At 70.4% G+C, this 115,343-nt stretch carries 82 protein-coding genes, 2 tRNA genes and 6 pseudogenes (2 of these 90 running past the window's edge); 58 read left to right on the top strand and 32 right to left on the bottom strand.

Features of this window, described 5'->3' with window-relative positions; genetic code table 11:
- A protein-coding gene (locus ACFVKT_RS11770) for a cryptochrome/photolyase family protein (RefSeq protein WP_385730226.1) crosses the window boundary here: on the top strand, nt 1–1,253 show its 3' portion. The gene continues 115 nt to the left of window position 1, outside the view; only the last 1,253 of its 1,368 coding nucleotides appear in the window; its start codon lies beyond the left edge, outside the window; its stop codon occupies nt 1,251–1,253.
- A 100-nt stretch (nt 1,254–1,353) separates the two neighbouring features.
- Here the strand turns inward: ACFVKT_RS11770 and ACFVKT_RS11765 are convergent, their stop codons facing one another.
- Entirely contained in the window at nt 1,354–2,898 is a 1,545-nt protein-coding gene (locus tag ACFVKT_RS11765; RefSeq protein WP_385730224.1) for a fused MFS/spermidine synthase, read from the bottom strand.
- 53 nt (nt 2,899–2,951) lie between these two features.
- Nucleotides 2,952–4,127, bottom strand: a complete 1,176-nt coding sequence (locus tag ACFVKT_RS11760) for a CPBP family intramembrane glutamic endopeptidase (protein ID WP_385730222.1) — start codon at nt 4,125–4,127, stop codon at nt 2,952–2,954.
- 137 nt (nt 4,128–4,264) lie between these two features.
- Here ACFVKT_RS11760 and ACFVKT_RS11755 point away from each other — a divergent pair, with 137 nt between their 5' ends.
- Together ACFVKT_RS11755 and ACFVKT_RS11750 are read left to right on the top strand one after the other, a co-directional pair.
- Complete coding sequence (locus tag ACFVKT_RS11755; RefSeq protein ID WP_385730220.1) at nt 4,265–6,631, top strand: histidine kinase; 2,367 nt, start codon at nt 4,265–4,267, stop codon at nt 6,629–6,631.
- Nucleotides 6,631–7,281 (top strand): response regulator, encoded by a 651-nt coding sequence (locus ACFVKT_RS11750; RefSeq protein ID WP_385730218.1) that lies wholly within the window; start codon nt 6,631–6,633, stop codon nt 7,279–7,281. Before ACFVKT_RS11755 ends, ACFVKT_RS11750 begins: the two co-directional genes overlap by 1 nt.
- Before the next feature lie 231 nt (nt 7,282–7,512).
- Here the strand turns inward: ACFVKT_RS11750 and ACFVKT_RS11745 are convergent, their stop codons facing one another.
- The gene (locus ACFVKT_RS11745; protein WP_385730216.1) at nt 7,513–10,746 is read right to left on the bottom strand and encodes a BTAD domain-containing putative transcriptional regulator; all 3,234 of its coding nucleotides are present in this window, start codon (nt 10,744–10,746) and stop codon (nt 7,513–7,515) included.
- A gap of 177 nt (nt 10,747–10,923) precedes the next feature.
- Here ACFVKT_RS11745 and ACFVKT_RS11740 point away from each other — a divergent pair, with 177 nt between their 5' ends.
- Both ACFVKT_RS11740 and ACFVKT_RS11735 read left to right on the top strand, forming a co-directional pair.
- Complete coding sequence (locus tag ACFVKT_RS11740; protein ID WP_385730214.1) at nt 10,924–11,346, top strand: hypothetical protein; 423 nt, start codon at nt 10,924–10,926, stop codon at nt 11,344–11,346.
- Nucleotides 11,347–11,723: 377 nt separating this feature from the next.
- Nucleotides 11,724–14,237, top strand: a complete 2,514-nt coding sequence (locus tag ACFVKT_RS11735; protein ID WP_385730212.1) for a hypothetical protein — start codon at nt 11,724–11,726, stop codon at nt 14,235–14,237.
- A gap of 365 nt (nt 14,238–14,602) precedes the next feature.
- Here the strand turns inward: ACFVKT_RS11735 and ACFVKT_RS11730 are convergent, their stop codons facing one another.
- From ACFVKT_RS11730 to ACFVKT_RS11720, 3 genes are all read right to left on the bottom strand, one after another.
- Entirely contained in the window at nt 14,603–16,768 is a 2,166-nt protein-coding gene (locus ACFVKT_RS11730) for a serine/threonine-protein kinase (protein ID WP_385730210.1), read from the bottom strand.
- 271 nt (nt 16,769–17,039) lie between these two features.
- A tRNA-OTHER gene (locus tag ACFVKT_RS11725) sits at nt 17,040–17,152 on the bottom strand.
- A 134-nt stretch (nt 17,153–17,286) separates the two neighbouring features.
- The gene (locus ACFVKT_RS11720) at nt 17,287–17,934 is read right to left on the bottom strand and encodes an Lrp/AsnC family transcriptional regulator (protein WP_385730208.1); all 648 of its coding nucleotides are present in this window, start codon (nt 17,932–17,934) and stop codon (nt 17,287–17,289) included.
- 161 nt (nt 17,935–18,095) lie between these two features.
- Here ACFVKT_RS11720 and ACFVKT_RS11715 point away from each other — a divergent pair, with 161 nt between their 5' ends.
- The 9 genes from ACFVKT_RS11715 (at nt 18,096) to ACFVKT_RS11675 (ending at nt 26,400) form a co-directional block, all read left to right on the top strand.
- Nucleotides 18,096–19,682: an ABC transporter substrate-binding protein gene (locus ACFVKT_RS11715; protein ID WP_385730206.1), complete on the top strand. Its 1,587-nt coding sequence runs from the start codon at nt 18,096–18,098 to the stop codon at nt 19,680–19,682.
- Nucleotides 19,657–20,748: an ABC transporter permease gene (locus ACFVKT_RS11710; protein ID WP_385730204.1), complete on the top strand. Its 1,092-nt coding sequence runs from the start codon at nt 19,657–19,659 to the stop codon at nt 20,746–20,748. The genes ACFVKT_RS11715 and ACFVKT_RS11710 overlap by 26 nt, the downstream gene beginning before the upstream one ends.
- Before the next feature lie 44 nt (nt 20,749–20,792).
- Nucleotides 20,793–21,659: an ABC transporter permease gene (locus ACFVKT_RS11705; protein WP_385730201.1), complete on the top strand. Its 867-nt coding sequence runs from the start codon at nt 20,793–20,795 to the stop codon at nt 21,657–21,659.
- Nucleotides 21,656–22,450, top strand: a complete 795-nt coding sequence (locus tag ACFVKT_RS11700; protein ID WP_385730199.1) for an ABC transporter ATP-binding protein — start codon at nt 21,656–21,658, stop codon at nt 22,448–22,450. Before ACFVKT_RS11705 ends, ACFVKT_RS11700 begins: the two co-directional genes overlap by 4 nt.
- On the top strand, nt 22,447–23,382 hold the full coding sequence (locus ACFVKT_RS11695) for an ABC transporter ATP-binding protein (RefSeq protein WP_385730196.1): 936 nt from the start codon (nt 22,447–22,449) through the stop codon (nt 23,380–23,382). The genes ACFVKT_RS11700 and ACFVKT_RS11695 overlap by 4 nt, the downstream gene beginning before the upstream one ends.
- Before the next feature lie 326 nt (nt 23,383–23,708).
- Complete coding sequence (locus ACFVKT_RS11690; protein ID WP_385730194.1) at nt 23,709–24,857, top strand: M24 family metallopeptidase; 1,149 nt, start codon at nt 23,709–23,711, stop codon at nt 24,855–24,857.
- 174 nt (nt 24,858–25,031) lie between these two features.
- Nucleotides 25,032–25,532, top strand: coding sequence for a DUF4440 domain-containing protein (locus ACFVKT_RS11685; protein WP_385730192.1), 501 nt, complete (start codon nt 25,032–25,034; stop codon nt 25,530–25,532).
- Nucleotides 25,533–25,771: 239 nt separating this feature from the next.
- Nucleotides 25,772–25,993: a type II toxin-antitoxin system VapB family antitoxin gene (locus ACFVKT_RS11680; RefSeq protein WP_270082585.1), complete on the top strand. Its 222-nt coding sequence runs from the start codon at nt 25,772–25,774 to the stop codon at nt 25,991–25,993.
- Nucleotides 25,990–26,400 carry a PIN domain-containing protein gene (locus tag ACFVKT_RS11675; protein WP_385730189.1) on the top strand — a complete coding sequence of 137 codons (411 nt, stop codon included), beginning with the start codon at nt 25,990–25,992 and terminating at the stop codon, nt 26,398–26,400. Before ACFVKT_RS11680 ends, ACFVKT_RS11675 begins: the two co-directional genes overlap by 4 nt.
- A gap of 42 nt (nt 26,401–26,442) precedes the next feature.
- Here ACFVKT_RS11675 and ACFVKT_RS11670 read toward each other — a convergent pair whose 3' ends face one another.
- Nucleotides 26,443–27,108, bottom strand: a complete 666-nt coding sequence (locus tag ACFVKT_RS11670) for a hypothetical protein (protein WP_385730187.1) — start codon at nt 27,106–27,108, stop codon at nt 26,443–26,445.
- A 292-nt stretch (nt 27,109–27,400) separates the two neighbouring features.
- Nucleotides 27,401–27,474: transfer RNA gene (locus ACFVKT_RS11665), tRNA-Gly, on the bottom strand.
- Nucleotides 27,475–27,990: 516 nt separating this feature from the next.
- Between ACFVKT_RS11665 and dcd the strand changes: the two genes are divergently transcribed.
- The 4 genes from dcd (at nt 27,991) to ACFVKT_RS11645 (ending at nt 30,624) form a co-directional block, all read left to right on the top strand.
- On the top strand, nt 27,991–28,566 hold the full coding sequence (gene dcd, locus ACFVKT_RS11660; RefSeq protein WP_385730185.1) for a dCTP deaminase: 576 nt from the start codon (nt 27,991–27,993) through the stop codon (nt 28,564–28,566).
- Entirely contained in the window at nt 28,563–29,078 is a 516-nt protein-coding gene (locus ACFVKT_RS11655) for a phosphoribosyltransferase (RefSeq protein WP_385730183.1), read from the top strand. Before dcd ends, ACFVKT_RS11655 begins: the two co-directional genes overlap by 4 nt.
- 1 nt (nt 29,079) lies before the next feature.
- Nucleotides 29,080–29,238 carry a hypothetical protein gene (locus ACFVKT_RS11650; protein WP_385730181.1) on the top strand — a complete coding sequence of 53 codons (159 nt, stop codon included), beginning with the start codon at nt 29,080–29,082 and terminating at the stop codon, nt 29,236–29,238.
- 243 nt (nt 29,239–29,481) lie between these two features.
- Entirely contained in the window at nt 29,482–30,624 is a 1,143-nt protein-coding gene (locus tag ACFVKT_RS11645; protein ID WP_385731048.1) for an IS30 family transposase, read from the top strand.
- A gap of 90 nt (nt 30,625–30,714) precedes the next feature.
- Here the strand turns inward: ACFVKT_RS11645 and ACFVKT_RS11640 are convergent, their stop codons facing one another.
- The 3 genes from ACFVKT_RS11640 to ACFVKT_RS11630 all read right to left on the bottom strand — a co-directional run bounded on the left by ACFVKT_RS11640 (nt 30,715) and on the right by ACFVKT_RS11630 (nt 33,993).
- The gene (locus ACFVKT_RS11640; protein WP_385730179.1) at nt 30,715–31,722 is read right to left on the bottom strand and encodes a Yip1 family protein; all 1,008 of its coding nucleotides are present in this window, start codon (nt 31,720–31,722) and stop codon (nt 30,715–30,717) included.
- A gap of 71 nt (nt 31,723–31,793) precedes the next feature.
- Nucleotides 31,794–33,125, bottom strand: a complete 1,332-nt coding sequence (locus ACFVKT_RS11635; RefSeq protein ID WP_385730177.1) for an FG-GAP repeat domain-containing protein — start codon at nt 33,123–33,125, stop codon at nt 31,794–31,796.
- A 142-nt stretch (nt 33,126–33,267) separates the two neighbouring features.
- On the bottom strand, nt 33,268–33,993 hold the full coding sequence (locus ACFVKT_RS11630; protein ID WP_385730175.1) for an SDR family NAD(P)-dependent oxidoreductase: 726 nt from the start codon (nt 33,991–33,993) through the stop codon (nt 33,268–33,270).
- A gap of 101 nt (nt 33,994–34,094) precedes the next feature.
- On the opposite strand from ACFVKT_RS11630, the gene ACFVKT_RS11625 reads away from it, so the two are divergent.
- Nucleotides 34,095–34,928, top strand: coding sequence for a helix-turn-helix transcriptional regulator (locus tag ACFVKT_RS11625; RefSeq protein ID WP_385730173.1), 834 nt, complete (start codon nt 34,095–34,097; stop codon nt 34,926–34,928).
- A gap of 74 nt (nt 34,929–35,002) precedes the next feature.
- Here ACFVKT_RS11625 and ACFVKT_RS11620 read toward each other — a convergent pair whose 3' ends face one another.
- Nucleotides 35,003–37,294 (bottom strand): (Fe-S)-binding protein, encoded by a 2,292-nt coding sequence (locus ACFVKT_RS11620; protein ID WP_385730172.1) that lies wholly within the window; start codon nt 37,292–37,294, stop codon nt 35,003–35,005.
- A 290-nt stretch (nt 37,295–37,584) separates the two neighbouring features.
- Between ACFVKT_RS11620 and ACFVKT_RS11615 the strand changes: the two genes are divergently transcribed.
- The 5 genes from ACFVKT_RS11615 to ACFVKT_RS11595 all read left to right on the top strand — a co-directional run bounded on the left by ACFVKT_RS11615 (nt 37,585) and on the right by ACFVKT_RS11595 (nt 42,967).
- Nucleotides 37,585–38,670 (top strand): undecaprenyl/decaprenyl-phosphate alpha-N-acetylglucosaminyl 1-phosphate transferase, encoded by a 1,086-nt coding sequence (locus ACFVKT_RS11615; RefSeq protein ID WP_385730170.1) that lies wholly within the window; start codon nt 37,585–37,587, stop codon nt 38,668–38,670.
- 106 nt (nt 38,671–38,776) lie between these two features.
- Nucleotides 38,777–40,624 carry a molecular chaperone DnaK gene (dnaK, locus tag ACFVKT_RS11610; RefSeq protein ID WP_385730168.1) on the top strand — a complete coding sequence of 616 codons (1,848 nt, stop codon included), beginning with the start codon at nt 38,777–38,779 and terminating at the stop codon, nt 40,622–40,624.
- Entirely contained in the window at nt 40,621–41,289 is a 669-nt protein-coding gene (gene grpE / locus ACFVKT_RS11605) for a nucleotide exchange factor GrpE (protein ID WP_385730166.1), read from the top strand. The genes dnaK and grpE overlap by 4 nt, the downstream gene beginning before the upstream one ends.
- A 33-nt stretch (nt 41,290–41,322) precedes the next feature.
- Nucleotides 41,323–42,507 (top strand): molecular chaperone DnaJ, encoded by a 1,185-nt coding sequence (gene dnaJ, locus ACFVKT_RS11600; RefSeq protein WP_385730164.1) that lies wholly within the window; start codon nt 41,323–41,325, stop codon nt 42,505–42,507.
- 7 nt (nt 42,508–42,514) lie between these two features.
- The gene (locus tag ACFVKT_RS11595; protein WP_385730162.1) at nt 42,515–42,967 is read left to right on the top strand and encodes a heat shock protein transcriptional repressor HspR; all 453 of its coding nucleotides are present in this window, start codon (nt 42,515–42,517) and stop codon (nt 42,965–42,967) included.
- A 62-nt stretch (nt 42,968–43,029) separates the two neighbouring features.
- Here ACFVKT_RS11595 and ACFVKT_RS11590 read toward each other — a convergent pair whose 3' ends face one another.
- Together ACFVKT_RS11590 and ACFVKT_RS11585 are read right to left on the bottom strand one after the other, a co-directional pair.
- Nucleotides 43,030–45,003, bottom strand: a complete 1,974-nt coding sequence (locus ACFVKT_RS11590; RefSeq protein WP_385730160.1) for a PA14 domain-containing protein — start codon at nt 45,001–45,003, stop codon at nt 43,030–43,032.
- A 1-nt stretch (nt 45,004) separates the two neighbouring features.
- On the bottom strand, nt 45,005–47,053 hold the full coding sequence (locus tag ACFVKT_RS11585) for a PA14 domain-containing protein (RefSeq protein ID WP_385730158.1): 2,049 nt from the start codon (nt 47,051–47,053) through the stop codon (nt 45,005–45,007).
- A 509-nt stretch (nt 47,054–47,562) separates the two neighbouring features.
- Between ACFVKT_RS11585 and ACFVKT_RS11580 the strand changes: the two genes are divergently transcribed.
- Nucleotides 47,563–48,633: a sugar ABC transporter substrate-binding protein gene (locus ACFVKT_RS11580; RefSeq protein ID WP_385731046.1), complete on the top strand. Its 1,071-nt coding sequence runs from the start codon at nt 47,563–47,565 to the stop codon at nt 48,631–48,633.
- On the opposite strand, the gene ACFVKT_RS11575 is transcribed toward ACFVKT_RS11580, so the two are convergent.
- Nucleotides 48,626–48,823 carry a DUF397 domain-containing protein gene (locus tag ACFVKT_RS11575; protein ID WP_385730155.1) on the bottom strand — a complete coding sequence of 66 codons (198 nt, stop codon included), beginning with the start codon at nt 48,821–48,823 and terminating at the stop codon, nt 48,626–48,628. The two genes, ACFVKT_RS11580 and ACFVKT_RS11575, sit on opposite strands and share 8 nt — an antisense overlap.
- Before the next feature lie 12 nt (nt 48,824–48,835).
- Nucleotides 48,836–49,717: a helix-turn-helix domain-containing protein gene (locus ACFVKT_RS11570; protein ID WP_385730153.1), complete on the bottom strand. Its 882-nt coding sequence runs from the start codon at nt 49,715–49,717 to the stop codon at nt 48,836–48,838.
- 270 nt (nt 49,718–49,987) lie between these two features.
- Here ACFVKT_RS11570 and ACFVKT_RS11565 point away from each other — a divergent pair, with 270 nt between their 5' ends.
- The 4 genes and pseudogenes from ACFVKT_RS11565 (at nt 49,988) to ACFVKT_RS11550 (ending at nt 52,463) form a co-directional block, all read left to right on the top strand.
- Nucleotides 49,988–50,464 carry an ATP-binding protein gene (locus ACFVKT_RS11565; RefSeq protein WP_385730151.1) on the top strand — a complete coding sequence of 159 codons (477 nt, stop codon included), beginning with the start codon at nt 49,988–49,990 and terminating at the stop codon, nt 50,462–50,464.
- A 76-nt stretch (nt 50,465–50,540) separates the two neighbouring features.
- Nucleotides 50,541–51,866, top strand: coding sequence for an ATP/GTP-binding protein (locus ACFVKT_RS11560; protein WP_385730149.1), 1,326 nt, complete (start codon nt 50,541–50,543; stop codon nt 51,864–51,866).
- Nucleotides 51,844–52,104 (top strand): annotated as a pseudogene (locus ACFVKT_RS11555) (RloB domain-containing protein); the annotation flags it as partial. The gene ACFVKT_RS11560 and the pseudogene ACFVKT_RS11555, both read left to right, overlap by 23 nt.
- An 11-nt stretch (nt 52,105–52,115) precedes the next feature.
- Nucleotides 52,116–52,463, top strand: a complete 348-nt coding sequence (locus ACFVKT_RS11550) for an RloB family protein (protein ID WP_385730147.1) — start codon at nt 52,116–52,118, stop codon at nt 52,461–52,463.
- Between the two features lie 172 nt (nt 52,464–52,635).
- Here the strand turns inward: ACFVKT_RS11550 and ACFVKT_RS11545 are convergent, their stop codons facing one another.
- The 3 genes from ACFVKT_RS11545 to ACFVKT_RS11535 are packed head-to-tail and all read right to left on the bottom strand — an operon-like array spanning nt 52,636 to nt 56,016.
- A complete protein-coding gene (locus ACFVKT_RS11545; protein ID WP_385730145.1) occupies nt 52,636–53,499 on the bottom strand; it encodes a transglutaminase N-terminal domain-containing protein in 864 nt (287 codons plus the stop codon).
- Between the two features lie 2 nt (nt 53,500–53,501).
- Complete coding sequence (locus ACFVKT_RS11540) at nt 53,502–54,434, bottom strand: alpha-E domain-containing protein (RefSeq protein ID WP_385730143.1); 933 nt, start codon at nt 54,432–54,434, stop codon at nt 53,502–53,504.
- Between the two features lie 37 nt (nt 54,435–54,471).
- Nucleotides 54,472–56,016, bottom strand: a complete 1,545-nt coding sequence (locus ACFVKT_RS11535) for a circularly permuted type 2 ATP-grasp protein (RefSeq protein WP_385730141.1) — start codon at nt 56,014–56,016, stop codon at nt 54,472–54,474.
- A gap of 498 nt (nt 56,017–56,514) precedes the next feature.
- On the opposite strand from ACFVKT_RS11535, the gene ACFVKT_RS11530 reads away from it, so the two are divergent.
- Nucleotides 56,515–57,546: a LuxR C-terminal-related transcriptional regulator gene (locus ACFVKT_RS11530; protein WP_385730139.1), complete on the top strand. Its 1,032-nt coding sequence runs from the start codon at nt 56,515–56,517 to the stop codon at nt 57,544–57,546.
- On the opposite strand, the gene ACFVKT_RS11525 is transcribed toward ACFVKT_RS11530, so the two are convergent.
- Genes ACFVKT_RS11525 through ACFVKT_RS11515 form a run of 3 tightly spaced genes read right to left on the bottom strand, consistent with a single transcriptional unit; the run spans nt 57,512 to nt 60,509 of the window.
- Nucleotides 57,512–58,513 (bottom strand): LuxR C-terminal-related transcriptional regulator, encoded by a 1,002-nt coding sequence (locus tag ACFVKT_RS11525; RefSeq protein ID WP_385730137.1) that lies wholly within the window; start codon nt 58,511–58,513, stop codon nt 57,512–57,514. The genes ACFVKT_RS11530 and ACFVKT_RS11525 overlap by 35 nt on opposite strands.
- A complete protein-coding gene (locus tag ACFVKT_RS11520; protein WP_385730135.1) occupies nt 58,510–59,496 on the bottom strand; it encodes a LuxR C-terminal-related transcriptional regulator in 987 nt (328 codons plus the stop codon). Before ACFVKT_RS11520 ends, ACFVKT_RS11525 begins: the two co-directional genes overlap by 4 nt.
- 23 nt (nt 59,497–59,519) lie before the next feature.
- Nucleotides 59,520–60,509 carry a helix-turn-helix transcriptional regulator gene (locus tag ACFVKT_RS11515; RefSeq protein ID WP_385730133.1) on the bottom strand — a complete coding sequence of 330 codons (990 nt, stop codon included), beginning with the start codon at nt 60,507–60,509 and terminating at the stop codon, nt 59,520–59,522.
- A 341-nt stretch (nt 60,510–60,850) separates the two neighbouring features.
- Between ACFVKT_RS11515 and ACFVKT_RS11510 the strand changes: the two genes are divergently transcribed.
- Nucleotides 60,851–61,189: a hypothetical protein gene (locus ACFVKT_RS11510; protein ID WP_385730131.1), complete on the top strand. Its 339-nt coding sequence runs from the start codon at nt 60,851–60,853 to the stop codon at nt 61,187–61,189.
- Nucleotides 61,190–61,322: 133 nt separating this feature from the next.
- Here the strand turns inward: ACFVKT_RS11510 and ACFVKT_RS11505 are convergent, their stop codons facing one another.
- On the bottom strand, nt 61,323–61,739 hold the full coding sequence (locus ACFVKT_RS11505) for a pyridoxamine 5'-phosphate oxidase family protein (protein WP_385730129.1): 417 nt from the start codon (nt 61,737–61,739) through the stop codon (nt 61,323–61,325).
- A gap of 211 nt (nt 61,740–61,950) precedes the next feature.
- Between ACFVKT_RS11505 and clpB the strand changes: the two genes are divergently transcribed.
- Nucleotides 61,951–64,557, top strand: coding sequence for an ATP-dependent chaperone ClpB (gene clpB / locus ACFVKT_RS11500; protein WP_385730127.1), 2,607 nt, complete (start codon nt 61,951–61,953; stop codon nt 64,555–64,557).
- Between the two features lie 60 nt (nt 64,558–64,617).
- On the opposite strand, the gene ACFVKT_RS11495 is transcribed toward clpB, so the two are convergent.
- Entirely contained in the window at nt 64,618–65,667 is a 1,050-nt protein-coding gene (locus ACFVKT_RS11495; RefSeq protein WP_385730124.1) for a LuxR C-terminal-related transcriptional regulator, read from the bottom strand.
- Between the two features lie 397 nt (nt 65,668–66,064).
- On the opposite strand from ACFVKT_RS11495, the gene ACFVKT_RS11490 reads away from it, so the two are divergent.
- The 11 genes from ACFVKT_RS11490 to ACFVKT_RS11440 all read left to right on the top strand — a co-directional run bounded on the left by ACFVKT_RS11490 (nt 66,065) and on the right by ACFVKT_RS11440 (nt 87,871).
- Nucleotides 66,065–66,313, top strand: a complete 249-nt coding sequence (locus tag ACFVKT_RS11490; protein ID WP_385730122.1) for an acyl carrier protein — start codon at nt 66,065–66,067, stop codon at nt 66,311–66,313.
- Nucleotides 66,310–69,975, top strand: a complete 3,666-nt coding sequence (locus tag ACFVKT_RS11485; protein ID WP_385730119.1) for an AMP-binding protein — start codon at nt 66,310–66,312, stop codon at nt 69,973–69,975. The genes ACFVKT_RS11490 and ACFVKT_RS11485 overlap by 4 nt, the downstream gene beginning before the upstream one ends.
- Complete coding sequence (locus tag ACFVKT_RS11480; RefSeq protein ID WP_385730117.1) at nt 69,972–76,811, top strand: amino acid adenylation domain-containing protein; 6,840 nt, start codon at nt 69,972–69,974, stop codon at nt 76,809–76,811. The genes ACFVKT_RS11485 and ACFVKT_RS11480 overlap by 4 nt, the downstream gene beginning before the upstream one ends.
- Nucleotides 76,812–76,927: 116 nt before the next feature.
- A complete protein-coding gene (locus tag ACFVKT_RS11475) occupies nt 76,928–80,872 on the top strand; it encodes an amino acid adenylation domain-containing protein (protein WP_385730115.1) in 3,945 nt (1,314 codons plus the stop codon).
- Between the two features lie 35 nt (nt 80,873–80,907).
- The gene (locus ACFVKT_RS11470; RefSeq protein WP_385730113.1) at nt 80,908–82,224 is read left to right on the top strand and encodes an MFS transporter; all 1,317 of its coding nucleotides are present in this window, start codon (nt 80,908–80,910) and stop codon (nt 82,222–82,224) included.
- Between the two features lie 6 nt (nt 82,225–82,230).
- On the top strand, nt 82,231–82,431 hold the full coding sequence (locus ACFVKT_RS11465) for an MbtH family protein (protein WP_385730111.1): 201 nt from the start codon (nt 82,231–82,233) through the stop codon (nt 82,429–82,431).
- Nucleotides 82,432–82,465: 34 nt separating this feature from the next.
- On the top strand, nt 82,466–83,548 hold the full coding sequence (locus tag ACFVKT_RS11460; protein WP_385730109.1) for a MupA/Atu3671 family FMN-dependent luciferase-like monooxygenase: 1,083 nt from the start codon (nt 82,466–82,468) through the stop codon (nt 83,546–83,548).
- Nucleotides 83,545–84,081 carry a flavin reductase family protein gene (locus tag ACFVKT_RS11455; protein WP_385730107.1) on the top strand — a complete coding sequence of 179 codons (537 nt, stop codon included), beginning with the start codon at nt 83,545–83,547 and terminating at the stop codon, nt 84,079–84,081. Before ACFVKT_RS11460 ends, ACFVKT_RS11455 begins: the two co-directional genes overlap by 4 nt.
- Nucleotides 84,078–85,691 carry an ABC transporter substrate-binding protein gene (locus tag ACFVKT_RS11450; RefSeq protein ID WP_385730105.1) on the top strand — a complete coding sequence of 538 codons (1,614 nt, stop codon included), beginning with the start codon at nt 84,078–84,080 and terminating at the stop codon, nt 85,689–85,691. Before ACFVKT_RS11455 ends, ACFVKT_RS11450 begins: the two co-directional genes overlap by 4 nt.
- A complete protein-coding gene (locus tag ACFVKT_RS11445) occupies nt 85,684–87,234 on the top strand; it encodes an AMP-binding protein (RefSeq protein ID WP_385730103.1) in 1,551 nt (516 codons plus the stop codon). Before ACFVKT_RS11450 ends, ACFVKT_RS11445 begins: the two co-directional genes overlap by 8 nt.
- 103 nt (nt 87,235–87,337) lie before the next feature.
- Nucleotides 87,338–87,871 carry a YbjN domain-containing protein gene (locus tag ACFVKT_RS11440; RefSeq protein ID WP_385730101.1) on the top strand — a complete coding sequence of 178 codons (534 nt, stop codon included), beginning with the start codon at nt 87,338–87,340 and terminating at the stop codon, nt 87,869–87,871.
- A 360-nt stretch (nt 87,872–88,231) separates the two neighbouring features.
- Here the strand turns inward: ACFVKT_RS11440 and ACFVKT_RS11435 are convergent, their stop codons facing one another.
- Nucleotides 88,232–89,422: a pyridoxal phosphate-dependent aminotransferase gene (locus ACFVKT_RS11435; protein ID WP_385730099.1), complete on the bottom strand. Its 1,191-nt coding sequence runs from the start codon at nt 89,420–89,422 to the stop codon at nt 88,232–88,234.
- Between the two features lie 128 nt (nt 89,423–89,550).
- On the opposite strand from ACFVKT_RS11435, the gene ACFVKT_RS11430 reads away from it, so the two are divergent.
- The 8 genes from ACFVKT_RS11430 (at nt 89,551) to ACFVKT_RS11395 (ending at nt 98,104) form a co-directional block, all read left to right on the top strand.
- Entirely contained in the window at nt 89,551–89,850 is a 300-nt protein-coding gene (locus tag ACFVKT_RS11430; RefSeq protein ID WP_385730097.1) for a hypothetical protein, read from the top strand.
- A gap of 406 nt (nt 89,851–90,256) precedes the next feature.
- Entirely contained in the window at nt 90,257–90,775 is a 519-nt protein-coding gene (locus tag ACFVKT_RS11425) for a DUF2617 family protein (protein WP_385730095.1), read from the top strand.
- 185 nt (nt 90,776–90,960) lie between these two features.
- Entirely contained in the window at nt 90,961–92,682 is a 1,722-nt protein-coding gene (locus ACFVKT_RS11420) for a polyamine aminopropyltransferase (RefSeq protein ID WP_385730092.1), read from the top strand.
- Between the two features lie 88 nt (nt 92,683–92,770).
- A complete protein-coding gene (locus ACFVKT_RS11415) occupies nt 92,771–93,682 on the top strand; it encodes an SRPBCC family protein (protein ID WP_385730090.1) in 912 nt (303 codons plus the stop codon).
- Between the two features lie 239 nt (nt 93,683–93,921).
- Nucleotides 93,922–94,710, top strand: a complete 789-nt coding sequence (locus ACFVKT_RS11410; RefSeq protein ID WP_385730088.1) for an aldose 1-epimerase — start codon at nt 93,922–93,924, stop codon at nt 94,708–94,710.
- 10 nt (nt 94,711–94,720) lie between these two features.
- A complete protein-coding gene (gene pyrE, locus ACFVKT_RS11405; protein WP_384381428.1) occupies nt 94,721–95,269 on the top strand; it encodes an orotate phosphoribosyltransferase in 549 nt (182 codons plus the stop codon).
- A 214-nt stretch (nt 95,270–95,483) separates the two neighbouring features.
- Nucleotides 95,484–96,506 (top strand): class II fructose-bisphosphate aldolase, encoded by a 1,023-nt coding sequence (gene fbaA / locus ACFVKT_RS11400; protein ID WP_385730086.1) that lies wholly within the window; start codon nt 95,484–95,486, stop codon nt 96,504–96,506.
- 74 nt (nt 96,507–96,580) lie between these two features.
- Nucleotides 96,581–98,104, top strand: coding sequence for an MFS transporter (locus ACFVKT_RS11395; protein WP_385730084.1), 1,524 nt, complete (start codon nt 96,581–96,583; stop codon nt 98,102–98,104).
- A gap of 193 nt (nt 98,105–98,297) precedes the next feature.
- Here ACFVKT_RS11395 and ACFVKT_RS11390 read toward each other — a convergent pair whose 3' ends face one another.
- Nucleotides 98,298–98,717, bottom strand: a complete 420-nt coding sequence (locus ACFVKT_RS11390) for a DUF3151 domain-containing protein (RefSeq protein ID WP_385730082.1) — start codon at nt 98,715–98,717, stop codon at nt 98,298–98,300.
- A 122-nt stretch (nt 98,718–98,839) separates the two neighbouring features.
- On the opposite strand from ACFVKT_RS11390, the gene ACFVKT_RS11385 reads away from it, so the two are divergent.
- The 4 genes and pseudogenes from ACFVKT_RS11385 (at nt 98,840) to ACFVKT_RS11370 (ending at nt 108,138) form a co-directional block, all read left to right on the top strand.
- Nucleotides 98,840–100,288, top strand: a complete 1,449-nt coding sequence (locus tag ACFVKT_RS11385; RefSeq protein ID WP_385730079.1) for a recombinase family protein — start codon at nt 98,840–98,842, stop codon at nt 100,286–100,288.
- A 246-nt stretch (nt 100,289–100,534) separates the two neighbouring features.
- Nucleotides 100,535–100,723 (top strand): annotated as a pseudogene (locus tag ACFVKT_RS11380) (DUF2637 domain-containing protein); the annotation flags it as partial.
- A 753-nt stretch (nt 100,724–101,476) separates the two neighbouring features.
- Entirely contained in the window at nt 101,477–107,800 is a 6,324-nt protein-coding gene (locus ACFVKT_RS11375) for a DNRLRE domain-containing protein (protein WP_385730077.1), read from the top strand.
- 20 nt (nt 107,801–107,820) lie between these two features.
- Nucleotides 107,821–108,138 (top strand): hypothetical protein, encoded by a 318-nt coding sequence (locus ACFVKT_RS11370; RefSeq protein WP_385730075.1) that lies wholly within the window; start codon nt 107,821–107,823, stop codon nt 108,136–108,138.
- Here ACFVKT_RS11370 and ACFVKT_RS11365 read toward each other — a convergent pair.
- The 3 genes and pseudogenes from ACFVKT_RS11365 to ACFVKT_RS11355 form a co-directional block, all read right to left on the bottom strand.
- Nucleotides 108,135–108,734: pseudogene (locus ACFVKT_RS11365) on the bottom strand (HAD domain-containing protein). The gene ACFVKT_RS11370 and the pseudogene ACFVKT_RS11365 sit on opposite strands and share 4 nt — an antisense overlap.
- A gap of 30 nt (nt 108,735–108,764) precedes the next feature.
- Nucleotides 108,765–109,316, bottom strand: coding sequence for a class I SAM-dependent methyltransferase (locus ACFVKT_RS11360; RefSeq protein WP_385730073.1), 552 nt, complete (start codon nt 109,314–109,316; stop codon nt 108,765–108,767).
- Nucleotides 109,265–109,867: pseudogene (locus ACFVKT_RS11355) on the bottom strand (aminoglycoside phosphotransferase family protein); the annotation flags it as partial. The pseudogene ACFVKT_RS11355 and the gene ACFVKT_RS11360, both read right to left, overlap by 52 nt.
- Here ACFVKT_RS11355 and ACFVKT_RS11350 point away from each other — a divergent pair.
- From ACFVKT_RS11350 to kynU, 3 genes and pseudogenes are all read left to right on the top strand, one after another.
- Nucleotides 109,867–110,007: pseudogene (locus ACFVKT_RS11350) on the top strand (DUF3151 family protein); the annotation flags it as partial. The pseudogenes ACFVKT_RS11355 and ACFVKT_RS11350 sit on opposite strands and share 1 nt — an antisense overlap.
- A gap of 393 nt (nt 110,008–110,400) precedes the next feature.
- A pseudogene (locus tag ACFVKT_RS11345) lies at nt 110,401–111,222 on the top strand (tryptophan 2,3-dioxygenase family protein); the annotation flags it as partial.
- 13 nt (nt 111,223–111,235) lie between these two features.
- Nucleotides 111,236–112,459, top strand: coding sequence for a kynureninase (kynU, locus tag ACFVKT_RS11340; protein WP_385731044.1), 1,224 nt, complete (start codon nt 111,236–111,238; stop codon nt 112,457–112,459).
- 29 nt (nt 112,460–112,488) lie between these two features.
- Here the strand turns inward: kynU and ACFVKT_RS11335 are convergent, their stop codons facing one another.
- From ACFVKT_RS11335 to ACFVKT_RS11325, 3 genes are all read right to left on the bottom strand, one after another.
- A complete protein-coding gene (locus ACFVKT_RS11335) occupies nt 112,489–112,842 on the bottom strand; it encodes a hypothetical protein (RefSeq protein WP_385730071.1) in 354 nt (117 codons plus the stop codon).
- Between the two features lie 28 nt (nt 112,843–112,870).
- A complete protein-coding gene (locus tag ACFVKT_RS11330) occupies nt 112,871–114,844 on the bottom strand; it encodes an FHA domain-containing protein (protein ID WP_385730069.1) in 1,974 nt (657 codons plus the stop codon).
- A gap of 295 nt (nt 114,845–115,139) precedes the next feature.
- Nucleotides 115,140–115,343 carry the 3' portion of a TetR/AcrR family transcriptional regulator gene (locus tag ACFVKT_RS11325; protein ID WP_385730067.1) on the bottom strand. Its footprint extends 444 nt past the window's final position, so 204 of the gene's 648 nt are visible here — the last part of the coding sequence; the start codon falls outside the window, past its right edge — the gene reads right to left on this strand; it ends in the stop codon at nt 115,140–115,142.

Here is a 115,343-nt window from a genome sequence, read left to right as displayed (position 1 = left end):
GCATCCGCCGCGCCGGCTTCGCCGTACCCAACCGTGCGGCCTTCCTCGCCGACAGCCTGGCCGACCTCGACGCGGCCCTGCGGGCTCGGGGCGGCCGACTGGTGGTGCGCGCCGGCGACGTGGTCGAGGAGACCTGCCGGGTGGCGGCGGAGACGGGGGCCGCGACGGTGCACATCGCGGCCGGGGTGAGCCGCTACGCGGCACGGCGCGAGGACCGGCTGCGCGCGGAACTGACCGGTGACCGACGCGAACTACGCGTGCACGACGCCTCGTTGACGGTCGTGCCGCCCGGTGCGCTGACGCCCGCGGGCAAGGACCACTTCGCGGTCTTCACCCCCTACTTCCGCCGCTGGGATAGCTTCGCCGTGCGCGGCGTCCTGCCGGCACCGGACGCCGTACGGGTACCGGACGTACGCTCGGCCGGCCTCCCGCGCACGGAGTCCCTCACGTCGGACTCCACGTCGCCCGGCCTGCCCCTCGGCGGTGAATCCGAGGCCCGCCGCAGGCTGCGGTCATGGCTCTCCGGCCCGCTGTCCGCGTACGACGACCGGCACGACGTCCTGGCCGCCGACGCGACGTCCCGGCTCTCCCCGTACGTGCACTTCGGCTGCCTCTCCCCCGGCGAACTGCTGCACCGCGCCCGCGCACAGGACAACCCCGGGGCGGATGCCTTCGTCCGTCAACTCGCCTGGCGGGACTTCCACCACCAGGTCCTGGCGGCCCGCCCCGACGCGGCCGGCCACGACTACCGCCCCCGGCACGACCGTTGGCGCCGCGCCACGAAGGAGACCGAAGCCTGGAAGGACGGCCGCACGGGCTACCCCGTCGTCGACGCGGCCATGCGGCAACTCCGCCACGAGGGCTGGATGCCGGGCCGGGCCCGCCTGCTCGCGGCAAGCTTTCTCGCCAAGACCCTGTACGTGGACTGGCGGGTGGGAGCCCGCCACTTCCTGGACCTCCTGGTCGACGGCGACATCGCGAACAACCAGCTCAACTGGCAGTGGGCCGCCGGGACCGGCACGGACACCCGCCCGAACCGGCTCCTCAACCCCCTCGTCCAGGCACGCCGGTTCGACCCCCACGGGGAGTACGTACGCCGCTGGCTCCCGGAGCTCCGGCACCTCGACGCCACGACGGTCCACCGTCTCCCCCACCTCGACGAGGCCGCCCGTGCGGGCCTGGACTACCCCGCCCCGATCGTGGATCTCGCGGCGGCCGCCGCCCGGTTCGGGGAGCGCCGAAAGGCCGGCTGAGGACGCACGCGGGTCAGGTGGGTCGGCAGGACCTGGAGGTGTGTCCCGTCACCGGCTGCTCAGGGCCTCGGTGTTCGCCGCGGCCCGGACGCGTTTCCCGTCACCGGCCGCTCTGTGGGCTGGAGGGCTGGAGGAGCTGGTCGACGGGCGCGTAGTCGTCGGTGAGCAGCTGGGCATCGCCGATCCAGGAGGTGAGGTCGTCGCCGGTGGCGACCTTCCAGCCGGTTCGCCGGGCGTTCAGCGCTTCCTGGGCCGCGAGCAGGTCCACCGGCCGGTCGGAGGCGAGCACCACGAGATTGCCGCCATCGGCGGTGGCTGTCGGGTCGAGGCCGATATCGGTGGGTTCGCCGACGAGGGCCACATGCGCGAAGGTCTCGCTGAGGGTGGCCACTTCGGCACGCGCGAAGGCCATGGCACCGTGATCGATGAGGTTGGCGACGTACAGGCCGCTCTCGTCGAGCACCCGCCGTACGTCCGTCATCGCTTCCACCGTGGTGAGGTGCCACGGCACGCTGACACCCCCGAAGGCGTCGCCGACGACGAGGTCACGACTGCCGGCGTCCAGCCGCCGCAGGCCGAGCCTGCCGTCCTCGGCGCGTACGTCGATGCCGGCGACCGCTCCCAGACCGAGTTGCTCGCGGTTGATGCGCACGACCCCGCTGTCGATCTCGGACACCAGGCTGCGCGTCCCGGGCCGCGTGGCGGCGAGGTATCGGGGAAAGGTGAGCCCGCCGCCGCCCAGGTGGTGGGCGGTGAGCGGCTCACCTTCGGGAAACGCGGCATCGACCACCGACGCGATGGCGCGCACGTATGCGAACTCCAGGAAGGCCGGGTCGTCGAGGTCGACGTAGGAGTGCCGCAGGCCGTCGAGGACGAGTGTGCGGCCGCTGCTGCGGGCGGGGTCCGCGACGACCCGTGCGCAGTGGTACTTGGTCTCCGTGTCGCAGCCGCCGGGCGCGACCGTGGTGGCGAGGCCGCCGGCCACGACCACGAGTGTCAGGGCGGGGGTGCCGCTCCACCCGCGCGTTCGCCACTCGACCAGCGCCGAGCCGGCCACCAGCAGTGTTCCGAGGCCGATCAGGATGCCGCTGACCGGCAGCCGCGAGATGAGGACGAAGCCGGTGAGGACGGTGCCGACGATGGCCCCGAGGGTGCCGACGCCGGACAGCCGGCCGACCACCGTTCCGGTCTCGGCGAGGCTGGTGAGCCGCAGCTTGGTCACGACCGGCGTCACCGCGGAGAGCAGTGCGCCCGGGACGAGGATGGTGAGCGCCGCGATCAGCAAGAGCAGCGCCGGCGCCCACTCCGCACTGGTGCGCAGCACGGCAGGAGTGAGCGCCACGACCGCCCCGGACACCCCGAGCGAGGGGCCCAGGAGCCGGCGCGGATCGACCTGGTCGGCGATGACCCCGCCCAGCCAGGAGCCGAGCGCGATCGCGGTGAGAGCGATCCCGATCACCATGGTGCTGGTCTCGAGGGTGAGGCCCAAGTAGGGAGCCAGCAGCCGCAAAGCGACGATCTCCACCACCAGAACCGCGGCCGACGACCCGAACACGAGCGCACCGGCGGCACGGGGCCCCAGGCCGCGGCCACGCGGCACGCTCTCGGCGACGGGCAAGGACGACGATCCGGTCACGCGCGACATCCTCGCACGCGCCCCATGGACCGAACAGCACGCCAAAGTCCGCGTTCTTCCGGCTACTTGGTGCGGTGATCGGGTTGGTTGGTGCGGTGATCGGGACGGTTCACCGGGTTGCGGTTGCCGGTCCTGGGCAGATCCGGCACGTCCGTGCGTTCGGCGCCCGGGACCGGGACGGACGGGACCGGGACGGACGGGGCCGGGACTGGGGCCGGGACGCACGGCACAGGCACGTAAGCGGCGGGAACCTGGGGATACGCGGTGGGGAAGGGCAGCGGCCACGGCGGCGGGACCGGTGCCGGCGCGGGGACGGCTCGGGTCGGTGTGCGGCGGCGCGCCAGCCAAAGGACGGCCGCCGCGTACAGGGCGATGCCCGCCAGGTCGACGGCCACGAGCTGCCAGGGAGCGTCCGCGGCGGTGTCGTCGGTCTTGAGGCCGTCGACGAGGGCGGCCGAGACGCCGAAGGCCAGGAGGTTGTTCACGGCGTGCAGTCCGATGGCCGCCTCCAGACCGCCGGTGCGTACGGTGAGCCAGCCCGCGACCAGCGCGAACACAGCCAGGTCGGCGAAGCCCCACGGGGTGCCCCAGCCGTGGGCGGCGGCGAACAGGAGGGCCTGGGGCACGAGCGCCCACCAGGGCGAGCGCAGGAAGCCGCCGACCGCCTGGGTGAGCCAGCCGCGGAAGACGTACTCCTCGGCGGCCGACTGCAGCGGTACCAGGACGATCAGCATGGCGAGGGCAGGGCCGAAGACCTCCCAGCCCGCCCAGTGCGCCGGCGGGGCGTCGTCCGTCGGCAGCAGGAGCAGGACGCCGGTGGTCACGGAGAGGACCGGGAGGGTCGCGAGTACGCACAGCCCCAGCCAGCGCCACCGCAGTCGGCCCGTCACGGACGAGACCGTGCCCGCCGGACGGCGGCCGATCCAGCGCACCGCGAGCAGGACGACGGGCAGGGCGGAGGCGATCGTCAGCAGATCAAGGGCGGTGCCCGTGACGGGGCCGAACTCGACGGTACCGTCGGGGGCTTCGGGGTAGCCCCAGGCCGCCCCCAGGGCGGAGCCGATGCCGTAGAGCAGTCCGCCCACGAGCATGCACGCCACGGCGACGAACCCGGTGCCCAGCACGGGCCGCCACCATCGATGGCGTGCCGAGACGCGGGCCATGCGGTGGTAGGGGAGCACCTCGGGGAACACTTCGGGCAGGAGCGCGGGCGCCGGGGCGGCGAGTGGATTCGTCATGGTGACAAGCCTCGCCGCGGGCCGGTGTCCCCACATCGGCCGCGGGCAGGAACGGCGTCTCTGTCGGAGGGTGGAGAGCGACCTCGTACCTGCGGCCGGTGTCGCGGCGTAGCACCCCGCCCTACGCTCGTGCGGAAATGGAGACGATACGCAACTGGCTGCTCCCCGCCCTGCTCGCGGCCGGACAGATCGCCTTGCTGTGGCCAGGAGCCGGAGCGGAGGTGCCAGGGGCGGCCGCAGTTGTCGCCGTGCTGGGCGCGGTGGTCGTGGAGACGGCCGCGCTGGGCCGCCGGCGGCAGGCGCCGGTCGGGGCCCTGGCCTGGTCCCTCGGCACTCTCCTGCTGGGCCAAGTCGCGTGGCCGGACGGCTACTTCGGAGGAGGCGCGCTGGTCGCGCTGTATTCGGTCGCGGTCCGCTGCCCGGTGCCCGTGACCGTACGCGCGGTCGCCGCGGCCGTGGGTGTCGAGTGGCTCCTGTCGATCGTCCAAGTCGGGGTCCGGCCCGCGCTCGCCTCGGAGTGGGCGCTCGGCGCACTCCTGTACGTCGTCTGCGCGGGGCTCGGCGAGGCCCGACGGCAGTGGCTCAAGGGGCGGTTGCTCGCGACCCGTCGGCTGGCCGGCGCGGAGGAGACCCGGCGGCGGGCGGGCGACACCGAAAGGCGGCGGCTGGCCCGCGAACTGCACGACGTGAGCGCCCATCACCTGACGTCCGTCGTCATCACGGCCGACGCCGCGCGAAGACTCGGCGGCAGCAGGCCCGAGTTGACGGCCGAGGCGCTGTCGTTCGCCGAGCGCACCGGCACCGAGACCCTGACGGCACTGCAACGGCTCGTCGGTCTGCTGCGCGATGTCGAGCGGCCGGATCCACGTCCGATGACCGCGCGTATCGAGGAACTCATCGCCGGATTCGGCCGGTTGGGGCGTCGTATCGATGCCGTGCTCCCCGCCGACCTGGCCGGTCCGGCGGCCGAGGCGGTCCACGGGATCGTCCGCGAGGCCCTGACGAACGCCCTGCGGCACGCCCCTGGCTCCGCCGCGCACGTCAGTGTCGTACGCGGGGAGGGCGTCCTGGAACTGAGCGTCGACAACGCTCCTCCGCGTGGCGCGGCGCCGGACGGCGTAGGCGGCGTCGACGGCCTGGGGTCCGGACGCGGCGTCCCGGGGATGAAGGAGCGGGCCGCGGCCGTGGGCGGGGAACTGACCGCCGGCCCCGCACCCGATGGTGGCTGGCGGGTCCGGGCCATGCTGCCCGACGTCACGGGGCCGTGGGGTCCGCCCGAGGGCGCGGGGCGGCGCGACGTGCTGTGGGAGCAGCGGCTGGCCGACCCCGCGCTGGTGCTCACGGCGACGCTCTCTCCCCTGGTGTTGGCCCTGGTCACCGCGGAGGAGTGGAGCGGCGCGAGTCTGCGCGCCGCGGTTCCCGGCCTGCTCGTCGTCGCCGTGCTGCTGGCCGCTCACGCGGTGCCGCTGCTGTGGCGGCGGCGCGCTCCGTGGCCGGCGCTCCTCGGTGTGCTGGCCACGTCGTGGTTGTGGCCGGCGGCGGTCGCCGGGGCCGGCCTGCCGTCACGGGTGTCCGAGTTCTTCGCCGAAGGAGCGCTCGCGGAGCTGCTGGCGGTGTACGCGGTGGCGGTCTACGGCCGGGGAGCCGCCCGCACCTGGCCCGCGTGGTGCGCGGCAGCCGTCTCGCTCTCCGGGACCCTTGTCGCTACGGCGGTCGCGGACGGCGAGTTGTCGGGCGAGGACGCGACGTGGCCCACCGCCGTGGTGATGTTCGTGCTGTTGGCCGTGGTGCTCGCTGCCGTGTTCGCCGGCCTGTGGGGTGCCGGGCTCGCCGTGCGGCGCCGGCGGCTGCGGATCCTGGCCTGGGACGACTTCGCGCTGGCCGGCGTGCTGTGGCACGCGGAACGGGCCGCGGACGCCGAACGGCACCGGCTGGCGGCGCAGTTGCGCGACGCCGTCCTGCACCCCACGGCGGCACTGGTCGAGCAGGCCCGGCAGGGGCGGCTGGAGGAGGTGGCCGCCGGTGCGCGGTCGGCACTCGCCACCATGCGTGAACTCCTGCACAGTCTGGGCGAGTCGGAGGAGGATCCCGGGCCGGGGCTCGCTCCGGCGCCCACCCTCGCGGACCTCGACACGCTGTGCCGGACCGTACGCGCGGCCGGGCGGGACGTGACCCTGCGGGGCCTGCCGGAGGCCGCGCGGGACCTGCCGTCCTCCGTGGCCCTGTCGGCGTACCGGATCGTCGAGGCGGCGCTCGGCGCGGGCGACCAGGGCCCGGCACGGGTCACGCTGCGCCGACGGCGGGACACTCTGCGCGTCACGGTGACGGGCGTACCGCTGGCCGCGACCGGTCCGGTGGCCGAACGCCTGAAGGTGCAGGTGGGGGCCAGGATGACAGGGATCGGCCGTATCACCCTCGAACAGACAGGTACCGTACGGGCGTTGCTGTCGACCCGGCCGAGTCCGGTACCCGTCCAGGAGGTGTCCCCGTCGCCATACGCGTGATGGTCGTCGACGACCAGGCGGTGGTCCGCGCCGGATTCGCCGCCATCGTGGACGCCGAACCCGATCTGACGGTGGTCGCCGAGGCGGGTGACGGGGCGTCGGCTGTGTCGCTCGCCGCCACCGAGTCGCCCGACCTCGTCCTGATGGACATCCGCATGCCCGGCATGGACGGTCTCACCGCGACCCGTCTCATCACCGCGCGGGAGCGCCGGCCGCGCGTCCTCGTCCTGACCACCTTCGACCTCGACGCCTACGTGTACGAGGCCCTGTGCGCCGGAGCCTCAGGGTTCCTGCTCAAGGACGCCCTGCCCGAGGATCTGCTGTCCGCGATCCGCGTGGTCGCCGCCGGAGAGGGCATCCTGGCCCCGACCGTGACCCGCCGGCTCATCGACACCTTCGCGCGGGGCGCCCCGCAGCCGCCGTCCGTGACGGGCGAGCTGTCCTCCCTCACACCACGCGAGAGCGAGGTCCTGCTGCACATCGCGTCGGGCCTGACGAACGCCGAGATCGGGTCCGCGCTCGGAGTGACCACGGGCACGGTGAAGACCCATGTGAACGCCCTGCTGTCCAAGCTGGGCCTACGAGACCGGGTGCAGGCCACGATCCTGGCCTACGAGAGCGGGATGGTCAGGCCGCGCGGAACGGCCTGACCAGGGGATCCACAGCGGGCCACGTCTCGACTGAGGGCCTGGGTGGCACGCGGCCCGACTGGGCCACAAACGAACCTCAGGCAACTGACCTGGCGTTTCATGATGGAGCGGGTGACAGGAATCGAACTCGCACTCTCAGCTTGTTCTTTGTCCTCTGGTGCTTCTGAAGTGAGGCGGGCGGGGTGGAAGGCATGACAGACAGTTCCGACCCTGTTCCAGTGCCGGGAGACGTCACCGGTCGAGATCCCTGTATTCCGTCTCGGGTACACCGATGTCGGAGAAGACCGCCCGGGCCTGTCGCCGCATCATTTCGGCGGCGGCGCCATCGGTCTTCCGGTGGGCGCGGGCGAGTGCCATGAGGGTGCGCGCCTCGCCGAGCCGGTGGCCGGTCTCACGGTGTAGGGCGAGGGCCTCCTGGCCGAGCTCGACGGCTGGGCCGTGTGCTTCTTCGGCCTCCGCCGTCTCGCACAGGGCTGTCAGGGCCTGGCCCTCCACCACGCGGAACGAGTGGGCGCGGGCCAGGGCCAGCGCCTGTTCGGCGTGGGCGCGCGCCTCGTCGTGTCGGCCCGTTTCCTTGTAGGTGAGGGAGAGGCACAGGAGGCTGTCCGCCTCGGCCCGCTTGTATCGCGCCTCGCGGGCCAGGGCGAGAGCCTGCTCGCCCGACTGAAGAGCCCGGTCCGGCTGTACCAGTCGTCGGCGCGCGGCGGCGACCGTGTTGAGGATGCTGGACTGAACCCAGTGTCGTTTCGTGTCCTCGACCAGGGCGAAGGCTCGCTCGGCCTTCTCCAGCCCTTCGGTGTGGCGGCCGAGTTCGACGTTGATCTTCGCGATGGCGCCGAGCATCATCGCGCGGCCGTCGCGGTAACCGGCCCGCTTGTCGGAAGCCACCTCCGGGCCGAGGCGGTCGAGTCCGTCGGTGAGACGGCCGAGTTCCCAGTACACCCCGCCCAGGATATGCAGGGCCGAGCTGGCGTCCCACGAGCTGACCTCCGCCTCGAGGCCGACGGCACGTTCGAGGTGGTCGGCGGCTTCGTGCAGCCGGCCCAGATCCCGGCAGACCATACCGAGGCCGACCATCCCGAATCCTTCGAAGTAGCGATTTCCGCTCTCACGGAAAATGCGCAGGCCGGTGGTGAAGTCGTCGTGCGCACTGTGGAGGCGCGCCATGCTCCAACGCGCGAAGCCTCTGTGGCCGAGACCCGACGCTTCGCCCGTCGCCCAACCGAGCTCCCGGCTGATGTCCAGTGCGCATGTGGAGTGTTCCATCGCCTGTCGGACATGCCCCCGGTCCCACCGTGCCGCTGCAAGGCTGGAGTGCATCGCTACCTGGCCGAACAGGTCACCCTCGGTCTCGGCCGCGTCCAGTGCCGTCTGCGCGGTGGTCTGCCAGGTCTTCCGTGGCAGATGGATCCAGAAGTCGCTGAACAGTGCGGAGGTCAGGTGCCAGGCGACGGGGCGGGGTCCGTGGTGGGCGGCATGGTTGATGACGGCGAGCAGATTCGCCCGTTCCGCATCCAGCCATGGTCCGGGCGCGGTGGCCGACGGCATGCCCGGGTGTTTGCCGGGACGGAGGCTGCTCGGCAGCTCGGGAAAGAGTCCGGTCCCCGCGGCGGTCCGGGTGGCGTTCAGGTACCAGATCACGACCCGTTCGAGGGCGGCTTCACGTTCCGGCGCCGCGTCCTCCACGAGCGCACGCTCCTGTGCGTACTCGCGGAGGAGATCGTGGAACCGGTAACGCCCCACCGTCGCGGGTTCGATCAGGTGGGCCGAGGCCAGCGAACCGATCAGCCGCCGGGCCTGCGGCAGTGGCGCATCCAGGAGGGCCGAAGCGGCCTCTGTGGGGAACTCCGCTCCCGGGAACAGTCCGAGCAGGCGGAACAGCCGGCGTGCGCCGGGTGCCAGGACCCGGTACGACACCGAAAAGGCCGTACGCAAAGGAGAGTTGGCGTCACCGTCCGGCTCCAGTGCCTCCAGCTTGTTGCCCTCGGTCATCTCGGCGACGAGGTCGGCCGTCCGCAGGGCCGGGTCGCCCGCGAGTCTGGCGGCGGCCACGCGCAGGGCCAGGGGGAGTCTGCCGCAGAGCCGGATCAGTTCGCCGACCGCATGTTTGTCGTCGTCGACCCGGTCCGTGCCGAGGGTCCGGCTCAGCAGTGCGCGGGCCTCGTCCGGCTGGAGGAGATCCAGGGGCAGAGCGTGGGCGCCGTCGTGAGCGACGAGGTCGCCGAGCCGGTTGCGGCTGGTGACGAGGACGCAGCAGGTCGGACCGGACGGCAGCAGCGGACGTACCTGCTCGGCCGAGGCCGCGTTGTCCAGGAGGACGAGCATGCGCCGGCCGGCCAGCAGAGTCCGGAACACTCGGCCCTGGGCCTCGTGGTGCGGGGGAATCTCCGACGCCGCGAGCCCCAGGCTGCGCAGCAGCAGTTCAAGAGCCTCGCCGGGTTCGAGGGGCTGCCGGTCGTGGTCGAAGCCGTGCAGGTTGACGTAGAGCTGGCCGTCCGGGAAGCGGTCGCGGACCTGGTGTGCCCAGTGCACGGCCAGCGCGGTCTTGCCGATGCCGGCGGCGCCGCCGATGGCGGAGATGACCACGGTGTTCGCCGTCCCTTGGGCCGGCGCGGGCACAAGCAGCGAGTGGAGCCGGTCGAGTTCACCGGTGCGGCCGGCGAAACCCCGGGTGTCGTGCGGGAGTTCGGCGGGCACAGCGCTTTCACGCGGTGTGGAGAGCGGCGACGGGGGCGGACGCAGGAGGAAGACGTCGTCCTGCCGCAGTACCGCTTCGTGCACCCGGCGCAGTTCCTCACCGGGATCGGTTCCGAGCTCGTCACGAAGCCGTTCGCGCAGGCCCTCGTAGGTCGTGAGCGCTTCCGCCTGACGTCCGCTGCCGTACAGGGCCCGCATGCGCAAGGCCGTCAGCGACTCGTCGTAGTGGTCAGCCGCCACAGACGCCGACAGCCCGGCGCTCAGGTCGTCGAGGGCATCTCCGAACCGGCCCAGCAGGACCAGGCACTTGAGCCGCTCCAGCCGGAACGTCCGTCGGCGTTCCCCCAGCCGCTGCCGCTCCTCCTGCGCGAAGGGTCCCGGTAACCCCGTCAGGGGCTCGCCCCGGAACAGCCCGATGACTGTCGCGAGTTGGTCCGCAGCGGCGGCCAGGTCGCCCGACGCGACGGTGTGCAGCGCCTCTGCTCCCCGTTCATCCAGATCCGCCGTATCGAGGCTGACCTTCTGGACGACGAAGCGGTACCAGCCCTTGCCGCTGCGAATCACCGACTCCGCGGGCGGGGTGCCTTCCGGATCGAGCACCCTGCGCAGCGAGTTGATGTGAGTGGGCAGCACCTTGTGGCCGCCTGCGGGAGGCTCCTCGCCCCACACCGCGTCGAGCAGCCGCTCATGACTCACCACGGCCCCTTGGCGCAGCAGCAGAGCAGCCAGCACGGCCTGCCGCTTGACCGGCCCCACCTTCAGCGGCATCCCGCCCCGACACGCCCGTAACGGTCCGAGTACTTCGAACCGCAGCAGCTGAGGAGATCCGTCGTCCACCCCGAAGCCTCCGCTTCCTACGCCATCGGAATTTCATCAGAATTGCAGCACCCCCGGCCACATTGACGGACACGACATCGCACAACCCGCACAACCGAAGGGGGACCCGTGACCGAAGTGGATTTGGTGGCCACCGCGTTGGCCATGGGAGCGGCGGCCGGACTCACCGACACCCCACGAGGAGTCGTCCACGACCTCCACGCCGAGCTGAGGGAGGCGATCCGCCGACGGTTGTCCGGTGGTGGCGGCGACGGCGTGCGGGGTGCGTATGGCGTACGGGTCCTGTACGCATACGAGACCGACCCCGATGTGTGGCGGACGCGGCTGCTCCAGATCCTGGCCTCCGGGCTGGAGATGGATGAGGAGATCCTCGGGGCGGCCCGCGCAGTGCTCCGCGCGGAAAGGAGGAAAGGGCACATCGCCGCGGTCGTCGGTTATGACGGAGTGGGCGACCTTTCCGGCCATGCTGTTGGGCGCGGATGTCGCCATGGCGTTCTCACCACTGGCGGAAGCACGAAGGGACCACCGTGAGCCGGGGCGGAAGGCCGGCAGGCACACATACGACCTGACACCAGCGCACTCGCCCGACTGCACCACTTCCGACCGAAAGTGCTGCGGCGGAAGGCCGCGCCCTTCTCGCCGCCGAGGACGAGTCCGCCGGCTCCCTTGCCCGCACCGGGAGTCGCAGCCGCGGTCGGGTCCCGCGCCGCCCGTACGTGAGAAGGCGCCCTCGTCGGCCGCCGCCCGGAGGCGGGTGAGTCACTGCCGACCCTTAGAGTGAACTGATCGCCGCCTGTGGCGGATGTGCCGGGGGCGGTTCTCAGGGGAAACAGCCAGGGGGGCCATTGATGTCCGTTTTTCGTTTGGGGTGGGTTCGAAGACGTGCCGCGGCGGGACTGTGCGGAGCAGTGTCGACTGCCTCGCTGCTGCTCGCGCCCGTGCCCGCGGCGGCGGCGTCGGACAGCAGTCCGGCGACGGTAGGGACGGTGTCGTCGACGGACGACGCGGCACCGCGCACCGGGCGGAGCGTCGAGCTGGGAGACGACGGGCGCGTCGAGCTCGTCGACGGGCGTGACATCCGGGTGACAGCGGATCCGGAAGGCGCCGCTCCCGCACCGCGCTACTCCGTCGCCTCGGTGGACGGCACGGTGTCCGTGCGGCCGACAGGGAAGTCAGCGGCCGACGGCACGACCGCGAGACTTCCGCTGACCACGCGAACCGGAGGAGCGCAGAGCGCTCCCACGACGACGTATGCCGCCGCGGCGACCTATTCGGTCAAGCTGAGCATCACGAACGCCGACGTCCGGTCCAAGCTGTTCTACGTCTGGGACCGCAAGACCTGGACGTCGTACGCCGTCAACAGCGACACCGCCGGCGCCTCGTCGACCGTGAAACTGCCGCCGGGTGACTACTTCTCGGTCGCGCTGCACAGCGACTGGCTGGAGCCGAGCTACCTGCTCACCCGCACCTTCTCGGTCGCTTCGGCTGCCAAGACGGTCACCTTCGACCAGCGCGCGGCCAAGGAGACCGCGATCCGCACCGACGACACCACCGCCACCCGGGACGCGGCCGCCGTGTGGATCAGCGTCCCGGGCGGCGACCTGGCCGGCTTCGCCGGATCGGGGGCCGACAAGGTGTACGTCACCCCGTTCTCGGTGAGCGGCGTCTCGTTGCGCCTGCACGAAGTGCTCGGCAAGAAGGGCGCATCGGCGAGTGTGCCGAGCCCCTACCGCTACGACCTCACCCACAGCTTCACCACGACCGTGCCCTCCTCGCCCATCGCGACGGTCCGCGCCTCGAACCTGGGGAAGACCGTCACGAAGGTGGGCGCCCCGGGCACCCGGACGACGGCCTTCCTGCAGAGCGTCCCGTCCTTCGGCGAGTGGACGGGCGTCTACATCGGCGGCGCGGTGCCCGTCGCCGGCTCGGTCACCGAGTACGCCACCCCGGGCGTCACCTACAGCCGACTGCTGTCCTACGGCACCGGCGAGCTGAGCCTGAACCTCCCGGACCGCACGTCGGCCACCGGGACCAACGCGGGCGAGACCCTGGGGGCGGCCCCGCTTCAGCCACTCCGCCGGGAGTGGGGCGGTTCGCAGCGGAACTTCGGGAAGATCTGGCTGTACGAGCCGAACGCCTTCGGTGATCCGGCCGGCCACACGGGAACCGACGGGCGCGCGACGTACTCGTACAAGCTCACCTCCTCCGACGGCGTCACCTACGCCCAGGCCGACGGCCTCAACGCATACGACACGCTGAACTCGTCCAGCCTGCCGTCGCTGCAGCAGACGTACATCCTCGACCAGAGCGTCCACCGCCGTGTCCCGTACTCGAGGCTGTCCACGGACGTACACAACGAGTGGACCTTCCGCTCGTCTTATGCCGAGGGCGGGGAACTCGCGCTGATCGACACCCGGTTGAGCGTTCCGGGCCTCGATGGATACGGCCGCGCGGCCGCCGGTCCGGTCCAGGTCCAGATGAGCGCGACCACCCGCGGTACGGACTCGGCCCAGGCCAACACCAGGATCACCGGGCTCGCCTACTCCACGGACGACGACGCCACCTGGAGGGACCTGGCAGTCGCATCGGACGGCTCGGCGACGCTCGACGTTCCCGCCACCGCCTCCTTCGTCTCGCTGCGCGTCACCGCCGCCGACGATCAGGGCGGCAGCCTCCGCCGCACCATCGCGCGGGCGTTCGCGGGCCCGGCGACGCAGGGCGACGAGACGGTCGGGGCGACCCGTATCTCGAACGCCGTGGTCAACGGGGGCAAGCGGGTTGAGCTCACCGACGAGCCGCTGCAGGAATTCAAGGCGAAGTTCACCGCCACCGACCCGTCCGGGATCGCGGGCGGAGACATGTACCTCTACAAGGGTTCGTACGACGCCCCCGACGCCGTTCTCTACGGCACCGGGCCGGCGGGCTGCACCAAGGTCAGCGCGACCACCTCCACTTGCGAGGCGCAGTTCGCCTACATCCAGCCGCGCTGGGCGCTCGGGCGCAACTCCCTCGCCGGCACCTGGAAGTTGGCCGCTTGGGCCGAGTCCGCGGACGGCACGGGTCATGTCGACCTGCACGCCGCCAAGCCGGTGCCCGTCGTGCGTGATGCGACCTTGACGGCCAACGCGGCTCCCGAGCCGGTGGCCAAGGGCAAGACCCTCACCATCACCGGCAAGTTGTCCCGCGCGGACTGGGAGACGCTCGGTGGCTACCACGGCTATGCCGGCCAGAAGGTGAACCTGCAGTTCCGGAAGAAGGGGACGTCCACCTACAAGACGGTGAAGACGGTCACCACCAGCAGCTCCGGAAGCCTGAAGACCACGGTCAAGGCATCGGCGGACGGCTACTGGCGGTACACCTTCGCCGGTTCGTCCACCACCGCACCTGTCACCAGCTCGGGCGACTACGTCGACGTCCGCTGACCTGGTCGGGTCCCGGCGCTACGGGCCGGGACCCGACGACAGCCCTCACCCAGGTGCGTGACGCCCACCGCCCCCTATGGGCACGTTGTGGGCATGGCTTGGAAGGCGACGAGTGGAGCGCGTAGCCGCGGGGGTTGTGCGCCTGGCTCGAATGTCCCCTCCGGGGGAACCGTTGCGGCGCACGGACCTGGGCTCAGGATCACTTGCCTGAGCACCCTTCGGGCGCGGTCACCCGGACGCGCGCCTGCCCCGGCACAGGCACCTCGGCCGTCGAGCCCACCACCAACCGCCGGCCGCAGCTCCGGGTTCAGCCGTGACCCACCGGTCGGTGCTCCGCCGCAATCGGCCAATCGCCTGCTAGCCGGTCAGGTGGGCCCGTCCGGACTCAGGGAGAAGGCCGTGTCGCCGGCCATCGCCACGATCGCGTCCTTGACGAGCAGCACGCGCGGCGGGGTGTTCTGCGCCTTGTCCCCGGGGTCGTCCAGTGCGGAGGTGCGCCAGACCTCCGCTCCGGTGCGGCTGTCCAGTGCGAGCAGGCGGCCGAAGCGGTTGGAGAAATAGACCCGCTTGTACGTTCCTGACACCGCGGGCGCGGACAGACTCTCCATGTCCGTCGCCTTCTGCCAGAGTTGCTTGCCGCTGTCCGCCGACACCGCGGTGACCGACCCGTTGGACCGGACGAAGTAGACGACGCCGTCCACCAGGGTGGCCGCGCCGGTCAGCGGACGGGCCAGCGGTATTCGTCTGACCTGCCCGGTTTCCGGGACCACTCGCAGCAGCGCGTTGTACGGCCGCTCGTATCCGGCCTCGTACACGTCCTTCGCGGTCTGGGGGGCGAGGAACACGGGTTGCCCGCCGACGGCGCCGAGTGCTTCCGCCTTCTGGGGCAGTACGGCGGTTTCGGTCAGGCTGTCGGCTTCGGGCTTCATCAGCTCGACCGGGGCCTGGCCGGCCTCGGTGCCGGCTGAGCACAGGGCATAAGGGACGCCTCCCAGCGCCGACGGAGTGCAGTACTCGTCCAGCGAGGGCGCCCGCCACAGTTCCTGCCCGGACGGCCCGTAGGCGACGAACGACGAGTGGTCGGGGGAAAGGGTCAGCAGTCCGCCGTCGTAAAGGACCGGGCCCTCGGACTTGCTGATGTCGCGTTGCCACTCCCGGTGCCCGGTACCGGCGTCGAGGGCCACCACGCGCCTGGTCGAATCGTCCGGATCCTCGTACACGTAGACCAGCCCGTCGCGGACGCCGATCGGTTCCGTCCCCTGAGGGCGGGTACCGCTCCGCCACACCGTGCGGCCGGAGGCCGGGTCGATCCTGGCGACCGTGACGCCCGTACCGCCACAGAACAGGGCGTCTCCCTCCGCCACGCACCCGGGGGTCTGGTAGTCGAGAGGGATACCCGTCACGTCGTACCGCAAGGCCGTGCGCCACGGCTGCCAGCCGTTGGGCAGCGACGCGGCACGGGCCGAGGTCGTGGAGGTGGCGGTGGTGGTGTCAGTGGCGTCGGAGGCGGTGGTCGTGTCCCGGCCAGACAGGAAGACGCCCGCCCCGACACTCAGCCCCGTGACGGCCAGCGCCGTGCCGAGGCCGGCGAGCACCATCCGGGCCCGGCGTCCCTTGCCGGTGCCGGTCGCGACGCTCGCAAAGGTGGTGGCCGCACCCTGAGGAGTGGGGCGGGGCCGGGGCTTCGCGGACTCCCTGGCCTTCCGGGGCCCGGGGGAGTCGGAATCCGGCAGCTCCTGGAGCATGCGATGCAGATCCGCCAGTTCCGGCCGTGCGGCCGGGTCCTTGTCGAGGCAGCGCTCCACAATGCGCAGCAGCGCTTTGGGTACGCCGTCGAGGTCCGGGGCCTCGTACATGACCTGATAGCCGGTCAGGTACGGGCTGTCGCCGTCGAACGGTCCTGTGCCGACGGCCGCGAACACCAGCAGTGACCCCAGCGAGAACACGTCCGAGGCCGGGGTGACGTCCCGGGGAGAGGAGAGCTGTTCCGGCGACATGAAGGGCGGAGTGCCGATCAACCGCCCGGTCACGGTGAGTCTCTGGTTGTCGGCAGCGCGCGATATGCCGAAGTCGATGACGCGCGGCCCGTCCTCGGTCATCAGGACGTTGGCCGGTTTGAGGTCCCGGTGCACCAGGCCTGCCCGGTGGATGTCACGCAGTGCCTCGGTGAGCCCCAGCCCCAGCGCGCGCAGGTCCCGTGGGCTCAGCGGGCCGTCCTTCTTCACGACTTCGGCAAGATTGAGCCCCGGCACGTAGAGCGTGGCCATCCACGGGCGGTCGGCGTCAGGGTCGGCGTCCACGACAGGCGCGGTGAAGGCGCCGCTCACTCGGCGCGCTGCCACGATCTCCTGCCGGAAGCGCGCTCGGAACTCCTCCTCCTGGGCGTACCGCCCGTGGACGAGCTTGACCGCAACCTGCCGTCCCGAGGCGGAGACTCCCAGATAGACGACTCCCATGCCGCCCTCCCCGAGCCGATCGAGAAGGGTGTACCCACCTATGGACTCCGGGTCCCCGGTGCTCAGGGGCGTCATCGCCGATCATCCTTCCCAGCGCCTGGTAGGGGCTCCACTTGCCGCCGCTCAGAGGATAGTTGTGCCGGGGATGCCCGGACGGCCCGGGCGGAGAATGAGGCGGGCCAGGTGCGGTGACGCTTGTGTGCGTGACTGTCCGGTGGCTCACCATCGGGTACCGGGCAGGGCCAAGGCGTGGACCTCGGGGAACACCTCGCCTCCGGTGACGCGGGCGCCGCCCATCGGCCCGGACAACAAAGGACCCCCGGGTCGATGACCTGGGGGTTTCACATGGAGCGGGTGACGAGAATCGAACTCGTCGTGGGCACGATGCCGTGAAATGCGGGAGTGCCGATGTGAAGTCACAGATCAGCGCCGTGCTGTGAGGTGAGCGGCTGCACCCGCAACTGGGGGCACCCGCGGTAAACCGACAGGTTGGTGCCCGTGCACGGCGGCCGGTGACCTGGGTTCGGCTCACTCCGGTGGCCGGCCCGGGGCGTCATCGCGAGTGCACACACGGATGGTGACCGCGTTCGCTGTCAGTCCTCCGGCTCGGACGTGCGTTGGAGGTCGGCCCGTCCCTCGGCGGCCCGGATGAAGCGCGTCATGCCGAACTGGCTCGTTCCGGGGGCGTCCCGGAGGGCGCCGGCCGTGGACTCGGTGGAGCGGGGTGCGGAGGGCAGGACGTAGGGGCGGCGGAGCACCTCGTCGAGGATGATCACGGTCTCGGTGGCGCGGACCGCGGGAATGGTGGACAGCCGGTCGGTGACCAGGCGGTGGACGGCGGAGACGTCGGCCACCCGGATCTGGATCATGGCGTCGTGCTGGCCGGTGGTGACGGCGCAGTACTCCACCTCCGGCATCTGGGCGAGAGCGGTGCGGAACTGCTTCCACAGCTCCTGGCGGACCGTGACGAAGATCAGGGCGCAGATCTCAAGACCGACCCGGCCGTGGTCGACGCGGGCGCTGAAGCCGTTGATCACGCCGTCGGCGCGGAGGGCTTCGAGGCGGGTGTAGGCGTTCGCGCGGGAGACACCGACGCGATCCGCGAGGGCCGCGACGGAGATGCGGCCCTGTGAGCGGAGGACGTCAAGGATCTTGAAATGCACCGAATCCAGGGCAAGACCGATGCCGATCCGTCCAGAGCGGCGTTCACCCGGGGTCTCCGGGGTCGACAGATCTTCCATGCTCGCGCCTCTCCGTTGCATTTCGTCTCGCGCTGGTCCCATCGGCCGAGAGTCCTGGTTAGTTTCAGCCAACCCTAACGGCGAATCGTCCAGGTCCCCTCCCGGCGGCCGTCCGTACCCGCCCGGCCTTCTTCCGCTCCGCCCTGCCCACGGAGGCACGCATGCCCAGATTCACTGCCGGGTCGTACCCGGCGGCACTCTCTCTCGTCGCCGTCGCGGCGCTCGCCCTGAGCGCCTGCTCCGGCGGTACGAGCACCTCCGGCTCCGCGGGTGGCAAGACCCTGGTCGTCGACACCTCGTTCAACCTGAAGACCGCCGACCCGGGCCGCGAGTTCGAGCCGACCGGGCAGATCGTGGACAAGGCGCTCTACGAGACGCTGCTGACCTTCAAAGGCGGTGACGTCACCAAGCCGGTGCCGGGTCTCGCGTCCTCGTACGAGCAGTCCAAGGACGGCAGGACGCTCACCCTGCACCTGCGTACGGGCGCGAAGTTCGCGGACGGCAGCGTGGTCACCGCCGACGACGTGGTGTTCTCGCTGAAGCGGGTGATCGCGCTCAAGGGCAACCCGTCGTTCCTGCTCGACGGTGTCACGGTCACCAAGACGGACGCCTCCACCGTCACCCTGGTGTCCAAGAAGGCGAACCCGGCGCTGCCCTTCATCCTCCCCAACCCCGCGCTCGGCATCCTCAGCGCGAAGACGGTCCAGGCCCACGGCGGCTCGGCGACCTCGGCGGACGGCGCGGAGAAGTACCTCAACACCACGTCGGCCGGCTCGGGCCCGTACACGCTCACCTCGTTCAACACCAACACCCAGGTCGTCCTGACGAAGAACCCCAAGTACACCGGCTCCGACAAGCCCACGTACGACAAGATCGTCCTCCGCAACGTCCAGGCGCCCACCCAGAAGCTGAACGTGCAGCGCGGCGACAGCCAGATCGCCCTCGACCTCACCTCCGACCAGGTCAGCGGGCTCAGTGGCGGGCTCAAGGTGGACAGCGGCGCGTCCTCGGACGTGATCTTCCTGCTGCTCAACCAGAACACCAAGGTCAGCAGTACGACGGCCAACGCCGACTTCGCGGAGGCGGTGCGCAAGGGCATCGACTACAAAAGCCTTCTGTCGCTCGCCGGTACCGGCTCCGTCCAGCCCGCCGGGATCATCCCGTCGACCTTCCTCGGCGCGCTGCCCGCCTCGGGGGCCGCCGGCCGCGACCTGGCCGGAGCGAAGGCGGCCCTGAAGGCGAGCGGGATCAGCAAGCCGTCCGTGACGCTCGGCTACGCCAGCGACCTGACCGTCGACGGACTGTCCCTCCAGACCCTCGCCGAACGAGTCCAGGCACAGCTGAAGGAGGTCGGCATCACCGTCACGCTCGCCCCCGCGCCGACCACCACGGAACTGGACAACTACCGTAACGGCAAAGAGCAGTTGGGCCTCTGGTACTGGGGCCCGGACTACCCGGACCCCAGCGACTACCTGGCCTTCCTGCCCGGCAACCTGGTCGGCCTGCGGGCGGGCTGGACGGCCGGCGCCGACCCCTCCCTCACCGCGCTCGGCGACAAGGCGGCCACCACGATCGGCGACGACGCCCGCAAGACGCTGTACCAGCAGATCCAGACCCAGCTGAACGCCGACGGCCCCTTCATCCCGCTGATGCAGCCGAGCCGGAACACCGTCTCCGCCGCGTCCGTCACCGGCGTCGCCTACAACCCCGTATGGACGATCGATGTCGCGGCGCTGGGCGCCAAATAAGGGTACGGGGGGCGGCCGTTTTGCCACCTCCCGCCCCCTCGCCCGCCACCCCCTTGCCCGGTTCCTGCTCCGCCGCACCGCCACCGCCGTCCTGCTCGCCCTCGGCGTGACCCTGGTGACGTTCGTCCTCACCAACCTGGTCCCGGGCGATCCGGCGGCGGCCAACCTGGGCCAGCGCGCGATCGGCGATCCGGCGATCGTCGCCCAGTGGCGGCACCAGAACGGCCTCGACAAGCCACTGCCCGTCCAGTACGTCACCTACCTCGGCAATCTCCTCCAGGGCGACCTCGGCGAGTCCCAGCAGAGCCATCAGGCGGTCCTCACCGACCTGTCCACGGCCGTCCCCGCCACCCTGGAACTCGCCGGGGCCGCGATCGTGGTCTCGCTGGTCGTGGGCGTGGCGTTCGGTGTCATCGCGGCGCTGCGCCGGGACCGCTTCACCGACCAACTCCTGCGTGTGGTCAGCCTGTTGGGAGTTTCGGTGCCGACCTTCTGGCTGGCACTGCTCGCTTTCTACCTCTTCTTCTACCGACTCGGCTGGGCGCCCGGCAGCGGTCGCCTCGACCCCGGCATGACCGCCCCACCGCACGTCACGGGCCTTTACACGGTCGACGCCGTACTCGCCGGCCAGTGGCCGGTGTTCTGGAGCGCGGTGGGCCATCTCGCGCTGCCCGCACTGGTGCTGACCGCGTACACCGTCGGCCTGCTCACCCGCTTCACCCGCTCCGCCGTCCTGGAGGTGCTGAACCAGGACTACGTCAGGGCGGCCCGCGCCAAAGGCCTGCCCGGCCGCACGGTCCTCTTCCAGTACGTGCTCCGCGCGGCCCTCGTACCCGTCATCACGGTCGCCGGACTGGCCTTCGGGGCGCTGCTTTCGGGCACCGTCCTGGTGGAGTCGATCTTCGCCTGGCCAGGCCTGGGCGCGTACGCCTACCGCAGCGCGACCACCCTCGACCTGCCCGCCGTGATGGGCGTCGGACTCGTCGTCGGCATCGTGTACCTGACCGTCAACCTCGCCGTGGACGTGCTGTACGGCGTGATCGACCCGAGGGTGAGGGTGCAGTGAAACGCAGTCCTGAGAGTGCGGTGAAACTCAGTCCCGAGGGTGCGGTGAAACGCAGTCTGCTAAGACGGCTGCCGCTCGCCTGGCGCCGCCCGCTGGCCGTCACCGGCGGCGTGGTCGCGGTGTTCTGGCTGGTGATCGTGGTCGCCGCCCCGCTGCTCGCCCCGCACGATCCCCTCGCGCAGGACCTGCCCAGGCTGGCCGCTCCCGGCCCCGGGCACTGGTTCGGCACGGACGAGCTGGGCCGGGACGTGCTGAGCCGCGTGCTGTACGGCGCCAGGGTCTCCATCCCGCTCGCCCTGCTCCTTGTGACCATGTCGCTGCTGGTCGGCGGAGTACTCGGGGCTTGCGCCGGGTTCTTCGGGCGGTGGGTGGACGAGACCGTGATGCGGATCGCGGACCTGGTGTTCGCCTTCCCCACCGTCATCCTGGCGATGGTGGTCGCCGCTGCGCTCGGCGCCAGCCTGCAGAACGCGGTGCTGGCCGTCCTGGTCGTGTCCTGGCCGTCGTACGCCCGGGTCACCCGGGGTCTGGTCATGGGGATGCGGAACCGCGAATTCGTGCTCAGCGGACGGCTGTTGGGCTCCTCCGCGTGGCGGTCCATGCGCGTGGACATCCTGCCCAACGTCCTCGGACCGCTGCTGGTCCTTGCCACCCTCGACATCGGCACCGCGACGCTGCTGCTGTCCGGGCTGTCCTTCCTCGGTCTCGGCGCCAAACCGCCGACCGCCGAGTGGGGCGCGATGGTGGCGGACGGCACCCAGCAGTTCGACAAGTGGTGGATCGGGGTCTTCCCGGGCCTGGCCATCCTCACCGTCGTCCTCGCCTTCAACTTCCTCGGCGACACACTCCGGGACGCCCTCGATCCCGGCACCGCCCGCACGATCGGCGCGGAGAAGGAGCGTGTGGCATGACTCCAGTGAGTGCCGGCAACGTGCTGGAGATCAGCGGCCTCACCCTCGATCTGGGCGGCCGTCGCATCCTCGGCGGCGTCGACCTCGCCCTCCAGCCCGGCCGTATCCATGGGCTCGCCGGGGAGAGCGGATCGGGCAAGACCATGACCGGTCTCGCGACCCTCGGCCTGCTGCCGCCCGGCGCCCGTACCGGCGGGCGGATCGAGTTCGAGGGCACCGACCTGCTGACCCTGCCTCCCAAGCGGATCGGGGCGTTGCGCGGCCGGGTGATGAGCATGGTGTTCCAGGACCCGTCCACCAGCCTGCACCCCATGCTCAGCATCGGACACCAGCTCACCGACCACCTGCGCCACCACCTCAAGCTGGACCGCAAGGCCGCGAAGGAGAAGGCCGCCGAGCTGCTCGCGCAGGTCCGTATCCCCAACCCCCGCGAGGCGCTGGGGCGTTACCCGCACCAGTTCTCCGGCGGGATGCGCCAGCGCATCGCGATCGCCATCGCGCTGGCCTGCGAACCGAAGGTACTGATCGCCGACGAGCCGACCACCGCCCTCGACGTGACCGTGCAGGCCGGTGTGCTGCGGCTGCTGCGCGGCCTCTGCGACGACCTGGGCCTCGCCGTCCTGCTTGTCACCCACGACCTGGGCGTGATGTCCGCGATCGCCGACGAGGTGAGCGTGATGCACCACGGCCTCGTCGTCGAGACCGGCCCGCGCGGCCGGGTGCTCACCGAGCCACAGCACGAGTACACCCGTACGCTCCTGGACGCGCTCCCCGGAAGGAGCACCGTATGACCCCCCTCCTCTCGGTCGACGACCTCGTCGTTCAGTACCACCGGCCGGGCGGGCCGCCCACCCGCGCCGTCGCCGGGGTCAGCCTCCAGGTGCGGGCCGGTGAAGTCGTCGGGCTGGTCGGCGAGTCGGGCTGCGGCAAGTCCACCCTGGCCCGCGCGGTCTGCGGCCTCACCGCACCGGCGGAAGGCCGGATCACCTACGACGGCACACGGGTGCGCCCGCTGCGGGTGCGCCGCCGCGACCCGGCCCTCACCGGCGTCCAGATGGTCTTCCAGGATCCGTACGGCTCCCTCAACCCGCGCCGCCGGGTAGGCGCGCAGATCACGGACGGCATCCGTGCCGCGGCGGGACGTGGTGAGGCACCCTCGGACGCCACCCCGGAGGATCTGCTGATCCGGGTCGGGCTGCCGGCGAGCGCCGCACAGGGCTACCCGCAGGAGTTCTCCGGTGGTCAGCGGCAGCGCATCGCCATCGCCCGTGCGCTCGCCGCCCGCCCCCGGCTGCTCGTCGGAGACGAACCGATCTCCGCCCTCGACGCCTCCGCCCAGCTCCAAGTGGCCACGCTGATGCGGTCGTTGGCGGTCGAGTCGGGCGCCGGGCTGCTGTTCATCAGCCACGATCTGTCCGTCGTACGGCTGATCGCCGACCGGATCGCCGTGATGTACCTCGGGCGGATCGTGGAGACCGGCCCCACCGCCGAGGTCTGGGCCGACCCACGGCACCCCTACACCCGGGCGCTGCTGGCCGCCGTACCGAAGCCGGACGGGGCGGGAGTGCTGCCCGCCGAACTCCCCGGCGACGTACCCGACCCCGCCGATCCGCCGAGCGGCTGCCGCTTCCACCCCCGCTGCCCACGGGTCTTCGACGGCTGCGACCGCGAGGAACCGCAGCTGAGCGCCGGGGGCGTCGCGTGCCGTTTGTACGCGGCCTGACCTGGGCCGGACGGTCCGCCCCGGAGCGGGGTACCGGACCCGCGCGCCCTCCCGGCGGCGGCCGTGGGGCCCGCCGGGTGCGCGCGGTCCAGTGACCCACCCGGGGCCGCGCGCCCCACCCCGTTCCTCATGACCCGAATCGATCCGCCCCGGTCCCGCTCCACCCCAATACACCTCCGCACAACGCGACCTCCCGACGACGGCCCCACCGGGACGCGGCCACCGGCCCCCAACCCACCGACGGCGTTCCCAGCGGCCCCGCGTCAGCGGCACCCCGCCGGCGACCCTTCCGCCCGCACGACACTTCACGACTTCACGGAGCCCCGATGCCCGACGACGGCCACCCCTGCCACCCGGCCGACCCGCCCGCGCCCCTGTACCCGGCCGGCCGCCTTCGCACCGCCGGACAGGCCGCGGCCCGAGCCGGTCTGGACGCCCTGCTGATCTCGCCCGGCGCGGACCTGCGCTACCTGACCGGCTACGACGCCCTGCCGCTGGAGCGGCTCACCTGCCTGGTCCTGCCGGCCGACGGCGACCCCTTCCTCCTCGTACCGGCCCTGGAGGAACCCGCCGCCCAGGCGTCCCCGGCCGGTGACCTGGGCATCGAGATCACCGCCTGGAGTGAGACCGAGGACCCCTACGCCCTCGTGGCGGCCCGGCTGCCCGCCCGGACGGCCCGCCTCGGCGTCGACAACCGCATGTGGGCGGAGAAGACCATCGCCTTCCGCACCGCCCTGCCGGGCGCCCGCCAGGAACTGGCCGGAGACGTGCTGAACGAGTTGCGGATGCGCAAGACCCCGCAGGAGGTGGCCGCCCTGCGCCGGGCCGGCGCGGCCATCGACCGGGTGCACGCCCGCATGGGCGAGTGGCTGCGGGCCGGACGTACCGAACGCGAGGTCGGACGGGACATCGCGGACGCGATCACCGCGGAGGGGCACGCCCGCGTCGACTTCGTCATCGTCGGCTCCGGCCCGCACAGCGCCAGCCCGCACCACGAACTGTCCGACCGCACGATCCGGCCCGGCGATCCCGTGGTGGTCGACATCGGCGGTACGACCCAGGAGGGCTACTGCTCCGACTCCACCCGCGTGTACGCGGTGGGCGAGCCACCCGCCGACTTCCGCCGGCTCCACGACGTGCTGCTGCGCGCCCAACGCGCCCAGACCGACGCCGTACGGCCGGGCATCACCGCCGGACAACTCGACGCCGTCGGCCGGGACATCATCAGCGACGCCGGATACGGGCCCTGCTTCATCCACCGCACCGGACACGGCATCGGCCTGGAGAGCCACGAGGAGCCCTACATCGTGACCGGCAATCCGCTCCCGCTGACACCGGGCATGGCCTTCTCCGTCGAACCCGGCATCTATCTGCCCGGCCGGTACGGGGCGCGGATCGAGGACATCGTGATCTGCACGGAGGAGGGCGGGGAGCGCCTCAACCGCATCCCCCGGGATCTGGTCGTACTCCCCTGACCCGGACCCGTGAACAAGAAGACGAGCGGACCGGGGACAGGACCCGGCGACGCCCCACATTCCCCGGTTGACGCTGAGTACCGAGGCGGAGAACACCGTCGGCACGACGGTGGCCAGGGCCGCGGGCCGCCACATCGCCGACGAACCGCCACTCACCCACTCAAGGATCGAGCCATGCCCACTTCACCGTCCCGTTCCGCCCGTCCCGCCGCCGGCGACGGCGCCCGCCCGGGTGGCGCACCCGCCGACCTGGCCGAGGTGTGGGCGGTGATCACGGGCATGTACGCGGGCTACACCGCGGGCGACCGCGAGCACATCGACTCATTCCTCGACCCCGAGGCCACCATCTGGGACTCGGCGACCCCCGAACTCCTCTGCGGCAGAACCGAGTTGAACCAGATCCGGGACAACCGCCCCACGGCCGACGGCGGCCCCGCCGAGACCGGCCTCACGGCATACGGCCAGATCGTCGACGTCTTCGGAGACCTGGCCGTGGCCCGCTACTGGCTACGAGTCGACTTCCGCACGGCCCCGCCGGACCTGGCCCGCAACACCGCGGTCCTGCGCCGCGCCCACCCCGACGGCCACTGGCTCGTCGTACACCTGCACGAGGACGTCCAGAGTGCTCCGGAGCAGGGGAGAAACTCCGGCAACACAACAGCCCCAGGCCACTGACCTGGGGTTCCCGTTGTCGACCGTGGTTGTCCGTTCTTACGGGCACGCTGTGGGCACGGGCGCTACCAGCAGCCGGGTGCGCGCGACGCTTACGCCGATCGGATCGGATCGACTCTCGCGCCGATCTGGAGTGTTCCGTCGCGTCTGCACATGCCGGGACCGGCACTCAGGCGTGGACCCGCGTATGTTGGTGAAGTATTCTTCTATGTACATCACCAACATTGCGCAGGAGGTGCCCCATGTCTGTGACCCAGATCGACATCGATGACGATGCCTTGGAGCGCGCCATGGCTCTGTCCAAGGTCAGGACCAAGAAGGAGGCGGTCAATCTCGCTCTGCACTTCTACGCCGAGCAGCAGGAGCGTGCGGCGCGCATCAGCCGTCACTTCGAGCGTGCGCGTGAGTGGGGTGCCGTCGAGGACGCCGAGCGCCTGCATCGGGCGGAGAAGCGCAGCCGGTGATCTACTTGCTTGACACGTCCGGCCTTGTCCGGCTGCTCCGCGATCCGAAACTGCAATCGGCCTGGTACGACGCGATCGATGCCGGCGCCATCGCATCCTGCTACATGCAACGCGCCGAGTTTCTCCACAGCGCCCGGAACGGACGCGAGTACGACGAGATCACGGAGATGTTCACCGATCTCTATCTCGACGCGGCGGTGCCGAAGAACGCAGGGCGCTGGATCAGTGCGGTGCAACACCGTATGGCCCAGGCCGGGGAGCATCGCAGTGCCTCGGCGGTGGACCTCGTCATCGCCGCTACCGCGGCCCACCACGGCCTGGCTGTCCTCCACGACGATGCCGACTACCGCGCTATTGCCCGGCACGCATCCGACCTGACCGAGCACAACGTCCACGACATCGTCTGAGGCCTTTTCAGCGCCTGACAGGTTGTGGAGTTGTCCTCACCGTCAGGCGAAGGTGGCGATCAAAGCGAGAGCGGAACTCACCAGGGCTACGAGTCCGGGGACGCCGTCGCATTTGGTCAGGATCTGTTCCAGAGTGGTCCTCGCCACGGTGCGGCCGTCGGTGTCGTCGAGACGTTGCTGGGCGGTGAGATCGAGAAGGACGAAAGCGGCCCATAAGCCAACGACCATCACGAATGGGGCCAACTCTGCGGCTGTGGTGCGCAGACGCGCGAGTCCGGCCAGTACGGCGAGGGTCATGACGGCCCGGCGAAGGTACAGCAAATCCTCGGCGGCGGCGCAGCGCTCGATGACCGGGGTGAGTTGCAAACCGAAGGCGGGTACAGGGCGGCCGACGGCGACGCGGTTGCGTACCCAGCGAACATAACCGTGCCCGATGATTACTTTCGGCTGTGATTTCTCGGGCACCTCGCCTGCGTCGGCATCCTTCTGTGCTCTCTGCTTCTTGTCCAGCCGCTTCTGCACGAACTCGGGCGTCAGCTTCTTCTGGAGCTTGGCCCGCCCTCTCTTCTGCCATGTGCGGAACTCCGCTGTGGAGTCAGGTCGCAAGTAGGTCGCCGCACTTAACAGCCGCGTCGTCTCCGTCTGCTCCAGCCCCTGGCTGTGCGTGCCGCCCGGGAAACCCAGTGGTACGGAAGGCGCGTTGAACAACGAGCTGTCGATGGTCGCGGGTCCGCGTCCTTGCCGAGCTCTCTGCCCAATCCCATGGCTCGCTCACGCCCCGTCCGCGCCCCGGCGTGCCCCCTTGGCTGCCGACGGTCCATGCTGCCGTGTGTCCTGGACTCTGGCTATACCACCAACCGCGACAACACAGGCAGGCCAAGGAGCGCGAGTGGCGTCCAGATCGCGCCGCTCTGCGGTGGGGGGGGCAACGGGGTGTCGAGGGCTTCGGCGGCTTCGTGCCAACAAACAAACCCCAGGTCATTGACCTGGGGTTTCAGGATGGAGCGGGTGACGAGAATCGAACTCGCACTCTCAGCTTGGGAAGCTGATGTTCTACCACTAAACTACACCCGCGTAAGACGCCGGTTTGGCCGGTGTCGAATGCCCGCTCACTCTACCTCATGCCTGGCCCCCGGCGCTGAAGCCGTGGGGCCAGGGTGCGTTCCGGGGGAGGGGATGCGGCTGCGGGGGGCCGGAGTTGGGGCGTACGGTGGGGGCGCGGAAGAGGGTCTGTGTGCGACCGGAGTGCCGCCTGGAGGGTCATCCATTACGTCCCGTAATGTGGGCTTTCGTCGTCAGTCAGACGCGGCTCTGGGGAAGGGACTCTGAGGACTTGATGGAGCGCACCGTCGTCCGTTGTGCCGAGGGGCACGTGTTCAGCACCGCTTCGTTCCCGATGCAGCAGGCCGAGCGGCTCGGTCCTGGTCGGCTCATCCGGTGTCCGCGGTGTGCGCGGCTCCGGAACGTCGTACCGGTCACGCTCGAGAAGCGATAGAGGGCGGGGTAGGGAGCGGTAGGGAAACTGCAGGCCCTGTGTGAGGTGCGGGGGACTGTGCGCAATTGCAGACAGTCCCCGCGTATCCTCGGGGCGTGCTTCTCTCAGACAAGGACATCCGGGCCGAGATCGATTCCGGACGGGTGCGGATCGATCCGTACGACGAATCCATGGTGCAGCCGTCGAGCGTCGACGTGCGGCTCGACCGCTACTTCCGGGTGTTCGAGAATCACCGCTATCCACACATTGATCCGTCCGTCGAACAGGCGGATCTGACGCGGCTCGTCGAGCCCGAGGGCGACGAGCCGTTCATCCTCCACCCCGGGGAGTTCGTCCTCGCCAGTACGTACGAGGTCATCTCGCTCCCCGACGACCTCGCTTCGCGGCTCGAGGGCAAGAGCTCGCTCGGGCGGCTCGGGCTCGTCACCCACTCCACCGCGGGGTTCATCGACCCCGGGTTCTCCGGGCACGTCACCCTCGAACTGTCGAACCTGGCGACCCTCCCCATCAAGCTCTGGCCCGGTATGAAGATCGGCCAGCTGTGCATGTTCCAGCTCAGCTCGGCGGCCGAGTTCCCCTACGGCAGTGACCGGTACGGGTCGCGCTACCAGGGACAGCGTGGACCGACCGCGTCCCGGTCCTTCCTCAACTTCCATCGGACCCAGGTGTGAGCGACGCAGACGTGCGGGAGAACCTGACCTACGAGGCGTTCGGCACCGCCGTGCGCGAGATCGCGCAGACAATCGCCGACGACGGGTACGAGCCCGACGTCATCTTGTCGATCGCGCGCGGCGGAGTGTTCGTCGCGGGCGGCCTGGCATACGCGCTGGACTGCAAGAACATCCATCTTGTCAACGTCGAGTTCTACGAGGGTGTCGGCAAGACGCTGGACATGCCGGTCATGCTGCCGCCAGTGCCCAATGCGGTCGACTTCAGATCGAAGAAGATCCTCGTCGCCGACGATGTCGCCGACACCGGGAAGACCCTCAAACTCGTGCATGACTTCGCGCTGGCGCATGCTGCGGAGGTCCGCTCGGCTGTGATCTACGAGAAGCCGCAGTCTCTGGTGAAGTGTGAGTACGTGTGGAAGACGACTGATCGCTGGATCAATTTCCCGTGGAGCGTGTTGCCCGTAGTACGTAAGTCCGGCGAGCCGATCACTCCGTCCAAGGAAGCGCTCTGACGTGGGCTTAGAGCAGGGTCCGGAGGGAGTGCGCTCGACCGAGGAGGCTTGGTCCAAGCTGGCCACGGCGAACAGCCTGATCACTTTCATCGTCTGTGCCGCACTCGCCGCGTGGGTGATCTTCATTCTCGTCGGGTTGTTCGTGTTCGCAGGTGACTGACCGCCTGGAGTGTCGAACCGCCCGTGGTGAAGAGGGCCGGGCAGGTTCTTGACGCCTGACCTACCTGTATGACGCCTGACCTCGCCTGTCACATGGAGAAGGCCCCCGGTGGCGCACCTTCCGTTCTAGTGGTCGTCGCAACACCCCAGTTCAGGGGATGCGATGGACTTCAAGGTTCGGGAGATCCGGACGGCTCAGGGTCCGACGAAGCTGCTGCGTGAACGGGAGACATACTTCCAGCTCATGCAGCAGGGCTTCAGCAACAACCAGGCTTGCCGGATCGTCGGCATCAACGACAAGACCGGCCGGCGCTGGCGGAACGGCCGCAATGCCGACCGCAAGCAGAAGGCGGTATCCCCGGTTCGGCCGGTGGTGCCGCCTTCTGGTCCGTCGCGATACCTGCGCGAGGACGAGCGGATCTACATCGCCGACCGCCTGCGGGAGAAGGCAGCAGTCCGGCAGATCGCCGCTGAACTGGACCGCAGCCCGTCCACGGTCAGCCGGGAGATCCGCCGCAACCGCACCGTCGGAACCCGCGGACTGTGGCACTACCGCCCCCATGCTGCCCAGGCCCGCGCGGACGCCCGCCGGCTCCGCCCCAAAGCCGGGAAGATCAAGCAGAACCCCGAACTGTGCGCCTTCATCCAGGACCACCTGGACCTACGGTGGAGCCCTGAGCAGATCTGCCAGGCCCTGCGCACCCAGTTTCCCGACCGGCCGGAGATGCACGTGGTCCACGAGACCGTCTACCAGGCCCTCTATGTCCAGGGCCGGGGGGAACTACGCCGCGACCTCGCAAGAGCGCTGCGCACCGGCCGCGTCCGGCGCAAGCCCCGCCGCCAGGCCCAGCAGCGCCAGCCCCGTTTCCGCGACCCGATGGTGATGATCAGCGAGCGCCCCGCCGAGGTGGAGGACCGAGCGATACCCGGCCACTGGGAAGGCGACCTGATCATCGGAAAGGACGGTGCCTCCGCGATAGGCACCCTCGTCGAGCGCGCCACCCGCTACGTGATGCTCCTGCACCTGCCCAGCGGCCGGGGCACCGAACTGGTCCGCGACGCCCTGGTGGAGACCGTCCAAGGTCTCCCGGCCCATCTGAAGCGGTCCCTGACCTGGGACCAGGGCAGCGAGATAGGACGCCACCGCGAGTTCACCGTCGCCACCGACATCCCGGTCTACTTCTGCGACCCCGCCAGCCCCTGGCAGCGCGGCTCGAACGAGAACACCAATGGCCTGCTGCGGCAGTACTTCCCGAAGAGCACCGACCTGTCCGTCCACACCCGCGAGGACCTGGACGCCGTCGCCGCCGAACTCAACGGCCGCCCACGCAAAACGCTCGGCTGGGAAACCCCAGCCGAGCGCCTGCATAAACTGCTCGCGGCCTGATCAACACGACCACGTGTTGCAACGACCCCTAGAAACTGCCCACTGCGCTTTCCAGGGGCCTTCTCGTACGTACGTGACGTACCGGATGTACTAGAACGTACCCAGCTTGATGATCGACAGGATGGCGATCAGTTGGATGGCTGAGGCGGCGAGGGCCTTGGGCCAGGGGAGGTCGTGGGACTTGCTGACCATGAGGGTCAGGAGGGCGCCCGCGGCGACCCAGGTCGCCCAGCCGAGGAGCTGGACGAAGGAGGCGTCGCCGCCGAAGAACATGGCGACGACCAGGCGCGGGGCGTCCGTGAGGGACATGATCAGCATGGAGAGGCCGACCGTGGGCTGCCAGGCGCCGTCGCCGCCGAGCTGGCGGGCCAGGGTGTGGGTGACCACGCCGAGGACGAAGGTGCTGAGCACGATCGCGACGGCCGTCGTCAGGACGATCGGGATCGCGTTCGACAGGGTGGCGTTTATCGCGTCCTCGCGGGCTCCGTCGAAGCCGAAGACGGCGAGCAGGCCGTAGAGGAAGGTCACGATGAGGGCCGGAGCCCACATCGTGTAGTCGCGCATCTGGAGGAAGGTCTGGTTGGGGCGGGCGAAGATGCCCTTCAGCAGGTCCTTCCAGTGCAGGCGCGGGCCCACCGGCGGCGCCGGAGCCTGGCCGGCGCGGTAGGTGTCGCCCTGGACGTACGGGTCCTCGCCGACCGAGAAGGCCTGGGTGTGACCGGGCTGGTTCGCCGCGTACGGGTCCGGGCCCTGCTGCGGGTGCCCGTCACCGAAGTACTCCGGCTCGCCGTAACCCATGCCGCCACCGCCGTTGGCCTGGGGCCAGCCGCCCTGCTGTCCGCCGTACGGCTGCTGCCCGCCGCCGTACTGCTGCGGCGGCGCGGGTGGGTAGCCGTACGACGGCCCGCCTCCCTGGGGAGGCTGCGGGGCCTGCTGCCCGTACGACGGTTGCTGCTGTTGCGGTCGCCCTTGCGGGGCGCGGTTGTCCCGGCCGCGTCCGATCCTGAATCCAGCCACGTTATCGAACGTACCTGGTCCCGGAGAGTGATGTGCCGGGCCCGGCCTTCCCGGCCCGGCTTTGCGGCTGAGCTGTGACATCCCGTAGGGGGATTCCCTGGCGCCCCCTACGGGATGTCAGATACGCCGCCATTGCCCTCGGAGCGGGAAGGTCAGGGCTTGTTCATTTCCAGGAACTCCGACGTGGAGAAGGTGACCGTCGGCTTCTTCGCCACCAGGCCCTCCTTCTCCCCCGGGTAAAGCGCGACCGTGTCCTTGGTCTCTCCGGGGTACGTCCGTACCACCAGGTCCGCCCGCCCGTCCCCGGTGAAGTCGGCGACGGTGAGGACGCGGGTGGTGCCCTGGGCGGGCGGCTGGACGGTCACCATGCCCGCCGTGGACGGTCCGGTCGTACGGCCTCGGATCAGCCGTAGTTCCGAGCCGCTGGAGACGAGCTCGCTCAGGCCGTCCCCGTCGAAGTCGCCGGAGTCGAGTACCGAGCCCGCGGTGCCGATGCTGGACCGGGCGGTGCCGGGCAGGTCGTAGCGCAGCGAGGTGCCGCCCATCGCGCCGACCGCCGCGTCCAGGGCCTTGCCCCTGCCGAAGCTGCCGAGGGCGACGTCGATGCCGGTGGGCAGGGTGGCGCCGGTGCGCGTGGGGCCCTCCGGGCCGCCGAGGACGATCGCGGATGAGGCCGCGCCTTCCGCCGTACGGACGAGAAGGTCGTCGTAGCCGTCGTCGTTCACATCGGCCGCGGGCCCCGTGGGCACGTTGCCCGGGGAGGCGAGGGGAGCGCCCGCCGCGCGGGGGGCGCCCTTGCGGGTGAACGGGCCGCGCAGATAGCTGAGTTGACCGTTCGAGGCGTGCACGACGAGGTCGGTCGCGCCGTCTCCGTCGAAGTCGCCGGGGACCGGCTGGTCCGGCCACTCGTTGCCGAAGCGCGCCTTCGCGGGGATGGCCAGCTTCACGGCCTTGCCCGTCAGGCCCGACGGGGAGCCGAAGAGGATCTGGAGGGGTACGGGGGGCATGCCCTGTCCGTTGTACGGCGGGTCCGTGGAGACGACGAGGTCGGTGAAGCCGTCCCCGTCCAGGTCGCCGCTCGCCTCCGCGTCGAAGACGGCGGGGAGTTGGCCGTCGGTGGGGGCCGCCTGGCGGCTGGGGCTGAGGAGTTGGCGGGCGCCGGGTGTGAGGCCCCGGGCCGATCCGTACACGATGCCGATGCCCGCGTCGTCGCCGTGGGTGTCGTCCGGACCCTTGACCAGGTCGTTCAGTACGAGGTCGGGGTGGCCGTCGCCGTTGAAGTCGTCCGCCGTCTCGCTGCCCTCGCCGCGCGGGACGGGGAGCTGGGCGGGGGCGTTGGCCACGGTGATGGGGTCGCGGGTGGCGGGCGCCGCGGAGCTGTCGGCGCCTCCTCCCGCGCAGCCCGTCAGGAGCAGGGCACATCCGAGCCCCGTGACGGCAGCCGCCGTACCTATTCCGCTCCCGTTTCCTCGCACGCGCACCATCCATCTCGAACACACCGTCGACAACGACCGTCACATGATGGCCCTGTTGCGGCGGGGAGTTAAGGGGAACGACATGCGGGGTGGGTCACTCGGGGGTCACCAGAGGACCGGGCCGTCGATCACCAAGGGACCGGGCCGTCGACTACCAAGGGACCGGGCCGTCGATGTCGAAGTAACCCCCGGTGGGTCCGTCCGGGCCCGTCCGGGCCATGCGGACGATGATCTCGGCGCCCTCCTCGACGGTCTGGGTGCCGGTGCGGCCGTTCAGGTCGGTCGCGGTGTAGCCGGGCTCGACGCAGTTGATCCGCATCCCCGGGAACGCCTTCGCGTACTGCACGGTGATCAGGTTGACCGCCGTCTTCGAGGCCGGGTAGGCGATGCCCGGGTAGCCGTACGCCGGGCTGTCCGGGGTGGCGATGCGGGCCATCGAGCCCAGGCCGCTGCTCACGTTCACCACGACCGGGGCGGCGGAGCGCCGCAGCAGCGGCAGGAAGGCGTGGGTGACGCGCACGAGGCCGAAGACGTTCGTCTCGAAGGTCGACCGCATCAGGTCGGCGGTCACGTCCGCGGCGCCGATCACGGCGTTGTTGTCACCCCGCTCCTCGATACCGGCGTTGTTGATCAGTACGTCAAGACCTCCGCCGGCCTCGACGGCCTTCACCGCGGCCGCCACGGACGCGTCGTCGGTGACATCGAGCTGGACCGCCCGCGCACCGAGCAGCTCGGCGGCCCGGCGGCCCCGCTCGGCGTCGCGGCTGCCGACGTAGACGGTGTGGCCCGCGGCGACGAGGCGGCGGGCGGTCTCGAAGCCGAGACCCTTGTTCGCTCCGGTGATCAGGGTTGTAGTCGCTGTTGCTGTGGTTTCCATGGCTCCACAGTGCGACGGAGGCGGGCGGTCAGCCAGGCGTCCCGTTTTCCTGGGACTGGCAGTACCAGGACGATCCGAGCCGGGCGGTGCACAGTGGATCCATGGCGACCACGGAGTTCGGGCACACGGTGCGGCGCCGGCGCGAGCAGCTCTCCCCGGAGGACGCCGGGCTGCCCGTCGGCGGGCGGCGACGCGCGGCCGGGCTGCGCCGCGAGGAGCTCGCGCTGCTGGCCGGGATCTCCGTCGACTATGTCACCCGCCTCGAACAGGGCCGGGCGGCCAACCCGTCGGAGCAGGTCGTCGAGGCGCTGGGCCGGGCGCTGCGGCTGTCCGGAGCCGAGCGCGAGCACCTTTTCCATGTCGCGGGGCTCGTACCGCCGGGGAAGGGCACCGTGCCGGCGTACATCACGCCGAGCGTTCAGCGGATGCTGGACAGGCTGACCGGAACGCCGGTCGCGGTCAGCGACGCGGCCTGGACGCTGCTGCTGGCCAACCCGCTGTATGTGGCGTTGATGGGCGAGTACCACGGCAACGACCGCAACGCGGTGTGGCGCAACTTCCTCGGCTCCGGCAACCGCGTCCGCCACACCCCGGAGGCCCTGCGCACGCTTGAGGCCACGCAGGTCGCCGAGTTGCGTGCGACGGCGAACCGGTATCCCGCGGACCAGCGGCTGCGGCGGCTGATCACCGAACTGCGCACGAACAGCGCCCGGTTCGCCGAACTGTGGGACTCGGGCGCGGTGGGCCGGCCCGAGTCCTCGCGCAAGACCATCGACCACCCGCAGGTGGGCCCCCTGACGCTGGACTGCGATGTGCTGAGCGTCGCGGGCTGCGATCTGCGGATCATGATCTACACGGCCGAGCCCGGCACGGAGGACGCCGAACGGATGGCGCTGGTGGGGGTGTTGGGGACGCAGACGCTCAGTACTCCCTGAGGAACTTCCGCAGGAAATGCCACAGGGGCCGAGGAAACCCGGCCCCTGCAGCGTCAATCCGTGTACCTGCTACGTCACTTCACCGGCTCCGGCTCCGGCACGCTCTCCGTCTCCGCCGGGCCGGCCGGGTCGGCCGGGGTCCTGACCGAGTCGAGGAGGAGCTGGGCGACGTCGACGACCTGGACGGACTCCTTGGCCTGGCCGCCCGCGGCGGAGCCGCTGTCAGATGCAGCCTTCTTGCCGTTGACCGAGTCGGTCAGCATGACGAGGCAGAACGGGCAGGCGGTGGAAATGATGTCCGGGTTCAGCGAAAGGGCCTCGTCCACCCGCTCGTTGTTGATGCGCTTGCCGATGCGCTCCTCCATCCACATGCGGGCACCGCCGGCGCCGCAGCAGAAGCCGCGTTCCTTGTGGCGGTGCATCTCCTGCTGACGCAGGCCCGGGACGGCGGACATGATCTCGCGCGGGGGCGTGTAGATCTTGTTGTGGCGGCCCAGGTAGCACGGGTCGTGGTAGGTGATCAGGCCTTCCACCGGGGTGACCGGGACCAGCTTGCCCTCGTCGATGAGGTGCTGGAGCAGCTGGGTGTGGTGGATGACCTCGTAGTCGCCGCCGAGCTGCGGGTATTCGTTGCCGAGGGTGTTGAGGCAGTGCGGGCAGGTGGCGACGATCTTCTTCGCGGACTTCGGCTTCTTCGTGGCCGGGTCCTCGTCGTCCTCGCCGTACGCCATGTTCAGCGCGGCGACGTTCTCCATGCCGAGCTCCTGGAACAGCGGCTCGTTGCCCAGCCTGCGGGCCGAGTCACCGGTGCACTTCTCGTCGCCGCCCATGATGGCGAAGGAGACGCCCGCCATGTGCAGGAGTTCCGCGAAGGCCTTGGTGGTCTTCTTGGCCCGGTCCTCCAGGGCGCCGGCGCAGCCCACCCAGTACAGGTAGTCGACCTCGGACAGGTCCTCGATGTCGCGGCCGACGACCGGGATCTCGAAGTCGACCTCCTTGGTCCACTCCAGGCGCTGCTTCTTGGCCAGCCCCCAGGGGTTGCCCTTCTTCTCCAGGTTCTTGAGCATCGTGCCCGCCTCGGACGGGAACGCGGACTCGATCATCACCTGGTAGCGGCGCATGTCGACGATGTGGTCGATGTGCTCGATGTCGACCGGGCACTGTTCGACGCAGGCGCCGCAGGTGGTGCAGGACCACAGGACGTCCGGGTCGATGACGCCGTTCTCTTCGAGGGTGCCGATGAGGGGGCGCTCGGCCTCCGCCAGGGCGGCGGCGGGCACATCCGCGAGCTGCTCCTTGGTGGCCTTCTCCGCGCCCTCGGCGTCCTTGCCGCCGCCGGCCAGCAGGTAGGGAGCCTTGGCGTGGGCGTGGTCCCGCAGCGACATGATCAGCAGCTTCGGGGAGAGCGGCTTGCCGGTGTTCCAGGCCGGGCACTGCGACTGGCAGCGCCCGCACTCGGTGCAGGTGGAGAAGTCGAGCAGGCCCTTCCAGGAGAACTGCTCGACCTGGCTGACACCGAACACGTCGTCCTCACCGGGATCGGTGAAGTCGATGTCCTTGCCGCCCGAGGTCATCGGCAGCAGCCCGCCGAGCGCGACCGAGCCCTTGGCGTTCCGCTTGAACCAGATGTTGGGGAAGGCCAGGAAACGGTGCCAGGCCACGCCCATGTCGGTCTTCAGCGAGACGACGATCATCCAGACGAACGAGGTCCCGATCTTGATCATCGCGGTGAGATAGATCAGGTTCTGGAGCGTGCCGACGTCCGTCCCCTTGAAGGCGGCGACGATCGGGTACGAGGCGAAGTACGCGGCCTCGTAGCCGTGCACGTCGGCGAGGGCGCCCTCCAGGCCGCGCAGGGTCATGATCGCGAGCCCGATGATCAGGATGACGGACTCGACGAAGTAGGCCTGGCCGGTGTTGGACCCGGCGAAGCGGGACTTGCGGCCGGGCTTGTCCGCCTTGGAGAGCTGACGGATGACGATCAGCGTGAGGATGCCGAGGGTCGTCATCAGCCCGATGAACTCGACGAAGATCTCGTACGGCAGCCAGTGGCCGATGACCGGCAGCACCCAGTCGGCCTGGAAGAGCTGCCCGAAGGCGTTCACCAGGGTCGCGACCAGCGAGAAGAAGCCGACGGCGACGAACCAGTGCGCGACGCCGACCACGCCCCAGCGGTTCATCCGGGTGTGGCCGAGGAACTCCCTGACCACCGTGACGGTGCGCGCGGCCCAGTCGTCGGTGCGGGTGCCCGCGGGGACGTCCTGGCCGAGCCGTACGAACCGGTAGATCTGTGCGATGGCTCTGCTGAACAGCGCCACGCCGACCACGGCGAGTACCAGCGACACAATGATCGCGGCGAGTTGCATTTGGGGGCTCCTCGGGCCTGCGAGGTGTTGCTCCGAGAGCTGCTTCGAGAGCTGCTTCGGAGGTGATTGCGATGATTACTAAGCGGTAACTTATGCAGTCGGTCTGAGACTACCCATATCTTCTGCCGCACTGTAGCCAGGGGTGCGGTGATCTGCGTCGCTGAGGGTTGCCTGAGCGGTGGAGCCCCACGGCATGGCCGTACGCCGGGCATGCGACGGCCGAACGCCGACACGTAAACCCGATCGTGTTATTCGCACAGTATTGTGACATTTGCGCCTAAATTAGCGACGTGTTGTATGGAATCGTCGCTGCCCTCGCCGCCCTGCTCCTCACCGCCGTCCTCGCCGCCCTGCTGCGGATGTTCGCCCTGCGCTTCGGGGTGGTCGAGCGACGGCCGGGGCGCCCCCGCGCGGTTCCCCTGCTGGGCGGGGTCGCGGTGCTCGGCGGAACCGCGCTGGTGGCCGGGGCGGGTGAGTGGACGCAGGTCGCTCCGCTGGGGGCGGATGCGGGGCGGCTGCTGGTGGCCGGGCTCGGGGTCGGACTGCTCGGGCTGGTCGCCGACCTGCGGGCCGTGCCGCTCCCGGTCCAGGCGGGAGGCGTCGCAATCGCCGCCTCGCTGACCGTGCCGTACGGCGAACTCGGTCTGCTCGGCGGGCTGTTGGGCATCGCCTGGACGGTCCTGGTCACCTTCGCCTTCGTCTCGCTCGATCACGCCGACGGGGTGCTGGGGACCGTCGGGGTCGTCACCGCCTTCGCGCTGAGCGGGTGTGCGGCGGCCGAGGTCATGGACGGTACGACGGTGCTGCTGAGCGTGCTGGCCGCGGCGCTCGCCGGGTTCCTCATGCAGGGGCGGCCGCCGGCGCGGATCGTGCCGGGGCGGTGCGGGGCGCTGTTCGCCGGGTTCGTGCTCGCCTCGGCGGCGGTGCTGGTGCACGGGGGGCGGGAGACGGGGTCCGGGGTCGCGGCGCTGTTCTCGCTGACCGCTGTCGGGCTGGCCGATCTGGCGCTCGCGGCCCGGGGGCCGGGCGGGCATCTCGCGCAGCGGCTCCGGCGGGTCGGGCTGACGTCGCGGGGGGTCGTTGTGGTGATCGGTGCGGCGGCGTTCGGCGGGGCGCTGGTCGGTTTGCTCATCGATCTGGGGTGGGTGGGTGCGGGGGCCGCGTGGTGGGTGGCGGGAGGGGTCGCGGTGGTGGTGCTCGTGGGGGGCGCGGGTCCGGTTTCTCGCCCCCGCCGCCCCTACCCGTTCCCGTCCCCTGGGGGCCCTGCCCCCAGACCCCCGATCGCTCGAAGGGCTCGTCCTCAAACGCCGGACGGGCTGAAGACTCAAGCGCCCAGCCAGTTGAAAAGCTCCAGGTCAGACGCAAGGTGCGCCTAAGAAACAGATAAGAGTTGAGCCTCCTCGACTCAGCTCTGTTGACGATGTGGCGGGCGTCGTGCACACTTGAGTCCGTTCCACTCAAGTCATTGCTGGAGGAATTGAAATGGCACGTGCGGTCGGCATCGACCTGGGCACGACTAACTCCGTCGTCAGCGTTCTGGAGGGCGGCGAGCCCACCGTCATCACCAACGCCGAGGGTGCCAGGACCACGCCGTCCGTCGTCGCCTTCGCGAAGAACGGTGAGGTTCTCGTCGGCGAGGTCGCCAAGCGCCAGGCGGTCACGAACGTGGACCGGACCATTCGGTCCGTGAAGCGTCACATGGGCACGGACTGGAAGATCGAGCTCGACGGCAAGAGCTTCAACCCGCAGCAGATGAGCGCCTTCATCCTGCAGAAGCTGAAGCGCGACGCCGAGGCGTACCTGGGCGAGAAGGTGGCCGACGCGGTCATCACCGTCCCGGCGTACTTCAACGACTCCGAGCGCCAGGCGACGAAGGAGGCCGGCGAGATCGCGGGCCTGAACGTCCTGCGTATCGTCAACGAGCCGACGGCCGCCGCTCTCGCGTACGGCCTCGACAAGGACGACCAGACGATCCTCGTCTTCGACCTCGGTGGCGGCACCTTCGACGTCTCGCTGCTCGAGATCGGCGACGGCGTCGTTGAGGTGAAGGCCACGAACGGCGACAACCACCTCGGTGGTGACGACTGGGACCAGCGTGTCGTCGACTACCTGGTGCAGCAGTTCCGCTCCGGCCACGGCGTGGACCTGGGCAAGGACAAGATGGCCCTCCAGCGCCTCCGCGAGGCCGCCGAGAAGGCCAAGATCGAGCTGTCCTCGTCCACCGAGACCTCGATCAACCTGCCCTACATCACGGCTTCCGCCGAGGGCCCGCTGCACCTGGACGAGAAGCTCACGCGCGCCCAGTTCCAGCAGCTCACGGCCGACCTTCTGGAGCGCTGCAAGACGCCGTTCCACAACGTCATCAAGGACGCCGGGATCAACCTCTCCGAGATCGACCACGTCGTTCTCGTCGGTGGCTCCACCCGTATGCCCGCCGTCGCCGAGCTCGTCAAGGAGCTGACCGGTGGCAACGAGGCCAACAAGGGTGTGAACCCGGACGAGGTCGTCGCCATCGGCGCCGCCCTCCAGGCCGGTGTCCTCAAGGGTGAGGTCAAGGACGTCCTGCTCCTCGACGTCACGCCGCTGTCGCTTGGTATCGAGACCAAGGGCGGCATCATGACCAAGCTCATCGAGCGGAACACGACGATCCCGACCAAGCGGTCCGAGATCTTCACCACCGCCGAGGACAACCAGCCCTCCGTGCAGATCCAGGTCTACCAGGGCGAGCGCGAGATCGCGGCGTACAACAAGAAGCTCGGGATGTTCGAGCTGACCGGCCTGCCGCCGGCCCCGCGTGGTGTCCCGCAGATCGAGGTCGCCTTCGACATCGACGCCAACGGCATCATGCATGTCACGGCCAAGGACCTCGGCACGGGCAAGGAGCAGAAGATGACCGTCACCGGTGGCTCCTCGCTGCCGAAGGACGAGGTCAACCGGATGCGCGAAGAGGCCGAGAAGTACGCGGAGGAGGACCACGCCCGCCGCGAGGCCGCCGAGTCCCGTAACCAGGGCGAGCAGCTCGTCTACCAGACGGAGAAGTTCCTCAAGGACAACGAGGACAAGGTCCCGGGTGACGTCAAGACCGAGGTCGAGGCTTCCATCGAGGAGCTGAAGGCCGCGCTCAAGGGCGAGGACACCGCCGAGATCCGCACGGCCACCGAGAAGGTCGCCGCGGTCTCGCAGAAGCTCGGCCAGGCGATGTATGCGGACGCAGCCGCCGCCCAGGCCGCGGGTGACGCCCCCGGTGCCGAGGCCCCGCGCGGCGACGACGACGTGGTCGACGCGGAGATCGTCGACGAGGACCGTGACCGCAAGGACGGTGCCGCGTGACGGAGGAGACCCCGGGCTTCGAAGAGAAGCCTGACGTCCCTTCCGGCGCCACCCCTGACGACGCCGAGCCGACAGCCGCCCCCGAGGGGGCGGCTGCGGCCGGGGACGAATCGGCAGCAGCACAGGCACAGGCCCAACTGGCCGGTCTGACAGCACAGCTGGACCAGGTGCGTACGGCGCTCGGTGAGCGCACGGCGGACCTCCAGCGGCTCCAGGCCGAGTACCAGAACTACCGCCGCCGGGTCGAGCGCGACCGGATCGCGGTCAAGGAGGTCGCCATCGCGAACCTCCTGACCGAGCTCCTGCCCGTGCTCGACGACATCGGCCGCGCGCGGGACCACGGCGAGCTGGTCGGTGGCTTCAAGTCGGTGGGCGAGTCGCTGGAGACCGTCGCGGCGAAGCTGGGGCTGCAGACCTTCGGCAAGGAGGGCGAGCCCTTCGACCCGATGATCCACGAGGCCCTGATGCACTCGTACGCGCCGGATGTCACCGAGACGACGTGCGTGGCGATTCTGCAGCCGGGGTATCGCTTCGGCGAGCGCACCATCCGCCCCGCGCGGGTGGCCGTCGCCGAGCCCCAGCCCGGCGCGCAGGCCGTCAAGTCCGAGGACGCGACGGCCGAGGCGGCGGACGACAAGGAGAGCGGTGGCCCGGACGAGGGCTGACGTTGAACGCATGAGAGAGGAGGGACGTCGAGGATGAGCACCAAGGACTTCATCGAGAAGGACTACTACAAGGTCCTCGGCGTCCCCAAGGACGCCACCGAGGCCGAGATCAAGAAGGCGTACCGGAAGCTCGCCCGCGAGTTCCACCCGGACGCCAACAAGGGCAACGCCAAGGCGGAGGACCGCTTCAAGGAGATCTCCGAGGCGAACGACATCCTCGGGGACCCCAAGAAGCGCAAGGAGTACGACGAGGCCCGCGCCCTCTTCGGCAACGGCGGCTTCCGTCCGGGGCCGGGCGCGGGCGGCGGCAACTTCAACTTCGACCTGGGTGACCTCTTCGGAGGCGGCGCCCAGGGCGGCGGAGCACAGGGCGGCGGCTTCGGCGGCGGGATCGGTGACGTGTTCGGCGGGCTGTTCAACCGCGGCGGCACGACCACCGGCACGCGTACGCAGCCCCGGCGCGGCCAGGACATCGACACCGAGGTGACGCTCAGCTTCACCGAGGCGGTGGACGGGGCGACGGTTCCGCTGCGGATGACCTCGCAGGCGCCCTGCAAGGCCTGTTCGGGCACCGGCGACGCGAACGGCACACCGCGTGTGTGCCCGACGTGCGTCGGCACCGGCCAGGTCGCCCGGGGCTCCGGCGGCGGGTTCTCCCTCACCGACCCCTGCCCCGACTGCAAGGGCCGCGGTCTGATCGCAGAGACCCCGTGCGAGGTCTGCAGCGGCAGCGGCCGCGCCAAGTCCTCGCGCACGATGCAGGTCCGTATCCCGGCCGGCGTCAGCGACAACCAGCGCATCCGGCTGCGCGGCAAGGGCGCCCCCGGTGAGCGCGGCGGCCCGTCCGGCGACCTGTACGTCACGGTGCATGTCGACGCCCACCCGGTCTTCGGCCGCAAGGGCGACAACCTCACCGTCACCGTGCCCGTCACCTTCGCGGAGGCGGCCCTCGGCGGCGAGGTCAAGGTGCCCACCCTGAGCGGGCCCGCGGTGACCCTGAAGCTGCCGCCGGGCACGCCGAACGGCCGCACCATGCGCGCCCGCGGCAAGGGCGCGGTCCGCAAGGACGGCACCCGCGGCGACCTGCTGGTCACCGTAGAGGTCACGGTCCCCACGGAGATTTCGGGCAAGGCTCGCGACGCCCTGGAGGCGTACCGCGAGGCGACCGCGGGTGAGGACCCGCGGGCGGAGCTGTTCCAGGCCGCGAAGGGAGCATGAGGACGCCATGGACGGAATCGGCCGTCGACGCAACCCGTACGAACTGACCGAGGAGACGCCGGTCTACGTCATCTCGGTGGCGGCCCAGCTCTCCGGCCTGCACCCGCAGACCCTGCGTCAGTACGACCGCCTCGGCCTCGTCTCCCCCGACCGCACCGCAGGCCGGGGCCGGCGCTACTCGGCCCGCGACATCGAACTGCTGCGCACCGTCCAGGCGTTGTCCCAGGACGAGGGCATCAACCTCGCCGGCATCAAGCGCATCATCGAGCTGGAGAACCAGGTCGCCGCACTCCAGCAGCGCGCCGCCGAACTCCAGGCGGCCGTCGACGGCGCGGCAGCCGCGATGCAGCAGCGCGAGGCAGCCGTCCACGCCTCGTACCGCCGCGACCTGGTCCCGTACCAGGAGGTTCAGCAGACGAGTGCGTTGGTGGTGTGGCGGCCGAAGCGGTCGTCGGAGTAACCGACCACGCGAAAGGGGCCCGGAGGTTCAACCTCCGGGCCCCTTTCGCATGCCGGCCGTGCTCAGGGCTTCAGGATCACCCAGTCAGCCCCGGGCGCAGACTCAGTGCCGTCGGCGTACAGCGCGGTCACCCAGTAGTAGTGGGTGGTGCCGCGGGCCGCGGTGGTGTCGTCGTAGGAGCGGTCCGTGGTGGCCGCCAGCTTCTCGTACGCCCCGGTGGCCGGGTTCCAGCGGTAGACCTGGTAGCCCGTCGCCGAGTCGGCCGCGTTCCACCCCAGGCCGACGCCCGAGTCGGTCGCGGTCGCCGACAGGCTGAGCGGTGAGCCCTCCGGGGTCGCCACCGATGGGGTCAGATCCAGTTCGTCGACCGTGATGGCGTACAAGGGTCCCCACCACCTGCTGGAATTGCCGGCGGTGTCGATCGCGTCCACCCAGTAACAGATGCGGCCGCCGTCGGGCAGGGTCACGTCCGTGTAGCGCGAGGTGGACGCGGACAGCCACGCCCACTCCGAGCCGGAGCAGACCTGTGTGCCGCCCTCCTCACCGAGGATCCGGCCCCGGTAGACCGCGTACCGCTTCAGGTCGGGCTCGGTGTTGTCGGCCCAGTCCAGCTCGATGCCGTACTCCGTGGCCGTCGCGGTCAGTCCGGTCACCTGGGCGGGCGCCTTGTCCGATTCGAGGATGGTCACGGTGACCGTCGCCGAGGGGAGGGAGACGGCGGACGCCTGGTCCTCCGTCGTCACCGCGTAGTGGTAGGTGGTGCCCTCGTCCGCCGAGTAGTCGCCGCAGCTGTAGCGCCGTGACCCGTCGGCGCGTTCGGTGTACGTCGTCGTGCACGACACCGGCGTGCCGGACGTGCTCACAGGCAGGGTCGTCGAGCGGTACACGTGGAAGGCACGGACACTCGCGTCCCCCGGCTTGACCGTCCAGGACAGCAGCGCGGCCCCGATGTCCGCCGTCGCCGTGAACTCGCGCGGTGCGGCGGGCGGCCGGTGCGCGCTCACGGTGCCGGTGTACGGCGAGAGATGACCGGAGCCGTCCACCGCGGCGACCTTGTAGGTGTACGTGGAAACCCGGTCGGCCGTGTCGTCGCTGAAGTGGTTCGAGGTGACGTCGGTGACCTTGTCGGCGCCGCCCGGATCCGTGCGCACCACCCGGTACTTCACCGCCCCCGGCACCGCCTGCCAGGACAGCTCGGCCGCGGTGTCGGTGACCGAGGAGGCGAGGCCGCCCGGCGCGGTCAGCGTGATGCCGGTGACCAACTGGTCGGCGGTACCGGCCGATTCGTTGCCCGCCTTGTCGTACGCGCGCGCCTCGTAGTAGTAGACGGCGCCGGTCGCGGGCGGGGTGTCGGTGTACGAGGTCGCGGTCGTGCCGGTGAGCCGGGTCCAACCGGTGCTGTCCCGCAGCCGCCGGTAGACCCGATAACCCGCGAGATCCATCTCGACGTTCTTGCCCCAGCTCAGCTTCGCCTTGTTGCTCGCGGTGTCGTACGACACCAGCGGGTCCTTGGGCGTGAGGGGCTTGACCTTGTCGACGGTGGCCGAAGTGCGGGGTGTGTACGTGAACTTGACCTTGGCGGTGCCGGTCCAGTTGACGTAGTCGACGCGGAGGGTGTGCTTGCCCTTCGGGACCGTCACGTTGACGGTTTTGCTCACAGCCTTGGAGGTGTTCTTCCACAGGTCGAGCTTGCGGACGCCGTCGACGTACACCCGTATCCCGTCGAGGCCGGAGGTGGCGAGGGCGAAGGGGCCGCCGGAGCCGAAGTCGCGGGTGACGGTCCAGCGGACGCCGAAGTTGTCCTTCGGGAGGCCGGAGGCGGGGGCGCCGCTCCAGCTCTCGTCGATCGCGCTGTCGCAGTCCGTCTTCTTCGGGGTGCCCTTGAACGTGGTGTTCGCGAAGAACTGCCGCTTGAGGACGGGGGAGGCGCAGCGGGTGGCGGCGGAGGCGGCCGGGGCGACAGCTGTGAGCAGGCCGCCCGCGGTCGCGACGACAACAGTGCAGGCGAGCAGGGAATGCCTGGATGCGTTCTTCACGTCATACCTCGCTCGGCAGGGTCACGGTGTAGTCGATGTTCGTGAAGGTCTCTGTGCCGTCGGCCGCGACGACGGAGGCGACGAAGTGGTTGGTGGTGCCCCTCGGCGCGGTGCGGTCCGTGTAGTAGCTGGTGGTCGTCGCCAGGGGTACGTCGTTCAGCCGGACGTACGTGCCCGACTGCCGGTCCCACCGGTACACGTTGATACCGAGGGCGTCGGCGGCGACGCCCTCGCAGTCGAGGTCCAGGACCGAGTCGCCCGCGGTGTTGTCGAAGGCGTAGAGGCCGCAGGCCGAGGTGTCCTCGGGGACGACCGTCGGGGTGAGGTCGAGCTCGGTGACGGCGACCGTGGACAGGGCTTGGCTCCACGGAGCGATGTCCGGGTCGTGCGCGCCCTCGTAGGTACGGGAGTTGCCGTAGATGTCGCGGGCGACGACGACGTACTGGGTGCTCTCGCCGTCCGCCCGCTCGGGGCCGACGACGTACTCGGAGGTGCCGGCGTCCACGACTCCCACGTATTCGGGGGTCGCCCATTGCGTCGGCTTCTCGTAGATCTCGTACTTGTCGAGGTCTGCGACCGTGCTGTCGTCCCAGTCCAGCTTGACGCCGTACTCCAGGGGCTCGGCGCTCAGGCCGGTCACGTTCGGTGGCGGGATCTCGTCGCCGGGCCGGGTGACGGTCATCTCCGGGGACCCGGTGGACCAGCGCCCTGCGGTGTTCTTCCGGATCATCACGTAGTGGTACGTGGCGCCCTGGTCGCCGTCGTAGTCGACGCAGCTGTGGACCTTGTTGCCGGTCGCGTCCGTAGCGACCTTGCGGCTGCGGCAGTCGGTGAGGTTCTCGTAGGTGGTCGCCACCGGGGAAGTCGTCGAGCGGTAGACCTCGTAGTCGGCGGTGTCGCCGCCGGGCGCCTCGGTCCAGGTGAACATCGCGCCGTAACTGGGCACGGTCGCCGTCACGTTCTCCGGCGGCAGGATCGACCGCGTGGAGCGTACGACGTTGGAGTCCCGGCCGTTCTTGGCCGCGTCCAGCGCCCTCACCTTGTAGTCGTAGGCGTAGCCGTAGCTCGCCGTGGTGTCGACGTAGCTCGTCCCGGTCGTCTCGGCGACCTCGGTGTACGAGGTCGCCGTCTTGGACTTGCGGTAGAGCCGGTAGAGCACGGCGTCGGTGGGAGCGGTCCACGAGAGGTTGTTGGAGGCCTCCACGGCCGTGGCGGTGAGGACGGCGGGGGCGGGCGCGGTCCAGTCCACCGAGGTGATCAACTGGTCGGCGGAGCCCGCCGATTCGTTGCCCGCCTTGTCGTAGGCGCGGACCTCGTAGGAGTACGACTGTCCCGTGGGCGGCGGCTGGTCGCCGGCCGTGCGCGCGGCGGCCGTGGTCGTGGCCACCTTGGTCCAGGTATCGGAACCCTGCAGCCGGCGGTAGACGCGGTACCCGGCCAGGTCCATCTCCTTGTTGGCGGACCAGGCGAGCTCGGTGTACGCCCACTCTCCGTCGGGGACGTAGTCGGCGGCGACGCCGGTCGGGGCGAGGGGCTTGACCTTGTCGACGCTCGCCGAGGTGCGGGGCGTGTAGCCGACCTTCACCTTGGCCGTGCCGGTCCAGTTGACGTAGTCGATCCGGAGGGTGTGCTTGCCTTTGGGGATCGTCACATTGACGGTCTTGGAACGTGAACTGCTCGTGTCGGACCAGAGGCTGATCTTGCGGCTGTCGTCCAGGTAGACGCGGATGCCGTCGGTCGCGGTGGCGGTGAGGGCGAAGGGGCCGCCGGAGCCGAAGTCGCGGGTGACGGTCCAGCGGGCACTGAAGTTGTCCTTCGGGAGGCCGGAGGAGGGGGCTGCGCTCCAGCTCTCGTCGATGGTGGAGTCGCAGGCGGTCTTCTTCGGGGTGCCCTTGAACGTGGTGTTCGCGAACAACTGCCGCTTGTAGACCGGGGAAGTGCAGGTCGTGGCGGCCGAGGCGGTCGCGGCGGCGCCGCCGAGCAGACCGGCGGCGGTCGTGAGCACAAGGGTGACGGCTGCGGCCGCGGCCGTGTGTCTGGCTGGGTTCATTCGGTCCTTCAAGTCCTGATCGTCAACGGCAGGCAAAGGGAGGCCGTTGATGATCAGGACTATCGGACCGGGGGCATGGTTGTACGAAGGTGGCGCGGGAGTCCGGCGAGGCCGGCGGGGCGGTGATACGCGCGGCTGCCGATCGGTGATCCGGCTGGTCGCAGGCCTTCCCTGTCGCGTGAGGCGGTGTGCGGGGGCGACTTCGAGACACCTTGGTCGGGGCACGGGTCGTTCGCGCGCCGCCGGGAACCCTGTGAAATGAGTGGCGCGTGTGAATCAGTGAGGATTTCTGGAAGTGGAGGCGCGGCCTCTTCCCATCGTGTTCACTTGGGGAACACAGCATGCTGTTGCCATCTCGTTAAGTGGTTAGTCCTTGACGCTGAGGTCATCGCCGCGTTGGCTTTCAGCCACCTGGGTCGCAATGCTGCAACCTCGCCCGGAAGGCACCTGATGTGAACACTCGTAACACCCGTCGGCGTCGGGCCGTCATAGCCGTGAGCTCGTCCGCGATGGCCGTCTCCCTCGTCGGCTGCGGGGTCGTGGACGGGATCGGTGGCAGCGAAACCAAGGCCAGCCCCACGAAGGGCGACGACATCACCGTGGGTCTGCTCCTCCCGGAGACGGAGAACACGCGTTACGAGAAGTTCGACTACCCCATCATCGAGTCCGAGGTGAAGAAGCTCACCAACAACAAGGGCAAAGTGGTCTACGCCAACGCCGCGGCGGACGCGGACAAGCAGGCCACCCAGCTCCAGAAGATGGTGGACGACAAGGTCGACGTACTCCTGGTGGACGCCGTGGACTCCAAGGCCATCGCCCCCGGCGTGCAGAAGGCCAAGGACGCGGGCATCCCCGTCATCGCGTACGACAGGCTGGCCGAGGGGCCGATCGACGCCTACGTCTCCTTCGACAACGAACTCGTCGGCGAAGTGCAGGGCAAGGCTCTCATCAGCGAGCTGGGCGACGACTCCGCCAGCAAGAAGATCATCATGATGAACGGTTCGGTGACCGACCCGAACGCGGCGCAGTTCAAGGCGGGCGCCATGGTCGAACTCCAGAACAAGGTCGACATCGCCAAGACGTATGACACCAAGGACTGGGACCCGGTCGAGGCCGGGAAGAACATGGAGAAGGCCGTCGCCGCCGTCGGCATCGACAACATCGCCGGCGTGTACGCCGCCAACGACGGCATCGCGGGCGCGGTCATCGACGTCATGAAGACCATGGGTGTCAGCACCGTTCCGCCGGTCACCGGGCAGGACGCGGAGCTCGCCGCGGTGCAGCGCATCGTCAAGGGCGACCAGTTCATGAGCGTCTACAAGTCCTACCCCCAGGAGGCCAGCGTCGCCGCCGAGATGGCCGTGGCGCGGGTCCAGGGCCGCACGATCGAGTTCGACGCCCTGGCCAGCGACAAGGTCGACAGCCCCACGGACAAGGACATCCTGGCCGCGCTCGTCCCGGTCGTCGCCCTCACCAAGGACAACATCGAGGACACCGTCATCTCGGACGGCATCTACAAGGTCAAGGACATCTGCACGGCCGACTACAAGTCCGCTTGCAACGCGATCGACCTCAAGTAGTCCGCGGTTCCCTCGGTCCCTTGATGTGACCCAGCAGAGCGGCGAGCCCCTCCGGGGCGGTGACGATCACCGTACGGGGCTCGTCGCTTTCGCGTAGGCGGATCGTTCCGTCGGGGGCGGTGGCGATGAACAGGCACTCGCCCTGCGGGCCGCCGCTGAACGTCGACTTCTGCCAGTCGAGCTCGGACACCTTGGCTTCCCCCTAAAGCGCGTAGAGAAGGTGCTGAATCAGAGCCAGCGAGTCCTTCACCGAGTGTGCTTCCGGGGCCAACGATACGTCGATGGGGGTGAGTGCGTTCTCGACGAGGCGGTCGAACAGGTCGCCGTACTGGCGAAGCTGAACCTGCTCGCTCAAGTACCTTGCTCCGGTGGGCTGTTCCAGGACCACTGTGCTGAGCTGCGATGCGCTGGGGATGATGTGGACGAAGTTCCCGCTCAGCGCGGCGTGCGCCTGCGCGCTGAACGGGTAGATCTGGATGGTCACATGGGGCAGCCGGGCCAGCTCGACGAGTCGCAGCATCTGATCGCGCATCATCTGCGGGCTGCCGAACCGCATGTGCAGGGCCGCTTCGTGGATCACGGCGTGCACGGTGGGCGGGTTCTCGCGCGTGAGGATCTGCTGGCGCTTCAGGCGGAACCCCAAGGCTTCCTCGATGTTCTCGAAACCCAGCTTGGGGCTGTTGAAGATGGCCTGGGTGTACGCGGAGGTCTGGAAAAGCCCCGGCACGAAGAGTGACTGGTGCACTCGCAGGGCGACGGCGCCATCCTCCAACTCCGCGAGGCTCAGGGCGCCTGGCTCCATCGGCCCCTTGTGGGCGGTCCACCAGCCCTTGCCGGTTGCTTCTGACAGGGCGACCAAGGCATCGACATACGTTGTATCTGTGCATCCATAGATGTGACACAGCTCGCGGAGTCGGTCCGTCAGGATCGTCGTCTTCGCCGTCTCGATCTGACTCAGCTGGGCGCGGCCCATGCCGATCCGCTCCGCGGTCTGCCCGGCGTTCAACCCGGCTTGTTCGCGCAGTTGTTTGAGCTCGAAGCCGAGTCGCCGCTGACGTTCGCTGATGACGGTCCGCAATCCCACCTGCTACTCCTCGTTCGATCGCTCAAAGTCTCTCCAGGGCAGGGGCGTTCGTCCACCGATCCAGGCAAGTAGCTTGAAAATTGTAAACCTGACTCTCTACTGTGAGTGCATTGCCACTAATGCTCCGGAACCGTACCGGAGTCGTCCAACTCGCCCTGCCCCCATGCGAAAGCGCACCCGAACCGGCATCCACCGGCCCGGACATTGCCATCGCGCCTGTACCCCTCACTCGACGAACCCTCTGCCGGAACGACAGGAGCTGACCCCCTCATGGAAGCTGCCCGCAGGGCACCTCACCGTCCCGTTCAACTCGCCTACGAATACAGCCTGTTCGCCCCGGGCGATGCCACCGCCCCCAAGGTCTGCCGGGACTTCGTACGCGGCGTACTCCTCACCCTCGACCGGGAGCCCCTCGTCCTGCCCGCGACCCTCTGCACCTCGGAGCTGGTCACCAACGTCCATCTGCACACCAAGGGCACCACCATGCTCCGCGTCCAGCTCACCCCGGTACGTCTGAGGGTGAGCGTGTACGACGAGAGCCACGACCCGCCGGTCGCGCCGGCCGCCGAGGCGACCGCGTGCTGGGGCCGCGGGCTCGCCCTCGTCGCGGAGGTCGCGGACCTGTGGGGCGTGGCCGTGGACCGGGCGGGACGGTTCGCGAAGGGGGTGTGGTTCGAGCTGGGTGGGGCCCATGACCCACCACCCGTACGGACGGCAGGTCTTTCCCCGGCGTCCGTCAGGCCTTAGCGTGCGGGGTAGAGGCTAAAACACGCAGGTTTTCCGCACAGAATACGCTTTGATCCCGCAGAGGAGGTGATGAGCTGTGCTTCTCAGCTTCCGCGTTGCCAACCATCGGTCCATCAAAGAAGAGCAGCAATTGCTGCTCGGCCCTGTGTACGAGGTGGACCGTCCGGAAGGGACGGAGTGGCAGGCGGTCCCGGTCGCCGCTGTCTTCGGGGCGAACGCGGCGGGCAAGTCGAACGTGGTCGACGCCCTCCGGTACATGGCGGACATGGTGCGTTCATCGCACCGGGACGCCGAGCCGGGCGCCGGAATCCGGCGCTCACCCTTTGCGCTCGACGGGGAGTGCCGGAGCGAGCCCTCCTGGTTCGTGGTGGACCTGTCGCTCGACGGTGTCCGGCACACGTACGGCTTCAGCCTTGATGACGACCGGGTCATCGACGAGTGGCTCTACAGCTATCCGCACGGACGGAAGCGGATCGTGTTCCAGCGCTCCGGTGAGGACTTCACCTTCGGTGACGCACAGCCCCGTAAGGAACTGGAGCTGGTCAGGAAGATCACCGAGCCGAACAGTCTGTTCATGTCCGTCGCGGCCCGGTCCCGGCAGGACGCGTTCCGTCCGGTGTATGCGTGGTTCACGGGAGGGCTTCGGTTCCGGTCCGGAGCACAGGGGGATCTGCTCTTCCGTGTTTCTGCAGCCGGCAAGCTTCTGACCGACCCAGCCCGGATCCCCGGTGTCGTCGGTCTCCTCAAAGCCGCGGATCTGGGGATCGAGAACGTGGGAGTGGAGCGGGTCGCGATCGATGACTTGAGCCCTCTTGGTCGCACGTACCGGCTGGCGGAAGCGATCTCGGACAACAGCTCGGATTCGGCATCCGGCATGCCGCGGGCGATGAGGCGCGAAGTCACCCGTGTCTGGGTCGAGCAGCGAGGCCGCCACGGCCCCGTGCGGCTCGGCCTCGAAGACCAGTCGGCCGGTACGAAGGCCCTGCTGGCCTACGCCGGTTCGGTGCTGGAGGTGCTGGAACGCGGTGGCCTCCTGGTTGTCGACGAGATCGACTCCAGCCTGCATCCCCGGCTCACCGCGCATCTGATCAAACTGTTCCAGGAAGAGGCGACCAACCCGCGGGGGGCACAGCTCCTCCTGACCACCCACGACGCGAGTCTCCTCGGACGAAGCGGCGGCGAGGACATCCTCAAGCGGGACCAAGTCTGGTTCGTCGAGAAGGACGGCTATGGGGAGACGACACTCTTCCCGCTCTCCGACTTCAAGCCGCGCACGGAGGAGAACCGGGAACGCCGCTATCTCGGCGGCAGCTACGGCGCCGTACCACTGCTGAACGAAGAGCTGTTCGCGGCCGCAGTCGCCGTACGGGAGGGGACCGGTGGCGAGGACGCCGAAGAGTAGCGGGCGCCGCCGTCCCGTCTTCGAGTCGGACCTGAGGCGCGTTTCGGGCAAGCGGGAAGCCCGTCGCAGGCTGCTCGTCGTGTGCGGTGCGGATGTGACCGAGAGCGACTATTTACGCGGGCTGATCGCGCAGGTCGCCAATCCGGCTGTCACGGTGCGGATCGCCACGAAGTCGTGCGCTCCCTCGCAGCTGATCAAGTACGCGGCTCAGCAACGGGAGTTGTCCAGGGCCGACTTCGGCGAGGTCTGGTGCGTGTTCGACGTCGACGAGTTCCAGGACGTATCGCGTGCCGTTTCAGATGTGCGGAGGCCGGCATCGAGGTCGCCGTCTCCAACCCGTGCTTCGAGCTGTGGCTGGTCCTGCACTTCGGAGCGCACACCGCCTACGCGCGGACCTACCGCGAGCTCCTCCCGTATCTGACCCGTCATCTTCCCCGCTACGACAAGTCCCGCCTCGACTTCCGCCATTTCGTGGACGGGTGGGAGACCGCGGTGCCGCGCGCCCGGAAACTCGCCCCGCCCGGTAAGGAACACGAGGTCAATCCAGCGACCGGCATGTGGGCGCTGGCGGAGCGGATCGCGGGCCGGGACGGCTGAACGCGGAAAAGGAAGGGAGGCGCGTCGTGTCCGAGAGCGAGGTCGACCCGGGACGCGGCGGAACTGGACGCGGTCCTGTGGGGGGCGTGGAGGGCTGGGCGCTCGCCACCCGCGCCGGCCACGCGATTTACGGGCCTCAGGAGCATGGCGGCGACGACCTCCACCGGTGAGTTCAGGCCACCCGCGTGAACTCCACCGTCACCTCGGGCGGGCCCCCGGCGACTCCCCGGTACACCCCCTTGTGGGGTGTCACGTCGTCGTAGTCGCGTCCCCGGCCCACGACCACGTGGGACTCGGCGGCGCGGGTGCTGTTGGTGGGGTCGTAGCCGTTCCAGTCGCCTGCCCAGTACTCGATCCAGGCGTGGCTCTGGCCCGCGACGGGGCGGTGGAGTTCGGCGTCGCGCTCGGGGTGGAGGTAGCCGGAGACATAGCGAGTGGGCAGGCCAAGGCCGCGGAGGAGGGCCGCGGTGAGGTGGGTGATGTCCTGGCAGACGCCCGCGCCCTGCTCCCAGGCCTCCATGGCGCTGGTGTTCACCCCCGTGGCGCCGGGGATGTACGAGACCTGCCCGGTGACCAGGGACGAGACGGCGACGGCGGTCTCGTGCGGGTCGAGGCCGGCGGAGACCGCCCGCGCCTGCTCCACCAGCTCGGGCGAGACGATCGTACGGCCGGTCGGTGCCGCGTACTCCAACAGGCGGGAGTTGGTGGTGAGTTCGGCGATCTTCGCCCAGGTGGGGGCGGCGGCCGGCGGGTCCGGCGGTGCCGTCTCCACCAGGCTCGACGCCGTGATGGTCAGATTCGCGTGGGGTTCCGTGAGGTCGAAGCCGGTGACCTGGGTGCCCCAGTAGTCCCAGTACGACCAGGTGGCGGTGGCGGGGTTCACGGTCACCCGGGCGTCCAGGGTGGTCTGCCCTGGGAGCGTCAGCGGGGTCATCCGGACCTCGTTGTGCGAGGCGACCACGGCCTGCGCGTACGAGACGTGGGTGATGTGCCGGATCCGGAGCCGACGGGTCGGCTTCTGCGTGTTCCCGGTCATGGTCACGCTCCTTCCTGAGCCCACTCGACGGGCCCCTGGTTCGGGAAGAACTTCTCCGCCACCGCTTCGGCGGAGGCCATGCAGGCCTGCTGCAAGTCCTTGAGGAGGAGCGGGAGTTGACCGTCGAGTGCGGACAGATCCAGGTATTCGAGTCTGGTCCGCATACGGCCTATCGGGCGGCGCGCAGGGTCCTGTCTGGGCCGGCCGAGCGCCGCCAGGCACTCCTCCGCCGTGGTCAGCGCGTGCAGCGCCGAGCGCGGGAAGTCCCGGTCCATGAGGAGGAATTCAGCCACGCGCGGGGTGTCGCCGAAACCGCCGTAGACACGGGCGTACGCCTCGTCGGCGCCGCTCGCACTGAGCAGCGTCGGCCAGTCGGGAGCGTGGGCGGCGTCCAACACCCGTACGGACAGCAGCCGTACGGTCATGTCGACCCGCTCCAGGCTCCGTCCCAGGACCACGAACCGCCAGCTGTCGTCCCGGCTCATCGTCGAGTCGGCGAGCCCGAAGAAGAGGGCGGCCCGGCGGCGTACGAGCTCCAGATAGGCGTACGGGCCCGTGCGCCGCGATGCCAGCCGTTGGTCGGCGAGCGCGTGCCAGGTGGAGTTGAGGCACTCCCACATCTCGGAGGAGACCGCCTCGCGGGCGCTGCGCGCGTTCAGCCGTGCGGCGCCGATCGCGCCCTCGATGGCGCACGTGGAACGGGCGTCGAAGGCCAACTGGTCCAACACCTGCTGCATGTCCACGCGTTCGTCGCCCGCGTCGACGCCGAGGATGGCGTACAGCGACCGGCAGGCGACGTCCTCGTCACGCCAGGGGTCTCCGAGGAGCCGGTGCAGATAGGCGTCGAGGATGCGGCCGGTGGCGTCCGCCCGCTCCACATACCGTCCGGTCCAGATCAGGGCTTCGGCTATCCGGGAGAGGATCACGTCGTTCACGGTCGTACCTCCTGGGCCTTGGGAACCAGAGAAGCGGTCACTGCTGCTGTGCCCCTTCCTGTACGGCGGTGCGGTCGCCGTCGGGGCCGAGCTGGCGGGGGACCACGTCCGGCACGGAGCTGTTGATCTCGGGTGCGGGCTGCTCGGTGGGGCCCTCGGCCAGTACCCAGGTGTCCTTCGAGCCGCCGCCCTGGCTGGAGTTGACGATGAGGTTGCCCTCCTGGAGCGCGACCCGGGTGAGCCCGCCGGGCAGTACCCACACATCGCTGCCGTCGTTGACGGCGAACGGCCGCAGGTCAATGTGGCGCGGCGCCATCCGGTCACCCGCGAGGGTGGGAGAGGTGGACAGGGCGACCGGCCGCTGCGCGATCCAGCCGCGCGGATCGGCGGCGACGGCCGCGCGCGTACGCTCCAGGGTCTCCCGGTCGGCCTTCGGGCCGATGACGATGCCCATGCCGCCGGCGCCGTCCACGGGCTTGATGACCAGCTGGTCGATCTGGTCGAGGACGGCCTCCAACTGGCCAGGCTCGTCCGGCCGGAAGGACTCGACGTTGGGGAGAATCGGTTCTTCGGAGAGGTAGTAGCGGATCAGGTCGGGGACGTACGTGTAGAGCAGCTTGTCGTCGGCGATGCCGTTGCCGACGGCGTTCGCGAGGGTCACCGTGCCCGCCTGTGCGGCGTTCATGATTCCCGGGCAGCCGATCACCGAGTCGGGCCGGAACTGCAGCGGATCGAGGAAATCGTCGTCGAGCCGCCGGTATACGACATGTACGGGCACCTCGCCGCGGGTGGTCCGCATCCACACCCGGTTGTTGCGGCAGACGAGGTCGTGGCCCTCGACCAGCTGCACGCCCATCAGCCGTGCCAGCAGCGCGTGTTCGAAGTAGGCGGCGTTGCTGGGGCCGGGGGTGAGGACTACGACCCGGGGGTCGGTCACCCCGTCCGGAGCCGCCGCCCGCAGCGCGGCCAGCAGCTTCTGCGCGTAGCCGTCCACCGGCACCACATGCTGCTCGGCGAAGAGGGACGGGAAGATCCTGGTCATCGCACGCCGGTTCTCGATGACGTACGAGACACCGGACGGCACGCGAACGTTGTCCTCCAGTACCCGGAACTCCCCCGCTTCGTCCCGCACGAGATCGATCCCGGCGACGTGAATCCGTACCCCGCCCGGTGGCTCGATCCCGTGCGCGGCTCTGTGGAAATGGGGTGAATTGAGCAGCAGTCGCCAGGGTACGACCCCGTCCTCGAAGGCGCGGCAGGGTCCATAGGCGTCACTGAGATACGCCTCGAGGGCTCTGACCCGCTGGGTCACTCCGCGCTGGATGAGGTCCCATTCCAGCGCGTCGAGAATGCGCGGCACCAGGTCGAGCGGCCAGGGCCGCTCCTCGCCCGCGAAGGCGTAGGTGACACCCCGGTCGGTGAACGACCGTGCCATCTGGTCGGCCCTGAACCGCAGTTCAACCGGCTCGATCGGCTGCAACGCGGCCAGTACCGGCTCATAGGCGGTCCTGACCTCACCAGGCCGCTCGAACATCTCGTCCCATGCATCGGCCAACGCGTACGCGTCAAATATGTCCGCCATGGACTGACGTTAAGTGCGGTACGTAACACGCTGATCACTCGGTTATTTCCGGCAGTTCACGCGGTGCGTCGCCCGCTTCCGGGTGGGCGCCGAGCGTCCTGGCCGAATAGGGGGAAATCCGGCCAGGGCCGCCAGGGGTGCCGGGGCGTCCGCGGTAAGCGGTTCCACGATGTACCGGGAGGACAGGCGCCTCCACCGTCAGCTTGTTGCAATGGCCCGCGCGGAGGTGGGGATTTTTATGTACGTACAGGGGCAATTGGGGGCGGCGGGGCGGTGCCGCCGTGTTGCGATGGCGGACGGGGCCGCGCATAGTTGCGCTGCGGAAGCGCGGAGTACGCACACAGGGAAGCGCGGAAGCGTGGAAGCCTGGAATGTGAGTACGGAAGCGCGGAAGACGGATAACGGAAGCGCGTAAGAGCGAATCGCATAAGACACAAGCGCGTACGACGGAAAACGCTGGAGCCGACGGCGGGGAGATGGCCGGGCGGGAGTGGGGAGATGGCCGGGCAAGGCACGGACACGCATCCGCACGGCGCTGACCAGCTGTGCGTGGCAGGGGACCGGGTGTACTCCCGGGCCGTACGGCGCGGACGTGTGCCCCGTGAAGACGCGGACGCGGTGCCCTGCCTGCTGGAGCTTGCGCTGCTGCACCCCGACCCCGACGACATGGGGTGGCTGGTGCCGACCTCGCCGCAGGAGGTCATGACACGGCTGCTGCGGGAGGTGTACGCGGAAGTCAGCGCGAGCCAGGCGCGGGTGGGCGACGCGGTGTCCGCGTTCGAGTGGTACGCCGGGCTCGGCGGTCGCGTCCAGGCGCCGGCGGAGGGCGCGGCGATCCGCGTCCTCGACGGACTGCCCCGCATCCGGGCCGCCATGGACGCGGCGACCGAGGCGTGTACGTCCGAGGTCCTCACCGTGCAGCCGGGCGGCATCCGCCGCGAGGACGAACTCTCCGAGGGCCTGCACCGCGCCCTGGGCCTGCGCCGCCGCGGCGTTCGCATGCGCGACCTGTACACCCACGTGGCCCGGCACGGCCAGGGCCTCCTGAACTACATGGAGCTGATGGGCGAGGCGGCTGAGGCCCGCACCCTCGACGAGGTCGTGGAACGCCTCATTCTCTTCGACCGCACCGTCGCCTTCATCCCCGCGAACTCCGACCGCACGATCGCGCTGGAGCTGCGCCACCCCGCCCTGGTCGACTACCTGGTGACCGTCTTCGAGCGCCTCTGGCGCCTGGCGATCCCGATCGCCTCCACGCTCCCCTCGACAGGCATCGAGGGCATCACCCACCGCGAGCGGTCCATCGCCGCGCTCCTCGCTGAGGGCCACCAGGACGCGGTGGTCGCCGAGCGCCTGGGGATCAGCGTCCGTACCTGCCGGGCACACATCGCCCGCCTCTCGGAGACTCTGGGCGCGGCGAGCCGCACGCAGCTGGGAGTCCGCATCGCCCAGGCGGGCCTGGACGACCCGCATCGCTCACCGGAACCCGAGACGGTCACAGTTCCTGGCCCTGCCGCTCCTCCCTCTTGAGGATTCCCGACTCGGCGATGAGGTAGCCGAGTTGCGCCCGGCTTTCGCTGCCGAGGGTGGCGGCGAGTTTGGCTATGTGGACGCGGGCGGTGCGGATGTTCAGGCCGAGGCGTTCGGCGATCGTCGCGTCGGTGTGGCCTTCGATGAGCAGGGCGGCGATGGCTTGTTGGCGGGGGGTGATGCCGTTGTGCGAGGGGCGCTGGACCGCTTCGGGGTACATGGGCGTGGCGAGGCGCCAGAGGCGGTCGAACGCGTCGACGAAGTAGCCGACGATGGCCGGGTGGCGGATCTCCAGTGCATGGGTGCGGTCCGAGTTCGCCGGGATGAAGGCGACCTTGCGGTCGACGACGATCAGCCGGTCGGTGACCTCGTCGAGTGTGCGGGCTTCGACATCGCCCTTCAGCCGTTCGTAGCGGGCCTGGACGGTGGGCGCGTGGCGGAGCGTGTGCTGGTAGAGCGCACGGATGCGGCCACCTCGGTCGAGGAGGGCCTGGTCGCGGGTCAGGGTGGGAACGTGGCTCTGGACCGGGGGACCGATGTGAGTGCTGTGGGGCTGGATGGTGAGGACTTCGCTTGAGGCATCGGCCATGGCCTGAGTGATGGCCGCGTTGATCTGCTGGTTGTCACTGAGAGCGCTGATGAGCGAGGTGTCCGCGCCCGCCGTGCGTCGGCCGTCGATCCGCATGAGCGGTTCGAATACCGCGGCAAGTCGGTCTTCCCGCTGCCGCTCGTCCGCGATGCGCTCCGCGGTGGCTCGCAGGAGCCGGTGGAGGGCCGCGGCGGGGGCTACGGGTTCCAGCGAGTGCATGTCCTCGACGTGCGGCTGGAGCAGTCCCAGGCCGATGAGACAGGGCGCGGTGTCGGCGGCTTCCGCGGGGACGCGGCCTTCGCGCAGGGCGCGGGTGTACAACTCCGTCCCCGCCGAACAGAGGTCCTCCAGCCCGTGATCCGGGTGTGCCGCGGTCACTCCGCCGCCCCCTCCTCCTGTTTGAGGATTCCTGACTCGGCGATGAGGTAGCCGAGCTGGGCCCGGCTCGTACTGCCGAGGGTGGCGGCGAGTTTGGCGATGTGGACGCGGGCGGTGCGGATGTTCAGGCCGAGGCGTTCGGCTATGGCGGCGTCGGTGAGGCCTTCGGTGAGGAGGCTTGCGATGGCGTGTTGGCGGGGGGTTATGCCGTTCAGAGAGGGCTGCTGGGCCGCCTGAGGGTACATGGGGGTGGCCAGGCGCCAGAGGCGATCGAAGGTGGTGGCGAGGTAGGCGACCATGGCGGGATTGCGGACCTCGACGGCCATCGTGCGGTCGGTGTTCGTGGGGATGAAGGCCACGGTGCGGTCGAGGACGATGAGACGGTCGGTGACCTCGTCGAGGGTGCGGACTTCGACATCGCCGTTCAGGTTCTCGTAGTGAGCGAGAGCCACCGGGTCGTGGCGGGAGGTGTGCTGGTAGAGGGTGCGCATGCGGCAGCCCCGTGAAAGCATTTCCTGCTCCAGCGGGAACGCGCCTGCCAGTAGGGGAGCGGGCCGTTTGCCGCCGGGCTGGATCGTGAGTACCTCGCGAGATGAGCCGGCCATGGCTCTGGCGATGGCGGCGTTGATCCGCTCGATGTCAACCAGAACGGTGTTTGCGGGTGCGTCCGTGGGGGTTGCCTGCGCTGCGTGCAGGGCTATGAGCGGTTCGAGGGACTCGGCCAGGCGCGCTTCGCGCTGTCGCTGCTGGGCGATGTCCTCGGCGGTGGCGTGGAGGAGCCGGGGAAGGGCTATGGCGGGGGCTACGGGGCGCAGTCGGCGCATGTCTTCGAGGTCTGGCTGGAGCAGGCCGGAGTCGATCAGGCAGGGGGCGGCGTCCGCGTCCTCCTGGGAAACACGGCCCTCGCGCAACGCACGGGCGTACAGGTCCAGGCCGGCCTCGCAGAGCTCGTCGGCTCTGTGCCCGTGTGCCCCGCTGGTCACCTGCGGCTCGCTTTCCTCGACATTCAGTGATCCTGGTCCTGGTCCAGGATCCCCGACTGGGCTATGAGAAAGCCGAGCTGCGCCCGGCTGCCGCTGCCGAGAGCCGTGGCCAGCTTGGCTATGTGGGCACGGCAGGTGCGGACGTTCATGCCGAGGCGGCGGGCAATGGCCTCGTCGACGTGGCCCTCGATCAGGAGCTTCGCGATGGAGTGCTGGATGTCCGTGATGCCGTCAGGGGCGGTCTCGTAAGGGGCGCCCGCGTTCAGCGGGACCGCGCGGCCCCACATGAACTCGAAGACCTTGACCAGGTAGCGGACGAGGCCGGGGTGACGCAGTTCCAGGGCGACCTGCCGGTCGTCGCGGGTGGGGATGAAGGCGACAGTCTCGTCGCAGATGATCAGCCGCTCGACCAGCTCGTCGATGGTGCGGTACTCCACCTTGCCGTTGGAGAACTGGTCCACGTAGGCCTGCGTCTCGGGGCTGTACCGGGCCGTGTGCTGGTAGAGGGTCCGAATGCTCACGCCCCGTTCAGTCAGTGGCCTGTCGCGCTCCAGCCCCTGGACGAGGGTGTGCTCAAGCCGCCGGCCACTCGGCTGGACCGTCAGCATTTCGTTCTGGCACTGGGCCGTGGCCAGGTCGAGTGCTCCGTTGATCCGGTCGAACCCCTCCAGCACTGTGATCGAGTGAGTGCTCGCTGTCGCCTGAGCGCTCAAGGTCATGAACGGCTCGAAAGCATCGGCCAGTTCGATCGACATTCGTCGACGCTCTGTGATCTCACTCTCTAGGGGGTTGAGTCGCTGAGCCAGAGCGACCGACGGGGGCACTGGGCGCAGCCAGTTCGCATCGTCAGGATCAGGATGGAGAAGAGCGAACTCCATCAAGCAAGGAACGGACTCGACGTCCGCACGTGCGATGCGTCCTGTGCGGAGAGCGTCCGCATAAAGGCGGCCACCTTCCTGGCACAGTTCGGTCACCGCATGGGGATGTGTCCCATTAGTTCTATTCGTTGTCAAATCTCCACCCCCCAGGGTCCTGAACGTGCAGGAACATGATGCATCGATTGTGTGGCCACCACGTGCCTGAATGAGCCATCGTCTTACTCGACGGGGGAAGAGGAGACCTTCAAGTGAGGACGAAGCCGATTATGCGTAGGAAAATGCTTCGCTCGATGCTTGTCGCCGCCTTCTCCGCCGCTGTGGCCTTCGGAGCGCTGAGTGGCCTTGTCGGTGCGAAGGGCGACGACCGGGCGGACAGTACCTGGGGCCCCTCGGTGGTAGCGGCCGCAGACCAGAGTGACGGAGCGTTGGGTCCGGTGTCTCCGGACGTCGCGGATGACAGCACCTGGGGCTGACTTATGACGACTCCACCTGATGATCGCTCCTTCCGCAGAGAAATGGCCACCGCATACCGCTCCGGCTGGCACTTCATCGATCTGGTCACCGCCATCCCCCACAGTGGTGACTCGTTGATGGTGACGGTATTCGGAGAGCCGGTCGTCGTCACCCGGGACGACGATGAGGATCTGCGGGCGTACCGGTGTCTGCGGCGGCCTCGGGGGGCGCCGCAGCCAGTACGGTGTGCCATTCGGTACGGAATGATCTTTGTGAATCTTGACCAGCGCGACCACCAGTTGGTCGAGCCGGAAGCGACCCCGGACGTACAGACCATCTCAGCCACCCCCCGCAGTGCCTGACGCGATTCCCCCGTCGTAGTAAATCGCGCAGGTACTTCCCCCCGCAGCGGCGTCACCGTGACCTGAACACGGTGACGCCGCTGCAGTTTTACGTAAAATCTCCAGGTCTGGGCCCATTCCAGAGCGGCTGAAATCAGCCCCGTCCCAGCGCCGAGGTCAGCTCGATCTCGATCACCACCCGGGACGGGTTGGGAGAGGGCGCCCGCCCGTACCGCTCCGTGTAGCGGCGTTCCGCCTCCGTGATGCGCCCGGGGTCGGCGGACACCGTCGCACGCCCCTCCAGGGTCGCCCAGCGCCGTCCGTCGACCTGGCAGGCGGCCACCCGCACCCCGCCGGGGCCCGCGGCGAGCACGTACCCCACCTTCGCGCTGGACTTGTTCGCGATCACCCGAGCCAGACCTGCCTCGGGATCGTATGTAACTCCGACCGGCACCACATGGGGGCTGCCGTCGGGTCGAAGGGTCGTCAGCGTGCACAGGTGGTTCTCCCGCCAGAAGCTGAGGTAGGCGGCGTCCGGCCGTCGCGGGTCCACAGGGTACGAGGGAGCCATGAGGCCCGAATCTACTTCCCGGCCAGGGCTCCCGCTCCCTCGCCCGGGGCTTCCACTTGGCCCGGACCCGCCGGGAGGTCCACTGGGAGGTCGTCCGGACCCGGTTCCGGACCAGCCTTGAGTGGAATAGACTCAACTTTGTGCTCGTTGGCACACTCAGCGTGGAGACAGAGGCTGACCAGCCCAGGACCCTCAGGAGGAGAGCGCGACCGTGGACGCAGAGCTGACCAACAGGAGCCGGGACGCGATCAACGCGGCCAGCACCCGGGCCGTCTCCGGGGGCCATCCGGATCTCACTCCTGCCCACTTGCTGCTCTCGTTGCTGGAGGGGCAAGGCCGACAAGCAAACGAGAACATCCTCGACCTGCTGGCCGCCGTCGAGGCCGACCAGGCCTCCGTGCGGGCCGGCGCCGAGCGCGTGCTCGCCGGACTGCCCAGCGTGGCCGGATCCACCGTTGCGCCCCCGCAGCCCAACCGTGAGCTGCTCGCCGTCATCGCCGACGCGGCCGAACGGGCGAAGGAGCTCGGGGACGAGTTCATCTCCACCGAGCACCTGCTCATCGGAATCGCCGCGAAGGGCGGCCGGAGCGGCGACGTACTCTCCCAGCAGGGGGCGACGGCCAAGAAGCTCCTTGACGCGTTCCAGAAGAGCAGGGGAGGGCGCCGGGTGACCACCCCGGATCCCGAGGGCCAGTACAAGGCGCTCGAAAAGTTCGGCACCGACTTCACCGCCGCCGCCCGCGAGGGCAAGCTCGACCCCGTCATCGGCAGGGACCAGGAAATCCGCCGGGTGGTGCAGGTCCTGTCCCGGCGCACCAAGAACAACCCCGTCCTCATCGGCGAGCCAGGCGTCGGCAAGACCGCCGTGGTCGAGGGGCTTGCCCAGCGGATCGTCAAGGGCGACGTGCCGGAGTCGCTCAAGAACAAGCGGCTCGTCTCGCTCGACCTCGGGGCCATGGTCGCGGGCGCCAAGTACCGCGGTGAGTTCGAGGAGCGGCTCAAGACCGTCCTCGCCGAGATCAAGGACTCCGACGGGCAGGTCATCACCTTCATCGACGAGCTGCACACGGTTGTGGGTGCCGGCGCCGGCGGGGATTCCTCCATGGACGCGGGCAACATGCTGAAGCCCATGCTCGCGCGCGGCGAGCTGCGCATGGTCGGTGCCACCACCCTCGACGAGTACCGCGAGCGGATCGAGAAGGACCCGGCCCTGGAGCGCCGCTTCCAGCAGGTCCTTGTCGCCGAGCCGTCCGTCGAGGACACCATCGCGATCCTGCGCGGGCTCAAGGGGCGGTACGAGGCCCACCACAAGGTCGTGATCGCGGACAGCGCGCTGGTCGCCGCCGCCACGCTCTCCGACCGGTACATCACCTCCCGTTTCCTCCCCGACAAGGCCATCGACCTCGTCGACGAGGCCGCGTCCCGGCTGCGCATGGAGATCGACTCCTCGCCCCTGGAGATCGACGAGCTGCAGCGCCAGGTGGACCGGCTGCGGATGGAGGAGCTGGCGCTGGAGAAGGAGACCGACCCGGCCTCGCGCGAGCGCCTCGAGAAGCTGCGCCGCGACCTCGCCGACCGGGAGGAGGAGCTGCGCGGCCTGACCGCCCGCTGGGAGAAGGAGAAGCAGTCCCTCAACCGCGTCGGTGAGCTGAAGGAGAAGCTCGACGAACTCCGCGGCCAGGCCGAACGCGCCCAGCGCGACGGCGACTTCGACACCGCATCCAAGCTGCTGTACGGCGAGATCCCCACCCTGGAAAGGGACTTGGAGGAAGCCTCCGAGGCCGAGGTGGAGGTGTCCAAGGACACCATGGTGAAGGAGGAGGTCGGGCCCGACGAGATCGCGGACGTGGTCGGCGCCTGGACCGGCATCCCGGCCGGGCGGCTCCTCGAAGGCGAGACGCAGAAACTCCTGCGCATGGAGGAGGAGTTGGGGCGCCGGCTGATCGGACAGACGGAGGCCGTGCAGGCGGTGTCCGACGCCGTACGACGCACCCGCGCCGGAATCGCCGACCCCGACCGGCCCACCGGATCCTTCCTCTTCCTCGGCCCGACCGGCGTGGGCAAGACCGAACTCGCCAAGGCCCTCGCGGACTTCCTCTTCGACGACGAGCGGGCCATGGTCCGCATCGACATGAGCGAGTACGGCGAGAAGCACAGCGTCGCCCGCCTGGTCGGCGCGCCGCCCGGCTACATCGGGTACGAGGAGGGCGGCCAGCTCACCGAGGCGGTGCGCAGACGGCCGTACAGCGTCGTGCTCCTCGACGAGGTCGAGAAGGCGCACCCCGAGGTCTTCGACATCCTTCTCCAGGTGCTGGACGACGGCCGCCTGACGGACGGTCAGGGCAGGACGGTCGACTTCCGCAACACCATCCTGATCCTCACCTCGAACCTGGGCAGCCAGTTCCTGGTGGATCCGCTGTCCTCCGCCGAGGAGAAGAAGCAGCAGGTGCTGGAGGTCGTACGGTCCTCTTTCAAGCCGGAGTTCCTGAACCGGCTGGACGACCTGGTGGTCTTCTCCGCCCTGAACAAGGAAGAGCTGGAGCGGATCGCCAGGCTCCAGATCGACCGGCTCGCTGGGCGCCTGGCCCAGCGGCGTCTCACCCTGGAGATCAGCGACGAGGCCCTGGCCTGGCTCGCAGAGGAGGGCAACGACCCCGCCTACGGTGCCCGCCCGCTGCGCCGCCTCATCCAGACCGCCATCGGCGACCGCCTCGCCAAGGAGATCCTCGCGGGCGAGGTCAAGGACGGCGACACGGTCCGGGTGGATGCCTTCGGGCCAGGGCTGATCGTGGGTCCGGCGACGGGGAAGACGCTGTAACCGGCGGTGTCCGTCATGGCGGGTAAGACGCTGTGACCGGCGGTGTCCGTCAGGGGGAGGTCACGTACGCGTGGCCTCTCCCAGCAGGTTCTGGGTGTGGGCGAGATAGCCCGCCTGGAACCGGCTCTCGGCGCCCAGGCGCTGGAATATGTCGGCGATGTACTTGCGGCAGGTGCGCAGCGAGACGCCGAGACGGCGGGCGATCACCTCGTCCTTCAGCCCCTGGCTGAGCAACTGCACGATGCCGTGCTGCAGTTCGTCCACGGCCACCGGGGTGCGCTGTGCGTCGGTGAACGGGACTGCCTGGTCCCAGGCGTAGTCGAAGGCATCGCACAGGAACGCCACCGCGGCGGGGGAGCGGACCACGGCCGCACCGCCACGCTGCTCGTGATGGGGGACGAAGACCACCTTCCGGTCGAAGGCGATCATGCGCCCGAACAGCTCGGTGAGCGTACGGACTTCGGCACCCGCGGGTGAGATGCGCTCCACGTACGCCTGGGTGGGGGCGTGGTGGCGGGCGGAGTGCTGGTAGAGCGTCCGCATCCGCACACCACGGGTGAGCAGTGCCTGGTCCCGGCCGACCGCCTGCTCCAGCTCGGCCGTGGGGCGGCCGCCGCCCGGCTGGCAGGTGATCATCTCCCGCTCGCACTCGGCGCTGGCCTGCTCGATCAGCGCGATCACGTCGCTGAGCGACTCCACAACCTCGACGGTGTCCCGGCTCTCCGTGCGGTCCTCCTCGCGGGGTGCGTACACCGAGGCGAGGGCGGCGAGTGAGTCGCGGCGCGAGTTCAGCTCGAACAGGCGCTGCCTGAGCTGGGATTCGGCGGAGGCCATACGGGCGGCCGCGATGTGCGGATGCACGATGCGCCAGGACGATTCGTGAAAGCCCAGCGGGAAGAGATCGTGCGAGCCGGGCTCCTCGTCGGCCAGATGGAATTCTCGCAGGGCGTCGATCGCGGCCCGCGCTTCCGCTTCTGAGATGTCAAGGGCCCGGGCCGCCTCCCCCGTGGCGAAGAATGCTTGTTTCGCTCCCCAGCTATAGAGCCGGATGTGTTCCGGCGCGAGCTGCTGAAGGAGCTGGATAGGGTCCGATTCGAGGATTTTGTCCATTTGTTCCCCCTTGCATCTTGCTGTTCGCATCATCCTGCTCGATGGATTGACTGGAACTCCACGGCGGCCGGATTACAACATCGTGAAACACACCACTCGTGCGATCGGGTGGTCACGCAGAGCCGTCACGGGGGAGGGGCTTTCTGTGAAGAAAGCACGATTTGTCATCACTGCTCTTTTGGTCCTGGCCGGGCTGGCCGGCGGCGTGGGCGCCGCCGCGGGCGCCGGCGCGGGCGATGTCACGGAACGAGCCGGAAACACGTCGGTAGCGGGAAACGGTCACGTGCGACCGCTCGTCGTCACGCCGGACGACAGCGCGTGGAGCTAGCCGGCCGCGGTGAATCGCGGCAATGAACCACTGGCTTGCTGGATCGACGGATCACCGGAGAAGACTGAAATGACACAGATCGACGAAGTGTCCCGGATCGACGCGGAAAGTGTGCGGCGCATATTCGCCGACGTGCTGGGGGTGGAAATCCGGGAGGATTCCTCTTTCCTCGCGCAGGGCGGGGATTCCTTCCACGCCGTACTCGTCGTCGCACGTATCGAGGACGAGTGGGGGCTGGAGGCCGATTTCACCGACGTACTCCAGTCCACTCCGGGGGAACTGGCCCAGGCGCTCGCCCACGCACCTCGCCTCTCATGACGCTCGGGCGTCCCTCCGTCGCTGCCGGACCCGGCCACCGCGTGCCGCCCGCTGCCACCGCCCACGAGGCGGTGCTCCGGCAGGCCGCCCGGACCCCGCGGGCGACAGCCCTGCGGGGTCCGGGCGGGACATCCCTCTCGTACGCCGAACTGGCAGACCGGGCACGGGAGATCGGCCGACGGCTCACGGCGGCGGGGGTGCGGCCCGGCGCGTTCGTGCCGGTGGTGGCGGTCAACGGCGCGGACTTCGTCGTCGCGGCACTCGGCGTCCTGCTCTCGGGCGCCGCGTACGCCGCGGTCGACCCGGCGTGGCCCGCGGCGCGCGTCCGCGGAGTCGTCGCCGACCTGGAGGCCACGGTCGCGATCGAGACGGGCGGTGGTGCGGGGTGGCTGCCCGAGGGGCTTCAGGTTCTCTCCCTGGCCGGTTCGGACGGTTCGGCCGGTTCGGCCGGTTCGGAGGGTTCAGCCGGTTCACCCGACAGGGCTGTGGAGTCGGGTGCCTTGGCGAGCCTCGCTGAAACCGCCGTGGAATGGGGTGCCTTGGCGGGCCTCGCCGAAACCGCCGTGGAATCGGGCGACTTGGCGGACGTGGCTGAAACAGCCGTCGACTTGCGTGACTTGGCGGTCGTCGGAGCCGACGCCCCCGCCTGTGTCTTCTTCACCTCCGGGTCGACCGGGCGGCCCAAGGGGGTCGTCGTGCCGCATCGGGCGTTCGTGCGGACCTTTGTCGAGGGCGGCTACGCGGAGTTCGGGGCGGGGGCCGTGATGCCGCTGCTGGCGGCGCCGTACTGGGACGCGGGGGCCCTGGAGGTGTTCGGGCCGCTCATGAACGGCGGCACCTGCGTCGTGCCGGACGAGCCCTTGATCACACCGGACGGCCTGCGCGCCCTCGTCTCCGGGCACGGCGTGAACACGCTCTGGCTGACCAGCTCCCTCGTCAATCTGCTCGTCGACGAGGATCCCGACGCGTTCACCGGCGTACGCCAACTCCTGTGCGGCGGTGAGCGGTTGTCGCCCGCGCACATCGCCGCCCTGCTGGCCCGGCACCCCGGGCTGCGCATCACCAACGGGTACGGCCCCGTCGAGTCCATGGTGTTCGTCGCCACGCACGACATCCGCGCCGCCGACACCGGCGCCGAGTACGGCATCCCCCTCGGCCTGCCCGTCCGGGGCACCCTCGTCGCCGTGCTCGACAGCGAGGCCGAGGCCGTGGAGCGCGGCACCGAGGGTGAGCTGTGGGTCGCGGGTGACGGGCTCGCGCTCGGCTATCTCGGCCGGCCCGAGGAGGACGCGCGCCGCTTCGCCGCGATCGACGTACCGGGGTACGGCACGCTGCGCGCGTACCGCACCGGGGACCGGGTGCGCATGGACGACGAGGGCCGGCTGTCCTTCATCGGGCGCGCCGACCGGCAGTTCAAGATCCGTGGATACCGGGTCGAGCCCGGCGAGGTGGAACGCGGTGTCGCCGCGGTACCGGGCGTCAGGCAGGCCTTCCTGATCCCGCTGCGCGACGCGCACGGCACCGTCACCGCGACCGTCTGCGCGTACGCGACCGAGTCGGCCGCCCCCCTTCCGGAGCACGCCCTGCGCGAGTCCGCCGGCGAGGCCCTCGCGTCCCACCTCCGCCCCGACCGCTACCTCCACCTGCATCCCGTACCCCTCGGCCCGACGGGCAAGGCGGACCTACGGGCGGTGGAGGCGTGGGTGACCGAGCAGGTCGCGGCGGCGCGGCCGGAACCCGTGTCCGCCGAGGCGTCGTCGTCCACCGTCCTGCGCGAGGTCCGCGCCATCCTTGGCGAACCCGGGCTGACACCGGGGACCGATCTGCTGCTCGGTGGGGCGAGTTCGCTGCACATGCTGCGGATCGCGGCCCGGCTGGGGCGCCTGCTCGGCGTCCGCCTGTCGGTCCGTGAGGTGTACGAGAACCCGACGGTGCGGGCTCTGGAGGCGCTCGCCGAGCGGGCCCCCGCACAGCAGGCCGCGCCCGCGCCGACCACTCCCGCCTCCGAACTCTCCCCCGGTGAGCGCCGCTTCTGGCTGGCAGGACGGCTGGTGCCGGACGCTCCCGGGCATGTGGTCATCAGCCGGATCGAGATCACCGGCGCGCTCGACCCGGAGCGTCTGGCCAGGGCTCTGACGGCGGTCGTCGCCGCGCACCCCGCACTGCGGACGACCTTTCCGCGCCGGGAGGGTCGGCCCTTCCGGTCGGTGTCCGCGCCGGGTGCGGCGGCTGCGCCGCTGGTACTGGCACAAGGGCACATGGACGAGGGGGAGTTGACGCGCGAGCTGGTGGCGCGCGTCCAGGATCTCGAAGGCGGGCCCCTGTTCGCGGCGGGGCTGCTCGGCGAAGGCGGGCCCGTGTTCGCGGCGGGGCTGCTCGGCGGGGGCGGGGACAGCGAGGACCACCAAGGCCGAGGCACAGGCCGTGAGGGCCTGCACGGCCCGGGCGCGGGCGGCGAGGTCCGACACGCCGAAGTCGCGGGCGGCGGGGGCCTGCACGGCCCGGGCGCGGATGGCGAGGGTCTGCACGGCCCGGGCGCGGGCGGCGAGGTCCGACACGCCGAAGTCGCGGGCGGCGGGGGTCTGCACGGCCCGGGCGCGGATGGCGGGGGCCTGCACGGCCCAGGCGCGGGCGGCGAGGTCCGACACGCCGAAGTCGCGGGCGGCGGGGGCCTGCACGGCCCGGGCGCGGATGGCGGGGGCCTGCACGGCCCAGGCGCGGGCGGCAATGTCCGACACGCCGAAGTCGCGGGCGCTGCGGGTCTCCACCGCGGCGGCGGGCGTGCCGTGGATCACCTGTTGCTGCTCGCCGTGCACCACATCGTGTACGACGGCCGGTCCGAGGAGGTGCTCGTCGGGGACCTCGCCGCCGCGTACGAGGGCGGGGCCGTCGAACCGGCCCCGGCACCGCCTTCCGGTGGCACTCCGCTCGACAGTGCTGATCAGGCGTACTGGAAGACGGAGTTGGCGGGGCTGCCCGCGGCATGCTGGCCGGGTGGCCGTGACCTCCGGATGCGGGAGCTGTGGACGCGGCCGCTCGTCTCGCGGCACGTCGGTCTGAGCGCGGAACAGACCGACGCGCTGCGGGAGTTCGCGGCGCGGGCCCGGTACCCCGTGCTGGTGCCGCTGCTCGCGGCCTGGTGGCGGGCGCTGGCCAAGGTCACGGGACAGGACGACCTCGCCATCGGAACGATCGTCGACACCCGGGACGCCGCACACGAACGCACGGTCGGCTACCTCGCCAACGGCCTGCCCGTACGCATCGCCGCCGACCCGGCGCTCGACCCCGGCGAACTGCTCCGCCTCGTTCGCGACCGGCTCCTCGACGTCCTGGCGCACAGCGCGCCCGGCACGGACGAACTCGCGGCGCTGGCGCCCCGCCCGCCGGGCGGTCGTACTCCGCTCTACCAGAACCTGCTGGTGCTGCAACGGGTCGCGAGGCCCGCCGAGGGCGGCGGCGTCCGCTTCGTGCCACTGGCCGCGCCCGCGCTGGGCCCGCAGGCCGAACTCTGTTGCGAACTGTGGGACGACGGCACGGCGTTCACCGGTGCCGTCCACGCCCCCGAGGGTCTGTTCGACCTCTCCGCGCTCGCCGAAATCACCGCACTCTTCCGTGCCGAGCTCACCCGCTTCACGGATCGCGCCCCGAAGGACCCCACATGACCGAGAAGGACGCCCCGCTCTCCTGGACCCAGGAGCGCATCTGGTTCGAGGAGCAACTGCGGCCGGGCGACGCGGCCTACAACATGCCCGTGGCGCTTCGAGTCCAGGGCCCGCTGGACACCACGCGGTTGCGGCGGGCCTTCGACACCCTCGCCGCCCGGCACGAGGCACTGCGCACGGTCTTCGACACCGTGGACGGCGTGCCCGTGCAGCGGACCGTCGAGGACCTGACGGTGCCGGTGGAGACCCAGGACGTACGGGGCCTGCCGGATCCCGCGGCCGCCGCCTCCACCGCGCTGCGGCGGGCCTCACGGGCACGCTTCGACCTGGCACGCGGACCGCTGCTGCGCGTGCTGGTCGTCCGAACGGCCGACGAGGAGCACCTGTTGCTCCTGACGGCACATCACCTCATCGCCGACGGCTGGTCGTTCGGGCTTCTCTTCCAGGAGCTGTCGCGCGTGTACGCCGAGCCCGCGGACCCCGGTCTGCGACCCCTGCGCCGCACCTACGCCGACGCCGTGCGCGCCGAGCGGGCAGAGCTGGACGAGGCGGCCGTGGACCGGCTCGTCGACTGGTGGAGGCGCCATCTGGACGGCGTACCAAAGGTGTTGGAGCTGCCGTCCGACCGGCCCCGGCCCGCCGTACGGGGGCACCGGGGCGCGCGCCGTCGCCTTGCCGTGGACGCGGCGACCGCGAACGGAATGCGGGAGCTGGCGCGGACCCACGAGGCGACGCCGTTCATGGCGCTGCTCGCGGCGTTCGGCGTGGTGCTGGCACGGCACACCGGGCAGGAGCGGATGGTCGTGGGCACCCCGGCGTCCACCCGTGGCGCGGGCACCCGTGATCTCGTCGGCTGCTTCCTCAACACGCTGCCCGTCAAGGTGGACGCCGCCGACGACCCCACCTTCGGCGAGCTGCTCGGGCGGGTCCGGCGGGACTCCCTGGACGCGTTCGGGCACCAGCGGGTGCCGTTCGGCCGGCTGATCTCGGGGCTCGCCCCGGAACGCGATCTCTCCCGCAACCAGCTCGTGCAGGTCTTCTTCAACGTCCTGCCGCCGTCCGGGGTGCCGGACCTGGCCGGCTGCCGGGTGGAGGCCCTGCCCTTCGGAGACATCGACAACAAATTCGACCTCACGCTGTACGTGGCGACCGAGGCCGACGGGGGGCTGACGCTCGACGCGGTGTACGACGCCGCGCTGTACGAGGGCGAGCGCGTCGCGGACCTTCTTGAGCAGCTGCGCGGGGTGCTGACCCTGGCCTGCGCCGAACCCGGCCTGCGCGTCAGCGAGTTCGCCCTCTCCACGCCCCGTTCGGCGGCGCTGCTGCCCGACCCGGCCGCCGAACTCCCCGTCTCCGTAACCGAGTCACTTCTCGACCGGCTCGCCAAGCACACGGCCGCGTCCCCGCAGGCGCCCGCGCTCGTCGCCGGGACGACCGCCGACGGGGGCGTCTGGTCGTACGCCGAACTGGACCGGGCGACCGACCGGCTGGCCGGCGTGCTGCGCGAGCGCGGTATCCGCCCCGGCGACGTCCTCGCCCTGCACGCCGCCCGCCACCCGGCGGTCGTCCTCGGCATCCTGGCCGCGGTGAAGGCGGGCGCGGTCTTCTCGGTCCTGGACGCGGACTACCCCGACGAGGCGCTGTCGGCCCGCGCACAGGCCCTCTCCCCCCGAGCCTGGCTGGCCTGCGCCCCAGACCGCCCCCTCCCCGCCTTCGTCAAGGGCCCGGTACTACGCGTCGACCCGGTACGCGAGCGCGAACTGGCACGAACGCCGGGGGACCTGCCGGAGGGCCGGGTGCCGTCGGACGGCACGCCCACCGGGCCCCTGGCAGGGGCGAGCGGCGGTTCGCAGGAGGACGGCGCCGGTCCGCCCGACGATTCCCCCAGCAAGCGGCAGGGGCCGCGCGCCCCGGAGTCAAGCAAGGCGGGCCAGCCGGGCCGCTCCGCTGCGGATGCGCCGCGTGACCCGGGTGTTCTCGACCCCGATGTCCCCGCCTACGTCGCCTTCACCTCGGGTACGACGGGCCGGCCTCGGCCGGTGATCGGCGGGCACCGGCCGCTCGTGCACTTTCTCGACTGGTACGCGCGGGCCTTCGGGCTCGGGTCCGCGGACCGGTTCGCCGCGCTGTCCGGGCTCGGGCACGACCCGTTCCTGCGGGATGTGCTGGCGCCGCTGTGGGTGGGCGCGGCCGTGGTGTTCCCCGACGCGGACGTACGTGACGTGCGGGGCGTCGGGGAGTGGCTGCGGGCGGCCGGGGCGACGGTCGCGCATCTCACGCCGGCTCTCGGCGGGGCGCTCGCCGAGCAGGCGGCCGGAGAGCCCTGGCCGCGTCTGCGGCTCGTGGGCTTCGGGGGCGACACCCTGACCGGCCGTACCGTACGGGACTGGGCACGGCTCGCCCCCGGCGCCGACCTGCTCAACATGTACGGCGCCACCGAGACCCCGCAGGCGGTGTCGGTGCACCGAGTCCACCGCGCCGGGTCCGCCGCCGACCCGCGGTCCGGCGGCCCGGTGCCGCTCGGCCCCGGCATCGACGGCGTCCAGCTCCTGGTCCTCGCGGGCGACCGCCCCGCGGGCCTCGGCGAGGTCGGCGAACTCGTCGTCCGTACGCCGTACTTGGCCCGTTACGCCGACGACCGGGAGGGCGGTTACGTCCCCGACCCCTTCGCACCGGACAGCGGCGCCCGCGTCTACCGCACAGGTGACCTGGCCCGCCTGCGCCCCGACGGTCTCATCGAGCCTCTCGGGCGCGCCGACCAGCAGATCAAGGTGCGCGGATTCCGGGTGGAGCCCGCGGAGGTGGAGGCGGCCCTCGACGCGCTGCCCGGCGTCGCCCACAGCGCCGTACTCGGCGTCGCGGACGCCTCCGGCGAGCGGGGCCTCGTCGCGTACCTGGCCACGGGGGGCGCTGGATTCGCCGCGGCCACGGGAGGTACTGCATTCGCCCCGGCCACGGGAGGTACTGCATTCGCCCCGGCCACGGGGGGCGCTGGATTCGCCCCGGCCACGGGAAGCACCGCACTCGCCCCCGCCACGGGAAGCACCGCACTCGCCCCCGCCACGGGAGGCACCGCACTCACCCCAGCCACGGGAAGCACCGCACTCGCCCCGGCCACGGGAGGTACCCCATCCGCCCCCGCCGCCGCAGGCACCCCACCCACCCCGGCCACGGGGGGCACCCCACCCACCGAACCCACCGAACCCACCGCACTCGCCCTGGCCGACATCCGCGCCGCACTCGCCCGTCGCCTTCCGGAGTACGCCGTCCCCGCCTCCTACGTCGTCCTCGACGCCCTCCCGCTGACCGTGAACGGCAAGGTGGACCGCGCGGCCCTGCGGGCGCTCGGCGTCCGCGCGGAGCGGGCCACCGGTGCGTACGTCGCCCCCGAAGGGCCCGTCGAGCGGCGGATCGCCGAGCTGTGGGGGGAATTGCTGGGCCGCGAACGGATCGGCGCCGCCGACGACTTCTTCGCGCTCGGCGGGCACTCGCTGCTGCTGACGCGGCTGCTGGCGCGCGTCAGACGGGAGTTCCACGGCGATGTCACCCTCCAGGACCTCTTCGAGCGGCCCACGGTCGCCGGGCTCGCACCGCTCCTGAGCCGCCCGGAGACACCTGACGACGGGCCTGTCGTCGCGCGCGGTGACGTCACCGTGCCAGGACCCCTCTCCTGGACCCAGGAGCGGCTATGGCTGGAGGAGCAGCTGCGGCCCAGGGACGCGGCGTACAACATGCCCGTCGTGCTGCGGCTGCGCGGCGCCCTCGACCACGAGGCGCTGCAGTCGGCCGTGGACACCGTCGTGGCCCGGCACGCCGTGCTGCGTACGGTCTTCGAGGCCGGACCGGACGGCACCCCGTTGCAGCGGGCGGTCGACGGCGTCCGGGTCCTCGTACGCCATGCCGACCTCTCGGGGGCTCCCGACCCGGAGTCCGCCGCCGTGGCCGCCGCGATGCGCGGCATCAAGGAGCCCTTCGATCTGACGCGCGGCCCGCTGCTCAGGGCAGAGCTCCTGCGCATCGGGCAGCGAGATCAGCTGCTCGCGCTGACCGTCCATCACATTGCCTTCGACGGCTGGTCGTTCGGCCTTCTGCTGCGCGAGCTGTCGCGGGCGTACGCCGGAGACGTGGACCAACTGCCGGAGCCGGGACTCCAGTTCTCCGATGTGGCCCGCTGGGATCGGACGGACCTCGCCGGCCCCGCGCTCGACTCGCTGCTCGACTGGTGGCGCCGCCATCTGGACGGCGTACCAAGGGTGTTGGAACTGCCCACCGACCGGCCGCGACCCGCCGTGGGCACGCACCGGGGCGCGCGCCGCCGGCTGACGGTGGACGCGTCGACCGCCGCGGGGCTGCGGGAGCTGTCGCGCAGCCACGGCGGAACCCTCTTCATGACGCTGCTCTCCGCGTACTCCGTCGTCCTGTCGCGCCACACGGGGCAGGACAGTCTCCTGGTCGGCACGCCGGTCGCGAACCGGCCGCGGGCCGAGTTCGAGGATCTCCTCGGCTGCTTCCTCAACACGCTGCCGCTCCGTGTCGACCTGCACGGCGACCCGTCGTTCCCGGAACTCCTCGGCAGGGTCCGTGCCACCTCCCTCGAGGCGTTCGCGCACCAGCGGGTGCCGTACGGGCGGCTGGTGAACGAGCTGGCTCCGGAGCGCGACCTGTCGCGCAGCCCGCTGGTGCAGGTGCTGTTCGCGTTGCAGAACATCGAGCTCGGCACCCTTGAAGTCCAGGGCGTGGACAGCGAGTTCGTGGACATCTCGGAGGCCAACAGCCAGTTCGACCTCAACCTCCGGATGATCGACACCGGCCAGGAACTCATCGGCTGGCTCGACTACGACGTGGAGCTCTTCGACGCCGCCACCATCGAGCGGTTCGTCGAGCACTTCACCCGCGTCCTGACCGCCGTCGTCGCCGAACCGGCCGCCCCCGTCTCCACCGTCGATCTCCTCGGGCCCGCCGAACGCGCCCTGCTGGTGGACGAGTGGAACGACACGGCGGTCGACCGGCCACAGCGGGAGACGCTCACCGGGCTGCTCGCCGAGGCCGCCGTCCGGTACGCCGACGCGCCCGCCGTACGGTTCGAGGACAGCGAGCTGTCGTACGCCGCGCTGCACCGCCGCGCCAACCGGCTCGCCCACCGCCTGCGCGCCCTCGGCGTCGGCCCCGACACCGTCGTCGGCGTCCACCTGGAGCGGTCACCCGAGCTGATGGTGGCCCTGCTCGCCGTGCTCAAGGCGGGCGGCGCCTATCTGCCGCTGGACCCGGGTTACCCGGCCGGGCGGCTTGAGTTCATGCTCGCCGACTCCGGGGCGCCCGTGCTGCTCACGGCCCCCGGAGCGGAAGCCGGGCTCGCCACCGAAGGTCTCACGGTCGTCCCCGTCGACGAGCGTGCCGGAGACGGCCACCCCGACACCGAGCCGGAACCGGTCGCAGGACCCGACCACCTCGCGTACGTCATCTACACCTCGGGTTCCACCGGCCGCCCCAAGGGAGTGCAGGTCCCGCACCGCGGCATCGCCAACCGGCTGCGCTGGATGCAGGACACATACGGGCTCACCGGCGCGGACACCGTCCTGCAGAAGACGCCGATCAGCTTCGACGTCTCCGTGTGGGAGCTGTTCTGGCCGCTGCTCACCGGCGCCCGGCTGGTCCTCGCGGTGCCCGGCGGGCATCGCGACCCGGGGTATCTGGCGGAGCTGATCCAGCGGGAGTCGGTCACCGTCTGCCACTTCGTGCCGCCCATGCTGGAGGCGTTCCTCGGTGCCGGGCGCGCGGGCGCGTGCCGTTCGCTGCGGCTCGTCGTGTGCAGTGGCGAGGCGCTCCCCGCCGAACTGGCCCGGCGCTTCCACCGCACCCTCGGTCAGGCGGAGCTGGAGAACCTGTACGGCCCCACGGAGGCGTCCGTCGACGTCACCCGCTGGTCGAGCCGCCCCGACTGGACCGGCCCCGCCCTGCCCATCGGCACCCCGATCGCCAACACCCGCACCTATGTCCTGGACGCCCGTCTGCTCCCGGCCCCCATCGGGGTGCCCGGCGAACTCCACCTGGGCGGCGTCCAGCTGGCCCGCGGCTACGGCGGCCGGCCGGGCCTGACCGCCGACCGCTTCGTACCCGACCCCTTCGGCCCACCCGGCTCCCGCCTCTACCGCACCGGCGACATCGCACGCTGGAACGCCGAGGGCCGCATCGAGTACCTCGGCCGCGCCGACCACCAGGTCAAGGTGCGCGGCTTCCGCATCGAACTCGGCGAGATCGAGGCGGCGTTGCTCGCCGTGGACGGCATCACCCAGGTCGTCGCCGTGGTCCGCGAGGACCAGCCGGGCGACCGGCGGATCGTCGCGTACGTCACGGGCGAACGGGCCCCTTCCGTCGGCGAGTTGCGCACCGCCTTGGGGGAGCGCCTCCCCGATCACATGATCCCCGCGGCCTACGTCGTTCTCGACGCCCTGCCGCTCAGCCCGAACGGCAAGGTCGATCGCAAGGCGCTGCCCGCCCCCGACCGCTCCGGCGGGACGTCCGCCGCGTACGTGGCGCCGGGCAACCCGCAGGAGGAGCGGCTCGTCGCGCTGTGGCAGCGGGTGCTCGGAGTCGACCGGGTCGGCGTGCGCGACAACTTCTTCGAGATCGGCGGGGACTCGATGCATGCCGTGCGGATCGTCGGTCTCGCCCGTGAGGACGGGCAGGACATCCCGCTTCAGCGGCTCTTCACCAGCCAGACCGTCGAGGCCCTCGCGCAGTGGCTGGCCACCCGCACCGACAGCGGGGCCGGACGCCGTGAGGTCGCGGCCTTCGGCCTGCTCTCACCGGAGGACCTGGCCCGGCTCCAGGCGTGACCGCCCCCGATCCCGTCGCCCGGTTCCAGGCCCGACCGTCCCCGATCCCGTAGCCCGGCCCAGGGCGTGACCGTCCTCAACCCGTCCGTCCCGCAGTGCACCCGGAAGGAAACCCCGTGCCGTCCCACGACGACATCATCGACGCCTACCCCCTGACCCTGCTCCAGTCCGGCATGCTCTTCCACAGCTACGCGGACGGCGCCACCCCCACGTACCACGACATCTCCAGCATCCGGCTGTCCGGCCGTTTCGACGAGCCGGCCCTGCGGGACACCCTCGCCGCGGTGATCCAGCGCTCCGACATCCTGCGCAGCGGCTTCGACCTGACCCGGTTCAGCAAGCCCATGCAACTCGTGTACGCGGCCGTCGAGACCCCGCTCACCGTGGAGGACCTGCGCGGTCTTGAGGAGGGCGAGCAGGCGCGCCGGGTCGCCGCGTGGACGGAGAAGGAGAAGGCCACCCCATTCGTGCTGACCCGGGCGCCGCTGCTCACGCTGCACGTCCATGTCTTCGGCGACGCCGACTTCCAGCTCAACCTCAGCTTCCACCACGCGATCCTCGACGGCTGGAGCCTGTCCCTGGTCACCTCGCAGCTGATCACCGGGTACGACGCCCGGCTGGCCGGCCGCGCGGACGAGGCCGCCGCCCCGGTGACCCGGTTCCGGGACTATCTCGCCCTGGAACAGGAGGCGTTGGCGAGCGAGGAGTCGCGCGGCCACTGGGCCCGGGTCCTGGAGGACACCACCTTCACCGGGCTGCCGCGTCATCACGATGACGCCCTCGCCGGCGTCCGCGAGGCCCGCGTCCACGAAGTGGACCTGCCGGCCACGCTCGGCGCGGCACTGCGCGCCGTCGCCGCCGAGGCCAAGGTGCCGGTCAAGTCGGTGATGTTCGCCTCGCACGCCCGGGTGCTGTCCCTGCTGTCCGGGCAGCGGCGGGTCGTCACCGGCCTGGTCAGCAACGGCCGCCCGGAGACCGCCGACGGCGACCAGGTCGTCGGACTGTTCCTGAACACCCTGCCGCTGGTCGTGGACGTCGCGGGCACCACCTGGACGGAACTCGCCCAGCACATCCACGCGGCGGAGAGCGGCGCGCTGCCGCACCGCCGCTACCCGATGGCCCAGCTGCTCACCGACCTGCGCCGCCCGCAGTTCTTCGAGACCGTCGTCGACCACCGCAGCTTCCGCAGCTACGACATGGAACTGGCCGAACTGGCCGTCACCGGCGGCGAGTTCTTCGAGCAGACCAACTTCCCCTTCACCGCCAACTTCGGCACCGACCCGGTCAGCGGCGAGGTCAGGCTGCGGATCAACTACGACGCCGCGCAGTTCACCGACGAGTGGATCGCCCGGGTCGGCGGCTACTACGCCGACGCGCTCGGGGCGCTTGTCGCCGACCCGCACGCGGCCGTGCACGCCACCGCGCTGCTCGGCGCCGACGAGCAGGACCGGCTGCTCCGCGACTGGAACGACACCCGCGCCGGCTGGCCCCTGGACCGCACCCTGCCCGAGCTGCTCACCGAGCGCGCGGCCAAGGACCCCGACCGCACCGCCGTACGCTTCGGCGACACCACGCTGTCGTACGGCGAGTTCCACGCCTGGTCCAACCGGCTCGCCCATGAGCTGCGCGAGCGCGGGGTCGGCCCCGACACCCTGGTCGGCGTCCACCTGGAGCGGTCGGCCGAGCTGATCGTCGCCCTGGTCGCCGTGCTCAAGGCGGGCGGCGCCTACGTGCCGCTGGACCCCGGATACCCGGCCGAGCGCCTTGAGTACATGCTCGCCGACGCGCGGGTGCCGGTGCTGCTGACGGGGGCGGGGCTCGCGGCGCCCGCCGCCCCCGAGGGCACGGTCGTGATCGAGGTCGACCGGACGGCCGCGGCCGATCGCCCGTCCGAGGATCTCGACCCGCTCGCCGGACCCGAGCATCTCGCCTACGTCATCTACACCTCGGGTTCCACCGGCAAGCCCAAGGGCGTCCAGATCCCGCACCGGGCGCTGCTCAACCTGCTGAACTCCTTCGGCCGCGACCTCGAACTCACCGACGAGGACCGGCTGCTGGCGGTCACCTCGCTGTCCTTCGACATCGCGGGCCTCGAGGTGTATCTGCCGCTGCTGACCGGCGCCGAGCTGATCGTCGCCCCGGACATCGCCGTCGACGGGCCGCGGCTGCGCGAGCACGTCGAGCGGTCAGGCGCCACCGTCATCCAGGCGACCCCGTCCAGCTGGCGGCTGCTGATCGAGGCGGGCCTCGACGCCGACCCCGGCCTGCGGGTGATCTCCGGCGGCGAGGCGCTGCCCGAGGACCTCGCGCACGAGCTCACCGACCGCTTCCCGGTGGTGTGGAACGCGTACGGGCCGACCGAGACCACCATCTGGTCCTGCCTGGACCGGGTGCGCCCCGCTGAGCCGGTCACGCTGGGACGGCCGATCGCCAACACCCAGGTGTACGTCCTCGACGAGTCCTTCGCACCGGTCCCCGAGGGCGTCCCCGGCGACCTCTACATCGCCGGCGACGGCCTGGCCCGCGGCTACTCGGGCCGCGGCGACCTGACCGCCGACCGCTTCGTGCCCGATCCGTACACGGACCGTGCGGGCGCCCGCATGTACCGCACCGGCGATGTGGCGCGATGGCTGCCGGACGGGCGCCTTGAGTTCCTGGGCCGCTCCGACCACCAGGTGAAGGTCCGCGGCTTCCGTATCGAACTCGGCGAGATCGAGAGCGTGCTGTCCCGGCACCCGGGTGTGGGCCGGGTCGTCGTGGTGGCCCGCAAGGACCAGCCGGGCGACGCGCGACTCGCCGCGTACCTCACGGCGGAGGGCGAAGTCCCGCCCGCGGCGGCGGAGTTGCGCGCCCTCGCCGCCGAGTCGCTGCCCGAGTACATGGTGCCCAGCGCCTTCGTCGTCCTGGACGCCTTCCCGCTCACCCCCAACGGCAAGGTCGACCGGCTCGCACTGCCCGCGCCGGGCCGCGAGGAGACCACCGCCGGCGCCTTCGTCGCCCCGCGCAACGAGACCGAACGGCAGCTCGCCGGGATCTGGCAGGACGTACTCGGCGTGGAGCGGGTCGGTGTCACCGACGCCTTCCTGGAACTCGGCGGCAACTCGATCTCCGCGCTGCGCGTCATCATGCGGCTGCCCGACATCACCGACGTCGAGGTGCCGGTGGCCGCGCTCTTCGAGGGCGGCACCATCGAGAAGCTCGCCGCGATCATCTCCGGCGAGCAGACCGCCGCCGCCTCCACCCTGGTGCCGCTGCGCTCCACGGGCACCAAGGCCCCGTTCTTCCTGGTCCACCCGCTGGGCGGCAGCGTCTTCTGCTACTCCGAACTGCTCGACGTACTCGACCCGGAGCGCCCGCTGTACGCCTTCCAGGCACCCGAGTACGCCGGCCCCGACGTGCCCCGCCCGGACAGCATCGAGGAGATCGCCGCGCTGTACCTCTCCGAGGTGCGTGCGGTGCAGCCCGAGGGCCCGTACTACATCGGCGGCTGGTGCATGGGCGGCATGGTCTCGTACGAGATGGCCCGCCAGCTGGAGGCCACGGGCGACGAGGTCGGCATGCTGACGATCATCAGCGCCAGCATCGACGACCCGGTCCCGCCGCGCTACGCGACCAGCGAGTCCGCCGCGATCCTCGGCGCTTTCGCGGGCCGGCTGAACGTCACGGAAGCCGAGTTGGAGGCGCTGGACTCCGACGCCCGGATCGAGCACGTCGTACGGCTCACCGAGGGCACCGGGCACGAGCGCGCCGACGCCCGTTCCGTGGAGGACCTGCGACGGCTGGTCCGGCTCTACCAGCGGCACGCGCGCGCCCTGCTCACCTACCGCGACACCCCGCGCGAGCCGCTGCGCGGCGACGCGGTGCTCATCCGCGCCGAGACGGAGCTGTTCGAGGGCTGGCACATGGGCTGGGAGCCCCGGGTCGGCGGCCGCCTGCTCATCGACGAGTCGCCCGGCAACCACTTCAGCATGCTCGAACAGCCCAACGTTCCCCAGGTCGCGCACCGCCTGGAGGACGCCGCCGCGGGCAGCCCCCGCGGAGTCCTCGCCACCTCTTCCTGACCGTCCCCGACTCCCCCCACGTATAGGAGCAGTCCATGTCAGAGGCCACCAGTGGCGCGCAGGTCCAGGAGGAGCAGGAACCGGATTCCGCCGCTGTCCCCAGCGTGTGGAAGAACCGCGACTTCACCAAGTTGTGGACCGGCCAGACCGCCTCGCTCTTCGCCGCCCAGATCACCGAGCTCGCCCTGCCGCTGGTCGCGGTCCTCGCCCTGACCGCCACCTCCCAGCAGGTCGGTCTGCTGACCTCCGTCGTCAAACTCCCGTACCTGCTGGTCTCGTTGTTCGCGGGCGTCCTGGTGGACCGGGTCCGGCGCAGGAACATCCTCATCGCCACCGACCTGGGCCGGGCCCTGATCCTCTCCGTCGTGCCGGTCCTCTACTGGACGGACCAGCTGGGCATCAGCTGGCTCTACGTCCTCGGCTTCTTCGCGGGCTGCGGCAGCGTGCTCTTCGACGTGGCCGGACAGGCCTATCTGCCGCGCCTGGTGGAACGCGACCAGCTGACCCGGGGCAACTCCGCGCTCGGCGCGAGCCAGTCGGCGGCCACCATCGGCGGGCCCGCGCTCGGCGGTGTGCTGGTGCAGTGGCTGACGGCTCCGGTGGCGGTGCTGGCCGGCGCGGTGTCGTACCTCGTCTCGGCGGTCACCATCTGGACCATCGGGCACAAGGAGGACCGGCCGACGCCGTCGGAGGCGGCCTCCCCGGCCGGGACGCTGCGCGAGGTGTGGGCGGGCCTGCGGTTCGTCTTCGGCAACGAGCCGCTGCGTGCCATGACGATCATGGCGTCGATCTTCAACCTCTCCTTCACCGCCCTGGAGGTCGCCTTCCTCCAGTTCATGCCGCGCACGCTGGGCCTGTCGCCGGGCGAGATCGGCCTGGTGATGGCGGCCCTCGGCCCCGGCTTCCTGGTCGGCGCGGCCTTCGCGGGCCGGCTTCCGCAGCGGTTCGGCTACGGGCGCACGATGCTCACCACGGCGTCCGTGGCCAACCTGGTGATGCTCGGCATCTCCACCGTGCACGGCGGCGGCTTCCTGTCCGTCGCCACCCTGATGCTGATCAACTTCCTCTTCGCGTCCTTCGGCGTCGCCAACAACGTCACCGTGCTCAGCATCCGCCAGACCCTCACCCCGGACTCCCTCCAGGGCCGGGTCGCCGCCACCAACCGCTTCGTGGCCATGGGCATCGCCCCGCTCGGCGCCCTCATCGGCGGCTTCCTCGGCGCCGGCGTGGGTCTCCGCTCCACCGTGCTGATCACCGCGATCGGCCTGTCCTCGGCACTGGTCCCGCTGGCGCTGTCCTCGCTGGCCCGCATCAAGTACGAACTCCCGCCCCAGATCCAGGAAAGGCCCTGATCCCCGATGTCGCAGAACAACACGCAGCAAGCCCCGGAGCCCGTGCACACGGTCGTGGTGAACGGCGAGGAGCAGTACTCGGTGTGGCCGGCCCTGCTGCCGGTGCCCGACGGATGGCGTGAGACCGGCACCCGCGGGACGCGCGCCGAGTGCCTGGAGCACATCGAGTCCGTCTGGACCGACCTGCGTCCGCTGAGCGTCCGCTGAGCACCCGCCGACCCCCGAACTCAGAGGACAGGACATGGACTTCAGTCTCTTCTACTTCGCCGACGGCAGTGTCGGCGAGACCGGCGGCGGGCGCTACGACCTGCTCCTCGAGGGCGCCAAGTACGCCGACACGCACGGCTTCTCGGCCGTATGGACGCCCGAGCGCCACTTCCACCCCTTCGGAGGGCTCTACCCCAACCCGTCGGTGACCGGCGCGGCGGTGGCCGCGGTCACCTCGCGCGTCGGCATCCGCGCGGGCAGTGTCGTGGCGCCCCTGCACCACCCCCTGCGGATCGCCGAGGAGTGGTCGGTCGTCGACAACCTCTCCGGCGGCCGGGCCGGCATCTCGCTGGCCTCGGGCTGGAACGCGGTGGACTTCGCACTGCGCCCCGAGGGGTACGCGGGCCGCAAGACCGCCGTCATCGAGGCCGTGGAGCAGATACGGGCGCTGTGGCGCGGCGAGCCGCTCCAGGTCACCGACGGGGCCGGAAAGCCCGCCGAGGTACGGGTCTTCCCGCCGCCGGTCCAGAGCGAACTGCCCGTCTGGGTCACCAGCGCGGGCGGCCCGGAGACGTTCCGCGCGGCGGGCGCGGCGGGCGCGGGCGTCCTGACCCACCTGCTGGGCCAGAGCCTCGACGAACTCGCCGAGAAGATCGCCCTGTACCGCAAGGCACTCGCCGAACGCCCCGGCCACGACGGGGGGCCCGGCCATGTCGCGCTGATGCTCCACACCTATCTGGGCGAGGACCCGGCCCAGGTCAAGGAGACGGTCCGGGAGCCCTTCACCGCGTACCTGAAGAGCTCCTTCGGTCTCATCGCCCGCTCGGCGGGCAGCATCCTCGCCGGCTTCGACCCCGACAAACTCCGGGAGTCCGACATCGACTTCCTGGTCCGCCGCTCCTTCGACACCTACTACTCGACGAGCGGCCTGTTCGGCACGGTCGACCAGGCGTCGACGGTCGTCGAGAAGGCCCGCGCGGCGGGCGTCGACGAACTGGCCTGCCTGATCGACTTCGGGGTCGGCGACAAGGAGGTCCTCGCGGGCCTCGACCACCTGAACACCCTGCGAGCGGCATCGGAGCCCGCCCCGGGCGAGTCCGAGGGGACGCCCGCGTGACCGGGTCGCGCGCCGACCTCTTCCGCACCGCCGCCGGACGGTTTCCGACCGGCGTCACCGTGCTGACCACGCTCGCCGACGGCGAACCGTTCGGGATGACCGCCAACGCGTTCATGTCCCTGTCCCTGGACCCGCTGCTCGTCGCGGTGGGCCTGGGGACGCGGTCACGGGCGCACGGATATGTGCGCGGCTCGGGGCGGTTCGCGGTCACCGTGCTGAGCGACCGGCAGACCGGCGCGGCACGGCGGTTCGCGGATCCCGCCCGGCCCGTCGGCGCGGACGCCTTCGCCGCCGACGACTGGAAGCGGGGACCGGCCACCGGCTGCCCCGTACTCCTGGACGGCGTCGGCTACTTCGACTGCACGGTCCACTCCGTCCACACGGCCGGCGACCACGCGCTCGTCGTCGGCCGCGTCGACGACTTCGGCCCGCTGGCCGGCGTCCGCCCGCTGGTCTTCGTGGACAGCGCCTTCGCCGCCACCGCCACCGACCCCACCCTTCCCTCCACCGGCACTCTCGGAGCACGCACATGACCAAGGCATCCATCGCGTGGGACACCCGCGCCGCACAGGGCCCGGCCCGCCCGGTGCCGGGCGCGGTCCGCGGCGGCACACTGCGCATCCTGCGCGACGGCGACTACGACCACCTCGACCCGCAGCGCATCAACACCCTGCAGTCCACGGCCCTGGGCCACCTCCTCTTCCGTACGCTGACGATCTCGGCGGAGGACGGACAGGGCGCCTGGACGCTGGTCGGCGACCTCGCCGAGAACCCGGGCCGGGACGTCGACGGGGACGGCCGCACCTGGGAGTTCACCCTCAAGCCGGGCCTGCGCTTCGAGGACGGCCGGGAGATCACCGCCGCCGACGTGGCGCACGGCATCGCCCGCTCCTTCGAACCGGCCCTCGGTGACGGCCCGCAGCACTTGCAGGACTGGCTGCGCGACAATGGCCCCTACAACGGACCCTTCACCGACGGCACCGACGAGGTGCCGGGCCTGGAGGTCCGCGACGCCCGCACCCTGGTGTTCCGCTTCCCGGTGCCGCGCCCCGACCTGCCCTTCGCCGTCTCCCTCCCCACCACGGTCCCGGTGCCCAAGGACGCCGACACCGGCGAGAGTTACGGAAAGGCACCGCTGGCCTCGGGCCCGTACCGCATCGCCCGGCACGAGCCCGGCAGGCTGCTCGTGCTGGAACGCAACCCGCACTGGGACGCGGCCACGGACGCCGTACGGCACGACCACCCGGACCGCTTCGAGATCGAACTCGGCGTGGAGAGCGGGCCGCAGAACCTCCGCGCCCGCGCCGACGAGGGCCCCGACACCTTCGCCGTCGCCGAGAACAACGCCCCCGAGGACGTCGCCGAACTCCTGCTCGCCGAACCGGGGTTGCTCCCGCGCCTGCGCCGCGACCGCACCCCCCTCGTCTGGTATCTGGCGATCAACACGGCCAGGGTCCAGGACGTGGCGGTGCGCCGCGCGATCGCCCGTGCCGTGTCCGTGGACAAGGCGGCCGTACGGGACGCGATGCTCGGTCCGACGCAGGGCGAGGTGACGCACACGATCCTGTCGCCCGGCACCATCGGCCACCGCGCCTACCCGGATCCGCACACCGGCGGTCCGCTCCCCGGCGAGGGACGCGTCCTGCGTCTGCTGAGCCGTGACGGTGCCTACTTCACCGCGGGTGCGAAGGTGCTCGCACGCCGGCTGGAGGAAGCGGGCTTCCGCGTCGAGCTGGTGGAGACCGACCGGCCCTCGCACAACGCCACCGTCCTGACCCGGGGCCACGACTACGACCTGTACATGATGTGCCAGGCCGCGGACTGGCCCGGCGCGTCCACGCTCCTCACCGGCTTCGACGGCCGCACGATCCGGGCCACCGGCAACGCCGACTACACCTACCTCGACGACCCGGACGTCAACGCCGAGATCGCCCGCGTCTCGGGGCTCCCCGCCGACCAGGCCGCGGCCGAATGGGGCGCGCTGGACGAGGAGTTGACGACCCGTCACATCCCGCTCGTGCCGCTGTTCTCGTATCTGCACCTGGCCGTCAGCGGCTCCCGCGTGGGCGGCGTCTTCACCTCGTCGTTCCTCGGAACCCCGGTGTACTACCGGGCGTTCGTCAAGGAAGCCGCCCGTGGCTGACCGACCGACCCTCTACGAACGGTTCGCCGCCTCGGCCGACGCCCACGGCGACCGCACCGCCCTGGAGACCGGCGGGCGCACCCTCACCTACACGGAGCTGCGCTCGCTCGCCGAGCACAACGCCGCCCGCCTGCTGGCCGCCCTCGACGGCCGTCGCCCCGCCCGCGTCGGCATCCTCGCGGGCCGCGGCGTCGCCGCCTACGCCTCGTACCTGGCGGCCCAGTGCCTGGGTGCCACCGTGGTTCCGCTGAACCCGGACTCCGCCCCCGAGCGGGTCACCGCGGTGCTGGCCGCGGCGCGCCCGGACGTGGTGCTCACCGACCGGAACACCGCGCCGGCCTGCCCGGTCGTCGCCTTCGAGGAGCCGGCGGACGGGAGTTTCGACCGGCTCCCGAAGGACGTCTCCGCCCCGGATCCCGACGCGATCGCCTACATCGTCTTCACGTCCGGCTCCACCGGCACCCCCAAGGGCGTCCCGGTGCGCCAGCGCAACGCGGCCGCGATGCTCGACTACGCCATCGACCGCTACGACATCGGCCCGGACAGCCGCGTCTCCCAGACCTTCGACCTCACTTTCGACCCCACCGCGTGGGACCTGTTCACCGCCTGGGGCGCCGGTGCGGCCCTGGTCGTCCCCGCCCGCGGCGAACTGGCGCGGCCGGCGAGTTTCATCGCCCGCGCCCGCATCACCCACTGGTTCTCGGTGCCTTCGCTGATCTCGTACGCCCTGCGGCTGCGGGACCTGGCCCCCGGCTCCATGCCCGGCCTGCGCTGGAGCCTCTTCGGCGGCGAGCAGCTCACCCTGGAGCAGGCCGCCGCCTGGCGGGAGGCCGCGCCCGGCAGCGTCCTGGAGAACCTGTACGGCCCCACCGAGGTCACCGTCTCCTGCACCCAGTACCGGCTGCCCGCCGAGCTCGCCGACTGGCCCGCCACCGCCAACGGCACCGTCCCGATCGGCACGCCCTACCCGCACCTGGACTTCCTCGTCCTCGGCGAGGACGGCCGCCCGGCCGACGAGGGCGAGCTGTGCCTGCGGGGCCCGCAGCGCTTCCCCGGCTATCTCGACCCGGGCGAGAACCCCGGCCGGTTCCTACGCTTCGACGGCCGGGAGGCGTCGGTGTACGAGGACCGCGAGGCGCCCGGTGAGGAGCTGTACTACCGCACCGGCGACCGGGTGCGCGTCGGGGCGGGCGGCGCGCTGCTGCACCTGGGCCGGCTCGACCACCAGGTGAAGGTGGCCGGTCACCGGGTGGAGCTGGGCGAGATCGAGGCGGCGCTGCGCGCGGCCGAGGGGGTCGCGGAGGCCGTGGTCACGGTCCTGAAGGCGGCGCCCGGAGCCGAGCCCACGCTGGAGGCCGCCTACACCGGCACGCCGCGCGACCCGCTGGAACTGCGGGCCGAACTGTCCGGCCGCCTGCCCGCCTACATGCTCCCGCGCGCCTTCACCCACTTCGAGACCTTCCCGCTGAACGCGAACCGCAAGATCGACCGTCTCGCGGTGACGGCCCGCCTGGCCGAGCCCCACCCGGACACCGCGTGGTGAACAGGCCTTCCCGCGCCGGCCCGGCCTGTTATGCCCGTCAGGGTTGCCACCCCCCGCCCCGCATGGGAGAGGATGGCGGTATCCGTACGAAGGGAAATACACGGTGAGCATCGACCCGTCCTCGATTCCGAACTTCGGGGGCCAGCAGCCCGAGCCGCAGAGCGGCGGACCGGCGGGCCCCGTCGTCCCGGATCAGGACCTTGTGAAGCAGCTCCTCGAACAGATGGAGCTGAAGTATGTCGTCGACGACGAGGGTGACCTCGCGGCGCCGTGGGAGCAGTTCCGTACGTACTTCATGTTCCGCGGCGAGGGTGACCAGCAGGTCTTCTCGGTGCGGACGTTCTACGACCGGCCGCACCAGATCGACGAGAAGCCGGCGCTCCTGGAGTCCATCGACGACTGGAACCGCCGCACCCTGTGGCCGAAGGTCTACAGCCACACGCACGACGACGGCACCGTCCGCCTGATCGGCGAGGCGCAGATGCTGATCGGCACCGGCGTCAGCCTGGAGCACTTCGTGTCCTCGACGGTCAGCTGGGTGCGGGCCGCCATCGAGTTCGACAAGTGGCTCGTCGAGCAGCTCGGCCTGGAGCAGGAAGTCAACGAGGCGGAGAAGCCCGGCGACGACGAGGAGTAATCTCCCCGACACCTGGCGTGACGGCCACGACCGGCCGCACGCGAACGAGAGCCCGGCCAGGGCGCCGAACCACGGTCGCGCCCCCGGCCGGGCTCTCGCGCGTCCAAACGAGCCCCGCACCCCCCGCACCCCCACAGGCCGCCCGCAGCCGCATGACCACGGAAGAGGGCGTGTCGGTCCATCAAATGCCCGCATCCGAACGGATCGAGAGCACACGTGCACCGACCAACCCCGGTCGATCCGTTCGGATGCGGGCGGATGTACCGGCGCGCCCCCGACCCACCACCCGCGGCAGGCGCCTCGTCCACAGCCTGTGGGCAACTTCGCGCCCCCACCCCGACCCACCCCGCCGCCCCGCTGTCACCAAGCCGCCTTGAGCCGCTCGACCGCCCCTTCCAGAACCTCGGTCCGCTTGCAGAAGGCGAACCGTACGAAGGGGGCGCCGGCCTCCCGGTGGTCGTAGAAGACGGCGTTCGGGATGGCGACGACACCGGCGCGTTCCGGGAGGGCGCGGCAGAAGGCGAAGCCGTCGGACTCGCCGAGCGGCCGGATGTCGGTGGTGATGAAGTACGTGCCGGCCGGGCGGAAGACCTCGAACCCCACCTCGGTGAGCCCCGCCGCCAGCAGGTCCCGCTTGGCGAGCATGTCAGCCCGGAAGTCCTCGAAGTAGGAGTCCGGCAGCGCGAGCGCCTCGGCGACGGCGTACTGGAAGGGCCCCGAGGACACGTAAGTCAGGAACTGCTTCGCCGACCGTACGGCGGTGACGAGATCCGGGGTCGAGGTGACCCAGCCGACCTTCCAGCCCGTGAAGGAGAAGGTCTTCCCGGCCGAGCCGATCGTGACCGTCCGCTCGCGCATCCCCGGGAAGGAGGCCAGCGGCAGGTGCTCGGCGGCGTCGAAGACGAGGTGCTCGTACACCTCGTCGGTCACCACGAGCAGATCCCGCTCCACGGCGAGCCGCGCGATCTCGGTGAGCTCCTCGCGGGTGAGCACGGTGCCCGTGGGGTTGTGCGGGGTGTTGATCAGCAGCAGCCGGGTGTTGTCGGTCACGGCGTCGCGCAGCTCGTCCAGGTCGAGGCGGAAGCTGCCGTCCTGCGGGCGCAGGGTGACCGGGACCCGGGTGCCGCCCGCCATCGCGATGCAGGCCGCGTACGAGTCGTAGTAGGGCTCGAAGGCGATCACCTCGTCGCCCGGTTCGAGCAGCGCGAGCAGGGCCGCGGCGATGGCCTCCGTGGCGCCCGCCGTCACGAGGACCTCGCGGTCGGGGTCGTACGACAGCCCGTACCGGTGCTTCTGGTGCGCGGTGATCGCCGTACGCAGCTCGGGTACGCCAGGACCCGGCGGGTACTGGTTGCCGCGCCCGTCGCGCAGCGCGCGCACCGCCGCCTCGCGGATCTCCTCGGGCCCGTCGGTGTCGGGGAAGCCCTGGCCGAGGTTGATCGAGCCGGTACTGAGGGCCAGGGCCGACATCTCCGCGAAGATCGTCGTGCCGAACTCTGCGAGCCGGCGGTTGAGCAGGGGGCGGCGGGCGTGGATGGTCATGCCCGTCATCCTGCGCCCAAGCTCTGGATTCGCTCAACTCTGCTTTGGCGCGTGCGGGCCGGGGGCATCCCCCTCTCACGCAAGATGCGAGGCGCCCACGGGGGGTCGCTTCGGGGGAACGAAAGGAGGGTGGCGCCATGACTATCGGCATCATCCTGGCGGTCTTCGGCAGCACGCTGGTCGCGGTCTTCGGCTTCCGCGCCCGGAAGAACAAGGCGGACAAGAAGGTCGCGCTGACGAAGGCGTCGAAAGCGGCCAAGCCGGCCAGGCGGAGGCGCTCGCGCTCGGGCGGCGACGCCTCGGGCGGCTGGTGGGCCGGCGCGGGAGGCAGCGCATCGACCTGCGGGGGTTCGTCGTCCGATGGAGGTGGATCCTCCTGCGGAGGCGGGTCGTCCTCCTCCTGCGGCGGCGGGGGCGGATGCGGCGGGGGCAGCTGACACGGGGCAGCTGAGCTCCTCCGGGGGAAACGCATCCGAAGTACGAAGAAGTGCCCGTCGGCAACCGCTGCCGACGGGCGCTTCCGTGCGCCGGGGCGTACGCCGTTGTTGAACAGTTGAGCTGTGGAGCCCTCGGGGGGATGGAAACCGCACGAAGTTGGGTAAAAACGCTGTGGTGGCACCACAGTCCATGATTCCCTCTAAATCACCAACGCAGCCCCAAGGCCCTGTCGTCTCCATGACGTCTGCCGGGCGACGCCTGGCACCGCCCTTCCGGCGGACGACGCCAAGGTGACGACAGGGCCTCGGATCGTCCTTCCTGACCGGGCTGACCGGGCCGATCCCCCGGTACCCACCGGGTGCGCCGGACCCCCCACCTCCCTTTGCGTGCTAGCGGAGCCGACCCATGCTCACGACCCTCAACACCTCGTACACCGACACGCGCGCGGCTGACCTCGCCTGGACCCTGGGGCGCGAGCCACTGCCCGCGCTCGCCACCCTCGATCTCGAACTCGGCGGGGCGAAACTGCAGTTGAGACTGCTCGGCGCCTCCCACCAGGTACTCCTGGAGGAGGCACGGGGCAGCTGCTCGGAGACCGTCGCGTGCATCCCCGGCAGCAGTACGCCCCTTCCGCTCGGCGTGGCCAAGCGGGTGGGCGACTGGGAGTACGAGTTCGCGGCGCGCGTCGAGACCCTCTCCCACGGCTCCTTCGCGGGCCGCGCCCAGGAGTTGCTGGCCCTGGTCTCCGACCACCCGAACGGCCTCGCAGGCGTCTTCCCGGGCAGCCCCCACGCCTTCACCGCGATGCTGGCCCAGCGCTACGAGGGCCAGGTGCACTGGCGTACGTGGCACGCGTACCCGCAGGACGGGCAGTTGGTGGCGACGCGGACGAGGGTGGGGGTGCGGGTGGCGGCGGGGGTCTGAGCGGACGGTGGGGCGGAGGTTCCCGTCCGTCCGGCGTCTGAGGACGAGCGCGTTCAGCGCGATACGGGAGTCCGGGGGCAGCGCCCCCAGGGGTGTTCACACCAACTCCCGTTGACACTCAAGTGCAACGGTTCCACACGTGTGGGTGACGAAGCGTGCCACCAGTGTGACGTACCGTTCGCAACGTGATCGATCCGCACGCGCCCGCACCCCCCGGAGCGCCCCCTCCCTGGGGCGGCGTCCAGGGCCAGGCGCGGTTGCCCGTCCGCCAGGGCACCGGCCGGTTCCTCGTCCTCGCCGGGGTGTTCGTCTGTGCGGCGTGCGGACTCGTGTACGAACTCGAACTCGTCGCCCTCGCCTCGTACTTGATCGGCGACTCGGTCACCCAGGCCTCCGTGGTCCTCTCCGTCATGGTCTTCGCCATGGGCCTCGGCTCCCTCGCCGCGAAACGGCTGCGCCCCCGCGCCGCGGCCGGCTTCGGCGCGATCGAGGCGGCGCTCGCCCTGGTCGGCGGCTACAGCGCGATAGCGCTGTACGCCGTGTTCGCCTGGACCGGCGACTGGGGCGGAGCGTGGGGGGACGGCTCCCGCTACCTCCTCGTCACCTTCTCCCTCACCATCGGCCTGCTGATCGGCGCCGAAGTCCCCCTCCTCATGGAGCTGATCCAGCGCGTCCGCCGCCAGGACCCCGGCGGCGCCGTGGCGGACCTCTTCGCGGCGGACTACGTGGGCGCCCTGGTCGGCGGCCTGGCCTTCCCCTTCCTGCTGCTGCCCTGGCTCGGCCAGCTGACCGGCGCGCTGCTCACCGGCGGGGTGAACGCACTGGTCGGCGGCGCACTCGTACTCGGCCTGTTCCACCGGGACTTGACCCCGCGCGCACGCTGGGCCCTGGTCGTCGCCAACCTCCTGGTCCTCGGCCTCCTCGCCTCGGCGGCGGTGCTGGTCGACGACTTCGAACGGGCGGCGCGGCACGCGGTGTACGGCGCGGAGGTGCGGGTCGCGCTCCAGACGGGCGTCCAGGAGGTCGTCCTGACCGGCGGCACCCACGGCCGCCCGCTCGACCTCTTCCTCGACGGCCGCCTCCGCGTCAGCGGCCGCGACGAGCGCCGCTACCACGAAGCCCTCGTCCATCCCGCGATGAACGGTCCCCACGCGCGCGTGCTCATCCTCGGCGGCGGCGACGGACTCGCCGCCCGCGAGGTGCTTCGGTACCCCGGCGTACGCCGTGTCGACGAGGTCGAACTCGACGCCGGGGTGGTCCGGCTGGCCCGCCAGGACCCGGCGCTCGCCCGGCTCAACGGGCACGCGTACGACGACCCGCGCGTCCGCGTGGTGACCTCGGACGCCTTCCACTGGCTGCGCGGCGCCCCCTCGACGTACGACGTGGTGATCTCCGACCTGCCCGATCCCGGCATCACGGCGAGCACGAAGCTGTACTCCCAGGAGTTCTACGGCCTGGTGCGCCGCGTCATGGCCCCCGGCGGCCGCCTCGCCGTCCACGCGGGCCCCGTGGCGACCCGGCCCCGGGTCTTCTGGACGGTCGACACGACGATCCGGACCGCAGGACTGCGCACCACGCCCTACCGCGTGGGCGGCCGCGACTCCGGTTTCGCCGCCGGCCCCGACCGCACGGCGGGCGCGTCCCTCGCCCCGCACGACTGGGGGTTCGTCCTGGCCGCCCGTATGGAGGCCGCCGGTACCGGCGCTTCAGGGGCCGGTGCTTCAGGTATGGGTGCCTCTGGTTCGGGTCTCTCCGGTACGGGTCCGCCGCTGGGCCTGGAGCCTGGCGGGCCGCGCCCGCGCACCCTCACACGCGCCGCGCTGGCCGCGGACGCACGCGCGGCCTCCCGCACCCGGATTTCCGGCCTCCCGCCCTCCACGCTGGTGCATCCGCGGTACACCGGCTGAGCCGGAGGCGGGGGAATCCAGGGGAATCCCACCGGAATCCCGTCATACGCGGGTACGGTCCCGGTCGTGCTGGGTAGGCTCGGCCGACATGGAGCATGAGGTGTACGTTCCGGTTCCGGCCGAGCGGCTGCGGGAGGCGCTGGGCGATCCCGCGCTGGTGGCCCGGGCGATTCCAGGCCTTCAGCAGGACGCGGGGACTCCGCCCGTCTCCGGGCGGCTGAAAGTCCGCTTCGGCAACCACACGATCACCTATCGCGGCACGCTGTCCGTCGCCGCCCAGGAGGACGGTTCCTACGCCGTCGAGGGCGACGCGGACGAGGCCCGCGGCAGCGGGTCGGTGAAACTCGCGCTCGCCGTGCGGCTGGCCCCCGCCGAAGGCGGTACGACGGTCACCGTCGGCGGCACCGCGTCCGCCGACGGGCGGGTGGCGGAGCTGGCGCCCGACGCGGTGTCCGGCGCCGTGGTGCGGCTCGTGGAGCGGTTCGTGGAGAACCTGGGGGTTGCGGCGGCCGCTGCGGCGTCCGTGCCCGAGGAGGAGCCGGGTGCGGGGGCTGAACCCGCTCCCGCCCCCTCCGGCTTCGACGCCGATATTCCGGCGCCGTCGGTCGAGGACGATCTCGTGGCCGAGGGGTTCGTCGGGGAGTTCCTGGACGAGGACGACGAGGACGATGGCGCGGATACGGACGAGCCGGGTGCGGAGGATGAACTCGACCCGCTCGAAGCACTCGACTCGATCGAGTCCCTCGATTCGCTTGATTCGCTTGATTCGCTCGACTCGGTCGAGGAGGACTCCATCGCCGAGGCGGCCCACGCCCGGCGGACGATGATCGGCCGCAGCGCGGAGGAGGTCGACCACGCGCCACCCCGCGGGCGGTACGCCCCCGTCCCCGCGCCGGAGACCACGGCCGCCCGCGCCACCCTGCGGTGGGCTGCGCCGGCGGCGGCGCTGGCTCTCGCGTCGGCGATTGTGGTGACGCGGGCGCTGCGTAAGCGTCGGTGACGGGGTGGGGGTGGTTTTGTTCCGCCCCCTCCGCCCCCTCCGCCCGTACCCGTCCCTTGTTCCTGGGGCTCCGCCCCAGACCCCGCTGCGCGGTGTTTCAGCCCGTCCGGCGTTTGAGGACGAGCGCGTTCAGCGCGATGGCGGGGGTCTGGGGGCGGCAGCCCCCAGGAACAAGGGACGGGCAGGGGCGGAGGGGGCGAGAAAACAGTCCCGGCCCCCGCCCCAGTAGGGTCAGCCCTGTGAGTAACGAAGAGATCACGCTGACCGCGGGTGACGCGGAGGTGACCGTGCTGCCGGGGAACGGCGGACGGGTCGGGAGTCTGCGGGTCGGCGGCGTCGAACTGCTGCGGCAGGGCGAGCGATACGGGTGCTTCCCGATGGTCCCGTGGTGCGGACGGATCCGCGACGGCCGGTTCCTGGACGGCGCCACCGTCCGGCAGATGCCGCTCAACTCCCCACCGCACGCCATCCACGGCACCGCCCGCGAGGCCGCCTGGCGCACCGCCCACTCCACCAAGAACGAGACCGTGCTCACCTACGACCTCGTCGCCCCCTGGCCCCACCCGGGCCGCGTCACCCAGGCGTTCGCCCTGACCGAGGACGCCCTCACGCTCACCATGTCCGTGGAGACGTACGACTCCTCCTTCCCCGCCCAGATCGGCTGGCACCCCTGGTTCAACCGGAACCTCGGGGAGGACGACGTACGGGTCGCCTTCACCCCCGCCTGGCAGGAGGAGCGGGGCGAGGACCACCTCCCCACCGGACGGCGCATCGAGCCGCTCCCCAGCCCCTGGGACGACTGCTTCGGCATGCCCGACGGCGTCGACGTCACGCTCACCTGGCCGGGACAGCTGGAGCTGAACATCACCAGCCGTGAGGAGTGGGTCGTGGTGTACGACGAGCAGGAGGCGGCCGTGTGCGTCGAACCGCAGACCGGGCCGCCCAACGGGCTCAACACCCTTCCTCGCCTGGTCACTCCCATCGAGCCGCTGGAGGCGGCCACGACCTGGGCTTGGCGGCGCCTCTAAGCTGGCTGCCATGAGTGACGTACGCGACGCGCTGTTGCAGCAGATCAAGGACAAGGCCGTGGTGCACGGCAAGGTGACCCTCTCCTCGGGTCTCGAGGCGGACTACTACGTGGACCTGCGCCGCGTCACGCTGGACGGCGAGGCCGCGCCGCTGGTCGGGCAGGTGCTGCTCGACCTCACCGACGGGCTCGACTTCGACGCGGTCGGCGGGCTCACCATGGGTGCCGACCCGGTGGCCACGGCCCTGCTGCACGCCGCCGCGGCGCGCGGAAAGCGCCTGGACGCCTTCGTCGTACGCAAGGCCGCCAAGGCACACGGGATGCAGCGGCGCGTGGAGGGTCCGGAGATCGCGGGCCGGCGTGTGCTCGTCGTCGAGGACACCTCCACCACCGGCGGCTCCCCGCTCGAGGCCGTGGCGGCGGTGCGCGAGGCCGGCGCCGAGGTCGTCGGCGTCGCGACCATCGTCGACCGTGCGACGGGCGCCGCCGAGAAGATCGAGGCGGAGGCCGGGGTGCCGTATCTCTTCGCGTACTCGAAGGACGAACTGGGCCTGGATTGAGGGCCGTCGGCCTGAGAGTCTTTTTCGGCCGGAGGTCTGGGGGCCCGCGGCGGCAGCCGCCGATGTCACGCCCCAGGGGAATGCAGCCCACAGGGTGGACACGGTGTCTGGAGCATCTGGGCAAGTCTGGAAAGATGGGGACGACGATGACGTCACTCCCTAGGTCAGGGCCGTAAGCAGCAGAACGCCACCCGCATATACAAGGAGCGGACAGATGCCCATCGCAACCCCCGAGGTCTACGCCGAGATGCTCGACCGGGCGAAGGCAGGCAAGTTCGCCTACCCGGCCATCAACGTGACCTCGTCGCAGACCCTGCACGCTGCGCTGCGCGGCTTCGCGGAGGCGGAGAGCGACGGCATCATCCAGATGTCCACCGGTGGCGCCGAGTTCCTGGGCGGCCAGTACAACAAGGACATGGTGACCGGCGCGGTCGCGCTCGCCGAGTTCGCGCACATCGTCGCCGCCAAGTACGACATCACGGTCGCGCTGCACACGGACCACTGTCCCAAGGACAAGCTGGACGCCTACGTGCGTCCGCTGCTCGACATCTCCGCCGAGCGCGTCGCCAAGGGCGAGAACCCGCTGTTCCAGTCGCACATGTGGGACGGCTCCGCCGAGACCCTCGCCGACAACCTGGCCATCGGCCAGGAGCTGCTCGCGAAGGCCGCCGCCGCGAAGATCATCCTCGAGGTCGAGATCACCCCGACCGGTGGCGAGGAGGACGGCGTCTCGCACGAGATCAACGACTCCCTCTACACGACTGTCGACGACGCGCTGCGCACCGCCGAGGCCCTCGGCCTGGGCGAGAAGGGCCGCTACCTGCTCGCCGCGTCCTTCGGCAACGTGCACGGTGTCTACAAGCCGGGCAACGTCGTCCTGCGCCCCGAGCTCCTCAAGGACCTCCAGGAGGGTGTCGCCGCCAAGTACGGCAAGGCGAACCCGTTCGACTTCGTCTTCCACGGCGGCTCCGGCTCCACGGCCGAGGAGATCGCCACCGCGCTGGAGAACGGCGTCGTGAAGATGAACCTCGACACCGACACCCAGTACGCCTTCACGCGCCCGGTCGTGGACCACATGTTCCGCAACTACGACGCGGTCCTGAAGGTCGACGGCGAGGTCGGCACCAAGTCGAAGTACGACCCGCGCACCTGGGGCAAGGCCGCCGAGGCCGGCATGGCCAAGCGCGTCACCGAGGCGTGTGCTGCGCTGCGTTCCACGGGCACCAAGCTGAAGTAACCGCGGATCGGATTCGGATTCGAATTCGGGCTCGGCACCTGCTCGGTGCCGGGCCCTTCCGTATGCTCCGGTGTATGGCTGCCACCCCGAATGATCCGCAGTCGCCGCAGTCTCCGGAGGCTCTGCCGGGGAAACCGTCAGAGCCGGGCGTCAGGATCTCCAGTCCCACGGGCAAGTGGATCCTGCTGACCACCGTCCTCGGCTCCAGCATGGCCATGCTGGACTCGACGGTCGTCAATGTCGCGCTGCCGCGCATCGGCCGTGACCTGGACGCGGACCTCGCGGCCCTCCAGTGGACCGTGAACGCGTACACGCTGACGCTGGCCGGGCTCATCCTCCTGGGCGGGTCGCTCGGGGACCGCTACGGGCGGCGGAAGGTCTTCGTCATCGGGGTGGTGTGGTTCGCCGTCGCCTCGCTGGTGTGCGGGCTGGCGCCCAGCGGGGGAGTGCTGATCGCGGCCCGCGCGCTGCAGGGCATCGGCGGGGCGCTCCTCACCCCCGGTTCGCTTTCGCTGATCCAGGCCTCCTTCCATCCGGACGACCGGGCCAGGGCCGTCGGCCTGTGGTCGGGGTTCGGCGGGGTCGGCGCGGCGGTCGGCCCGTTCCTGGGCGGCTGGCTGGTGGACGGTCCCGGCTGGCGCTGGGTCTTCCTGCTGAACATCCCGGTGGCCCTGGTGTGTGTGCCCGTCGCCCTGCGGCATGTCCCCGAGTCCGCGGACGGACGTAAGCACCGCGGCTTCGACGTGCTGGGCGCGGCCCTCGGCGCGCTGTCGCTGGCGCTGGTGACGTACGCCCTGATCGAGGCCCGCAGCGGGTCCTTGCTCGTGTGGGTGTCGGCGGTCGCGGGTGTGGCCGCGGGCGTGGCCTTCGTGTACGTCGAGCGAAGCAGGTCCGATCCGATGATGCCGCTGGACATCTTCGCGTCGCGCCAGTTCACGGCCGTCAACGCCGTCACGCTGTGCGTGTACGCGGCCTTCAGCGGCTTCTTCTTCCTGGCCGCGCTCCAACTCCAGGTCGTGGCGGGTTACTCGGCCCTCGGCGCCGGTACGGCGCTGCTGCCCACGACCGTCCTCATGCTGCTGTTCTCCGCCCGCTCGGGCGAGCTCGCCCAGCGCATCGGGCCGCGGATTCCGCTCACGGTAGGGCCGCTGCTGTGTGCGGCGGGGATGCTGCTGATGCTGCGGGTGGGCGAGGGCGCCTCGTACCTCGCCGATGTGCTGCCCGCGCTGGTGGTCATGGGCCTGGGCATGGTGACGCTGGTCGCGCCGCTGACCGCCACGGTTCTTGCCTCCGTCGACACCGGGCGGGCGGGGCTCGCCAGCGGTATCAACAACGCGGCGGCCCGGGCGGCGGGGCTCATCGCCGTGGCCGCGCTCCCGTTGCTCTCCGGCATGGGTGCGGAGGCGTACCGGTCGGCGGACGCCTTCGACTCCGCGTTCCGGCGTGCGATGCCGTTGTGTGCCGGGGTGCTCGTCCTCGGCGCGGTGGTCGCCTTCGCGACGGTCCGGCGCCCGGCACCGGACTGCCGCCGGCCGGAGTGCCGCACCCACGGGTGGGTCACGGCTCCGCCGCTGGAGGCGGGGAAGCGGGCCGTTTAGCCCGTCCGGCGGGGGAGATCTTTCAGCCCGTACGGCGTTTGAGGACGAGCGCGTTCAGCGCGAAAGGGGGGTCCGGGGGCGCAGCCCCCAGAAAGCAAGGGACGGGTAGGGGCGGAGGGGGGGGCGAAAAACCCCGACCCCAGCCCCGCACCGGCGAATGCCGCAGACGGCACAGACGTCTCAACTGCGGTGACTACCGCTTCAGTTCGGTGTATGCCTCGGCGCTGCTGTCCTTGAGGAACTGCCAGCAACGCTCTGTCTCGTCCTTCTCGTCGATCTCGCCGGCGGCACGGGCGAGGGCGGCGAGGCAGCGCAGGAACCCGCGATTGGCCCGGTGATCCCAAGGGATGGGGCCGTGTCCCTTCCATCCGGCGCGGCGCAGTGAGTCCAGACCCCGGTGATAGCCGGTGCGTGCGTAGGCGTACGACTCGATCACTCGCCCCGCCTCGAAGGCGTCGTCCGCGAGCATCGCCCAGGCGAGAGAGAACGTCGGATGCTTCGCCGCGACCTCGGCCGGGGGCTGGGACTCCTCGCCCAGCAGGCGGTATGCCTCTTCGTTCTCCGGCAGGTACGTCGGGTCCGGGCCGCCGAGCAGGTTCTTGTGCGTCGTCATGTAAGCAGTCTGCCACTTGGGGATGGGCCTCCGGGACGCCTCTGCGGAATATAGGCCGTGGACCAGGTGGATATGAGAAGGGTGCTTGATGTACCTGATCGCGCCATGCGACGATCCGACGCATGGCAGCACGACCGGGGTCCTCCGGGGCCGTACAGGTGGGCATCTACACCCGGATCAGCAAGGACGACGAGGCCGAGGGGCTGGGCGTCGCACGGCAGGAGGAGGACTGCCGACTGCACTGCGCTGCCCGGGGGTGGGAGGTCGCCAAGGTCTACGAGGACAACGACCTCTCCGCGTACAAGCGCAAGACGGTCCGTCCGGAGTTCCGGCAGATGCTGGAAGACCTGAAGGCTGGGCGGATCGACGGGGTCGTCGCCTGGGACATCGACCGTTTCACGCGCCAGCCGCGTGAACTGGAGGCATGGATCGACGAGTACGAGGATGCCGAGCGGCGGAAGCGTCACCTCGTCTTCGACTCCGTGTCGGCCTCGGACATCGACCTGTCCACGGAGAACGGCCGGTTCATCGCCCGGATCAAGGTCACCATCGCCAGCAAGTCCTCGGCGGACACGTCGAAGCGGACGAAGCGCAAGCACCTGGAACTGGCGGCGAAGGGCAAACTCCCTGGTGGTCGGGCGCCGTACGGATGGAACCGCGAGGACCGGCGGACGTTGGTGCCGGAAGAGGCGGAGAACCTCCGCAAGGCGGTGAAGGACTTCCTGGGTGGCATCCGCTGGGCGTCGATCGCGCGTGAGTGGCGGAACAAGGGGATCAGGTCGCAAAGCGGCGGCGTCTTCGACGACTCCAAGATCAAGCGGATGCTGATGAACCCGCGGATCTGTGGCTACCGGATGCACCAGGGTGAGCTGTTCCTGGACGAGAGCGGTGCTCCCGTCGTCGGTGACTGGGAGCCGATCATCACCCCCGACGACTGGTACCTGCTGACGGAGAAGGTCAGGCGGGAGTTGGAGGGGCGTGCCGTACGGGACAACGCCACCAAGTACCTGCTCTCCGGCATCGCCCGGTGCGGGCGGTGCGGCACGAAGATGCGGGCCTTCCCGTCGTACCGGAAGTCGAAGACGTCATCGCAGTTCAAGTACGCGTGCCCCGGGAAGAACGACGGTGGATGCGGAGGAGTGGCCAGGGCCGGTGAACCGGTCGACCGTCTCATCAGGAACGCGGTGTTCCTCAGCTCGGACAAGGCGCTTGCGAGCGTCCGTGAGCGCGCGCCGGAATGGACCAAGGAGGAGCAACTGGCCTCCCTGGAACAGGATATGGCCGAGTTCAAGCAGGCGTGGCAGGAGAAACGGATGTCGGCCGCTCGCTACATCGCGCTCACCGAGGACCTGGAGAAGCAGATCGCGGAGCTGCGTCGGGAGCGAGCCCTGCATCGGGCAGAGGCCGCGACTTTCGCAGCAGGCCCCATCGACATACGGGGGCGCTGGGAGAATTTGGCCATCGAGCAGCAACGCGCCGCAGTCCGCAAGGTCTTCCGCGCGGTCACCATCAAGCCCGCTTCCAACGGACCGATCTTCGATCCGGCGGACATCGAGCCGGTGCTCAGGTGACAGACGGAAGCCGGGTCCCCCTTGCCTGTCGGGGACCCGGCTTCGTTGGTCCATGACCGGTCTATGCCGAAGATGCGGAGCAGATCGTCGACCCACTCCTCGTCGCGGTCGGGGAGCTGCGCCTCTACTCGGCGCAGCCACTCGTCCTCGGTCAGAGAGCCGCACCTTCCGTACCACGCCGCCGTGACCGCCGGGTGGGCGGGAACACAGCGGTGGGACACGGGGAGGGAGGGCGGCGCTGGGTCGATGCGGAGGCGTGCGCGCGTCACCCTCGTCGTCGGCCTGGTGGCCTTCCGGGTCTCGTGGAACGCGCTGTCCGACGTGGTCGGCGCCATCGGCGCCGACCCCACCGCCGCATTCTTCTACCCGATCGTGTTCGACGGGCTGATGGCTCTCGCGCTGATCGCCACACTCGTGCTGCCCGATGCCGACCAACCAGAGCCCTGCCGCCGGCCGTACAACGCCGCAGAACACCCGCGGGGCGCCACCGGCATCCCGTCCGGCAAGGAGAACATCATCCAGACCCACCCCACCGTCGACATGTTCCCGATGCTCAGCGCCGACGAGCTGCATGATCTGGCCGATTCCATCAGGACCGAGGGGCAGCCCCAGCCGTCGAGAACCTGACCACCCTGGCTTGACACGGCGACGCCCCTGGAAGTCGGCCTTGTTGGCTCCGGTCTCCAGGGGCGAGGGCGGTGAAGCCCGCCAAGATCATGAGGACGCCTAATGGACTACTGAATAAGCGGAGTTCACGCGGTCGGCCCACGCCGTGACCTCGTCCAAGTGCCAGCCGCTCCGAGCGACTAGGTCGACGCCCCAAAGTGACGGTGGTTCAACTTCCCCCGTATTGCTGCAAGTTATGCGTTGCAAATGCATCGGCTTCTAGGTCGACAGAGGTCGGTAAGCAGGATCACCTTTCGGAGATGGTGCCTGAACAGCGAACTTGCCTGGCCGTCTTGGGGGTTTCGCCCGCATTGATAGCTTTGGTGCCTTTCTTGATCACATTCCCGTACCGTTTTCGATCACAAATTACTTGTGTGCTTCCTTTCCGTGTTGGATGAGCCGCCTGTGCCGGATGTGACCATTCCGCGCAGAGTGCAAGAGAAATCGGGAGATGTAGTGAGAAGCAAGAGGGGGAGACGGATAGTGCCGTCTCTCAGGGGGGCTACTGCAGCGCCCATAGGCATGAGACGAATAGCTCTCGGCCTGGTGACCACCTTGGCGGCCCAGTCAGCGCTGGTCTCGATCGGATCGGGTGCGGCCTTCGCCCTGCCGACCAGTGCGGCGTCCAGTGGGGTTGCTGCGGCCTCGTCCGACAGCAAGGAGGCTGCCTCCACAGCTGATTCGGTGACCGCGGCCCTCCTTATGGCCCGTCTCCAGGACCGCAAGATCGAGGTGACGTCCGAGCGCACGACGACGTCAACTACTTGGGCTCTGCCGTCCGGAGAACTGCAGACCGCGACGTATGCCGGGCCGGTCCGGCAGAAGCTCGACGGCAAGTGGCGTGACATTGACACCGCGCTGTCCGACACCGGCTCGTCGCTTGAGCCGAAGGTTGCGGCGGCGGACATCAAGGTATCGGACGGCGGTGACAAGTCCCTCGCGTCGGTGGCCAAGGGGGAAAAGTCCTTCGAGATGGGCTGGAGCGACACGCTGCCCAAGCCGGAGGTGAAGGACGACACCGCGTCCTACGACCTGGGCGACGGCCAGACCCTGACGGTGACGGCGCTCTCGCAGGGCTTCTCGCAGAACGTGGTGCTGGACAAGGCCCCAGACGGGGAGCTCTCGTATCGGATCCCCGTCAAGCTGGACGGCCTGAAGATCTCCGAGGCCGACTCCGGGCACCTGCTGCTGAAGGACGCGGGCGGCAAGCTGGTCGCCGAGGCGCCGGCGCCGATGATGTGGGACTCCTCCAAGGACGCCAAGTCCGGTGAGTCCAGGCATCAGGCGAAGGTGGCAACCAAGGTCGAGACCTCGGACGACGGCTCCCAGACCCTAGTTCTGACCCCGGACGCGGACTACTTCAAACAGGACCCGACGTATCCGGTCACGGTCGACCCGACCTCCACCCTCGCGGTGACCACGGACACGTGGGTGGCCACCAACTACACCGACTCGCAGGTCTCCTCGACCGAGCTGAAATCGGGCACCTACGACGCGGGCACAACCAAGGCCCGCTCGTACCTGAAGTTCGACGTGTCGCCCTTCAAGGGCAAGCACATCACCGACACCAACCTGGCGCTGTACTCGTACTACTCCTCGACCTGCGCCACCTCAGGGGCGGGCACGCAGGTGCGCCGGATCACCTCGTCCTGGTCGTCCTCGGACATCACCTGGGCCGACCAGCCCACGAGCACCACGACGGGCGCGGTCACCAGCACGGCGGCCAAGGGCTACAGCGACGACTGCCCGGCCGGCACGGTGAACTTCGACATCGACGCCATCGTCCAGGCGTGGGCGGACGGGTCCGTCAACTACGGCCTGCGCCTCGCGTCGCCGGACGAGACCGACTCGCAGACCTGGCGGCGCTTCCGTTCGGCGAACTACGTCTCCGGGGACGGCTCGCAGGAGCCGCACCTGACGGTGACGTACAACTCGTACACGACGACGAGCGCGCTCGCGATCTCGCCGAGCTCGGTGAACGCCTACAACGGCAAGCGGTACATCACCACGTACACCCCGACCCTGTCGGTGAAGGCGACGGACGCGGACGGCTCGTCGGTCAAGGCGCAGTTCGAGGTCACCAATGACCCCGCGTACACCAGCGAGGCCGCGTACTCGAAGACCGTGACCAGCGCGAGCGTCGCCTCCGGTGGTACGGCCACCTACGCCGTGCCCAGCACTGGCGCGCTGCCCGCGCAGCACATGCGTATGCGTGTGCGCGGCTACGACGGCACCGACTACGGCCCCTGGTCGTCGTACATCTACTTCGTGCCGAACGTCGCCAAGCCCAGCGCCCCGACCGTCTCCTGCGCCGCCTACCCGGCGGGTGCCTGGTCGGCCAAGGCCGCCGACGGTGTGCCGTGCACGCTCGGCACCTCCTCGACCGACGGCGCCGGATACCAGTGGAGCCTGGACTCCACGGTGCTCGGCCAGCGGGCCCTCGACACCACGAACGGCACTGGCGGCGATACCCAGACGATCACCATCGCCCCCGGGAACGGCCCGCACGTCCTGCGCGCCCGCACCATCGATTCCGGCGGCAACCTGTCGACCGCCACGACCGCCTACTCCTTCGGTGTCGGAAGCGGTTCGCTCGGTGTGACCGCGCCCCGCGACGGTGCCTGGACCACCTCTGATGTCGATCTCACCGCGACCGGCGACTCCGCTTTCACCGGCGCGACCTGGGAGTACCGCCGCGGTACCGGCGACTCCTGGCACACCGTCCCGGTGGGCGACGTCTCCAAGGGCTCGGCGTCCGTGAGCGCCTGGCCTGTCGCCGTCACCGGCGGCACCGCCACCCCCTTGGTGTGGCACATGGACGACACGCTCGACGACGACGGCACCGTTCAGCTGCGCGCCACCTTCACAGATGGCGCGTCCTCCGCCTCCAGCATCCCGGTGTCGGTCACCCTGGACCGGGCCGCCGGATCGGCGCCGCAGCAGAACATCGGCCCCGGCAGCGTCAACCTGCTGACCGGCGACTTCTCCATGACGGCCGACGACGCGTCGGTGTTCGACGCGTCCGTCTCCCGGACCTTCTCCTCGCGGGCGGTCGACGCCGAGAGCGCGGGGCAGGCACCGGTCTTCGGCCCCGGCTGGGTGTCGTCCGTGACGGCCACCACCGGTGTCGGCTACACCAGCCTGCGCAAGACCTCGGCCACCTCGGTGTCCCTGATGAACGCCGACGGCAGCTCGGTCGCCTTCACCCGCTCCGGCACCAGCACGTCCTGGACTCCGGAGCCCGGTGCCGGCCAGCTGACCCTGACGGGCGCCCTGGACCAGGACACCTTCACACTGCAGGACTCCGTCACCGGCGTCGTCTCCACGTTCGGTCGGATCACTGGGGCCACCACATGGACGCTGCGCACCAGCCAGCAGGTCACCGAAGACTCCACCACCAGCGTGGTCGTGGAACCCGTGCCCGTCGGCAGCCGCACGCTCAGCCGGCCCAAGTACCTGATCTCGCCCAACAAGGCCATCGACAAGGACAACACCGTCTGCGCCGGCAAGCCGAGCACGGCGGGTTGCCGCGTCCTGGAGTTCGTCTACGCCGGTTCCACCACCGCTGCGAGCGGCGGTTTCGGTGACGTCAAGGACCAGGTCAAGCAGGTGAAGGTGTGGGCCACCGACCCGGGTGCCGGCGCGGCCACCGCCACCGTCGTCGCCCAGTACGCCTATGACACGGACGGTCTGCTGCGCGAAGCGTGGGACCCGCGGGTGCCCACCGCACAGAAGGAGACGTACTCCTACGACGCCGCCAAGCGCGTCGTCACCTACACCCCCGCGGGTCAGCTGCCCTGGACCCTCACCTACAGCACCGGCACCGACGCGAGCGGTCCGGCCGGCCGGCTGCTGAAGGCGTCCCGGCCCACTCTGGCACCCGGCACGAGCGGTACCACCAACGGCACGGCCACGACCTCGGTCGTCTACGAGGTCCCGGTCTCCGGCAGCACCGCGCCCTACCCGATGGACGCCTCCTCGGTGGCCGCCTGGGGCCAGACCGACCTGCCCACCCGGGCCACCGCCGTCTTCCCCGCCGACCAGGTCCCCGCGGCCAACACCGGCGCGGGTCTGAAGGCGGGTGACTACCGGCGGGCCACCATCACCTACCTCGACGACGACATGAACACCGTGAACGTCGCCGAGCCGGGCGGTCACATCTCCACCAGCGAGTACGACACAGAAGGCAACCTGGTCCGAGACCTGACCTCCGCCAACCGGGAACTCGCCCTCGGGAAGTCCGCCTCGTCCGACGCTCTGCTGGAGGCGGAACTCGACAAGGCCCGTGCCGACGCCGCCACCCCGGCGCAAGGCACCGCCGAAGCGGCCCTGATGCTCTCCAGCACCAGCGTCTTCACCGCCGGCACCGCCGGCACCTCCCTGGAACGGGAGATCAGCGGCCCCCTGCACACCGTCACACTGCGCACCAAGGCCACCGCCCCTGCGGGCGGCACCGACCTGCTGGCCGGTACTCCGGTCCTGGCTCGTGAACACACGGTGCGCACCTACGACGAGAACCGTCCCGCCGGTGCCGCCGTCGCCGACCAGGTCACCACCGAGACCACCGGAGCCCTGATCGACGGCTACCCGGCCGACGCCGACGCCGAGACCGTGCGCACGGTGTACGACTGGACCACCGGCCTCGCCGTCAAGGAGATCCACGACCCGCAGGGCAAGGCGATCACCACGACCGCGGCCTACGACGCCGCGGGCCGTCAGGTGAGCACCACCCTGCCGGGTGCCACCGCGACCGGCGCGGACACCACGACGGCCGCCTACTGGGCGACCAGCGGCGACTGCGCCGGACACCCGGAGTGGGCGGGCCTGGTCTGCACGATCACCCCCGGCGGCGCTGTCACCGGCGGCGGGGACAACCCCGCGCAGCTGGTGACCAAGTCCTTCACCTACGGGCGCTGGGGCCAGGCCGACACCGTCAAGGAGACCGCGAGCGGCGTCACCCGCACCACCACGTCCTCCTACGACGAGGCGGGCCGCCCCCTCGGCACCAACGTGACCGGCAGCACCGGCACCGACATGCCCGCCACCACCATCACGTACGGCACCTCCGGGCTGGAGACCAAGGTCACCGCGGGCGGGCGGACGATCACCTCGACCATCGACCGCCTCGGCCGCGAGATCTCCTACGACGACGGCACGGGCAACACCACCCGCACCACCTACGACGCCCTCAACCGGGCCCTGACCATCACCGACTCCGTCCCGTCCAGCACGACGTACGCCTACGACACCGCGGCCGACCCGCGGGGCCTGCCGACCTCGGTCACCGACTCGGTCGCGGGCACGTTCACCGGTACGTACGACGGCGACGGGCAACTCGTGAAGGAGACACTGCCCGGCGGCAACATCCTCACCGTCGACTACGACGCGAGCGGTCGTGAGACCGGCCGCGAGTACGCCGACGCGAACGGCACGACAATCCTCGCCGACCACGGCGACTACACGATCGCCGGACAGCTCGCCTCCCACGCCCAGACCGACGGCGGCACGATCGTCAGCGGCTACGACTACGACAGCGCCGGCCACCTGACGTCCGCACAGGACGACACCGGCTCGACCTGCACCACCCGCGCCTACGCCTTCGGAGACGACCGGAGCAACCGCACCGGCCTGACCACCTCCACCCTGGCCGAGGCATGCGGTTCGACCACCGCGCCGTTGACCGACAGCACGTCGTACGCCTACGACAGCGCCGACCGCCTGGTCTCCGCCACCCGGGGCACGACCACCACGAAGGCGGTGTACGACGCCTTCGGCCGCCGCACCACTGGGGTGGACGGCACGACGGTCGCTTACTACACGGGCGACACGGTCCGGCAGGTCACCAAGGACTCCGCACGCACGACGTGGGGTCTGGACGTGGCAGGCCGCCAGGCGAGCGTCACGGCCGAGACGAAGGCCGCGGACGGCACCTGGAGCACGACCTCGACCACCACCCAGCACTACCGCTCCGGCGCGGACACCCCCGCTTGGAGCAGCACAGTGGCGGGCACGGCTACCACGGTCGGCCGCAACGTCGGCGACCTGACCGGCGGGCTGAGCGTCGTCACGAGCGCGAGCGGTGACACCGTGCTCCAGCTGTCCAACCTCCACGGCGACATCAGCGTCCGGCTGCCACTGGCCTCAGGCGCTCAGCCGCAGGTGCAGCGGTACGACGAGTACGGCGCTCCCGACGCCACCACGGCCACGGGCCGCTATGGCTGGCTGGGCACCGCGGCGCGCGCCGCGGACGCTCCCGGCGGTCTGCTGATGATGGGCGCCCGCGGTTACGACCCGGCCACCGGCACCTTCCTCCAGACGGACCCGGTGGCCGGCGGCGGCGACAACGCCTACGGCTACTGCTCCGGCGACCCGGTCAACTGCACCGACACGTCCGGAACGTTCGACTACTGGCTGAAGTACAACGTCGGGAACCCGCACATGTCGGCGCACCGGTACTTCCAGAAGTTCCGGGACAACTTCAACTGGGTCTTCCCGATCGGTGGTCATGCGAAGAAGCTCAGCCACGTCGGCCAGAAGATGGACCTCTGGGTGAAGATCGCCGGAGTCAAGATCGCCTTCCCGGTCAAGGTGAAGAGCATCACCTCCAACGGCTGGAAGTTCGACACCCGTTGGGGTCACCCGGACTACCCCGGCTTCATCTCCTTCTACTTCACCCACCTGAAGAGCGGGCAGATGAGGATCACCATCCACGGCAACGTGCCGCCAGGGGCGGACGCCTGGTTCATCGGCAAGAGCAACTACGTGAAGAAGGCGAAGAGCACCTGGGCCAAACTCGTCAGTAACCTCAAGGATCTGACCCACTACATCAACACCATGGGCGCGTGATGGGCCCGGGAAAGAGCACCGTGAACCTTCCGTCTCGTAGAGCGGGCGTGATGCTCGCCCTGGCCTACCTGGTGGTCGTGTTCGGCCTCGACTACCTGAGCGTCGAACAAGGCGTGGACGCCGCGTCCGTGGTCCTTTCCGTCATCACCTTCCCCTCGGGTGTCGTGACGACGGTCTTGTTCCTCTTCGCCGCGGTGATCTTCGGCTTCGACGACTACAGCCCCGGCGCGGACGGATACGCCCCCTCGGTGCAGGCGATCGCGGGCATTGTCCAGGTCGCTCTGATCTGGCTGGTCCTCAGAGTGCTCAGGAAGCGTCGAGAGAACACACACCTCTAGGAACATCCGCGTACGAGATGGCAGGCCCGGGTCGATGGACCCGGGCCTGCCTGCGTCTCGACCACATGCTGAATTCGCGCGGCCCAACTCAGGACCTCGACCAGATGCTCGGCCAGCAGGCCGACGTGGGGATACGGCTGAACAAGGGTGGTGGCCTGTCTTCCCTTGGTCCGTTCCGCGGCCCAAACGTGGTCGAGGCTGGTGAAGTCGTCGTCGATCCAGATGACGGGTGCGTCGTCGAGCCAGGTTTCGACGTGGTCGCGTTTCCAGAGGCAGCCGCTGGGGTGGCTGGTGGCGATCTGCGGGCGCGGCAGGTCGATGTACGGCAGGGGCGGGAGGCCGAGCAGCGGGCTGATCAGGGCGGTGGCGTCGCGGCGCCAGCTGGTGCACCAGACGGGGGTGACCAAGCCGGACCGGAACGAGTGCATGAGCAAGGGGCCGTGTGCCGCGTTCAGCCAGACGGTGACGGGGTTGTCGGGGGTTCGTCATGTCGGGATGACGTCGTGGCGTGTGTGGGTGGCCGGGGTGGTCCCGTCGGCGTCTGGGAAGGGTATGAGGACGCCGTCGACGTCGAGGAGCAGGTAGGGCGGGCGCATCGGTTCTCCCAGGGAATCCGGGGCTGGGGATCAGAGCCTGCGGGCGGTGATCAGCAGGGTGGTGGGCCGGCAGGTACCGTGGCGGGCGTCGTGGAACTCCGGGGCCGAGGTGAGCCGGAGGCCGGAGTGGTCGAGGTGTCTTTCCCGGCGGTCGGCGTCGAAGTCCCAGCGGGCGATGGGCAGTCGGGTGAGGTCGGGAAGGGTGACGTCGTCGCGGCGGGGCCGGTCGTCGGTGGTGGGGCGCAGGCCGCCGCGTTGGGGGTGGGGGACGGAGAAGGCGAGGGTCCGCCCGGGTTTGAGGTGCTGGGCCATGGCGGGCAGTAGGAGCTCGGGGACTGTCAGTCCGATGGCTCCGAAGACGGAGTAGATGGCGTCGAACTGCTCGTCGGAGGCTTGCAGGTAATGCAGGGCGTGGCCGGCGACGAAGGTCAGGTTGTTCAGTCGGCCGTAGTGGGAGCGGGCTCGGCGGATCTGGAGGCCGACAAGGTCGACGGCGGTGACCTGGGCGCCGTAGCGCGTGGCGAGCTTGGCGGCGTTGTGGCCGGGTCGTTGATCCAGCGGATGGACTGCTCCATGAACCACTCGACGGCCCACATGCGGTGCCAGCCCAGCGCTCACTTCTCGGCGGAGAGACCGCCTCGTTTTGCGAGGGCGTCAGGGGTGCCGCCTTCGGTGACGTAGGTCTCCAGGAAGACGCGCAGGCGGACGGGGTCGGGTTCGTCGATGGTGCCGTGCCAGCTGGCGAGGTCGAGCAGGCCGGGGCCGGTGAAAGCGCGGGCGAAGTCGAGCAGTCGCCAGCCGTGTCGGCCGATGTGGAGGCTGGTGGGGTGGAACTCGGAGTGCACCCAGCCGAACGGGGCCACGGTCGTACCGGCTGAGGGGGCTTCGGCGGCCTGGGCGATTCGGTCGAGCGCGTCCTCGTTGTCGTCGGTGTCCTGCCACCGTTCCGCCTTGCGGAGTTGGGCGAGGTGGTCCAGGGCCCGGCTTGGCAGGGTGCGCAGCCGCTCCTGGTCGAGGACGGGGAGGGCGGAGGCGGTTCGGGTGCGGTGCAGGACCACGGCTGCGGCGGCGCCGTCGAGGTCGTCGGCTTCGCGGATGGGGGCGCCGAGGTCTTCCAGCAGCATCCCGAGCCAGCGAGCCGAACCGCGGTTTCCTGCGCGCCCTGCACGGCCTCGCCCGCGCCGCACAGGCGATCGGCGAGCAGGAGGAGTACGAGCGCTGCAGCCAGTTCCTGAAGGACTCCTCTCCGACGGCGGCGCACACGCTGGGCTAGCGCGCACCGCGTTTGTGCAGGTCCGCCTGGTGTGACCAGGCGGGCCTTGCGTTTTCGGGGGACGATTGCGGAGGATGCCGGTGGGGACCGGGGCCCCCGTGTCGGAATCGGCAGGGGCGGACCGCTACCCGGAGTACGCATCAGGAGACAGCGATGTCGTCCCAGCAGGCTCAGCCCGCAGAGGCTCCCCAGCCCGCAGAGGCCCGTCTCACCGAGGACCAGCCCGCAGAGGCCCGTCTCACCGAGGACCAGCCCGCAGAGGCCCGTCTCGCCGAGGACCAGCCCGCAGAGGCCCGTCTCGCCGAGGACCAGCCCGCAGAGGCCCGTCTCGCCGAGGACCAGCCCGCAGAGGCCCGTCTCGCAGAGGCTCAGCCCGCAGAGGCCCGTCTCGCAGAGGCTCAGGAGCCCGAGACCCCGCATCTCGACTTCCATGGCACCACGCCGTACGAGGACTACGTACAGGCGGATGTCCTCACCCACCTCCAGCAGACCCGCTCCGACGACCCCGGAGAGATGGTCTTCCTGGTGACCACCCAGGTCATGGAGCTGTGGTTCACGGTCATCGTCCACGAGTGGGAGACCGCGGCGAACGCGCTCCGCGAGGACCGGGTGCCGGTCGCGGTGGCCGCGCTGAAGCGGTCCGTACGGGAGCTGGAGGCGCTGAACGCGTCCTGGCGGCCCCTCGCGCAGCTCACGCCGGCCCAGTTCAACTCGTACCGTGGCGCCCTCGGTGAGGGCTCCGGCTTCCAGTCCGCGATGTACCGCCGGATGGAGTTCCTGCTCGGCGACAAGTCCGCGTCCATGCTGGTCCCGCACCGCGGCGCGCCGCGCGTCCACGCGGAGCTGGAGAAGGCGCTGCACGAACCGAGCCTGTACGACGAGGTGTTGGGGCTCCTTGCGCGACGCGGGCACGCGATCCCGGCGGCGGTGCTTACACGCGATGTGTCCTTGCGCTATGAGCCCTCGCCGGAGGTGGAAGAGGTGTGGACGGCGCTGTACGCGGGCGACGAGGACGCCGAACTCGCCCGTCTCGGCGAGGCGTTGACGGATGTCGCCGAACTGGTGTGGCGCTGGCGCAACGACCACCTCGTCGCCACGCGCCGTGCGATGGGCGCGAAGACGGGCACGGGCGGCTCCGCCGGGGTCGCCTGGCTGGAGAAGCGGGCGCAGAAGAACGTGTTCCCGGAGCTGTGGACGGCGAGGTCTCATGTCTGAGGGGCGGTTCGATATGCGCGGGCGGGCCGACGAGTTGGACGCCTCGGACGAACTCGGCAGGCTGCGGAGCAGGGCCGAGGAGCTCGACTCCGCCGATGAACTGGCCGGGCTGCGTGAGCGGTTCGTCCTCGACGACGTGGTGTACCTGGACGGGAACTCGCTCGGCGCGCTGCCCGCGAACGTCCCCGGCCACCTCGACGACGTCGTACGCCGTCAGTGGGGCGAGCTGCGGATCCGGTCCTGGGACGAGAGCGGCTGGTGGACGGCGCCGGAGCGGATCGGTGACCGGATCGGTCGCCTGGTCGGGGCGGCGCCTGGCCAGATCGTGGTCGGCGACTCCACAAGTGTCAACGTCTTCAAGGCGGTTGTGGGTGCCGTGCGGCTGGCCGGGGACGACCGGGACGAGATCCTGGTCGACGCGACGACCTTCCCGACGGACGGGTACATCGCCCAGTCGGCGGCGCGTCTGACGGGCCGCACGCTGCGTCCCGTCGCGCCGGGCGAGGTGATGGACGCGCTGGGCCCCCGTACGGCGGCGGTCCTGCTGAACCACGTCGACTACCGCACCGGCCGCCTGCACGACCTCCCGTCGCTGACCTCCGCGATCCACGCCGCGGGCGCCCTCGCGGTCTGGGACCTGTGCCACAGCGCGGGCGCCCTGCCGGTGGGCCTCGACGCCCACGGGGTCGACCTGGCCGTCGGCTGCACCTACAAGTACCTGAACGGCGGCCCGGGTTCACCCGCGTACCTCTATGTGCGCGAAGAGCTGCAGGACCGCTTCGACTCCCCACTTCCGGGCTGGAACTCGCACGCCGACCCCTTCGGCATGGACCCGTCGTACGCCCCGGCCCCGGGCGCGCTGCGGGGCCGCGTCGGCACCCCGGACATCCTGTCCATGCTGGCCCTTGAGGCGGCCCTGGAGGTGTGGGAGGGCCTCTCCATCGAGGCGGTGCGCGCCAAGTCCCTGGCTCTCACGGACTTCTTCCTCGAGTGCGTCGCGGCGTACGTCACCGAGGGCCGGGTGGAGCCCCTGACACCGTCCGCGCACGCGGAGCGCGGCAGCCAGGTGGCACTGCGCTGCGCGGACGCGGGCCAGGTCATGAAGGGCCTGATCGAACGGGGGGTCGTCGGAGACTTCCGGCACCCGGACGTCCTTCGGTTCGGTTTTACCCCCTTGTACGTCGGCTTCGCGGAGGTGGAGCGGGCGGCGAGGGTACTCGCGGAGGTCCTGGGATGACCTGCCGGTTCACCGGACCGGTGATGGATTCACACGAACCGTGAGGCGAACTGGGTGAGGCCGGTGACGGCGGTGAGTACGGCGGTCACACCGCCGGCTCCCGCCGTCAGGGAGTCCAGCAGGCTGCGTACGACGGTCCGGTTGGGCTGTGGGTCCTGAAGCTGGTTGCCGAGTTCCTGGGTGACCTGGCGCAGCCGTTCGGCGTCGGGGAGGGCGGCGGCGTGCTGGGTGAGGAGACGTTGCAACTCCTCGATGCGGCGCTGGAGTTCAAGGGTGTCGGGGCTCTGGCCGGGCGATCCGTACACCCGGACGTTCTTGGCGTGGGCGACCAGGTTGCCGCGGTTGTTGTCGGCGTGGACGCTGTTGTCGTCGCGGTGTGCCATATGTCCTTCTCCTCTGGTGTGGACCGGGTCAGCTCTGTTGGGCGGACCGTCCGGGAGCCTGGCCGCCGCCACCTCGCCGGCCGCCGGGGGCTCCGCCTGCCCGGGCGTTCTTGGCGTGGGCGATCAGGTTGCCGCGGTTGTTGTCGGCGTAGACCCGGTTGTCGTCGCCGAAGTTCTGGACGATGTTCTGCTGGAGCCGCTGGAAGTCGTCCGAGTCGATGTCCTTGGACTCAAGGAAGTCGCCGATGGTGTTCAGCAGATGCTGCTGGGTCGTGTTGAGGATTCGCGTCAGGTCGCGGCCGAGGAAGTAGCGCCCCTCGTCCAGCCCGCGCGCGTACTCCCGGATGCTGTACTGGGCGCCGTAGTCGAAGCGGTAGCCGCCGCTGATCGTGCGGCGCTGGCGGCGCCGGTGCGCCGCGGCCGCGCGGGAGGCCGCCGCGCGACGGACCAGGGCTCCCGGCGAGCGCAGCAGGGCGGGCAGCGTCCAGGGCAGTGCCGCCGTCAGCGCGCGTACGGCGGCTCCACCCGCCGTACGGTGGGGCAGGTTGTCGACGGTGTAGTACTCGGGACGCATCGGCAGCAGGGCGTACGCCGAGAACTCCAGGTAGAGAGTTCCCTGGACCTGCACCGCGCGCAGGAACATCGTCAGCACCAACTGGCCGCTCCAGGCAGGCACTTCGATACTGACGTATGACCGTCGAGTCGTTCCGAGTCCGTCCGGCATGCTCCGGATCAGGGCGGTCGGGATACGGGTCAGGGGCGGTCGGAGCCGGTCGGGCAGCAGCCGCTGGTCGCGGGCGACGTCGTGGCCGTCCACGAAGAGGCGTTCCTCGACCCGCAGGTTGGCCAGACCGAGCCCCCGGGCGGCGGCGATGAGTACGTCGTACAACTCGCCGGTGGTGAAGGGTTGTGGCCTGCGGCGGCCACCGCCGTTCTCGCTGCGCGCGCCCTTGCGGATGTCGACGGGGCGTTCCCACTCGTCCACCTGGTCGCCGCTGCCCGCGAAGGGCCAGTAGTCGGAGCAGACGACCATGTTCCCGGCCGGGCGCTCGGCCACGGCGGCGAGCCGTTCCCGTACCCGGGAGCCCAGCGCTTCGGGAGTGTGGGCGGGGTCGTAGCGGCTGGCGGTCAACTTCCGGCGCAGTACGAGGAATTGGGTCACCCATACGTCCAGCGCGAGGACGAGCCAGGCGAGGGTGAGGACGGCCACGGCGGCGACGGCGTACCCCTGCCAGTCGAAGTCCGCCTGTCCGGCCCTGAGTTCGTCCAGGTGGGTGCGTACGCCGATGCCGATCACGGCGACCAGGAACACCAGGAGGGCGCAGAGCGCGCCATCGCGGGAGAGTCGGCGGCGCCGCGCGGACAGTGCCCAGCGGGTGACGATGCCGAGATCCGCGCCGAACACCGGGGCGAGGGCGCGGTAGGGCTCGTTCACCACCTGGTGCACGACCAAGTCGGCGAACCCGGGGTCGAGTTGGGTGGCCGCCGCGAGGTGCCGGGTCGCCATCGTGCGGGCGTCGTCCTCGATGGGCGGGGGCTGTGCGTGGTGCGGGGGGTGCGGGGGAGGGGTGGGCGGAGTGGCGGCCGGGCGCGCGCCGTCGCCGCGATTTCGGCTTCGATTGCGGAAGTCGCGGACGTCGGTGACGGTGGAGGGGCCGGGGTTGACGTGGGGGTGGGGGCTGGGGCCGTCCGCCTCGGGAATCAGCCGTGTGTCCGGCTGGTCGGCGGGATTGCGGAAGGTCAACCACATGGATCCGAAACGGAGTTGGTCACCCTCGGACAGTCTGACCGGCCGGCCCGGTTCGATGCGGACCCCGTTGTGCAGAACGCCGTTGCTCGACGCGAGGTCGTTCAGCCAGACCCCGTCGCTGCCCCGCCGCAGTTCGGCATGGCGCTTGCTCACGTCCGGCGCCGGCAGCCTGATGTCACCGAACCGTCCGACGATATGCGAGTCCCGCGTCAGCGTCCACCGAGTGCCGGCGAGATGCGCGGGCACGGTCACGACGAGATAGGGCGGGTCGGCACCTGCACCCGGTGTTCGAGGCGCTCCCGGATTTCTCGGTGTTCCCGGTGTTCCCGGCCTTCCCGGCGTTCCCGGCATGGAACATCACTCCCCCGTACCGCAGCCCCCTCCGGGTGCACCGCGGCCCTGTCCCGGCTCACCGCCCTCAGGCGTCACAAATGTCATGAAATAGCCGAGTTGAGTCCATGCTCCTGGTGCGCGGGCGTGCCCCGCAATCCGCAGTTTTGGGGATTGCCGGGTGGGTGTGTGACGTAGTAAGCGGCCTCACCGCGGGTCACTCGGCGGCGACGTACACCCCGGCCGCGGCCGCGGCGACGGCGGCCTCGGCCGCGCGGTCGGCGGCGGCCGTGTCCGGGGCCGCCCCCGTGGTGAGCAGGGTGTAGTAGAGCGGCGCCGACACCGCGCGCACGACCAGCGCGGGGTCGGTACCCGGCGGCAACTCCCCCCGCGCGACGCCCTGTTCGACACAGGGCGCCCA

Origin of the sequence: Streptomyces sp. NPDC127595 (genome assembly GCF_042671685.1) — a bacterium.
Taxonomy (GTDB): domain Bacteria; phylum Actinomycetota; class Actinomycetes; order Streptomycetales; family Streptomycetaceae; genus Streptomyces.
The sequence above is the reverse complement of the archived record's forward strand: the minus strand, read 5'-3'. Positions and strand labels throughout refer to the sequence as shown.

Bases quoted from the DNA above. Each gene is read 5' to 3' on its own strand.
- ACFVKT_RS11765 (WP_385730224.1), bottom strand. From the start codon at position 2,898: ATGTCGCGCGTGACCGGATCGTCGTCCTTGCCCGTCGCCGAGAGCGTG.
- ACFVKT_RS11760 (WP_385730222.1), bottom strand. From the start codon at position 4,127: ATGACGAATCCACTCGCCGCCCCGGCGCCCGCGCTCCTGCCCGAAGTG.
- ACFVKT_RS11755 (WP_385730220.1), top strand. From the start codon at position 4,265: ATGGAGACGATACGCAACTGGCTGCTCCCCGCCCTGCTCGCGGCCGGA.
- ACFVKT_RS11750 (WP_385730218.1), top strand. From the start codon at position 6,631: ATGGTCGTCGACGACCAGGCGGTGGTCCGCGCCGGATTCGCCGCCATC.
- ACFVKT_RS11745 (WP_385730216.1), bottom strand. From the start codon at position 10,746: ATGCCGCTGAAGGTGGGGCCGGTCAAGCGGCAGGCCGTGCTGGCTGCT.
- ACFVKT_RS11730 (WP_385730210.1), bottom strand. From the start codon at position 16,768: ATGACGCCCCTGAGCACCGGGGACCCGGAGTCCATAGGTGGGTACACC.
- ACFVKT_RS11720 (WP_385730208.1), bottom strand. From the start codon at position 17,934: ATGGAAGATCTGTCGACCCCGGAGACCCCGGGTGAACGCCGCTCTGGA.
- ACFVKT_RS11715 (WP_385730206.1), top strand. From the start codon at position 18,096: ATGCCCAGATTCACTGCCGGGTCGTACCCGGCGGCACTCTCTCTCGTC.
- ACFVKT_RS11710 (WP_385730204.1), top strand. From the start codon at position 19,657: ATGTCGCGGCGCTGGGCGCCAAATAAGGGTACGGGGGGCGGCCGTTTT.
- ACFVKT_RS11700 (WP_385730199.1), top strand. From the start codon at position 21,656: ATGACTCCAGTGAGTGCCGGCAACGTGCTGGAGATCAGCGGCCTCACC.
- ACFVKT_RS11695 (WP_385730196.1), top strand. From the start codon at position 22,447: ATGACCCCCCTCCTCTCGGTCGACGACCTCGTCGTTCAGTACCACCGG.
- ACFVKT_RS11690 (WP_385730194.1), top strand. From the start codon at position 23,709: ATGCCCGACGACGGCCACCCCTGCCACCCGGCCGACCCGCCCGCGCCC.
- ACFVKT_RS11685 (WP_385730192.1), top strand. From the start codon at position 25,032: ATGCCCACTTCACCGTCCCGTTCCGCCCGTCCCGCCGCCGGCGACGGC.
- ACFVKT_RS11680 (WP_270082585.1), top strand. From the start codon at position 25,772: ATGTCTGTGACCCAGATCGACATCGATGACGATGCCTTGGAGCGCGCC.
- ACFVKT_RS11645 (WP_385731048.1), top strand. From the start codon at position 29,482: ATGCAGCAGGGCTTCAGCAACAACCAGGCTTGCCGGATCGTCGGCATC.
- ACFVKT_RS11640 (WP_385730179.1), bottom strand. From the start codon at position 31,722: ATGTCACAGCTCAGCCGCAAAGCCGGGCCGGGAAGGCCGGGCCCGGCA.
- ACFVKT_RS11635 (WP_385730177.1), bottom strand. From the start codon at position 33,125: ATGGTGCGCGTGCGAGGAAACGGGAGCGGAATAGGTACGGCGGCTGCC.
- ACFVKT_RS11630 (WP_385730175.1), bottom strand. From the start codon at position 33,993: ATGGAAACCACAGCAACAGCGACTACAACCCTGATCACCGGAGCGAAC.
- ACFVKT_RS11625 (WP_385730173.1), top strand. From the start codon at position 34,095: ATGGCGACCACGGAGTTCGGGCACACGGTGCGGCGCCGGCGCGAGCAG.
- ACFVKT_RS11620 (WP_385730172.1), bottom strand. From the start codon at position 37,294: ATGCAACTCGCCGCGATCATTGTGTCGCTGGTACTCGCCGTGGTCGGC.
- dnaK (WP_385730168.1), top strand. From the start codon at position 38,777: ATGGCACGTGCGGTCGGCATCGACCTGGGCACGACTAACTCCGTCGTC.
- dnaJ (WP_385730164.1), top strand. From the start codon at position 41,323: ATGAGCACCAAGGACTTCATCGAGAAGGACTACTACAAGGTCCTCGGC.
- ACFVKT_RS11595 (WP_385730162.1), top strand. From the start codon at position 42,515: ATGGACGGAATCGGCCGTCGACGCAACCCGTACGAACTGACCGAGGAG.
- ACFVKT_RS11585 (WP_385730158.1), bottom strand. From the start codon at position 47,053: ATGAACCCAGCCAGACACACGGCCGCGGCCGCAGCCGTCACCCTTGTG.
- ACFVKT_RS11580 (WP_385731046.1), top strand. From the start codon at position 47,563: ATGGCCGTCTCCCTCGTCGGCTGCGGGGTCGTGGACGGGATCGGTGGC.
- ACFVKT_RS11565 (WP_385730151.1), top strand. From the start codon at position 49,988: ATGGAAGCTGCCCGCAGGGCACCTCACCGTCCCGTTCAACTCGCCTAC.
- ACFVKT_RS11545 (WP_385730145.1), bottom strand. From the start codon at position 53,499: ATGACCGGGAACACGCAGAAGCCGACCCGTCGGCTCCGGATCCGGCAC.
- ACFVKT_RS11535 (WP_385730141.1), bottom strand. From the start codon at position 56,016: ATGGCGGACATATTTGACGCGTACGCGTTGGCCGATGCATGGGACGAG.
- ACFVKT_RS11530 (WP_385730139.1), top strand. From the start codon at position 56,515: ATGGCCGGGCAAGGCACGGACACGCATCCGCACGGCGCTGACCAGCTG.
- ACFVKT_RS11510 (WP_385730131.1), top strand. From the start codon at position 60,851: ATGACGACTCCACCTGATGATCGCTCCTTCCGCAGAGAAATGGCCACC.
- ACFVKT_RS11505 (WP_385730129.1), bottom strand. From the start codon at position 61,739: ATGGCTCCCTCGTACCCTGTGGACCCGCGACGGCCGGACGCCGCCTAC.
- ACFVKT_RS11495 (WP_385730124.1), bottom strand. From the start codon at position 65,667: ATGGACAAAATCCTCGAATCGGACCCTATCCAGCTCCTTCAGCAGCTC.
- ACFVKT_RS11490 (WP_385730122.1), top strand. From the start codon at position 66,065: ATGACACAGATCGACGAAGTGTCCCGGATCGACGCGGAAAGTGTGCGG.
- ACFVKT_RS11485 (WP_385730119.1), top strand. From the start codon at position 66,310: ATGACGCTCGGGCGTCCCTCCGTCGCTGCCGGACCCGGCCACCGCGTG.
- ACFVKT_RS11480 (WP_385730117.1), top strand. From the start codon at position 69,972: ATGACCGAGAAGGACGCCCCGCTCTCCTGGACCCAGGAGCGCATCTGG.
- ACFVKT_RS11470 (WP_385730113.1), top strand. From the start codon at position 80,908: ATGTCAGAGGCCACCAGTGGCGCGCAGGTCCAGGAGGAGCAGGAACCG.
- ACFVKT_RS11465 (WP_385730111.1), top strand. From the start codon at position 82,231: ATGTCGCAGAACAACACGCAGCAAGCCCCGGAGCCCGTGCACACGGTC.
- ACFVKT_RS11460 (WP_385730109.1), top strand. From the start codon at position 82,466: ATGGACTTCAGTCTCTTCTACTTCGCCGACGGCAGTGTCGGCGAGACC.
- ACFVKT_RS11450 (WP_385730105.1), top strand. From the start codon at position 84,078: ATGACCAAGGCATCCATCGCGTGGGACACCCGCGCCGCACAGGGCCCG.
- ACFVKT_RS11435 (WP_385730099.1), bottom strand. From the start codon at position 89,422: ATGACGGGCATGACCATCCACGCCCGCCGCCCCCTGCTCAACCGCCGG.
- ACFVKT_RS11430 (WP_385730097.1), top strand. From the start codon at position 89,551: ATGACTATCGGCATCATCCTGGCGGTCTTCGGCAGCACGCTGGTCGCG.
- ACFVKT_RS11425 (WP_385730095.1), top strand. From the start codon at position 90,257: ATGCTCACGACCCTCAACACCTCGTACACCGACACGCGCGCGGCTGAC.
- ACFVKT_RS11415 (WP_385730090.1), top strand. From the start codon at position 92,771: ATGGAGCATGAGGTGTACGTTCCGGTTCCGGCCGAGCGGCTGCGGGAG.
- pyrE (WP_384381428.1), top strand. From the start codon at position 94,721: ATGAGTGACGTACGCGACGCGCTGTTGCAGCAGATCAAGGACAAGGCC.
- fbaA (WP_385730086.1), top strand. From the start codon at position 95,484: ATGCCCATCGCAACCCCCGAGGTCTACGCCGAGATGCTCGACCGGGCG.
- ACFVKT_RS11395 (WP_385730084.1), top strand. From the start codon at position 96,581: ATGGCTGCCACCCCGAATGATCCGCAGTCGCCGCAGTCTCCGGAGGCT.
- ACFVKT_RS11390 (WP_385730082.1), bottom strand. From the start codon at position 98,717: ATGACGACGCACAAGAACCTGCTCGGCGGCCCGGACCCGACGTACCTG.
- ACFVKT_RS11385 (WP_385730079.1), top strand. From the start codon at position 98,840: ATGGCAGCACGACCGGGGTCCTCCGGGGCCGTACAGGTGGGCATCTAC.
- ACFVKT_RS11375 (WP_385730077.1), top strand. From the start codon at position 101,477: ATGAGACGAATAGCTCTCGGCCTGGTGACCACCTTGGCGGCCCAGTCA.
- kynU (WP_385731044.1), top strand. From the start codon at position 111,236: ATGCGCGGGCGGGCCGACGAGTTGGACGCCTCGGACGAACTCGGCAGG.
- ACFVKT_RS11335 (WP_385730071.1), bottom strand. From the start codon at position 112,842: ATGGCACACCGCGACGACAACAGCGTCCACGCCGACAACAACCGCGGC.